Source organism: Candidatus Woesearchaeota archaeon (genome assembly GCA_018303405.1).
Taxonomy (GTDB): Archaea; Nanobdellota; Nanobdellia; order Woesearchaeales; family JABMPP01; genus JAGVYD01.
The window spans coordinates 115,344-230,686 of record JAGVYD010000009.1; the positions used below are offsets into that span (position 1 = coordinate 115,344).

General features: G+C 45.4%; 120 protein-coding genes and 4 tRNA genes (2 of these 124 cut by a window edge). 68 read left to right on the forward strand and 56 right to left on the reverse strand.

Annotated features, from left to right (window positions below):
- The 4 genes from J4227_02130 to J4227_02145 all read right to left on the reverse strand — a co-directional run.
- On the reverse strand, positions 1–256 hold the 5' end (the start) of the coding sequence (locus J4227_02130; protein ID MBS3109304.1) for a hypothetical protein. 506 nt of this gene lie to the left of the window's left edge; the window shows 256 of its 762 coding nt (coding positions 1–256); it begins with the start codon at positions 254–256; its stop codon lies off the left edge, out of view.
- Between the two features lie 72 nt (positions 257–328).
- Complete coding sequence (gene ftsZ, locus J4227_02135; GenBank protein MBS3109305.1) at positions 329–1,411, reverse strand: cell division protein FtsZ; 1,083 nt, start codon at positions 1,409–1,411, stop codon at positions 329–331.
- 247 nt (positions 1,412–1,658) lie between these two features.
- Positions 1,659–2,459 (reverse strand): stage II sporulation protein M, encoded by an 801-nt coding sequence (locus J4227_02140; GenBank protein MBS3109306.1) that lies wholly within the window; start codon positions 2,457–2,459, stop codon positions 1,659–1,661.
- A 192-nt stretch (positions 2,460–2,651) separates the two neighbouring features.
- Positions 2,652–3,848, reverse strand: a complete 1,197-nt coding sequence (locus J4227_02145; GenBank protein MBS3109307.1) for a redox-regulated ATPase YchF — start codon at positions 3,846–3,848, stop codon at positions 2,652–2,654.
- A 106-nt stretch (positions 3,849–3,954) separates the two neighbouring features.
- On the opposite strand from J4227_02145, the gene J4227_02150 reads away from it, so the two are divergent.
- The 6 genes from J4227_02150 (at position 3,955) to J4227_02175 (ending at position 7,897) form a co-directional block, all read left to right on the forward strand.
- Positions 3,955–4,551: a hypothetical protein gene (locus J4227_02150; protein ID MBS3109308.1), complete on the forward strand. Its 597-nt coding sequence runs from the start codon at positions 3,955–3,957 to the stop codon at positions 4,549–4,551.
- Between the two features lie 123 nt (positions 4,552–4,674).
- A tRNA-Thr gene (locus J4227_02155) sits at positions 4,675–4,747 on the forward strand.
- Positions 4,748–5,110: 363 nt separating this feature from the next.
- Positions 5,111–5,908: a VIT1/CCC1 transporter family protein gene (locus J4227_02160; protein ID MBS3109309.1), complete on the forward strand. Its 798-nt coding sequence runs from the start codon at positions 5,111–5,113 to the stop codon at positions 5,906–5,908.
- 65 nt (positions 5,909–5,973) lie between these two features.
- A complete protein-coding gene (locus J4227_02165; GenBank protein MBS3109310.1) occupies positions 5,974–6,444 on the forward strand; it encodes a hypothetical protein in 471 nt (156 codons plus the stop codon).
- Positions 6,445–6,465: 21 nt separating this feature from the next.
- Positions 6,466–7,101 carry an adenylate kinase gene (locus J4227_02170; protein ID MBS3109311.1) on the forward strand — a complete coding sequence of 212 codons (636 nt, stop codon included), beginning with the start codon at positions 6,466–6,468 and terminating at the stop codon, positions 7,099–7,101.
- A 40-nt stretch (positions 7,102–7,141) separates the two neighbouring features.
- Positions 7,142–7,897: an alpha/beta fold hydrolase gene (locus J4227_02175; GenBank protein ID MBS3109312.1), complete on the forward strand. Its 756-nt coding sequence runs from the start codon at positions 7,142–7,144 to the stop codon at positions 7,895–7,897.
- Here J4227_02175 and truD read toward each other — a convergent pair.
- Positions 7,880–8,896, reverse strand: a complete 1,017-nt coding sequence (gene truD / locus J4227_02180; GenBank protein MBS3109313.1) for a tRNA pseudouridine(13) synthase TruD — start codon at positions 8,894–8,896, stop codon at positions 7,880–7,882. The two genes, J4227_02175 and truD, sit on opposite strands and share 18 nt — an antisense overlap.
- 132 nt (positions 8,897–9,028) lie before the next feature.
- On the opposite strand from truD, the gene J4227_02185 reads away from it, so the two are divergent.
- The 4 genes from J4227_02185 (at position 9,029) to J4227_02200 (ending at position 11,899) form a co-directional block, all read left to right on the forward strand.
- Positions 9,029–9,146 (forward strand) — tRNA-Arg (locus tag J4227_02185).
- A 134-nt stretch (positions 9,147–9,280) separates the two neighbouring features.
- Entirely contained in the window at positions 9,281–10,390 is a 1,110-nt protein-coding gene (locus J4227_02190; GenBank protein ID MBS3109314.1) for a hypothetical protein, read from the forward strand.
- Entirely contained in the window at positions 10,387–11,166 is a 780-nt protein-coding gene (locus J4227_02195) for an alpha/beta hydrolase (protein MBS3109315.1), read from the forward strand. Before J4227_02190 ends, J4227_02195 begins: the two co-directional genes overlap by 4 nt.
- Positions 11,159–11,899, forward strand: a complete 741-nt coding sequence (locus tag J4227_02200) for a glycosyltransferase (GenBank protein ID MBS3109316.1) — start codon at positions 11,159–11,161, stop codon at positions 11,897–11,899. The genes J4227_02195 and J4227_02200 overlap by 8 nt, the downstream gene beginning before the upstream one ends.
- A 42-nt stretch (positions 11,900–11,941) precedes the next feature.
- On the opposite strand, the gene J4227_02205 is transcribed toward J4227_02200, so the two are convergent.
- Positions 11,942–13,153 (reverse strand): glycosyltransferase, encoded by a 1,212-nt coding sequence (locus J4227_02205; protein MBS3109317.1) that lies wholly within the window; start codon positions 13,151–13,153, stop codon positions 11,942–11,944.
- 197 nt (positions 13,154–13,350) lie between these two features.
- Between J4227_02205 and J4227_02210 the strand changes: the two genes are divergently transcribed.
- Positions 13,351–13,911, forward strand: a complete 561-nt coding sequence (locus J4227_02210) for a hypothetical protein (protein ID MBS3109318.1) — start codon at positions 13,351–13,353, stop codon at positions 13,909–13,911.
- 48 nt (positions 13,912–13,959) lie between these two features.
- Here J4227_02210 and gatE read toward each other — a convergent pair whose 3' ends face one another.
- The 5 genes from gatE to J4227_02235 all read right to left on the reverse strand — a co-directional run bounded on the left by gatE (position 13,960) and on the right by J4227_02235 (position 20,672).
- Positions 13,960–15,372: a Glu-tRNA(Gln) amidotransferase subunit GatE gene (gene gatE, locus J4227_02215; GenBank protein ID MBS3109319.1), complete on the reverse strand. Its 1,413-nt coding sequence runs from the start codon at positions 15,370–15,372 to the stop codon at positions 13,960–13,962.
- A gap of 41 nt (positions 15,373–15,413) precedes the next feature.
- On the reverse strand, positions 15,414–16,703 hold the full coding sequence (gene gatD, locus J4227_02220; protein MBS3109320.1) for a Glu-tRNA(Gln) amidotransferase subunit GatD: 1,290 nt from the start codon (positions 16,701–16,703) through the stop codon (positions 15,414–15,416).
- A 77-nt stretch (positions 16,704–16,780) separates the two neighbouring features.
- Complete coding sequence (locus J4227_02225) at positions 16,781–17,671, reverse strand: ribose-phosphate diphosphokinase (protein MBS3109321.1); 891 nt, start codon at positions 17,669–17,671, stop codon at positions 16,781–16,783.
- A gap of 74 nt (positions 17,672–17,745) precedes the next feature.
- Positions 17,746–20,172, reverse strand: a complete 2,427-nt coding sequence (locus J4227_02230; GenBank protein MBS3109322.1) for a CDC48 family AAA ATPase — start codon at positions 20,170–20,172, stop codon at positions 17,746–17,748.
- A 92-nt stretch (positions 20,173–20,264) separates the two neighbouring features.
- Positions 20,265–20,672 (reverse strand): hypothetical protein, encoded by a 408-nt coding sequence (locus J4227_02235; GenBank protein ID MBS3109323.1) that lies wholly within the window; start codon positions 20,670–20,672, stop codon positions 20,265–20,267.
- A gap of 83 nt (positions 20,673–20,755) precedes the next feature.
- On the opposite strand from J4227_02235, the gene J4227_02240 reads away from it, so the two are divergent.
- From J4227_02240 to J4227_02255, 4 genes are all read left to right on the forward strand, one after another.
- The gene (locus J4227_02240) at positions 20,756–21,517 is read left to right on the forward strand and encodes a TatD family hydrolase (protein ID MBS3109324.1); all 762 of its coding nucleotides are present in this window, start codon (positions 20,756–20,758) and stop codon (positions 21,515–21,517) included.
- Between the two features lie 40 nt (positions 21,518–21,557).
- Positions 21,558–21,629, forward strand: a tRNA-Val gene (locus J4227_02245).
- Positions 21,630–21,897: 268 nt separating this feature from the next.
- The gene (locus J4227_02250; protein MBS3109325.1) at positions 21,898–22,563 is read left to right on the forward strand and encodes a hypothetical protein; all 666 of its coding nucleotides are present in this window, start codon (positions 21,898–21,900) and stop codon (positions 22,561–22,563) included.
- Between the two features lie 95 nt (positions 22,564–22,658).
- Complete coding sequence (locus tag J4227_02255) at positions 22,659–23,606, forward strand: FAD-dependent oxidoreductase (GenBank protein MBS3109326.1); 948 nt, start codon at positions 22,659–22,661, stop codon at positions 23,604–23,606.
- Between the two features lie 30 nt (positions 23,607–23,636).
- Here J4227_02255 and J4227_02260 read toward each other — a convergent pair whose 3' ends face one another.
- The 3 genes from J4227_02260 to J4227_02270 all read right to left on the reverse strand — a co-directional run bounded on the left by J4227_02260 (position 23,637) and on the right by J4227_02270 (position 25,417).
- Positions 23,637–24,422, reverse strand: a complete 786-nt coding sequence (locus J4227_02260) for a hypothetical protein (GenBank protein ID MBS3109327.1) — start codon at positions 24,420–24,422, stop codon at positions 23,637–23,639.
- A 143-nt stretch (positions 24,423–24,565) separates the two neighbouring features.
- Positions 24,566–24,877: a hypothetical protein gene (locus tag J4227_02265; GenBank protein MBS3109328.1), complete on the reverse strand. Its 312-nt coding sequence runs from the start codon at positions 24,875–24,877 to the stop codon at positions 24,566–24,568.
- 21 nt (positions 24,878–24,898) lie between these two features.
- Positions 24,899–25,417, reverse strand: coding sequence for a hypothetical protein (locus J4227_02270; GenBank protein ID MBS3109329.1), 519 nt, complete (start codon positions 25,415–25,417; stop codon positions 24,899–24,901).
- Between the two features lie 158 nt (positions 25,418–25,575).
- Between J4227_02270 and J4227_02275 the strand changes: the two genes are divergently transcribed.
- From J4227_02275 to J4227_02285, 3 genes are read left to right on the forward strand one after another with little or no spacing between them, the layout of a single operon-like run.
- Positions 25,576–25,854: a winged helix-turn-helix transcriptional regulator gene (locus tag J4227_02275; protein ID MBS3109330.1), complete on the forward strand. Its 279-nt coding sequence runs from the start codon at positions 25,576–25,578 to the stop codon at positions 25,852–25,854.
- A complete protein-coding gene (locus tag J4227_02280; protein MBS3109331.1) occupies positions 25,851–26,087 on the forward strand; it encodes a TM0996/MTH895 family glutaredoxin-like protein in 237 nt (78 codons plus the stop codon). The genes J4227_02275 and J4227_02280 overlap by 4 nt, the downstream gene beginning before the upstream one ends.
- 13 nt (positions 26,088–26,100) lie before the next feature.
- A complete protein-coding gene (locus J4227_02285; protein MBS3109332.1) occupies positions 26,101–27,216 on the forward strand; it encodes a permease in 1,116 nt (371 codons plus the stop codon).
- 9 nt (positions 27,217–27,225) lie between these two features.
- Here the strand turns inward: J4227_02285 and J4227_02290 are convergent.
- A tRNA-Thr gene (locus J4227_02290) sits at positions 27,226–27,297 on the reverse strand.
- Between the two features lie 28 nt (positions 27,298–27,325).
- Positions 27,326–27,484 (reverse strand): hypothetical protein, encoded by a 159-nt coding sequence (locus J4227_02295; protein MBS3109333.1) that lies wholly within the window; start codon positions 27,482–27,484, stop codon positions 27,326–27,328.
- 251 nt (positions 27,485–27,735) lie between these two features.
- Between J4227_02295 and J4227_02300 the strand changes: the two genes are divergently transcribed.
- The 31 genes from J4227_02300 to J4227_02450 all read left to right on the forward strand — a co-directional run bounded on the left by J4227_02300 (position 27,736) and on the right by J4227_02450 (position 46,537).
- Positions 27,736–28,038, forward strand: a complete 303-nt coding sequence (locus J4227_02300; GenBank protein ID MBS3109334.1) for a hypothetical protein — start codon at positions 27,736–27,738, stop codon at positions 28,036–28,038.
- A 258-nt stretch (positions 28,039–28,296) separates the two neighbouring features.
- Positions 28,297–29,274 carry a 50S ribosomal protein L3 gene (locus J4227_02305; protein ID MBS3109335.1) on the forward strand — a complete coding sequence of 326 codons (978 nt, stop codon included), beginning with the start codon at positions 28,297–28,299 and terminating at the stop codon, positions 29,272–29,274.
- 13 nt (positions 29,275–29,287) lie between these two features.
- Complete coding sequence (gene rpl4p, locus J4227_02310) at positions 29,288–30,253, forward strand: 50S ribosomal protein L4 (GenBank protein ID MBS3109336.1); 966 nt, start codon at positions 29,288–29,290, stop codon at positions 30,251–30,253.
- Between the two features lie 2 nt (positions 30,254–30,255).
- Positions 30,256–30,516, forward strand: coding sequence for a 50S ribosomal protein L23 (locus J4227_02315; protein ID MBS3109337.1), 261 nt, complete (start codon positions 30,256–30,258; stop codon positions 30,514–30,516).
- A gap of 88 nt (positions 30,517–30,604) precedes the next feature.
- The gene (locus J4227_02320; GenBank protein MBS3109338.1) at positions 30,605–31,318 is read left to right on the forward strand and encodes a 50S ribosomal protein L2; all 714 of its coding nucleotides are present in this window, start codon (positions 30,605–30,607) and stop codon (positions 31,316–31,318) included.
- A 28-nt stretch (positions 31,319–31,346) separates the two neighbouring features.
- Positions 31,347–31,733, forward strand: a complete 387-nt coding sequence (locus tag J4227_02325) for a 30S ribosomal protein S19 (GenBank protein ID MBS3109339.1) — start codon at positions 31,347–31,349, stop codon at positions 31,731–31,733.
- Between the two features lie 12 nt (positions 31,734–31,745).
- Entirely contained in the window at positions 31,746–32,273 is a 528-nt protein-coding gene (locus J4227_02330; protein MBS3109340.1) for a 50S ribosomal protein L22, read from the forward strand.
- Entirely contained in the window at positions 32,270–33,070 is an 801-nt protein-coding gene (locus tag J4227_02335; protein ID MBS3109341.1) for a 30S ribosomal protein S3, read from the forward strand. Before J4227_02330 ends, J4227_02335 begins: the two co-directional genes overlap by 4 nt.
- 11 nt (positions 33,071–33,081) lie before the next feature.
- Entirely contained in the window at positions 33,082–33,285 is a 204-nt protein-coding gene (rpmC, locus tag J4227_02340; GenBank protein MBS3109342.1) for a 50S ribosomal protein L29, read from the forward strand.
- Complete coding sequence (locus tag J4227_02345) at positions 33,282–33,590, forward strand: translation initiation factor (GenBank protein MBS3109343.1); 309 nt, start codon at positions 33,282–33,284, stop codon at positions 33,588–33,590. Before rpmC ends, J4227_02345 begins: the two co-directional genes overlap by 4 nt.
- A gap of 10 nt (positions 33,591–33,600) precedes the next feature.
- Positions 33,601–33,873 (forward strand): ribonuclease P protein subunit, encoded by a 273-nt coding sequence (locus tag J4227_02350; protein MBS3109344.1) that lies wholly within the window; start codon positions 33,601–33,603, stop codon positions 33,871–33,873.
- Between the two features lie 24 nt (positions 33,874–33,897).
- Positions 33,898–34,392: a 30S ribosomal protein S17 gene (gene rpsQ / locus J4227_02355; GenBank protein ID MBS3109345.1), complete on the forward strand. Its 495-nt coding sequence runs from the start codon at positions 33,898–33,900 to the stop codon at positions 34,390–34,392.
- A gap of 5 nt (positions 34,393–34,397) precedes the next feature.
- Positions 34,398–34,799 carry a 50S ribosomal protein L14 gene (locus J4227_02360; GenBank protein ID MBS3109346.1) on the forward strand — a complete coding sequence of 134 codons (402 nt, stop codon included), beginning with the start codon at positions 34,398–34,400 and terminating at the stop codon, positions 34,797–34,799.
- A 24-nt stretch (positions 34,800–34,823) separates the two neighbouring features.
- Positions 34,824–35,207, forward strand: coding sequence for a 50S ribosomal protein L24 (rplX, locus tag J4227_02365; GenBank protein ID MBS3109347.1), 384 nt, complete (start codon positions 34,824–34,826; stop codon positions 35,205–35,207).
- Complete coding sequence (locus tag J4227_02370) at positions 35,204–35,896, forward strand: 30S ribosomal protein S4e (protein MBS3109348.1); 693 nt, start codon at positions 35,204–35,206, stop codon at positions 35,894–35,896. Before rplX ends, J4227_02370 begins: the two co-directional genes overlap by 4 nt.
- A gap of 14 nt (positions 35,897–35,910) precedes the next feature.
- Complete coding sequence (locus tag J4227_02375) at positions 35,911–36,426, forward strand: 50S ribosomal protein L5 (GenBank protein ID MBS3109349.1); 516 nt, start codon at positions 35,911–35,913, stop codon at positions 36,424–36,426.
- Between the two features lie 34 nt (positions 36,427–36,460).
- Positions 36,461–36,667, forward strand: a complete 207-nt coding sequence (locus J4227_02380; GenBank protein MBS3109350.1) for a 30S ribosomal protein S14 — start codon at positions 36,461–36,463, stop codon at positions 36,665–36,667.
- A 10-nt stretch (positions 36,668–36,677) separates the two neighbouring features.
- On the forward strand, positions 36,678–37,067 hold the full coding sequence (locus J4227_02385; protein ID MBS3109351.1) for a 30S ribosomal protein S8: 390 nt from the start codon (positions 36,678–36,680) through the stop codon (positions 37,065–37,067).
- A 38-nt stretch (positions 37,068–37,105) separates the two neighbouring features.
- Positions 37,106–37,702: a 50S ribosomal protein L6 gene (locus tag J4227_02390; protein ID MBS3109352.1), complete on the forward strand. Its 597-nt coding sequence runs from the start codon at positions 37,106–37,108 to the stop codon at positions 37,700–37,702.
- 32 nt (positions 37,703–37,734) lie between these two features.
- Positions 37,735–38,364 (forward strand): 50S ribosomal protein L32e, encoded by a 630-nt coding sequence (locus tag J4227_02395; GenBank protein MBS3109353.1) that lies wholly within the window; start codon positions 37,735–37,737, stop codon positions 38,362–38,364.
- A 9-nt stretch (positions 38,365–38,373) separates the two neighbouring features.
- Positions 38,374–38,859 carry a 50S ribosomal protein L19e gene (locus J4227_02400; protein MBS3109354.1) on the forward strand — a complete coding sequence of 162 codons (486 nt, stop codon included), beginning with the start codon at positions 38,374–38,376 and terminating at the stop codon, positions 38,857–38,859.
- A gap of 10 nt (positions 38,860–38,869) precedes the next feature.
- Entirely contained in the window at positions 38,870–39,436 is a 567-nt protein-coding gene (locus J4227_02405) for a 50S ribosomal protein L18 (protein MBS3109355.1), read from the forward strand.
- A gap of 44 nt (positions 39,437–39,480) precedes the next feature.
- Complete coding sequence (gene rpsE / locus J4227_02410; GenBank protein MBS3109356.1) at positions 39,481–40,284, forward strand: 30S ribosomal protein S5; 804 nt, start codon at positions 39,481–39,483, stop codon at positions 40,282–40,284.
- A gap of 45 nt (positions 40,285–40,329) precedes the next feature.
- Entirely contained in the window at positions 40,330–40,704 is a 375-nt protein-coding gene (locus J4227_02415; protein MBS3109357.1) for an uL30 family ribosomal protein, read from the forward strand.
- A 55-nt stretch (positions 40,705–40,759) separates the two neighbouring features.
- On the forward strand, positions 40,760–41,269 hold the full coding sequence (locus J4227_02420; GenBank protein ID MBS3109358.1) for an uL15 family ribosomal protein: 510 nt from the start codon (positions 40,760–40,762) through the stop codon (positions 41,267–41,269).
- A 79-nt stretch (positions 41,270–41,348) separates the two neighbouring features.
- Positions 41,349–42,770, forward strand: coding sequence for a preprotein translocase subunit SecY (gene secY, locus J4227_02425; GenBank protein ID MBS3109359.1), 1,422 nt, complete (start codon positions 41,349–41,351; stop codon positions 42,768–42,770).
- Position 42,771: 1 nt separating this feature from the next.
- On the forward strand, positions 42,772–43,524 hold the full coding sequence (locus J4227_02430) for a DUF106 domain-containing protein (GenBank protein MBS3109360.1): 753 nt from the start codon (positions 42,772–42,774) through the stop codon (positions 43,522–43,524).
- 21 nt (positions 43,525–43,545) lie between these two features.
- Entirely contained in the window at positions 43,546–44,061 is a 516-nt protein-coding gene (locus J4227_02435; GenBank protein ID MBS3109361.1) for a hypothetical protein, read from the forward strand.
- 136 nt (positions 44,062–44,197) lie between these two features.
- Entirely contained in the window at positions 44,198–44,464 is a 267-nt protein-coding gene (locus tag J4227_02440; GenBank protein ID MBS3109362.1) for a 50S ribosomal protein L34e, read from the forward strand.
- A gap of 82 nt (positions 44,465–44,546) precedes the next feature.
- A complete protein-coding gene (locus J4227_02445) occupies positions 44,547–44,906 on the forward strand; it encodes a 50S ribosomal protein L14e (GenBank protein ID MBS3109363.1) in 360 nt (119 codons plus the stop codon).
- Between the two features lie 23 nt (positions 44,907–44,929).
- On the forward strand, positions 44,930–46,537 hold the full coding sequence (locus J4227_02450) for an MFS transporter (protein MBS3109364.1): 1,608 nt from the start codon (positions 44,930–44,932) through the stop codon (positions 46,535–46,537).
- Between the two features lie 34 nt (positions 46,538–46,571).
- On the opposite strand, the gene J4227_02455 is transcribed toward J4227_02450, so the two are convergent.
- The 6 genes from J4227_02455 to J4227_02480 form a co-directional block, all read right to left on the reverse strand.
- Positions 46,572–48,218, reverse strand: a complete 1,647-nt coding sequence (locus tag J4227_02455; protein MBS3109365.1) for a phenylalanine--tRNA ligase subunit beta — start codon at positions 48,216–48,218, stop codon at positions 46,572–46,574.
- 67 nt (positions 48,219–48,285) lie between these two features.
- Positions 48,286–49,791, reverse strand: coding sequence for a phenylalanine--tRNA ligase subunit alpha (locus J4227_02460; GenBank protein MBS3109366.1), 1,506 nt, complete (start codon positions 49,789–49,791; stop codon positions 48,286–48,288).
- Between the two features lie 184 nt (positions 49,792–49,975).
- The gene (locus J4227_02465) at positions 49,976–50,416 is read right to left on the reverse strand and encodes a hypothetical protein (GenBank protein ID MBS3109367.1); all 441 of its coding nucleotides are present in this window, start codon (positions 50,414–50,416) and stop codon (positions 49,976–49,978) included.
- A 44-nt stretch (positions 50,417–50,460) separates the two neighbouring features.
- Positions 50,461–51,117: a fructose-6-phosphate aldolase gene (gene fsa / locus J4227_02470; GenBank protein ID MBS3109368.1), complete on the reverse strand. Its 657-nt coding sequence runs from the start codon at positions 51,115–51,117 to the stop codon at positions 50,461–50,463.
- The gene (locus J4227_02475; protein ID MBS3109369.1) at positions 51,114–52,031 is read right to left on the reverse strand and encodes an NAD-dependent epimerase/dehydratase family protein; all 918 of its coding nucleotides are present in this window, start codon (positions 52,029–52,031) and stop codon (positions 51,114–51,116) included. Before J4227_02475 ends, fsa begins: the two co-directional genes overlap by 4 nt.
- A gap of 56 nt (positions 52,032–52,087) precedes the next feature.
- Complete coding sequence (locus J4227_02480) at positions 52,088–52,906, reverse strand: TrmB family transcriptional regulator (protein MBS3109370.1); 819 nt, start codon at positions 52,904–52,906, stop codon at positions 52,088–52,090.
- Between the two features lie 437 nt (positions 52,907–53,343).
- On the opposite strand from J4227_02480, the gene J4227_02485 reads away from it, so the two are divergent.
- Positions 53,344–54,624 (forward strand): MFS transporter, encoded by a 1,281-nt coding sequence (locus J4227_02485; GenBank protein MBS3109371.1) that lies wholly within the window; start codon positions 53,344–53,346, stop codon positions 54,622–54,624.
- A 35-nt stretch (positions 54,625–54,659) separates the two neighbouring features.
- On the opposite strand, the gene acsA is transcribed toward J4227_02485, so the two are convergent.
- The 12 genes from acsA to J4227_02545 all read right to left on the reverse strand — a co-directional run bounded on the left by acsA (position 54,660) and on the right by J4227_02545 (position 68,966).
- Positions 54,660–56,411, reverse strand: coding sequence for an acetate--CoA ligase (acsA, locus tag J4227_02490; GenBank protein MBS3109372.1), 1,752 nt, complete (start codon positions 56,409–56,411; stop codon positions 54,660–54,662).
- A 129-nt stretch (positions 56,412–56,540) separates the two neighbouring features.
- Entirely contained in the window at positions 56,541–58,499 is a 1,959-nt protein-coding gene (locus J4227_02495; GenBank protein ID MBS3109373.1) for a sodium-translocating pyrophosphatase, read from the reverse strand.
- Positions 58,500–58,653: 154 nt separating this feature from the next.
- Entirely contained in the window at positions 58,654–59,283 is a 630-nt protein-coding gene (locus J4227_02500) for a V-type ATP synthase subunit D (protein MBS3109374.1), read from the reverse strand.
- Positions 59,284–59,292: 9 nt separating this feature from the next.
- Entirely contained in the window at positions 59,293–60,693 is a 1,401-nt protein-coding gene (locus tag J4227_02505; GenBank protein MBS3109375.1) for a V-type ATP synthase subunit B, read from the reverse strand.
- A gap of 89 nt (positions 60,694–60,782) precedes the next feature.
- Positions 60,783–62,543, reverse strand: a complete 1,761-nt coding sequence (locus tag J4227_02510; GenBank protein ID MBS3109376.1) for a V-type ATP synthase subunit A — start codon at positions 62,541–62,543, stop codon at positions 60,783–60,785.
- A 69-nt stretch (positions 62,544–62,612) separates the two neighbouring features.
- Entirely contained in the window at positions 62,613–62,936 is a 324-nt protein-coding gene (locus J4227_02515; GenBank protein MBS3109377.1) for a V-type ATP synthase subunit F, read from the reverse strand.
- A 69-nt stretch (positions 62,937–63,005) separates the two neighbouring features.
- Positions 63,006–64,088 (reverse strand): ATP synthase A1 subunit C, encoded by a 1,083-nt coding sequence (ahaC, locus tag J4227_02520; protein ID MBS3109378.1) that lies wholly within the window; start codon positions 64,086–64,088, stop codon positions 63,006–63,008.
- Between the two features lie 45 nt (positions 64,089–64,133).
- Positions 64,134–64,679 (reverse strand): hypothetical protein, encoded by a 546-nt coding sequence (locus J4227_02525; GenBank protein MBS3109379.1) that lies wholly within the window; start codon positions 64,677–64,679, stop codon positions 64,134–64,136.
- A gap of 165 nt (positions 64,680–64,844) precedes the next feature.
- The gene (locus J4227_02530) at positions 64,845–65,081 is read right to left on the reverse strand and encodes a V-type ATP synthase subunit K (protein ID MBS3109380.1); all 237 of its coding nucleotides are present in this window, start codon (positions 65,079–65,081) and stop codon (positions 64,845–64,847) included.
- A 125-nt stretch (positions 65,082–65,206) separates the two neighbouring features.
- Positions 65,207–67,120 carry a V-type ATP synthase subunit I gene (locus J4227_02535; GenBank protein MBS3109381.1) on the reverse strand — a complete coding sequence of 638 codons (1,914 nt, stop codon included), beginning with the start codon at positions 67,118–67,120 and terminating at the stop codon, positions 65,207–65,209.
- Positions 67,113–67,436: a hypothetical protein gene (locus J4227_02540; GenBank protein MBS3109382.1), complete on the reverse strand. Its 324-nt coding sequence runs from the start codon at positions 67,434–67,436 to the stop codon at positions 67,113–67,115. The genes J4227_02535 and J4227_02540 overlap by 8 nt, the downstream gene beginning before the upstream one ends.
- Positions 67,437–67,895: 459 nt before the next feature.
- Complete coding sequence (locus J4227_02545) at positions 67,896–68,966, reverse strand: mRNA surveillance protein pelota (GenBank protein MBS3109383.1); 1,071 nt, start codon at positions 68,964–68,966, stop codon at positions 67,896–67,898.
- Between the two features lie 353 nt (positions 68,967–69,319).
- Here J4227_02545 and J4227_02550 point away from each other — a divergent pair, with 353 nt between their 5' ends.
- From J4227_02550 to J4227_02575, 6 genes are all read left to right on the forward strand, one after another.
- Positions 69,320–70,513 carry a hypothetical protein gene (locus J4227_02550; protein MBS3109384.1) on the forward strand — a complete coding sequence of 398 codons (1,194 nt, stop codon included), beginning with the start codon at positions 69,320–69,322 and terminating at the stop codon, positions 70,511–70,513.
- A 190-nt stretch (positions 70,514–70,703) separates the two neighbouring features.
- Positions 70,704–71,021: a hypothetical protein gene (locus J4227_02555; GenBank protein ID MBS3109385.1), complete on the forward strand. Its 318-nt coding sequence runs from the start codon at positions 70,704–70,706 to the stop codon at positions 71,019–71,021.
- A 57-nt stretch (positions 71,022–71,078) separates the two neighbouring features.
- Positions 71,079–73,556 carry a M23 family metallopeptidase gene (locus J4227_02560; protein MBS3109386.1) on the forward strand — a complete coding sequence of 826 codons (2,478 nt, stop codon included), beginning with the start codon at positions 71,079–71,081 and terminating at the stop codon, positions 73,554–73,556.
- A gap of 9 nt (positions 73,557–73,565) precedes the next feature.
- Complete coding sequence (locus J4227_02565) at positions 73,566–74,786, forward strand: hypothetical protein (protein ID MBS3109387.1); 1,221 nt, start codon at positions 73,566–73,568, stop codon at positions 74,784–74,786.
- A 97-nt stretch (positions 74,787–74,883) separates the two neighbouring features.
- Positions 74,884–75,924, forward strand: coding sequence for a hypothetical protein (locus J4227_02570; GenBank protein ID MBS3109388.1), 1,041 nt, complete (start codon positions 74,884–74,886; stop codon positions 75,922–75,924).
- Positions 75,925–76,186: 262 nt separating this feature from the next.
- Complete coding sequence (locus tag J4227_02575; GenBank protein MBS3109389.1) at positions 76,187–77,134, forward strand: hypothetical protein; 948 nt, start codon at positions 76,187–76,189, stop codon at positions 77,132–77,134.
- Between the two features lie 55 nt (positions 77,135–77,189).
- On the opposite strand, the gene J4227_02580 is transcribed toward J4227_02575, so the two are convergent.
- Genes J4227_02580 through J4227_02595 form a run of 4 tightly spaced genes read right to left on the reverse strand, consistent with a single transcriptional unit; the run spans position 77,190 to position 80,235 of the window.
- Positions 77,190–78,734, reverse strand: coding sequence for a hypothetical protein (locus tag J4227_02580; GenBank protein ID MBS3109390.1), 1,545 nt, complete (start codon positions 78,732–78,734; stop codon positions 77,190–77,192).
- 5 nt (positions 78,735–78,739) lie between these two features.
- Positions 78,740–79,720: a replication factor C small subunit gene (locus J4227_02585; GenBank protein ID MBS3109391.1), complete on the reverse strand. Its 981-nt coding sequence runs from the start codon at positions 79,718–79,720 to the stop codon at positions 78,740–78,742.
- Between the two features lie 52 nt (positions 79,721–79,772).
- Complete coding sequence (locus J4227_02590) at positions 79,773–79,952, reverse strand: hypothetical protein (protein MBS3109392.1); 180 nt, start codon at positions 79,950–79,952, stop codon at positions 79,773–79,775.
- 25 nt (positions 79,953–79,977) lie between these two features.
- Complete coding sequence (locus J4227_02595) at positions 79,978–80,235, reverse strand: PRC-barrel domain-containing protein (GenBank protein ID MBS3109393.1); 258 nt, start codon at positions 80,233–80,235, stop codon at positions 79,978–79,980.
- A 176-nt stretch (positions 80,236–80,411) separates the two neighbouring features.
- Here J4227_02595 and J4227_02600 point away from each other — a divergent pair, with 176 nt between their 5' ends.
- From J4227_02600 to J4227_02620, 5 genes are all read left to right on the forward strand, one after another.
- On the forward strand, positions 80,412–81,482 hold the full coding sequence (locus J4227_02600; protein ID MBS3109394.1) for a tyrosine--tRNA ligase: 1,071 nt from the start codon (positions 80,412–80,414) through the stop codon (positions 81,480–81,482).
- A 27-nt stretch (positions 81,483–81,509) separates the two neighbouring features.
- Positions 81,510–82,202, forward strand: a complete 693-nt coding sequence (locus tag J4227_02605; protein MBS3109395.1) for a M24 family metallopeptidase — start codon at positions 81,510–81,512, stop codon at positions 82,200–82,202.
- Positions 82,203–82,308: 106 nt separating this feature from the next.
- Positions 82,309–83,739, forward strand: a complete 1,431-nt coding sequence (locus tag J4227_02610; GenBank protein MBS3109396.1) for a TldD/PmbA family protein — start codon at positions 82,309–82,311, stop codon at positions 83,737–83,739.
- A 94-nt stretch (positions 83,740–83,833) separates the two neighbouring features.
- Positions 83,834–85,219: a TldD/PmbA family protein gene (locus J4227_02615; protein ID MBS3109397.1), complete on the forward strand. Its 1,386-nt coding sequence runs from the start codon at positions 83,834–83,836 to the stop codon at positions 85,217–85,219.
- 2 nt (positions 85,220–85,221) lie between these two features.
- Positions 85,222–86,367, forward strand: a complete 1,146-nt coding sequence (locus J4227_02620) for an AAA family ATPase (protein MBS3109398.1) — start codon at positions 85,222–85,224, stop codon at positions 86,365–86,367.
- A gap of 194 nt (positions 86,368–86,561) precedes the next feature.
- On the opposite strand, the gene J4227_02625 is transcribed toward J4227_02620, so the two are convergent.
- The 5 genes from J4227_02625 to endA form a co-directional block, all read right to left on the reverse strand.
- Positions 86,562–87,596: a class I SAM-dependent methyltransferase family protein gene (locus J4227_02625; GenBank protein MBS3109399.1), complete on the reverse strand. Its 1,035-nt coding sequence runs from the start codon at positions 87,594–87,596 to the stop codon at positions 86,562–86,564.
- Positions 87,583–88,299, reverse strand: coding sequence for a hypothetical protein (locus J4227_02630; GenBank protein ID MBS3109400.1), 717 nt, complete (start codon positions 88,297–88,299; stop codon positions 87,583–87,585). The genes J4227_02625 and J4227_02630 overlap by 14 nt, the downstream gene beginning before the upstream one ends.
- A 19-nt stretch (positions 88,300–88,318) precedes the next feature.
- On the reverse strand, positions 88,319–89,353 hold the full coding sequence (gene fen / locus J4227_02635) for a flap endonuclease-1 (protein MBS3109401.1): 1,035 nt from the start codon (positions 89,351–89,353) through the stop codon (positions 88,319–88,321).
- A gap of 70 nt (positions 89,354–89,423) precedes the next feature.
- Positions 89,424–90,380: a hypothetical protein gene (locus J4227_02640; GenBank protein MBS3109402.1), complete on the reverse strand. Its 957-nt coding sequence runs from the start codon at positions 90,378–90,380 to the stop codon at positions 89,424–89,426.
- An 87-nt stretch (positions 90,381–90,467) separates the two neighbouring features.
- Complete coding sequence (endA, locus tag J4227_02645) at positions 90,468–91,055, reverse strand: tRNA-intron lyase (GenBank protein MBS3109403.1); 588 nt, start codon at positions 91,053–91,055, stop codon at positions 90,468–90,470.
- Between the two features lie 153 nt (positions 91,056–91,208).
- Here endA and rnz point away from each other — a divergent pair, with 153 nt between their 5' ends.
- Positions 91,209–92,102 carry a ribonuclease Z gene (gene rnz / locus J4227_02650; protein ID MBS3109404.1) on the forward strand — a complete coding sequence of 298 codons (894 nt, stop codon included), beginning with the start codon at positions 91,209–91,211 and terminating at the stop codon, positions 92,100–92,102.
- 107 nt (positions 92,103–92,209) lie between these two features.
- Here the strand turns inward: rnz and J4227_02655 are convergent, their stop codons facing one another.
- Positions 92,210–92,431, reverse strand: coding sequence for an NFYB/HAP3 family transcription factor subunit (locus J4227_02655; GenBank protein MBS3109405.1), 222 nt, complete (start codon positions 92,429–92,431; stop codon positions 92,210–92,212).
- A gap of 137 nt (positions 92,432–92,568) precedes the next feature.
- Between J4227_02655 and J4227_02660 the strand changes: the two genes are divergently transcribed.
- The 5 genes from J4227_02660 to J4227_02680 all read left to right on the forward strand — a co-directional run bounded on the left by J4227_02660 (position 92,569) and on the right by J4227_02680 (position 100,331).
- On the forward strand, positions 92,569–92,955 hold the full coding sequence (locus tag J4227_02660; GenBank protein MBS3109406.1) for a Holliday junction resolvase: 387 nt from the start codon (positions 92,569–92,571) through the stop codon (positions 92,953–92,955).
- A gap of 126 nt (positions 92,956–93,081) precedes the next feature.
- Complete coding sequence (locus tag J4227_02665; GenBank protein MBS3109407.1) at positions 93,082–93,303, forward strand: hypothetical protein; 222 nt, start codon at positions 93,082–93,084, stop codon at positions 93,301–93,303.
- 618 nt (positions 93,304–93,921) lie between these two features.
- Positions 93,922–95,139 (forward strand): ORC1-type DNA replication protein, encoded by a 1,218-nt coding sequence (locus J4227_02670; GenBank protein ID MBS3109408.1) that lies wholly within the window; start codon positions 93,922–93,924, stop codon positions 95,137–95,139.
- Positions 95,132–96,712 carry a metallophosphoesterase gene (locus J4227_02675; protein ID MBS3109409.1) on the forward strand — a complete coding sequence of 527 codons (1,581 nt, stop codon included), beginning with the start codon at positions 95,132–95,134 and terminating at the stop codon, positions 96,710–96,712. The genes J4227_02670 and J4227_02675 overlap by 8 nt, the downstream gene beginning before the upstream one ends.
- A 1-nt stretch (position 96,713) precedes the next feature.
- Complete coding sequence (locus J4227_02680; GenBank protein ID MBS3109410.1) at positions 96,714–100,331, forward strand: DNA polymerase II large subunit; 3,618 nt, start codon at positions 96,714–96,716, stop codon at positions 100,329–100,331.
- 328 nt (positions 100,332–100,659) lie between these two features.
- Here J4227_02680 and J4227_02685 read toward each other — a convergent pair whose 3' ends face one another.
- Complete coding sequence (locus J4227_02685; protein MBS3109411.1) at positions 100,660–101,070, reverse strand: translation initiation factor IF-2 subunit beta; 411 nt, start codon at positions 101,068–101,070, stop codon at positions 100,660–100,662.
- A 186-nt stretch (positions 101,071–101,256) separates the two neighbouring features.
- Between J4227_02685 and J4227_02690 the strand changes: the two genes are divergently transcribed.
- The gene (locus tag J4227_02690) at positions 101,257–101,931 is read left to right on the forward strand and encodes a hypothetical protein (GenBank protein MBS3109412.1); all 675 of its coding nucleotides are present in this window, start codon (positions 101,257–101,259) and stop codon (positions 101,929–101,931) included.
- A 78-nt stretch (positions 101,932–102,009) separates the two neighbouring features.
- Here J4227_02690 and J4227_02695 read toward each other — a convergent pair whose 3' ends face one another.
- From J4227_02695 to J4227_02745, 11 genes are all read right to left on the reverse strand, one after another.
- Positions 102,010–106,332 (reverse strand): hypothetical protein, encoded by a 4,323-nt coding sequence (locus tag J4227_02695; GenBank protein ID MBS3109413.1) that lies wholly within the window; start codon positions 106,330–106,332, stop codon positions 102,010–102,012.
- Between the two features lie 31 nt (positions 106,333–106,363).
- Positions 106,364–109,126: a hypothetical protein gene (locus J4227_02700; GenBank protein MBS3109414.1), complete on the reverse strand. Its 2,763-nt coding sequence runs from the start codon at positions 109,124–109,126 to the stop codon at positions 106,364–106,366.
- Positions 109,116–109,691 (reverse strand): hypothetical protein, encoded by a 576-nt coding sequence (locus tag J4227_02705; protein ID MBS3109415.1) that lies wholly within the window; start codon positions 109,689–109,691, stop codon positions 109,116–109,118. Before J4227_02705 ends, J4227_02700 begins: the two co-directional genes overlap by 11 nt.
- 282 nt (positions 109,692–109,973) lie before the next feature.
- Entirely contained in the window at positions 109,974–110,399 is a 426-nt protein-coding gene (locus J4227_02710; GenBank protein MBS3109416.1) for a hypothetical protein, read from the reverse strand.
- Between the two features lie 125 nt (positions 110,400–110,524).
- Positions 110,525–111,739, reverse strand: coding sequence for a hypothetical protein (locus J4227_02715; protein MBS3109417.1), 1,215 nt, complete (start codon positions 111,737–111,739; stop codon positions 110,525–110,527).
- 84 nt (positions 111,740–111,823) lie between these two features.
- Positions 111,824–112,543 (reverse strand): hypothetical protein, encoded by a 720-nt coding sequence (locus J4227_02720; protein MBS3109418.1) that lies wholly within the window; start codon positions 112,541–112,543, stop codon positions 111,824–111,826.
- An 18-nt stretch (positions 112,544–112,561) separates the two neighbouring features.
- Positions 112,562–112,792 (reverse strand): hypothetical protein, encoded by a 231-nt coding sequence (locus J4227_02725; protein ID MBS3109419.1) that lies wholly within the window; start codon positions 112,790–112,792, stop codon positions 112,562–112,564.
- Between the two features lie 5 nt (positions 112,793–112,797).
- Positions 112,798–113,604 (reverse strand): hypothetical protein, encoded by an 807-nt coding sequence (locus J4227_02730; GenBank protein MBS3109420.1) that lies wholly within the window; start codon positions 113,602–113,604, stop codon positions 112,798–112,800.
- A gap of 56 nt (positions 113,605–113,660) precedes the next feature.
- Positions 113,661–114,836 (reverse strand): hypothetical protein, encoded by a 1,176-nt coding sequence (locus tag J4227_02735; protein MBS3109421.1) that lies wholly within the window; start codon positions 114,834–114,836, stop codon positions 113,661–113,663.
- A gap of 32 nt (positions 114,837–114,868) precedes the next feature.
- A complete protein-coding gene (locus J4227_02740) occupies positions 114,869–115,153 on the reverse strand; it encodes a hypothetical protein (GenBank protein MBS3109422.1) in 285 nt (94 codons plus the stop codon).
- Positions 115,154–115,158: 5 nt separating this feature from the next.
- Positions 115,159–115,343 carry the 3' portion of a hypothetical protein gene (locus J4227_02745; protein ID MBS3109423.1) on the reverse strand. It continues 1,072 nt past the right edge of the window, so the window shows 185 of its 1,257 coding nt (coding positions 1,073–1,257); its start codon lies off the right edge, out of view; it ends in the stop codon at positions 115,159–115,161.

Here is a 115,343-nt window from a genome sequence, read left to right on the forward strand (position 1 = left end):
TGAAAACCTTGATGGCGTTATTCAATTCCCCTTTTCGCAGGTATTCTTCACCCAGGGCATCAAGCACTTTTTTCCTGGTTGTCTCATTGAACATTGAGAGGTTGACATTGTCAACTCCCTTTTCCAAGAGAACCGGAACTAGCTTCTTGAAAGTGTTGAAATCCTCACTCAGCTTTTTGTTCCTTGAAATCAATGGTTCGCTGGTCTCGGCCATTTCCGTGACCATCCGCTTCACAATTTCATCATCTCTATCCATTTGCCTCACCTTTGGGCAGCCTTGGAGGGCCAGTTCGGCCCCGGGCTGTGTTAAATTAACTCACAGTTTTTTCTACAGGATTTCGATCTGCAGTTCATCGTCGTATGAAGCGGCAGCTGCCTGCTGCTTCTGCTTCCTTCGTCCATCATCCTTGCCAAGTATCCAGGGGGATTTAACTCCTGTGACAATTGTCATGATGGTCAGCTTGCCCTGCATATCATCGCTTACCCTGGCTCCCCAGATGACGTTTGCATCCTCATCGAGGTTTTCGGTGACGATTTCTCCGATCCTGTTGACTTCATCCAGTGTCATGTCCGGGCCGCCTTCAATGTGGATTAGCGCGCCTGTTGCACCTTCATATGAAACATCAAGCAATGGGTTGGACAAAGCGCCCTTGACTGCCTCATCCACCCTGTTCTTGGTGTCAGATGAGCCAATGCCAATGGTGGACACGCCGCCGTTTGTCATTATTGCCCTTACATCTGCATAATCAAGGTTGACTAGGCTTGGGACTGAAATTGTCTCGACAATGCCGCGGATCATTGTGGCAATGAGCTCATTGGCAATTGCAAAGGCCTGGCCTACTGGCAGGTTGCCTGCAATCTTGACGAGCCTGTTGTTGTCAACAACAACCACGGTATCTGAGAATTGCCTCAGCTGCTGCAATCCAAATTCAGCCTTGTCTATTCTTGCCCTTTCAATTTTGAACGGCATTGTCACTGTGCCAATGACGATTGAGCCTGTTTCCCTGGCAACCTTTGCAACTACGGGAGCTGAGCCTGTTCCTGTTCCGCCTCCCATGCCTGCGCATACGAAGACGATATCAGATTTGTTCAGGACCTCCCTGATTTCATTCAATGTCTCTTCAGCTGATTTTTGCCCTTTTTCAGGGAATCCGCCACAGCCCAATCCTCTTGTAACATTGCGCCCAATGAGGAATTTTTTGTCTGCCTCAGAAATATCCAGATGCTGTTTGTCTGTGTTTATTGCTATGATTTCGGCTCCCTTGACGCCTTTCTTGTAGAGCCAGCTTACCATGTTGTTGCCTGCGCCCCCGCAGCCAATCACTCTGATAGTTGCTTGTCCAATACTGTTTTCTTGAGCCACCTTATCATTAGGCAGGCTCTTTAGTGCCTCTTTCACCAAAAAATCCACTATAATCACCTCGTGTCTTTGAAGAGTGCCATACTCCGGCTTTTCCTCTCCTACCGGATAAGTTGGCCTAGAGCAAGCACACCCTTTCCTGATGCGGTTTAATATGAATAGATATACTAATATATAAATGTTACGATTTTGTATACTGGTTTAATATTCTGTAAGATTTTTAAATTATTTTCATATATAAAATGAAAAGGTTAATTCAGAACTTGCAGTGGAAACCGCATTTTAAGGTGAAAAAAGCCTAGACAACAAAAGTTTCTATGTAGGCAGCAACAAAAATCAGGACTGCCGCCAGCACCATGACAATAAGTGAATCTGTCAGGACATGGTGAAACCTTTTGGAAAAAAGCTTTTCACGAATCATGGCTTTTGACAGGATTCCACCGACGATAGCGGCTGCAAAATAACTCAAGGCTTCTGTGAACATGTGCGGGAATGAGGGAAGGAGAATGTGCGTAAATCCATAAAAAAGGTCATTGGCCTGGATTGACTGCCTGGACATGAAGCCAAACACCGCTCCCCATACAGATGCGTTCCAGTTAATGAACAGGATGGAGCCGGCGCCATAAACAAGCGACAGGAAAAATGACACAACTAAAACAAGAAGATTGTTTCTGAGTATTTTCCAGAAAAAGGCATGCTCTGCCGAGGCTGCTGCACCAGTTATTCCTGCAACTTTCAGCTGCGGTGAAAAATAGGACAAGGTGACCACATCAGGGAATACAAATGAAAAGAAAAGATATGTTGAAAATATCCCAAAGAACATGAATATGTAAATTTCAAAGATATCCTTATGGTCCTTGAATAATAGTCTCAGGGAAAATTTCTTCTCCCTGACCTCCTGGTTCTCTTCTATGGCCAGGAGCTGGTTTAGGGAGGGGATGAGCAGGATTGAGGTAAAAGCGATGGACATTATTCCAACACTGGTGGGAAAAATCATTTTTGCGCTTATCAGGCCAATCAAAGAATACAAGAACCCAAGAAGGAAGGCGTAATTTGGCTTCTTTTCTATGAATCGCAGCTTTATAAATTGCTCAAACACCAAATTTTCACCTCATTTTAATTTACTATTGAATATCCGCCAAGGAAAATTTCAGATGCACTGTGCATCCTTGATGTCAAAATTCATTCCGGGAATAAATAGTTTTCTATAGTGCTCGTTGGGGTCTTGCTAATGGGCTGCCTGGGAGTAATCGACAGCGGCGAAAGCACTATGGCTGGCTGTGCCAAGCCTTTAGCGGCCAGTGATTATCTCAATCACATCCCTGTGCTTGAGCAGGTAATCTTTTCCAACTGTTTGCTTCCGCTTTACATCGACAGCCCGTATAAAATGCTTGCCTATGTCGGTATGAAGCCGGAAGGCAAAGTCAAGGGCTGTTGAATTGGCTGGCATGAGAAAACAATCTGGGATAAAATTCCCGTGCTGGTCCTGGAGCTTGCCCACGCCTCCGGGAAAAATGGCGCAATAGCGGAGCAAATCAAAAATAGCGGAATCAAGTATCTGCTGCACCCCTGTGCCATTGTGATTGGCCATATAGCCCTTGATAAAATCCAGGGCTTTTTTCTGTGCGTCACTGAGGGGCACTGATTCTTTGACAGCAAAGCCTGCTGACCCGGGGACATATGAAATCAGGTCATGTTTTGCAGCCTCCCGAAGTGCAAGCTCGCTTTCTGCGCTGCACGGCACAAACGTGTAATCAGGAAATTCCTTCTGCAGCATTTCAAAGTTTTTCTGGGATACTGAAACGTCCATCTTATTGCATGCAATTATCATTGGCTTGGTCAATTTTCTGAAAGCGGTTGCAAGACCCTTGAGTTCCATTGGCTGCCATGAAGAAGGGGTTTCCCTGTTGAGCTTATGGTCTTCAATGAGCCTGTCGGCCATTTCCTCAGTCACGCCAAGGCCAGAAAGCTGCTTTGCTATGGCCTTGTGTATTTGCTGGTGCTCCTGCTGGATTTTCCTGGCAAACTTTTCCCAGCCGCGCTCAAGTATGCCATAGTACCACATGTCAATTTCTGTTTCAAGAAACCTGACATCATCCGCCGGGTTATGGCTGCCTGTCTCAACAGGCTCGCCGTGCGCATTAAGGCTTCCTGAAGTGTCAATGATATGTATAAGAACATCTGCCTGCCTTAAGTCATCCAAAAACTGGTTGCCCCTGCCCTTGCCAAGATGGGCATCAGGAACAAGGCCTGCTACATCTATAATCTGGACAGGCACGAAACGCATATGATTCGTGCAAAACCCTTCCCTGGGATTGCATTGCACATTAAATTCCTTGTCAACGCATTCCACGCGGACATAGCCAATTCCTGTGTTAGGCTTGATGGTCGTAAACGGATAATTGGCAATGGCTGCCTCTGCCAAAGTCGCAGCCTTGAAAAAAGTGCTCTTCCCTGCGCTGGGCTTGCCCACCAGTCCAATTTGCATGGCTTTTAGAAAAGTGTGTGGATTAATAAGTTTATCATTTTGGCTTGGAACCATGGCCTACAGAAAATTTAATATACTGTTGGTAATAATATTGGTTGGGATATGAATGGCTAAGCCAATACCATTGGGAATAACTGTAGCGCAGTATGAAGTCAAGCTACAGGAAAGGCCATTTAGCCTGAAGCACCTGTATTTGATGCTCCATGAATGGTTCATCGAGAAGCAGTATGTTGAAAGCGACAAGGACCCTGATTTTCCTGAAATAATGTATTATGAGGCAAGGGGGCAGGAGCATGGCAAGGAAGTGTGGGTCAAGTGGAGATTCAAGCATGCGCCCCAGCACAACAAGTTCTACAGGCTGCTGTTGAATGTGGATTTGCACGGCCTTGGCCTGACTACTGTGGAAGTGGTGCAGGACAACAGGAAATTCAAAATGGAAAAGGGCGAATTCTGGGTTTCCTGCCAGGCGATTCTGGAAGTGGACTATGAGAACAAGTGGCGCAATCATCCGCTGCTAAGGCATTTCCTGACAACATTCTGGAAACGATTTATATGGAAAGACCTGGAAAAACACAGGCATCATTTGCTAATGGATGCATACGAACTGCAGAATCTGGTCAAGGAATTCCTGGAAATCAAGAGGCCCATTGCGCACACAAAGCCTTATTTTGCGCCAAGAGGGTTGAAGACTCAGATTGAATAGGGAATGTTCAACCCGGCTTGCGGCTCAAAAGTTTTATAAAGCGCCATCCTTCTCTCAGACACGGATTAATGGCTTGGATTTGGACTTTCCCTGATTTTTCAGCAATTTTTTGCCAAAAAAATTGCCTCCGTAGCATAGTAGCTATTGCGCTTGCCTTGTAAGCAGGAGGTCGAGGGTGCAACTCCCTCCGGAGGCTTAAATGCTTATAGAAATCCAAGGAATATTGTCAATAAAATTTAGATTGGTTTCATGAAAATGAATTTCAAAGCCTATTCAAGAGGATATAATGCCTGCTTATTCACAGCAGCAGCATGAGCACGATTCCTTGCTGCCCTTTTCCTTCATGCTTTTTTTCTTGGAAGCTGGCTTCTTTGCATTCTTATCCATAATTTCACCTCGCAATTATTGGCTGGCGGTAAGCTATTTATTATTTTGCCTTATGATTAAAACAATAACTTGATACGAAGGGATACCCGCGCGATCTGGAACCCCCTCGCTGGCCACTTGGTTTATGGACTAAATGACAATTAATATATATCACAAGCAAATACTCAAAAGCATGATTAATGACAGGCTTGAAAGGGCATTGGCAGCGTATGACAAGAAGGATATTGATGCCAGCAAAAAGGCCCATGAAAAAGGGGTAATCGAGAAAAGCCTTCATGGAAAAAGCTTTGGCGGCAAATATATAGGTGATTTTGTTTATGGCGGCCTGGATGGCACTGTAACAACATTTGCCATTGTATCCGCGGTCCAGGGCGCTGCCCTGAATCCAGGGATCGTCATCATCATGGGTTTTGCCAACCTGCTTGCTGACGGATTTTCAATGGCAACCGGCAATTACCTTTCGACCAAGGCCGAGCTTGAATTCCAAAATGAGGAAAGAAAAAGGGAAGAATGGGAAATTGAGCATGTGCCGGATGGAGAACGCGAGGAAATAAGGCAGATATACAAAAAGAAGGGGTTTAAAGGCAAAGACCTTGACAAGGCAGTGGGTATTATCACTTCCGACAAGAAAATCTGGGTTGACACAATGATGATGGAAGAGCTGCACTTTTCGCCTACGGAAAAGCGGCCATGGCAAAGCGCACTTGCCACCTTCTCGGCATTCATACTGGCAGGGTTTGTGCCAATATTGTCATTTGTGATGGCCAAATTCTTTCCTGGCCTGATGCCAAATGTTTTCGGCATTTCGGTGTTCCTGACGGGATTAATTTTATTTTTGGTCGGAAGCGCCAAAGTCATGGTAACAAAGCGAAATTGGTTCAGGAGCGGAATTGAAATGCTAATTGTCGGAGGGCTGGCTGCATCTGTTGCCTATTTTGTGGGATATTTCTTAAAAGGAATGGGAGTATAGGTGCACATGCCAGGCAACGACCTGCAAGGAAAGACTTTTTAAACAGGTATTGCAACCTGTAAATCATGCCCGACAAAACAGACCCAAAAAAGACATATGCTCTGCTGGAAAAGAAGTACAGGTTGCCAGATTACAGTTTTCTGCAGCAGAATTTTGACATTGACATGATAGAGCCGGAACGCTTAACCCTGAGGGAAGTCAGGAGAAAAATGCACGAGAAAATAGAATGGATAGCAAAAGTCCTGGAGTCCTGGCTTCAGCCCGACACCAACCTTCAAAACCTGTATGAGGTTGGCATATTTAATGAAGAGGACAAGAAAAAGGTTTATCTCATTTACAAGGAGCTAATGTCTTTGCATTCTTCATCCCTTATCCTGGAAATCCAGGGGAATGATGAGCTCAATGCAGAGTTTATACGCGATTTTGGAGACAGATGGAAAATACTGAGGACACAGGTATTGAAATATTTTGAGAATGTCAAGATTGGATGGAACAAAGAGTCACAAATAGAGGAAAAACTGGGTTATTTTGGCTAGTGCATTTTTTGAGGTGCAAAGATGGCAGGGATTATTCTTTTGGGACCACAGGGCTGTGGCAAAGGCACCCAGGCTGAACTGCTGGTAGAGAAGATGGGCATTCCGTATATCTCCACAGGGAATATCCTCCGTGAAAATATCCAAAAATCCACCCAACTGGGGCTCGAAGCCAACAAGTTTGTAAAGGAAGGGAAACTGGTTCCTGATAGCGTTGTGATAGGCATAGTCAGGGACAGGCTCTCAATGGATGACTGCAAAGATGGCTTCCTGCTGGATGGCTTTCCGAGGAACCTGAGCCAGTCCAAGTCCCTTTCAGATATTGCAAAAATAGATGCCCTGATAGAAATAGACATTTCTGATGCTGAGGCAATAAGGAGGATATCAGGGAGAAGAACCTGCAAATGCGGCGCTGTTTACCATACGGCCTACAATCCGCCGAAAAAGAGGGATGTGTGCGATAAGTGTGGAGGCAGGCTCTACCAAAGGGAAGATGACAAAGAAGAAGCCATCAGGAAAAGGCTCGAGATTTATCACAAAGATACAAAGCCACTGACAGATTTCTATAAGGAAGTGCACATCAAAATCAATGGCGAGCAGGCAATTGAAGATGTTTTTGAGGACATTATAAGCCAGCTCAAACTGAAAAAATTGATATGAGGAGCAGCCATCTGCCCCACGGGACTTATTCAAGGGACCAATGAAAAAATCAGTTTATTTCAAAAGCAGAGGGATAAAAGTCAGTGCTGTTCTGAGCAAGCCAAAAAATATGATGCTTAATGATTTTGCCATTGTTTTTTGCCATGGGCTTTCCAGCAATAAAGATGGCAGCACAATCCGTGGATTAAGCAGAATGCTTAACAGAAAAGGCATCTGCACTTTTGCCTTTGATTTTTCCGGGCACGGTAAAAGCATGGGCAAGTTCAGCGAGATCACGCATGACACGGCATTGCAAAACCTGGCTGATGCAATTGCCTGGCTTAGAAAAAATGGATTCAAAAGATTCGGGATTTATGGCTCAAGCTTTGGCGGAGCGGTTGCAGTTGATTTTGAATCAGGGGAAAATGCGTCGAATTTTCTGGTATTGAAATGCCCATTATCAGAATATGGCAAACATATGCTAAAATCATTCAAGACCAGCAAGGCAGCATGGGAAAGAAAAAAATCCATCAAGACAGGATTTGGCACAATTGATTTTGCATTCTTCAAAAACGGCGCGAAACACAATCTATACTTGCGCGCAAACAAAATCAGAGTCCCGGCATTGATTGTACATGGCGACAAAGACGCAACGGTGCCCATTTCACACGCAAAAAAACTTTTCTCAAGCCTGGATGGAGAAAAAATGATGGTAACCATAACAGGGGCAGACCATGAGTTCAGCGGAAAAAAGAGGAAAAAGGACATGATGATGGCAATCTATAACTTCATCATCCATTCACTGCCCAAACATTGATTTAATCACAATTGTTGCATAGCTTCCTTTTGGCAGGGAGAATGAAACCGTGCATTTTTTCTTCCCGGTGTTCAAATCGTCGTCTTCTAAATCTGAAATAGTGAGATTTTGGACATCGACAAATGCCTTGCGCAAATGGCCCTCGCTGCTCAGGCCAGGCAATTCGCGTATGATAAAATCACGCTGCCTAATTCCATACTTTGATAATAGCTCATTCAATTTATGCATTAGAGATTCTTCATTTATTTCAGTGCCAAACCCCACCAAGGGAAGCTCTTGCTCGCTGCTTTTATTTTCCGGAAAACAAAATTCCATACCATTGTCGATAAATTCCCTGTATTTCCCCTTGCCTGATTTTATACAAGAGCATAAAAGCTCATTGAAAATTTTGCTTTGGACACTGTGGACAAAAATCATCAAAAGCCTTTTATCAAGAGTGCGTATTTGCCTTATTGGATCTGAGTGCCCATGCATTGTATCGACATCATGTTTTTGCAGTTGCTTTGTAGCTGTTAAAAGGCTTAATGCATCATTCCATTTCTTCTGTATTATTGATATCCCGATTTGAAAATTAGCAGTTGAAAATCTCTGCGTATCAAAATAATTTGGAATGAAAGAAATTTTGTTGTGGATGGCATTTGCGTCAAGGTTTCGAACCACTATCTCAAAATTATTTCCTGAATTATCACCCAGATTAATCCGCTCATGGCCTCTGCCAAGATATTTAAGAGACAGGTTGCCAAGCTCAACAGGCTGTTTTTGGATTATTCCTTGGATAGAGATTACTTGCTGAGTCTGCGCCCTTTTATCCTTGTTGCCGGCATAGCCAAACTTTTTCTTCTCGATGCCGAAATGCCTCGCGAGCCGGGATATGGCCTCGCCTGTGGATACCCCTTCCTTTTCAAGGAGATAATATGAATAAGTGCCATTATCCCCGAAGTCCGGCTTGAGGTCCTCTAGTACCCTGAAATCAGCATTAACCTGCTTTATTTTGTACATATCGGCTAGAAATGGGAAAGATTTTAAAGCGTTTGCCCGCATATTGTTCCAGTGCATAATGGAGAACAGTGGTTCGGAGGGCCAAATGCAATGAGCGCCTCCTTAAGTGCGGTATCAAATGACACTCCATTTGCGCCCGTAGCGCAGCCTGGAAGCGCGATAGCCTCCTATTTGGTCTGACGCCCTAACACTTTTTGGGCGTCCCCAAAAAGTAAGCTATAGGTCCGGGGTTCGAATCCCCGCGGGCGCGTTTTAATTTCGCTGTAAAGTGAAACTTATGTAAGACGAAATTATGCGCGAAAAGCGGGAAACGAACGGAGCAAAGCGAAGTGACTATTCCCGCGGGCGCGTTTAAAGCACATAAGCAAATGGACATAGATCATTATGCTAAGCCTAATCCATATCCCGGAAGGGTACAGGATGTTTCGCCGTGCGGGAAGAATCAGGCGTGACGGCTACATGAAATATCCCGGCAGTGCGGCTGAGATCTGCCTGCAGATAATCGAGCACTGCTGGAACAGGGAAAAGAAATATTTCCAGGTGAGCAGGGGCAATTATCCTGAATTCTATTGCAGGGATTTTGGCATATGCACTGAGGCGCTTATCAGGCTAGGCCAGAAAAACAAGGTTGCCATGACATTGGAATATGCGCTGGATACCTTCGCAAGGCATGGCAAAATCACACAAATCATTTCGCCAAATGGCAAGCCCTTTGAATTTCCGAGCTTTTCATCAGACGCTTTGCCTTTTCTGCTCCGCAGCCTTAACCTTGCGGGTGCCAGGGATTTAATCATGAAACACAAGGATTTTCTGAATAAGGAGATAATGAAATATTATAAAAGGGTTTATGACCCCAAAACAGGGCTTGTCAAGCCTGACCGGAACATCAGCGGCATGAAAGACTATGCCCTGAGGGTCTCCCCGTGCTACCACAACTGCATGATGGCCATGCTCGCCGGTGAAATTGGCAAGGCAAAGCTCAATAACCCATTCAGGGGGATGAATTTCAAGAAAAGGATTAAGGACAATTTCTGGAAAAAGACGCATTTCATAGATGACCTGTCAGGCAACAATGCAATAACTGGCGATGCAAATGTGTTCCCGTTCTGGTGCGGCATTTTTACAGAGAAAAAGATGCTTAAGAGTGTCATCCAGACAATGCGCAGGAATGAGCTGGATTATCCAGTTCCTCTTCGCTATTTTCATAAGAAAACAAGGGAACATGACATGATCTGGCAAAATATTTTTGCAGGGGATTGGGAGCATGATGCCTGCTGGCTCCATCTTGGGATGTGCTATCTTGATATTGTCAAAGAAGGCGATTCAAAGATGTATGCCTTTTATCTGGACAAAGTTAGCGGGATAGTGGAGCATTATCAGAATTTCTATGAGGTTTTGGAGCCTAATGGCAAGCCTTTGATGGGCAGATTTTATTGCTCAGATGATGGGATGCTGTGGAGCTCAATGCTGCTGAGGCACCTGGTGGGAGCATGAAGCTTAAAAGCATAACCAGCTTTGACGGGACAAAGATTAGCTATGCATTCAACAAGCCGGTGAAGAATAGCAGAAAATTCCTGGTATTCCTGCACGGCGACGCGAGCAATTATACTGTGTATAAACCATTCCTTTCAAAGTATAGGGAACTGAACTGGATTGCGCTGAATATCAGGAATCATGGTGGGTCAGGGAGGGGCAGCATTAGTATTGGAAATATGGTCGAGGACCTCCATATTGTCTTGAAGCATGAAAATGCCCAGGAAAGCGTGCTGATTGGCAATTGCCTCGGGGCTGCAATTGCAGTTGAATTCACCAATAGGTATAAAGGAATGGCACATTCCCTGATACTTATTACGCCATTTTCTTCCGAGACTGTCAGGCTGCCATGGCTGTTCAGCGTCTTATCGTCATACATGCTTATTTTCATCAGGCCATTTTCCAAGAAAAACCGGGCATTGAGGCTAAACGACTTCCACAAATACAAAAATAAGCCATTCTGGTATAGGCCGAGCCTTGACATCAGGGGGACATCCTTGACAAACGGCTTTACAGTAATAAAGCTCTTGATAAACACAAAAATGAATCTGGAAAAGATCAAAAAAAAGGTCCTGATAATACTTTGCGAAAAGGATATTTTCATAAGGAAGAGCGCTGTTTACAACATCGCCGAGCAGAATGACCTCATCAGGGTCAAGATAATACGGTCAGGCCACAATCCGCTGACACAAAATCCCAGAGAGCTCTTAAGAGCCTGCAAGGCGGCAATTGGATGAATGGGACAATGGGATAAAGATGATAAGCATAATAATACCGGCGCATAATGAGGAAATGTATATTGACGGGATTCTTTCAGACCTCAAGAGGCAAAGGCACAAGGATTTCGAGGTGATTGTCTCCGACGACTTCTCAGAAGATAGGACGGCGGCCTTGGCAAGAAAATCCGGGCTTAAAGGGATAAGGGTGATTGAGCACAAGAGCAGGAATGCCTCGGCTGCAAGGAATATTGGAGCAGGAGCTGCAAAAGGGGAAATCCTTGCTTTCATAGATGCTGACACCAGGATTTATGACACACATTTTATCGAAAAGATAGAGGAAGCATTCAAGGAAAACGGCGCCGGAGCCTGCTCAGTGAAGATAATGGTCAAGCCAGGCGAAGCTATTTGGCTCGACAATGTGATGCAGGGATTCTTCAATTTCAACGTCTGGTTTTCAAATAAAATTGGGCTTTGGGGATCCAGGGGGGAATGCCAGATAGTGAGAAAGGACCTGTTCATAAAAGCAGGCGGCTATGTTCCCGAGATATACGTGGCTGAAGATGTAGAACTTTTCAAGCGACTCATGAGATTTACAAAACTGACATACCTCAACAATATTACAGTCTATGAATCTGCCAGACGCTACAGGAAGGAGGGATATTTCCTTACAACAATTAGGTACTGCTACAATGGCCTGTATGCATTTGTATTCAAGAAGTCCATATCAAGGCAGTGGAAGCCAATACGATAATTACCAGCTGTGCGGCATAAGAGGGCTTGAATTCATGATGCATCAATGCTTTATGGGCGCCAGGCCCAGATAGACTTTTTCAAGTTTTTCAACGCATTTTTTCAGATTGTGCTTGAGCGCCTCTTGCCTGGCTGCTTTTGATGCTTTTGCGTAAAGCCCTGACGAGCAGAGAAGCCTGACTGCATACTGCGCCATTTCCTGCGCATAATTTTGCCTTGCCACATATCCATTTATGCCATGATGAATCACGTCCGGCACGGCAAACCTGTCAACCCCTATGCATGGCAAACCACAGGACATTGCCTCAATTAAGACCAGCCCCTGGGTTTCCATCGGGCTAGCTGTCATGAAAATATCGCTCTGCCTGTAGTAGCCACCCAGCATTTCCTGTTTCATAAACGCGATAAAGCTGACATTTTTTGAAAGCCCCAGCTTTTCAGACAGGATTTTGATTGAGCCCAGTGCGGGCCCTTGCCCGATTATTGTCAGGTGTGCGTCAGGAACAGATTTTATGACATGGCTGAACGCAAAAATCACCAGATCAACCCTTTTCTCATAGCTAACTCGTCCAACGTAGAGTATTTTTCGTGGCTTTTTTGGAAATTTTCTTTTATTTGCAAAGATTTCCACCTTTATCCCATTAGAAATCGGCAAAATTGGCTTTTTCAGACCCCTGCTTTCCAATTCGCCTTTTATTGATGGCGAAGGAGTGACTACCAAGTTGCACTTGTTATAAAGCCGGATTGTTGTCCTCCAAATCGTGCGTTTCATGAAACCGTCTTTTTTCGGCGGCAATGTCTGGCTCATTTTATGAGGGATGATATTTTCAATCAGTCCGTTGATGCCGAAAAGGTTCAGGGGGGAAAGGTATTTTACAAATTCCGATGCAAGGGTGTGGTATGTGCCGACCAAAGGGAGCCCCAGTTTTTTTGCTATCCTGGCGCCCAGATAGCCAAGTGTTGAATAGGTCTCAATATGGATGATGTCTGGCTTGAACGACCTGACTGATTGCAGGCATTTCCCATAAAGTGGAAAAACAAACCTAAAACTCCTGTAAGTAGGCATGCTAACTGAAAATATTCTTTGAACGGTAACATTCTTGGCAAGATTCATTTCCTTTGATAATCCGTAGTCTGGCGCCACAATTAGGATTTCATGCCCCTTTCTTGCCAGTATTTCAACGCAATTCGCGATTGCTATTGATACACCATCGACATTCGGATAGAAGGTGTCTGTGAATATGGCGATCCTCATAGTCCATTATTTGATAATCCTGTTTAAATATTTTTGCGAGGGTTTATAAAGTAACATATTATAACTGGATAATAGTCAAAAATTGGGGAATGGTGCATGTGATATTCAAATGATATGTCATTGAGGAAAAATAAATTACGAAAAATAAGCTATGGCGCGTTTTGAAAAATTGATACTGGGCAACAGGAAGGAATCACATGGAAAAAAGCAAACTCAACATGCAGAACCAGTTGATTTTTGCGAACATCATTTTTGGTGCGATCCTTGTGATGAGCTTTGTTGCCATACTCAACATCAAAAATTCGTTGGGAATAGCGATGTTCACCGCTGCCATGATCACGCTTTTTTATTTTTGGTGGGGCTATGTTTATTTTATCATGAGTGTGAAGCCCAGCTGCACCATACAAGAATATTTTTTTGACTATCTCATGGTATTATTGCTCATCGGCCTGTTTTACATACCCATGATTGGCCTTGAAAACAAGGCCGTCATCTGGCTTCTTGACTGCCTAATACTTTTTGTCCTGTCCGTTATAAAATATTATATTGCCAACAAGACTGAAAAAAACAGGAAGAAAAAGGAATTTGTGGATAAAAAGATGAAGACAAATTCATTGGCAACTGTTGCACTTATTTTGTTTCTAGTGATCGCGACAAAATTCAAGCTTGAACTTCTTGCAGTATGGCTTGTTTTCATCATGGAGTTTACACACATGATTTATGTAAGCTTCTTCAGCAAGATTTATGAAACTGAATGAGTTTTGGTATAAGGCAAGGTTAAGAACCTTGTAAAATGGCCAGGCACATTATTTTTTTAAAATCTTGTTAAGAAAGTCTGCTATCTTCTTCCCGTCTGCCTTGCCGCGGAATTTGGCCATCACCATGCCCATCAATGCTCCTTGGCTTTTTCCAGGATTGGACTCCACGATTTTATTGATTTCGGCCTCAAGCTCTCCGTCAGGGATGCCGGCAAATCTTGAATAATCAGCCTTGCCGGTCTTGGCAAACTCAACCAGAATTTCTATGGCCGCCTCCTTTGGAACCTTGCCCTGGTCCAGCCTGGCCAATATTTCATCAGCATACTTGCCCGGCTCAATTGACAAGTCATATCTTCTCTTGATTTCCTTGGGAAGGGTCAGGAAAAACTCAGCGATAAAGCCCGGCTTCACATTTCTGAACCTGGCGGCATATGCGTCCAGGTCAAGATGATTATGCGCCGCAAGGCCTGCCAATTCCCTGCTAATCCCGAATTCCTTCTCATATCTTTTTGCCTTTTCATCTATCAGCTCGGGCAAATCAGCCTTGTCCATGTTGGGGACAATTGGGACGACATCTGTTTCGGGGTACATCCTGTCTGCGCCAGGCATGGGCCTTAGGAATTTGGTCGTGAAGTCAGGCTCGGCCTTTCTGACTTCTGATGCCATCTTTTCTCCTTTGGACTTTGCATGCTCGAGCCTCCTGATTTCCCAGTCAATGATTTTTGGTATGCTTTTTAGCTCCTGGAATCCCTTGATTTCCATGCGAGGCATTCCAGCAATTGACAAGTTTACATCCTGGCGGATTGTGCCAATGCCCCTTTTTACTTTTCTGGTGCTGCGCAAAATCATTCCAATCTTCTCCGCTGCTTCCATGGCATGCGTTGGATCAACAATTTCAGTGCCGGTAGCAATCTCAATCAGCGGAATCCCAAGGCGTGAAAGGTTATAGACATCATGAGTTTTGTTTCTTTCAATCAATTGCGCAGATTCTTCTTCAATGCATAATGTCTGGATGGTGACCCTGCCTTTTGATGTTTCAATAAAACCGTCCCTGGCCACCAGGGCTGTCCTCTGGAAGCCTGTTGTATTGGAGCCATCGACAACTGTTTTGCGCATCACCTGAATCTGGTCAGAAATTTTCATGTTAAGCAATTGCGAGAGCTGGATGGCAACCTGCAATGCCTCCTGATTGATGCACCTTGGCGGCTCTTCATCCAGCTCGACAAGGCAGGAACCGCCATTGTAATACTGGTAATCGAAATATTTGCCTTTTTTTTGCTCATGCTCCGCCGCTGCATCAACTCTGCCGGATTCCCCTGCAGCCGCCCTTAAGCGTCTCCTGAACATTTTGTCGGGCTTACCAGACCTTATTTCAGAGCTGCAATTGCAGAAAAGCTTGCTTGTATCGAGCTGCTGGTGGATTTCCAGGCCGCATTTAAACCCAATTTCATTATAATTCATTTTCAACACTTTTTGCATCAGTTATTTTGATTGTCTTCATTTTATTCGCTGAATTCGAGCCTGCTGCTGTTTTCGCCAACAATGTTTTTGACATAAAGCACGGGTACCTGGTCTTTTGGATAATTGCTCAGCAGCCATGCCAGCTTGATATATGCGGTTTCGGGAGTCATGTCAGTGTAATTCCCAATAATACCAAGGTCCTGCATTTTCCTTCCGGTTTGGTAGACATTCAGATTTACGCTTCCATAAATTGTCTGGGTTGTGGCAGCGACAATTGCGCCGGATTTGGACAGATTGGAAATTGCTGCGGCAATCAGGTCATTTTCTTTTGTATTTTCATCAATTTTGTTTACCGGAAAATTGCCGGCAATGCCATAACCCTCGAGGATCAAGCCATCATAGCCCTTGAAAGCCTCCAATTCTGCTGCGTACATGTTTGGATGCGCCTTGTACAGGCCAATCTTGATATTCTTCCGAAAATTTGCAATCCGCAGGGCATCCTTCATTGGCTTTCTGTAAGTTTTGTCAAGAAACTGGATTTTGTTTTCATGAAAATTAACCCTTGCATAAGGCAAAACATTGACGGCCCTGAATGCGTCCCTTCTTGAGCTGTGCATTTTCCTGTTTTTTGTGCCAGGCAGGATCAAGCACCATTCATCATCTATTCCCCCATGCATGCAGACAGCAACATCCGCAAAATCCTTCTGCTTTGAAATGAAATATGCCGCTGAGAGAAGATTCAATCCGGCATCGCTGCTGCCCCTGTCCGAGCTCCTTTGCGAGCCAACCAAAAGCACAGGTACCGGAAGATTCTGAAGCATGAAATTCAGTGCAGCTGAAGTGTAGTGCAAAGTGTCTGTGCCGTGAGTCACTATTATCCCGTCTGTGCCATCCTTGATCTCGGCCCGGATTTCCTCTGCCAGGGCATTATAGTGTGCAAAATTCATGTCTTCACTCCACATGTTGCTGATCAGTCTTGACTTGATGTTTGCAATATCGCTAAGTTCAGGGAACATCCCCAATAGTTCATCCGGCGAATACCTGGCAATAACACCCCCTGTCTGGTAATCAACTTTTGAGGCAATTGTGCCCCCTGTGTGCAGAATTGAAATTGTTGGAAGCCCATTTTCCTGTGCAACTTCCTTTGGCTTAGATGTTTCTGGAAAATATTTTTGGACCAGCTCAATTTTCGTTATTTTCTTCCTGTCAATCCCCAGATTGTAACCTGACGACAATTTTATGACCAAGAACTCGCCTGCGTTTGGCATCAGAATGCCTTCTACAGCTTCACTTGTGGTAAAAACACGGATGATGTCGCCTGGCTTTTCCATGGAACAGCAGAGCAAATCATTATTTATATAGTTTGTTCAAATTGAACGAATGATTAATGGAACGCCGCAAAGAAAAACTATTTTCTCTTATTATAATCAGTGAAAGCCTTGACAACCAAAGGTGAACAGTCAATCAGGGAAACAGGGTTCTCAATGGTGTTTGTTGACACAACTGCTGCGCCGAGCTTCCTGAGCTTTGCAAGCGCATTGCCGGCAAAAACGCCGTGCACGCAAAGGCAATAGATTTTCTTTGCCCCGGCTTGCTTAACCTGCTTTACTGTTTCCATCATTGTATGGCCCGTGCTTATGATATCATCAACGATGACAACATTCCTGCTACGCACAATCCCGGGGTCGTGGAGCTTAATCCTGACATTTTTGGAGCTATACCTTTTCTTTTTCAGGACAATTGCCTCACATCCCGCACTCCTGGCCACGCCCAAAGCCCACTGGTATGATTCAGCATCAGGGCCAACCACAACGGCATTCCTGATGTTTTTCCTTATATACTCAGAAAGAAGGTAATTTGCGGTGAGCGAATATGCCGGCATCCTGAATATTTCCCTGAGGCTTTTTATCCTGTGCAGATGAGGGTCAACAGTGATTATTTCGTCAAAGACCTTGAACAATTTGGCTATTATCCTGTTGCTCACTGCCTCGCCGGCATGAAACCGTTTGTCCTGCCGCATGTAGGCAAGATAGGGGGCCACCAGTATGATTTTCCTTGCGCCAAGGTCCTTGGCAGTGTAGCCTGCCAATAATATTTCAATGAGCTTTTCATTGGGGTTGTGCAGCGTTTGGACCAGGACAACTGTCCTGTTCCTGACCTTGTTTGAGAATTTGAGGTGGGTTTCGCCGTCTGGAAATGAGCCAACCTTCAGGTCATAGTATTTTTTATGGAGTTTTCTTGCAATTTTCTTCCCCAATCCTTGTGATGCCGAGCAGCCGACAATTATCATTTTTATCAATGGAAAATTGAATGAATGATTATATAAAAGTTATGAAAAAAATGGCAAAAAATGAAATGATAAATCTGATAAAATTATCCCATGTAAGCCGGCTTTTCTTCCTGCATTTCCCTGGCTTTTGCCGTCCTGAAGTGCTGCTCCAGCTCCTCATATGACTTCTCCACTTCCTTGTTGGCTGAAGGCCTGACTCTTTCCAGGGATTTTTGGAAATTTGAGAATGTGACAAAATTGCTCTTGAGGTCCTCGCGCAGGGCCTGGATAACAGCTTCCTTGCAAATGGCTTCTATATCAGCGCCAACATAGCCCTCTGTCTTAGACGCGAGATATGACATCAGCCTGTCATGGGGAGCTGGTTCAGGCTGCTCGGCCTTCTTTTTTTTCTTGCTGTCTTTGTCCTCGGAATCATTGCTTTCAGCAGCCCTTCCTGCTGATGCCGGAACATTGAAATTCTGGACTTCCTTTGGAAGTGTCTTGTAGTCAATGGGCATTTTGCTTGCGTGCGCCCTGAAAATTTCAAACCTTGTTGCCTCATCAGGGATGGGCGTGAGGATTATCCTGTCAAACCTGCCTGGCCTGAGCAGTGAAGTGTCGATGATATCCGGCCTGTTTGTGGCTGCAATGATTATGACGTCATTGAGCGCCTCAAGGCCATCCATCTCGGTAAGCAGCTGATTCACCACCCTCTCTGTTGCATGGCTGTCATTGCTCGCCCCCCTTCTCGGGGCAATGGAATCAATTTCATCAAAAAAGATGATAGTCGGGGCAGTTTGCCTGGCCTTTTCAAAGACTTTTCTTACTCCCCTCTCACTTTCCCCCACCCATTGGCTTAAAAGCTCCGGGCCCTTGACGCTGATAAAATTTGATTCGCTTTCAGTTGCAATGGCCTTGGCCAGCATTGTCTTGCCAGTGCCTGGCGCCCCGTAAAGCAAAACTCCTTTTGGCGGCTTGACGCCCATTCGCTTGAATGCCTCCGGAAATTTTAGCGGCCATTCAACAGCCTCGCGCAGCTGCTGCTTGACATCCTCAAGCCCACCCACATCTGACCATTTCACATTGGGGATGTCTATCAAAACTTCCCTTAATGCTGATGGCCTGACCACCCTCAATGCTTCTGTAAAATCCTTTTGTGTCAATTTCAGCCGTTCAAGGGTTTCATGAGGTATTGGGTCATCTTCCTGCAGCTTGAGATCAGGCAGTATTCTGCGGAGCACAATCATTGCTGCTTCTTTGGCCAGGGCTGCCAAATCAGCTCCCACAAATCCATGCGTCACTTCAGAAAGCCGCGTCAAGTCCACCCGTTCGCGGCCTTTTGTCATCAATGGCATGTTTCTTGTATGAATCTTGAGTATGTTCAGCCTGCCTTCCTTGCTCGGCACGCCAATGTCTATTTCCCTGTCAAAGCGGCCGCCCCTTCTCAGGGCCGGATCAAGCGCGTTAGGGATGTTTGTTGCTGCAATCACAACAACCTTGCCCCTGCTTTTCAGGCCGTCCATCAGGGCAAGCAGCTGGGCAACAACTCTTCTTTCCACTTCACCGCGTGATTCCTCCCTTTTTGAGGCAATGGCATCGATTTCATCGATAAAAATGATTGAAGGCGCATTTTTCTCTGCTTCCTCGAATTTGTTTCTCAGGTTTTCCTCGGACTGTCCATAGTACTTGCTCATTATTTCAGGGCCATTGATAAGTATGAAATGCGAGTTGGTCTCATTGGCGACTGCTTTTGCGAGAAGGGTCTTGCCTGTTCCGGGCGGGCCGTGCAACAGGACTCCTTTTGGCGCCTCGATGCCAAGCCTTTCAAAGATTTCAGGATGCTTCAGGGGAAGCTCGACCATCTCCCTGACCTTTTTTATCTCTTCTTCCAGGCCGCCTATGTCCTCGTATGTGACTTCCAGGAGCTCCTCTTCCTTCAGCTCAACTGCCTCAGGATTCAGCTCAACCTCGGTCATTTCCGTTATTATGACAGGCCCCTTGGGATTTGAGTCAGCAACTATAAACTTCAGGTCGCCAAACCCAAAGCCGGCCATGTTCTCATCCAAGACATTGAAAATATCATCGAAGAACGGGGACTGCGACATTGTGCTCCTTCGGGTCCTTGTGCCGCCGAGCGAAACGATGTCGCCCTTGATCAGCGCGCGGCCAAGCAGGCCCTGCTTGAAAAGGTTTGAGGATGCCCGGACCATTATCCCCTTTTTTGCAGGAGCAATGATTATCTTCTTGGCTTCCTTTACTCCCTGAGCCTTCTTGACTGAGACAACTTCGCCTATGCCTGTCTTGGCGTTTCGCCTTATTATGCCATCCATCCTTATGATGTTCAGGCCAATATCGCCCGGATAGGCCCTGTCAACAATTGCAACTGTTTCACGATCGCCCTTAAGCGAGACAATGTCGCCGGGCTTTACCTCGATATCATGCATATAGCTGGAATCCATCCTGATGATTCCCTTGTTTACGTCGTCCTGTATGGCTTCTGCCACCTTAAGTTTCAGTTCTTTCTCTGCCATTTTGTCCGCCTAGCTTTGCCTTGCAACATTGCTATTGAAATAATAAGCATTTCCAGCCCTTATTGCTTGGGGGATAATGTGCTATGTAATGCTCAGTTAACATTAACTTTTGGTAAAGGCACAGGGGATGGAAGGTTTATTTCCCTGCTCAGTATAATTGCCTGCACCGCACACTTGCTCAGCACGGCATTCAGCACTGTTGGCAGGAGTTCCTGCGGCACCTTCTTTTCCTTCTTCCATTCCTTAAGAATTTCCTTGCATTTCTTGTCTGTTTCAATGTAGATTACGTCCCCTTCAAGCTTTATCTCGCCGAAATCCGGGGCAAACTTAGAGGTGAATACAAAAGAGAATTTGAGCGTCTTTTGGGCTGGCTTGGAAGAGCCAGTGTCCATTTCGCTGATATCCTTTATTGAGACATTGTTTTCAATATTAAGCTTTGTACCCTTGCCTTCATTCCTTTCAACTGTCATTTTTGTGAATCCGAAACCTGCGATTGGCATATTATCACCAATTCGGGCGAAAAGATTAGGATATTTAAAGCTATCGAGAAAATATTATAAAGATGTCAGCTTCTAGCCTTTCCATGGGGCTTTTGGTTGACGTGCATGCGCACCTTGACAGCGAGAAGTTCAAGACCGACCTTGATGAGGTTATGGAAAGGGCAAGGAATGCTGGCTTGAAGCATATAGTCAGCAATGGGCTGGATGCCAAATCAAACAGGAGAGTTTTAGAGCTTGCCGGGAAATATGGTGAAATTAAGGCTGCCCTGGGCATTTACCCAATTGAAGCCCTGAAACTTAGAGATGATGAAATTGACGCTGAAATAGGGTTTATACGGCAAAACAAGGGCAAAATAATTGGGATAGGAGAGGTAGGAGTGGATTATCACTGGGACAAGACTCCTGAAGGCCATGCCCGGCAAAAGGGCATTTTCTCAAAATTTATCAGCCTGGCCAGGGAGATTGATGTTCCCCTTATTGTGCATTCCAGGGATGCGGAGGCAGACACTGTAGATATCCTGGAACATGAGGGATGCAAAAAGGTAGTGATGCACTGCTTTGGCGGGAGCATGGAGCTTGTTGAGAGGATTGAAAAAAACAGGTGGGTGCTTTCCATACCGGCAAATGTGGTTGTTTCAGGGCATTTCCAGAAGATTGTGAAAAAAGTCAGCATAACGCAGCTTTTGACCGAGACTGACGCGCCCTATCTGGGCCCTGAAAGAGGAAAAAGAAACGAGCCTGCAAATGTTTCCGGGGCTGTAAAAAAAATTGCTGAGCTTAAAGGCATGACTGAAGAGGAGACTGCAAAAAATATCTATATGAATTACCAAAAGAGTTTTGGATAAGGTTTTTATGCTTATACTCAATCTCACATATCAATTGTTTGGGCTCGTGGTCTAGTGGTATGACGTCGCCTTCACACGGCGGAGGTCACCGGTTCGAATCCGGTCGGGCCCATTAAAATAGAGAACTCAGTCGCTCTTTTTCCGCCTGTTTTTTATGTATTCCCGCCACTCTTCTTCCACTTCCTCATTGGTTCGCGGTGATGCCATCCAGCATTTTTTGATATAATTAGTATATTAATTTTTCTATGGCTGATAAGGGATGTGCCGAGCACAAAAGGCTATTTGCAGCCAGTCCGGTGCCATTAGATTTAAATAGGATGCTATATTTAAGGCTCTCAGAAAAGAGGTAAATGCCATGCTTATATTCAGGGGCCAAATAAATGCACACTCAGCAATATCTGATACAAACAGGAATAGACGGGTTCATCAGGCTTATTAGGGCCAGGAATAGGATATCCTTGGGAGAGGCAGCAAGGGAACTCGGGCTGCCGGGCAACATTGTCAACAATTGGGCATATTTCTTGGAGGAGCTGGGCATTGTACGCATAAGCTATGGCCTAAAGGACATAGTCGTGGAAGTCAATAAGCCAGGCAATACAGAGCTTTTGAAAGAAGAGGATAGGATGATCTCAAATGTCAATCAGATGAGAATCCATCATGCCAACCTGCAGGACTCGCGGGCAGAAGCCAAAAAGGAATTGGATCAGTCGCGAAAAGCAGGCATCAGGGCCAATTCCCTGGATATCTATCCAAATGTGCCGGTTGCCCAATTTAAAATTGAAAGCTTCATGGGTAAAATCAAATTTGACAAAAAGACCATGAAGCAGCTGAAAAGATATTCAGTTTTGCAGAACAAGCACCTAAAAAGCATAGACATCCAATTAAAGAAGAATGCAATGGCCCAGAAAAAACTCAGGGATTATGTCAAAAGCAGAAATAACAGGCTGGCAATGAAAAATATTTTCCTGGAAAGAAGGATGAAGCTCATTAAAAAGACAATAAATGCGCTTAACAGCAAAATCTTGAAGTCCAGTCTGAAGGATTGATAGGGTTTCTGGTGTTTATGCCAAGAAAATAATGCATATTCCAAATAAACAGATTAAACAATAATCTTAAATACCCGCAGCAATTATTTCAGCCCATGGAAGAGAATAAAAAATCAGAAGATGTCTATGACATGGCCATAATTGGCAGCGGAGTTGTTGGCTATGGCACAGCCATGTATGCTGGCAGGTTCCACATGAAAACAATAGTGATAGGCGACGCCCCTGGCGGCGTTATAACCACTACTGACGTTGTTGAAAATTACCCTGGCTTCAAAAGGCTTACCGGAATTGAGCTTGCAGAAAAGCTGAAGGAGCACGCGGCTGAGTACAAGAGCGTCACATTGCTTGATGACAGGGTTACAAATGTGAAAAAGGGCTATGATGATTTATTTGAAATCATGACATTGGGCCAGAAGCGGGTCATCAGCAAGACAGTAGTCTTCGCAACTGGCACTGAATGGAAAAAATTAGGCGTGCCTGGCGAAAAAGAATATGCAAACAAGGGAGTGCACTATTGCGCCCTGTGCGACGGCGCATTCTACAAGGGAAAGGTTGTGGCAGTGATAGGAGGCGGCGATTCCTCTGCAAAGGATGCCCTGGTCATGACCCAATGGGCTGAAGTGGTGTACATCATTTACAGGGGAGCCAAGATCAGGCCCGAGCCCGTGACATATGATAGGGTACTGGCAAACAAGAAAATAAGATTGATACATGACACCAATGTGAAGGAGATTAAAGGTGACAAATTTGTGACGCACGTTATGCTTGACAATCCTTACAACAACAGCCACGAGTTCAAGCTGGATGCAGTTTTTATTGCGATTGGGCACATACCCTTGTCAGGCCTTGCCGCGCAGCTGGGTGTAAAGGTCAATGCAAAGGGAGAAATCATGATTGACAGGGACAGCCAGACAAATATACCAGGGGTGTATGCGGCAGGAGATGTCGTGGATACAAGGTTTAAGCAGGCAATTACAGGCGTTGCCGAGGGAGTTAAGGCAGCATATTCTGCCTATGACTTCATTGAAAAAACCAAGAAATGATTTTCTAAATGCATTACAGGGTTTTTTGTTTCAGCCAGATGATTCCGGAATCTGTGAAATGAGCATCTCTTCCCCTATGTGCACGGCAAGGCTGTTTGCAAGGCTTTTGGCCTCCACAAAATTACCCTTCTTGTTTTCGCTTTTTGCCTGGGCCATCTCTGAGTCCATGTCATCATAGTGCTTCTTTGTAAAAAAAGAGTTGCCCCTGGTTTGGGCCAAAAGGGATTCTGCACGACTGATGGCTTCGTCTGTTGATTTCTCCGTTATGCCTTCCCAGCCCTTATTGACCAAATCCTTGTTCAGATTCTCGACCGGCTTAACCAATGAATCAATCAGAAAATCATTTGCCAGCCTTTCCTTTGCTGTGATTTTTTCAGGATAATAATCGGCGAGCTCAGCAATTTCAATTGCGTGGAGCTGGAGGGAAGCGATAAATCCTTCCCTGAAAAGAAATTGCTCAGTTACGGGACCAGAATCATAGATGGACATGAATGATGCTGCCTGGGATATTGCCTCAGCCTGCAGCTTAGCGGCCTTTTGCGCCTTGGAAGCCTTGCTGCCCTCAATCAGCTCACGGATTTCTGCAATCCTCTCATTCGCATTCTGAAAAAGCTTGTCCACTTTTTCCTCCTGGCTGAAAGTTGTCCAAAGGCTGATTCTTTCGGCAAATGTGTCCAGGCTGTAAAATATTGATGTTGGCAGGACGCCGGCGCTGATTTCAACGGTTTCTCCTTCCTCGGATTCTTCATGTGCAAATACCGGAATGGAAACTAAGAGAAATGCTGCAATGAATGGGAATAGTTTTTTAGCCGACATTTTGCAACCATTACAATTATTGTAAAGCAAAATCCTCGGTTATATAAATGTTATTATTTGCTGGGCTGTTAAGTTAGCGTCACTTGGACGATGGATTTAAAAGTGCTTGCAAGTCATTTTAGTCAAATGCATAGATAAAGGAATCAGATTACATACTGCGCAAGAGTTTGGAGGTATTGACCACCGAAAAAACCTGCCCCTTCCAGCGGGGCATTCTTGTAAAGCTCGCCTAATTTCACTTTTGGATAAATTAGCTTGTCAGCCAATGGACTTATTGCACCGAAAAAAGCCGCACGGCCCAGGGCATACAATGGTGTAGCAGCTGGAAAAATGTAGTTTGTGATCAATCCGGCAAGGACGCCCATGGCAATATTCTCTAATTTTGACGGCGACTTGGCATCACCAGAATCATGGTGGCCGTTTTCGTGATTTTCATTCGAGTGATTTTCTGACATAGTGACTAGAAAATTGGAACGTTATTTTTGCAACCCGCTTTTTACTGCATCGTCATATACTTTTTGTGCGCCTGAATCAGCCGGAGCCAGCAGTTTCTTTGCTTGGTCTTCTGTTGTCGCTGAAGCTGCACCATATATGAATTTGAGGGCTTCTGCAAAATCCATTGTCTTGTAGATGTGATAGTCAGCCTTGCCGTCCAATGGCTTGTCGCCGCCGTCTGTCACGAGCCTGAATTCCAGCCCATCATTTGCCTTCCTGAACATTGTCAATATCAGCGCTTCTTCCTTGCTGTCTGGACTCCTGAAGTATGCCATGGTCGCGTGATCATATGTTTTGCCGCCAAGAGTGACATTTTCTTTTTCAATTGAGTACTGCCAACCGCCGCCTTCTGATTCTGATATTTTATGCCTGCTGCCATTTTCCTGCAACTGCCTTAGAATCCTTTCAACTTCAGCTTTTGACGCTGGCTGTGCAACGCCGGAAAGCAAAGTGGCCAAAGTTAAGGCTAGAATTTTATTTCCTGAGGGGTGTGTTGCCATGAGAATAGTTAGGGAAAGGTTGTTTTTAAATCTTTGCATTCTGTTACTACTTTTAAGTTAAAATATATTCCATGACGATGCATGCCACATTGCCTGAAGGATGTAAATTATAATGACTTGAATAAGCCCTGCCCGGATAGAAATATTTATATATCAATATATCAATAGATGTTGATATGAAAGAAAAGCTGACCATCTTCAGGGCGCTTGGAGAGGAAACCAAGTTTAGGATACTGAAGGCACTTATCCATGGGGAGAAATGCGCATGTGAACTACCGGAGATAATTAAGAAAACCCAGTCAAACACATCAATGCATCTTGCAAAGCTTCAGGACTGGAGGCTGATATCCTCGAAAAGGGAGGGCAAGAAGATAATATATTCAATCAAGGACAAGAGAGTGTATGGCGCCCTCAGAATTGTCGGGATAAAAAAATGAAAATAGAGATACTCGGTCCAGGATGCTCAAAATGCAAGTTTCTGGAGGAGCAAGTCCAATTGGCCTGCAAAGAGGCAGGAGTTGAGGCAGAGATATCAAAAGTGATCGAAATTGATGAGATTGTTGCCAAAGGCGTTTTCTCAACTCCTGGGCTTATCATAGATGGAAAATTGAAAAGTTTTGGCAGGGTGCCAGCAATGCCCGAAATCAAGAATTTTCTAAAGGGAATGTAACCAGGATGGCAATATGGAAAAAAGGGAAATTATGCTAATGGCTGTGATTGCTGTTGTTTTCGGATTCTTTTATTTCCTCCCGGATAACAGTGAGTGGTTCAATTCGTCTGTGATCGCCGGGATTAATCTGTTGGGCGATTATGCAAAACAGCACATTCTAACATGCCTTGTTCCGGCCATGTTCATTGCCGGCGCAATTGCAGTATTTTTGAAAAAAGACAAGATTTTGAAATATTTGGGGAGGGATGCAAACAAATTTTTGTCTTACGGTGTTGCATCAGTCTCAGGTGCCATATTGGCAGTCTGCTCATGCACAATCCTTCCGCTATTTGCTGGCATCAGGAAAAGAGGCGCTGGTCTAGGGCCAGCGATAACATTTCTGTTCTCGGGTCCTGCTATAAATATTGCAGCTATTTTTCTGACGATTGGTGTTTTGGGCACGGGCATTGGCTTTGCCAGGATCATAGGCTCCATACTAATTTCCCTAATAGTTGGGTTGGCCATGGCATGGATTTTCAGGGAGGATGTTGAAAAGGGAGAATTCTTTTCCGGAGAGGAAGAAAAGCATAAAATTTCAAATGGAGTTATTGCTATATTTTTTGCATTGATGATTGGGTTCCTTATTGTAAATGGATTGCAAATTGGCCAATCGGCAAAATATTACATCATGGCAGCGCTGGGACTCGGCATAATTTTAATTGCTATGTTTAAATTCAATAAAGAGATGAGGCATGATTGGCTTGGTGAAACATGGAGCTTCGCAAAGCTGATTTTGCCTTTGCTTTTTATTGGCGTGTTTGTAGCTGGATTCATAATGCCGTTGCTGCCTGAGGAAGTCATAACAAATCTCGTCGGTAAAAATTCTGTTGTGGGAAACCTTATAGCTTCAATTTTTGGAGCGTTCATGTATTTCTCCACATTAACTGAAATACCTATCGTGCAGGCTTTTATGTCAAAAGGTATGGCTGATGGGCCAGCTCTTGCATTGCTTCTGTCTGGGCCGAGCCTGAGCCTGCCCAGCATGCTGGTAATAAGGAAAATCCTGGGCACTAAGAAAACGCTGGTGTATGCTCTGCTTGTAATTTTGTCCTCAACCGCTGCCGGGCTGGCATTTGGAAACTTTATTTGAAGGGTTAAAAGCCCCTGGAGGGATTTGAACCCTCGACCTCCTGCTTACGAGGCAAGCGCTCTGCGACTGAGCTACAGGGGCACAAAATAGCTTGCTTATGAGAACTAAATCAGATCGTCGTTAAAATCTTTTCCTTATCGTTGCTGAATTTCTTCTGGCAGGCTGAGCAGACAAGGTGCTTCTTGCCTTTCTTGTCCTTGATGAAAGTCCCGACAGGCTTTTTCAGGAATGTTTCCTGGATTTCGGTTTTGCAGATTGCGCATTTCATTGCACATGATAATAAAGGGCATTTTATAAGGCTTGTGCATAAAATGAAATGGGCACAGCAGAATTCGCGGTCGTTGTTCCAACGACTTTATTTTTCTCCCCGCACTAACCCGAGGGGGAGAAAAATAAACCCTCATTTAATGTAGTTAAATGAGGGCGCGAATTTGATATATGACCATCATGGATGACACAAGTATCGTCTTGATGAATTATATGCAAAAGAATAAAAACCCGTGCCACTGAGCAGGATGCATGGACAGAAGGCAATACCAGGCAGCACAGTATATCTTCATCCTGGTATTTCTGGGATTTTTTATTTATGTTGTGTCGCGCAGGTGCGACTCAACCCTGACAGGCACGATTTTTTGCTGGCCAAAGGTTTTGGGCGTTTCAGCATGGTTCGTGTCCGCATTGGTATTGCTCAAAATATCATATGCCAGGCTTAAAAGAGGAAGTGATGCAAAAGAAGCCTTTGTATTTTGGTTCATAAACGCCCTTATTATGGCGCTTCACATTGCCTTGTTTGTTTTCATGTTCGTGTGGAATTATATATAATGAAGGCCTGAAATGGCATGCCCGGGCATGCTGTCACGTATAGCAACCTTTATAAATGGCCCCAAATTTCTGGAATATAGGTATTTAAACATTGGTCGAAGAAGTTTAAATATGTGTTCCCACGCCTGAAAAAAAGCTTTTCAGTACAAGGGCAGAGTTATCTGATTCTCTCTTGAAAGGCTTTAGAAAAAGGCGGTTTAGGAAGTGCTGGGCAAATGCCTCACAAACCTATGCTCAAGACAGGGGACTCTCTAAAAAATGCCACGAACAAGAACACCGCATCGGGGAAGTTTGCAGGTATGGCCTAGAGTAAGGGCTAAAAGGGCCTATCCCAGGATTAGGACCTGGAAAGGCGCCAAGGAGGCCAGGCCTTTGGGGTTCCCGGGCTATAAAGCAGGAATGACCCATATCATGCTTGCCGACAACCGCCAGCATTCGATGACAAAAGGCAAGGAGATATTCATGCCCGTCACAATCCTGGAGTGCCCCCCGCTCAAGGTTGCTTCTGTCCGTTTTTACAAAAAATCCACATATGGCCTGTCTGTTTCTTCCGAAATTTTTGCCGAGAAGCCTGAAAAGGAGCTTGGCAGGAAAATATCACTGCCCAAGAAAGCCAGCAAGAAAATTGACGACTTTAAGGCAGAGGACTATCATGATATCAGGATTTTGGCTTATACGCAGCCTAAGCTCACTGGCATTGGCAAGAAGAAGCCAGAGGTTTTTGAGCTGGGCATTGGCGGAAGCGTCCAGGAAAAGCTGAATTATGCAAAAGCCATGCTTGGAAAGGACATCCGGATAAATGATTTCGCAAAAGAAGGCAAGGTTGTGGACATCCATGGTGTGACCAGGGGCCATGGAACACAGGGGCCGCGCAGAAGGTTTGGAGTCATGCTTAGGCAGCACAAATCAGAAAAAGCAATCAGGAATCCAGGCAACGTCGGACCATGGACAGGGCCGGCGTCATGGAGGGTTGCCCACGCCGGCAAAATGGGATATCACCAGAGGACAGAATACAACAAATGGATTGTAAAGATCGGGGACAATCCTGCTGATGTGATGCCAAGAGGGGGCTTAACCCATTACAGCAATATCAAAAACCAGTATGTTTTGGTCAAGGGCTCATTGCCAGGCTCGACAAAGAGAATGATAATGATGACAGACGCAAGAAGGGACCACAAGAAATTCCCAAGGGATGCGCCTGCAATCTCAATCATAAGCACTGACCCAAAAAAATAAACCGTGAAGCCGAATGAAAATACCAGTTGTCAATGCAATGAAAAATGAAGTCAGCAAGAAGGAGCTTCCAAGGCAGTTTGCCGAGGAGTTCAGGCCTGACATTATCAAGAGGGTAGTCATTGCAATCCAGGGCAAGAAAAGGCAAAGGTATGGGGCCTTTCCAATGGCTGGAAAGCAGAGCAGCGCAGTTGTGTCCAGGAGAAGAAGGGATTACCGAGGCTCGTATGGCCTGGGAATATCAAGAGTCCCCAGAAAAATAATGAGCAGCAGGGGAACCAGGATGAACTGGGTCGGCGCTTTTGCACCCGGAATGGTCGGCGGGAGGAGGGCGCACCCCCCGAAAGCAGAAAAGAGCTTTGACCTCAAGGTCAACAAGAAAGAAAGAAGAAAGGCTATCAGGAGCGCCCTGGCCGCGACAATGGACAAGAATATCGTTATGCAGAGAGGCCACCTTGTCCCAGAGAATTTCCCATTCATAATTGAATCGCAGATTGAAAACATGGAAAAGACCAATGAGATTTTCAGGGCCCTGAAAGCATGGGGGCTTGAGAATGAGTATGCCAGAAATTCAGAGAAAAAAGTCAGGGCTGGCCGAGGAAAAAGCAGGGGAAGAAGGTACAAGATGAACAGGGGCATGCTGCTTGTGGTGTCCAAGGACTGCGGGCTTTACAGGAGATGCTCCAACCTGCCCGGTGTGGAGATCGAAATTGTCAGCAACCTGAATGCTGAAATGCTGGCCCCTGGAACTTACCCAGGAAGGCTGACACTGTTCACGGAAGCTGCAATCGACAGGCTTGCCAATGAGAACCTTTTCACAGATGAATTCAGGGCAGCCGCAGAAGGTCAGAGTGCACCTGCAAAACCAGGGGAAAAAACCGAGGCAAGAAAAGCCGAGAAAGCTGACATGCCAGCCAAGGCCAAAAGGCTAGTGGCAAAAACAGGCACGAAAAAAAGCGCTTCCAGAAAGGCCGGTGAATGATTATGGAAATTGGCGAAGTCATAAAATACCCATTGGCGACTGAAAAATCAATCAGGCTCATGGAGTCTGAGAACAAGCTGATATTCGTAGTGGACAGAAGGGCAACCAAGTTCGACGTGAAAAAGGCAATTGAAGAGACTTTCAAAGTGAAAGTTGACAGTGTCAGGACATACAATGCGCCGACTGGCGAAAAAAAGGCATACATCAAATTCAACAGGTCAACCCCTGCCATTGACTTGGCAACCAACTTGGGGCTGATGTAATTAGAGGAGGAACGAAGTGCAGGGAGCCATGGGATTGAAGCGCAGCGGAAATCCTATCAATACAATTCCGTGTTAACTGAGGCCAGTTATGGGAAAGAACTTGATTCAGCAGAAACGGGGAAAGGGTTCGCCTAGATATCGCGCTCATAGTTTTTATTATAAGGCCGAGGCAAAATTGCCCAGAGTGGCGCAGACAACAGTAATCGGAAAAATTGTGGATATTGTAAAATGCCCGGGCCATTATGCCCCCTTGGTTGACATCAAGCTCGACAATGGCGAGCAATGCTTCATCATTGCGCCAGAAGGCATCAGGGTAGGCGAGGAGATACAGGTTGGCCAGGATGCGCAGGTAAGGCCTGGCAACATTCTGCCATTAAAGAATATTCCTGAGGGGACATCAATTTGCAACATTGAAGCGCATCCGGGGGACGGCGGCAAATTTGTGCGCTCAACCGGCGGATTCGCCAGGGTTTTGGGAAGGCTGCCTCGAAGCGTGACATTGCTCCTGCCTTCAAAGAAAAGGAAGGAATTCAACCCAGAATGCAGGGCAATTGTTGGCATAGTAGCAGGAAGCGGAAGGCCCGAAAAGCCGCTGCTCAAGGCGGGCAACAATTATTTCAGGATGACAGCCAGGAACAAGGTATGGCCAAAGGTATCGGGAACATCACAGAACTCAGTCAACCACCCATTCGGCGGGTCAAGGTCAAGCAAGAAGGGAATACCGACCATAGCGCCAAAGAATGCGCCGCCAGGAAGAAAGGTTGGCAAGATCAGGCCGAGAAGGACAGGATACAAGAGGTAAAGCTGTCAAGCATTCATGAGGTAACCAAATGGCAAAAAAGGAATTCACCTACCGTGGAAAAAGCGTCCAGGAACTGAAGGAAATGAGCGACAAGGAATTTGCCATGCTCATAAATTCAAGGGAAAGAAGGAAAATTGTCAAGAGGGGATGGACCGAAGAGCAAAAAAAACTGCTCAAGAGAATCAGGTCAGGCAAGAGGAATATTGAAACGCACTGCAGGGACATGGTCATCATGCCGGTCATGCTTGGCATGACAATCAAGGTATTCAACGGCAAGGAATTTGTGCCAATCATGATCAATGAGGAAATGCTGGGCCACAGGCTTGGCGAGTTTTCAATCACAAGAAAGAGGGTTGAGCACAGCGCACCAGGAATTGGCGCTACAAGAAGCAGCTCAGCGATTTCAGTCAGGTAAGGGGGATAAGCAATGTCAATCAAGTATGGAATGGCAAAATTTCCGGAAAATTATGCAAAAGCCATGGGAAGGGATTTGCCAATTTCAACAAAACAAAGCATAGAAATTTGCAAGTATGTGCAGGGGATGAGGCTTTCAAGGGCAAAGAGCATCCTGCAGGATGTTATACTCGGCAAAAAGGCAGTGCCATTTACAAGGCATACTTTTGACCTTGGCCACAAGAAGGGGATTGGGCCGGGAAGATATCCAATGAAAGCCAGCGAGTCTATCCTCAGGATATTGAATTCAGTTGAGGCCAATGCGCAAACAAAGGGCCTGAGTGCAAATGACCTTGTCATACTGCATATAGCGGCAAACAAGGCAGCAAGGCCTTGGCGGTATGGAAGGCAGACAAGAAGGAAGGCAAGAAGAACTCACATTGAAGTTGTTGTATCTGAAAAAAAGGCAGAATCAAAGGCCGAAGCCAGGGGCCATGCAAGGAAAGGCCAGGGAAGCACAGCAGGCGCTAAGCCAGCAGCAGGCAAAGAGGCGAAACAATGATTGAAAGGCAGTTTGTTGCACAGAAAATAAAGGAATACCAGATCCAGGAATACATCAGAAATACCCTCAAGAGAGTCGGGCATTCGCACACAAAGCTCCAGAAAACCCCGTTGGGAGAAAAAATAATCATCCATGCCCTAAGGCCAGGCCTTGTAGTCGGCAAAAAAGGGCAGAACATCAAGAAGCTTACAAACACATTGAAGCGGAAATTCAATCTTGAAAATCCACAAATAGAAATTGCCGAGGTCGAGGCGCCTTACCATGACGCACATATTGTCAGCGAAAGGATTGCTGAATCCCTGGAAAAATTCGGCTCGGCAAGGTTCAAGGGCATCAGCCACAAGGCAATGGAAGACACAATGAAGAATGGCGCCTTGGGGATTGAGATACTCATTTCAGGAAAAGTGCCAAGCGCACGCGCAAAACAGTGGAGATTCTACACTGGCTACCTGAAGAAAAGCGGGGACATTGCACAGATAGGCGTGAACAAGGCGTATGCAGAGGCCCAGCTGAAAACCGGAACAATCGGAATCCAGGTCAGGATTATGCCGCCGGACATAGAGCTGCCGGATGATATTGAAGTTGTTGAAGATGCAACTACAGAAGTGCATGAAATAAGCGCGCAGCAGAATGAAGCTTCAGGCGAAAAAATTGAGGCTGATGCGGAAAAAAGCGAGGAAGAACCTGCAGAGAAAACTGCCAAGACAAGGAAAAAGGCACCGAGAAAGAAAAAAGCGGCTGAATCCGGCAACGAGAGCAAGGATGAGGCAAAGGATGAAAGCACCGGCAGTGGATAAGGGCAATTATCATGAAATTCAAGGAAATAAAGGCAATGGACAGGGAACAGCTGAACGAAAAGATGGCTGAAGTGAAAAAAGACCTGATAAAGAGCAATGCGCAGGTCGCGACAGGGACTGTTCCAAAAAGCCCCGGCCAAATCAGGCAGATGAAAAAAACAGTGGCCAAGATAATGACGGCCATGAACCAAAAAATGAGGGACAAAAAAGAATGAACGATATTTGCTCCAAATGCGGCTTGCCTCCGGACCTGTGCGTCTGCGAGATAATCGCAAAGGAAAGCCAGAAAATCAGGGTTTTCATTGTCAATAAAAAATTCAACAAGTATTATACTATAGTGGAGGGGATTGACACAAAATCAATCGACCTCAAGGAAGCGGCCAAGAACCTGAAGTCCAAGCTGGCCTGCGGCGGGACAATCAAGGATGGCAAGATTGAGCTTCAAGGCGACCACAGGCAGGCCGTGAAGAGGATACTCGTCGAGATGGGGTTTGCCCCTGAAACGATTGAGGTCCGATAGGGCCAGCCAGATGGCAGGAAAAGACATTGCCAGGCACGAGTTCATCGGCCTCATGGCAGAGGTCATGGGCGCCAAGAACAAAAGCCTGGCCGGGATCAAGGGAAAAGTGATTGATGAGACAAAAAATGCCTTCATCATGCTGACAGAAAAGAGTGAGAGGAAGACAGTCCTCAAGCAGGGTTGCGCAATTGCATTCGAGCTCAGGGACGGTCAAAAAGTCATAATCGACGCTGGAATCCTGGCCCAAAGGCCGGAAGACCGGATCAAGATGAAGATTAAGTGAGCAAACAAGGGACAGGGAGAAAAAATGGCTAAAAAATCCAACAAAGCATCAGGCAAAGAGGCCAAGCATGGCGAGGCCGCTGGCCAGGGAAGCGCATCTGTTTCCAATTCAGAGACATCAAGAAAATACAATAATATCAGCCTTAGGGGGCAGACATTTGTCGGCATAGTGGTCAGCTCCAAGCCAATGAAAAGCGCCACTGTTGAAATCCAGAGAAAGCATTTTGTTCCAAAATATGAGAGATATGAGAACAGGATTACAAGATTGCACGTCCATAACCCTCCTCACATCAACGCAAAGGAAGGGGACATAGTCAAGATAAGGGAAACAAGGCCATTGAGCAAGACAATCCACCACACAATTGTGGAGAAAGTCGGCGAGGAGCTTGCCTACAAGGGAAGGAAGATGATTGAGCAGGAAGAAAAAGAGAAGATTGTCAAGAAAAAGGCCCATGAGGAAGAGGGCCAAAAGAAATCCAAGAAAAAGGAAAGCTCAGATTCATCTGACGGCATGGAGTGAACAGGATGCAGCCAGTAAAAGCCAAAGTCACCAAGGGACTAAACGTCGGCAGCTATGTTGATACCTGCGACAATTCAGGCGCCAAGGTAATCAAGATTACATCGGTGCTTAGATCAAAGACAGTCAAAGGAAGAATCCCCAGATGCGGGGTCGGCGACTTGGTAATGGCCGCTGTGAAGAGAGGCAGGCCGGACATGAGGAAACAGGTTGTATTTGCAATCATAGTCAGGCAAAAGAAGGAGTACAGAAGGCCTGATGGGATGAGAATCAAGTTCGAGGACAATTCAGCTGTTGTGCTCAAGGATGAAAAGGGAAACCCCAAAGGGACAATATTCAAGGGCGCAATAGCAAAAGAGGCTGCAGAAAGATGGCCCGGCATCGCCAAGGTGGCCAGCCTGATATTATGATTATAATTGGAAAAAGTGATTACTATGGAAAAAAAATTTTCAAGCAAATGGAAGGCAAGCACAAAGCCAAGGAAGCAGAGAAAGTACAGCTTCAATGCGCCACTGCACCTAAAAGGAAAAATGCTCCATTCGCACCTTTCAAAAGACCTCAGGAATAAGCACGGGAAAAGGTCTATCAGGGTCAAGGTTGGGGACAAAGTGAAGGTTATGAAAGGCCAGTTCAGGGGAAAGATTGGAAAAATCGCATCCGTCGACCTCAAAGCCACAAGGCTCCAGGTAGAGGGAATTGAAATAATCAAGAAGGACGGCAGCAAGGTGGCATTTTTCATGCATCCATCCAATGTCATGATTACAGAGCTCAACACTGATGACAAGAATAGAATGAAAAGACTGGAGGCCAAAAAATGAAGAACCACCTCAAAAGACCTTATGCTCCAAAAAGATGGAATATCCTGAGAAAGGCCAATAAGTTCATTGCGAGGCCAAATCCGGGTGCGCATCCATTTGACAACGGGATTCCGCTGGTAGTGATGCTCAGGGACATGGCCAAAGCCGCCAGGAACGCAAAGGAAGTCAGGTACATGATGACCAAGTATGATGTCCTTGTAGACGGCAAGAAGAGAAGAGATTCAAAGATGATTGTTGGCCTGATGGATGTCATAAGCATGCCGGCCTCCAAGGAATTTTTGCGCGTGATAATCGATGAGGACGGAAAGCTGAAAGCAGTAAAGATATCGGACAAGGAATCCGGCGTAAAGCTTTGCAAGATATCAGGCAAAAAAATGACAAGCAAGATGATACAGCTGACTATGCATGATGGCAGGACAATCATGACTGACAAGAATGAATTCAGGACAGGGGACAGCATCCTTATTGAAGTCCCGAGCCAGAAAATTGTGGAGCATGTCAGGCTGGAGCCAAAATCAATGGTTTACCTGGTAGGCGGAAAGCACTCAGGAAGCACAGGAACAGTCGAAGATGTTGCGCAGAGCAAAATCACCTACAAGACAAAGGACGGCCACACCTATGAAACACTCAAGAAATACGCATTTGTCATAGGAAAAAGCAAGCCGCTCGTATCATTATCTGAAAATTAGGATGAAGTGGAATTATGGAAAACCCAATGAGGAAAATCCGGATTGAGAAGCTTACCTTAAATGTAGGCGCCGGAAAGGATGTGAACAAGCTCGAGAAAGGCATAAAGCTGATCAAGAGGATAACAGGATTTGACCCTGTAAAGACATTCACACAAAAGAGGATTCCTGCATGGGGATTGAGGCCGGGCCTCCCTATTGGCTGCAAGCTGACCCTGAGAAAAGGCAAAGCTGCTGAGCTCTTGCCGAGGCTCCTGGATGCCAAGGAGCATGTGTTGAAGCCGAGGCAATTCGATGAAAGAGGCAATGTTTCATTTGGCATACCTGAGTATATTGACATTTCGGGCATAAAATACGACCCGGAAATAGGCATAATGGGGCTTGAAGTCTGCGTTACCCTGGCCAGGCCGGGATTCAGGATACGAAGGAGAAGGAAAATGGTGAAAAAAATACCAAAGCACCACCAGATAAGCAGGCAGGATGCAATGACATTCATGTCTGAAAATTTCGCAGTCAAGATCGAGGAGGAATAGGAGGAAAAATATGACAACGAGCGATTACCGAAAGATGATCAAGCAGCTCAAGGCTAACCCGGTCAAGCTGCAAAAATACCTAAAGCACAGCGCGCCCAAGAAAAGGAGCTGCGGTGAAATGCTGAGAAAGTGCAGAAGGTGCGGCAGGACTGGCGGGCACATAAGCAAATATGGGATACATATGTGCAGGCAATGCTTCAGAGATGTTGCCCAGGAAATAGGATTCAAGAAATACAGCTAAGGTGAATGCGATGTTAAATGACCCATTGGCAAATGCAATGTCCAAAATTTTGAATGCGGAAAACATAGGCATGAGAGAATGCCAGACCAAGCCGAATTCAAAGGTAGTGAAGGAAGTGCTGAAAGTCATGCAGGACAACCTGTACATCGGCGGCTATGAAGAGGCTGACGATGGAAGGGGAGGGATTATCAGGATAAACCTGCTCGGCAACATCAATAAGTGCGGCGTCATCAAGCCGAGGTTTTCAGTCAAGATGCAGGATTTCGAAAAATACGAGAAGAGGTTTTTGCCAGCCAAGGATTTTGGAATAATTATAATGACAACACCCCAGGGAATAATGACCCATATCGAGGCCAAGAAGAAAAGCACTGGCGGAAAGCTGCTGGCATACTGCTATTAGCAAATCAACTGCATGATAACGAAGAGATGATGATTAATATGGATGCAAAAAACACCGCAACAAAAAAGCCAAAAGATGAAACAAGAATGAAAGGGGACACCCTGCTCGAGGCAGTTGAAATTCCACAGGGAGTAAATGTTGCGATGGACAAGAGGACCCTGAAAGTGAAGGGAGAGAAAGGGGAAGTGGCCAGGATTATGTATGACCCGAAGGTGAGGATAGAAGTCAAAGGAGAGGAAGTCAATTTCATTGCCAAGCCATGGTCCCAAAAGGAGAAGAAAAAGGTTGGATCCATGATGGCGCACTTCAGGAACATGATAAAGGGCGTCCAGGACGGCGTAACATACAAGCTGAAAATCTGTTCAGGGCATTTTCCGATGAATGTGGCTGTTTCCGGAAAGCAGCTGATTGTCAAGAACCTGCTTGGCGAAAAAATTCCCAGAGTGCTCAGCTTCAGCGAGAATGTCAAGGTCAAGATTGAGGGAGAGATCATAATCATTGAAGGGATAGACAAGGAGCTGGTTGCGCAGACTGCTGCCTCAATTGAAACCCTTACAAGACGTGTTGGATTTGACAGGCGAAGATTCCAGGACGGGATTTACATAATTGACAAGAACGGAAAGAAAGCAGCCTGATAAGATTAAATGAAAATAAATCGTGATAATCCATGGAAGACCTAAAAAGACTCATTGAATTGCGGATTGGCCTTAAGAAAAAGAAGCCAAGGTTTGTCAGGCAAGAAGGCATCAAGAAGAAAAAGCTCGGCGTCAAGTGGAGAAAGCCAATGGGCATGCATTCCAAGCTGAGGAGAATGCTGAGGGGGCATCCTGCACGGGTCGAGCCTGGCTGGGGAAGCCCTGCAAAAGCCAAGGGGCTTTCCAAGGAAGGCCTGAGAAAGGTAGTTGTGCATAATATTGCCGAGCTTGGGAAGCTCGATTCGAAAAAGGAAGGTGCAGTAATCTCATCCAATGTCGGGACAAGGAACAGGGTAGAGATGGTAAGGAAAGCCCAGGAGCTGGGCATCATGCTTCTGAATATCAAGGCGGAAAAGTACCTTGCCGCCTTTGAATCAAGACAAAAAGAAAAAGCTGAGAAAAAGAGCAAGGAATCCAAGGAAAAGGAAACCAAGCAGAAAGAGAAAGAAAAGAAAGCTGCTGAAAAGGAAAAGAAGGAAAAGGAAACAGCAGCCGATGAAAAGACACCGGCCGAGGCTGGTGAAGGAGAGGCATCCAAGGGAGAAAAGGACCAGCAGAAAAAGGAGCTCGATAGGATGCTCACGAAGAAGGATGCCAGCTAAGGTGACAGCATGAAACTCAATGTGCAAAAAAAACTCGCAGGAAAAATTTTGGGCGTCTCGCCCAAAAGGATAAAGCTGGACCTGGCAAGGCTGGAGGCAACAGGCAGCACCATTGATGACCTGAAGCAGTCAATCACCAAGCAGGATATCAGGGGATTCATTTCAAAGGGAGTCATAATTGCCAAACAGAAAAAGGGAATTTCGCGAGGCAGGGCAAAAAAGACCCATATCCAAAAAACAAAGGGAAGGCAAAGAGGGGTCGGCAACAGGAAAGGGAAGAAAAATGCGAGGCTGCCTGGCAAGGACACTTGGATGAAAAAGATCAGGGGACAGAGAAACCTCATCAGAATGCTCAAAGACAGGAAATACATATCCAACAGGGATTATTGGGAGCTTTATGCCAAGGCCAAGGGCGGCTTTTTCAGGAGCAGAAGGCACATAAAGGTCTTCATGGAGGAGCATGATATGGTCAAGGCTCCGGCACAGAACAAATGATGGTTGAGTGATGATTATGTCAGCAAGAATAAAAACAGTAATGCTAAGAAGGAAAGACAAGACGAATTACAGGAAAAGGCTGCGGACCCTTATGTCCGGAAAGCCAAGGATTGTAATAAGAAAGACAGATAAGCACCTCTATGTCCAGGCAGTAAAATATTCGTCTGCAGGAGACAAAGTCCTGTTCACAATAAGTTCCAAGAGCCTTGAAAAGCTGGGATGGAAAGCTGGCGAGAAAAACCTGCCAAGCGCTTACCTGACGGGCCTGCTGGCCGGCAAGAAGGCAAAAGAGCTGCACATTAAGGAAGCCATTTTGGATATTGGCCTTCATCCTGCCATAAAAGGAGGGAAGGTCTTTGCAGCGCTCAAAGGCCTGATTGATGCTGGGCTCACAGTGCCCCATTCTGCCGAGGTGCTGCCCAGCGATGACAGGGTGTCTGGAAAGCACATTGCTGAATATGCCCAAAAGACCAAGGACAGGAAAGTCCAGTTTGCTGCATATGCAAAAAACAATGTCCAGGTCGAGAATATGCCAAAGATATTTGAGGAAATGAAAAACAAGATCACAGGGATGTAATAATGAGTCCAAAGAAAGCTGTGCCAAAGGAAGATGAAGTCAAAATGAACGAAGAAGAAAATATTGTTGTTGATGCGGAAGAAACACAGGAAGTGACTGTTGAGGTAATCGAAGAACCTGAAATTGCAGCCGGAAAGGTTGAAAAGGGCCAGATTGATGTTTCCAAGTGGAACCCCAAGACAGAGCTCGGCAGGAATGTAAAATCAGGCAAAGTTGCTGATATTGGCACGATTCTTGACGCAGGCATGAAGATATTGGAGCCTGAAATTGTGGACATGCTCCTTCCAAACATGGAAGTTGAGCTGCTGCTTATTGGGCAATCAAAGGGCAAATTCGGGGGCGGACAGAGAAGGGTATTCAGGCAGACACAGAAAAAAACCGCAGAAGGAAACAAGCCCCATTTTGCAACAATTGCTGTTGTTGGCAATGGCGACGGCTATGTTGGCGTTGGCTATGGCAAAAGCAAGGAAACAGTCCCTGCCAGGGAAAAGGCCATCAGGAATGCCAAAATGGCTGTTATCAAGGTCAGGAGGGGATCAGGCTCATGGGAAGACGCAAGAACTGAGCCGAACAGCATACCGTTTGCCGTGACTGGCAAATGCGGCTCATCAATCATCACACTTATACCTGCGCCGAAAGGCACTGGGCTGATAATTGAATCGCAGTGCGCCAAAATACTTAAGGCAGCTGGCATAAAGGATATCTGGTCATTGACCAGGGGCCAGACCAACACAAAAATGAACCTCATTGCTGCATGTGTCAGTGCCCTGAGAAAATTAAGTGAAATGAAAATCAGGGCGGACCATAAGGAGAGCCTCAGCATAAGGGAAGGCAGGATTGCGGGATAACAGGAGCGGACACACATGGCAGAAGAAAAAAAACAAAACAAACCGATGTTCGTGGCCATAAGGCTGAGAGGAACCAGGGGCATCAAGCAGGGAATAGCCGATGCCATGACCATGCTCAACCTCCACAGGAAATTTTTCTGCTCGCTCGTAAAGAATGACCAAAGCAGTAAGGGAATGCTGGTAAAGGTCAAGGATTATGTGACTTGGGGAGAAGCCAGCGAAGAAAGCATCAGGATTTTGCTTGAAACCAAGGCTGAAAAAGACCCAAGAGACAATAAGAAAATTAAGAAATTTTTCAGGCTGCATCCTCCGAAAGGGGGTTTCAGGGCAAGGGGAATAAAGGCCCCATATGGACAAAAAGGAGACTTGGGCTACAGGGGAGAAAAAATAAATGACCTGCTCAAGAGGATGTCATTGTAAAGCATGTGGGATTTTGCATGAAGATAATCACAAGGAAAAACAACAGGTGTTGATAATGGTTTATTACAAAAGGAAGAAAAATTCAAGGCTCAGGGGAAGCACAACCCATGGCTGGGGCGCTATGAAAAAGCATAGGGGCGCCGGCAACAGGGGCGGCAGAGGCATGGCAGGGACAGGCAAAAGGGGAGACGCCAAAAAACCAAGCATCTGGGCTGATGAAAAGTATTTTGGAAAATATGGCTTTTTTTCGCACAATGGCATCTGCTATAAAGCAATAAATGTCGGCTATTTTGAAGAAAATGCCGATAAGCTGGCCTCAAGCGGCGCAATTAAGCAAGAAGCTGGCGGCTTTGCTGTGAATCTTGAGGAAATGGGGTACAACAAGCTGCTGAGCTCAGGGAATGTTACAAGAAAATTCATGTTTACTGCACCTTATGCATCCAGGAAAGCAATTGAGAAGGTAACATCTGCTGGCGGCAAGGTTGAAGGCCTTAAGCCAAAAAAGGAGAAAAAGGCCAAGTCTGGAAAAACAGCAGAAAAGAAGCCGGCTGCAATGGAAGAATAAGGATGAGCGTTGCCCGCAGCCTGGGCAGCAGCAAAATTTAAAAAGCAGGCAAATGGCATCTGACTAATGGGGGCAAACAATGGGTTTCTTTGATAACATACTGGGAAATCTTCCGGAAGTCAGAGGGCCGACCCAGAAACGGCTTTCATTTAAGGAAAAAATGAAATGGACAGGCATTGTGCTGGTCCTTTTTTTTATACTGGGCCTGATTCCATTGTTTGGCCTGGGCGCAAATGAGCTATCAAGGTTTGAATTCCTTTCCATTATTCTTGGAGCTGAGTTCGGAAGCATAATTTCGCTTGGCATTGGGCCAATAGTCACTGCCTCAATCGTCCTGCAGCTTTTGAACGGGTCAGGGATTGTGAAATTTGACCTGACCTCGCATGAAGGGAAAAAAAGGTTCCAGGGTGTGCAAAAAATGCTTTCATTCTTCTTTATAATTTTTGAGGCTGCGATTTATGTGTTTATGGGCGGCCTTTCGCCTGCGAGCAACCTTCCGAGCCAGATGTACCTGCAAATGGAGATCTTCCTCATAATCCAGATATTTATCGGCGGGTTGCTAATCATGTTTATGGATGAGGTTGTCAGCAAATGGGGCTTTGGCTCAGGCATCAGCCTTTTCATCGCTGCAGGCGTGTCAAAGCAGATATTCATAAGGGCGCTAAGCTGGCTTCCCTCCCCAACTAACCCTGACATAGCAACTGGCGCGATTCCTGCATTGTTCCAGTCACTTGGACGAGGCCAGCCTGATACTGCCATACTTATGCTGTCAACAGTTGTTGTGACAATAGTGATTTTTGTAATGGCTGTTTATGGCCAGGCCATGAAAGTGGAGATTCCCCTGTCATTTGGCAGGGTGAGAGGCCATGGCATCAGATGGCCGCTTGCATTTATCTATGTCAGCAACATCCCTGTGATTCTCATTGCAGCTCTGCTTGCCAATGTTCAGTTATGGGCGAGCCTTATGCAAAACTGGGCGCTTAAGTCTGGCTCTGCTGTGATAAACTGGATTTCAATATACATCTTCGGGCAGATCGAGACTGCGGATGCAGGGCATGGATTGGTGCAATGGGTAAACCCGCCGCAGATCATAACATCAATAGTGACCAATAGCCTGAGGTGGCAGGATATGTATCATGCTTTAGGATACATGGTAATATTAGTGGCTGGGAGCGTTGTATTCGGATATTTCTGGGTGCAGACTGCAGGGATGGACGCGAGAAGCCAGGCAAGGCAGATTATGGCATCAGGGCTTCAGGTTCCTGGGTTCAGGAAAGACCAAAGGGTTTTGGAAAGGCTGCTTGACAGGTATATAGGGCCACTTACAATAATGGGCTCGATTTTTGTCGGTATCCTTGCTGCCTCAGCGGATATCATGGGTGCATTGAGCAATGGCACAGGAATATTGCTCAGTGTAATGATAATCTATAGGCTGTATGAGGACATTGCCAAACAGCACATGATGGATATGAATCCTATGATGAGGAGGTTCATGGAGTAAAATGGCATTTCTTGACAGCGTATTATCCCCGATATTGCAATACAATCCAGCAATAGTGATTATCTCGCTTTCAATCATTCTTTCAGTGCTCATTACATTAATTTACAAATGGATGACTGACCAGTCGCTCATGAAATCCCTGAAGGATGACATAAAGAAGTCCCAGGAAGACATGAAAAAGCACAAGGACAACCCAAAAAAAATGCTGGAAATCCAGAAATCGGCCATGGAAAAAAATATGAAATACATGATGCATTCCATGAAGCCGACCCTGATAACATTTATCCCATTGATTCTCGTTTTTGGCTGGCTTAATGCGCATTACACATATGACCCAATTGCCCCTGGCCAGGAATTCGCGCTGAGTGCGCAATTCGAAAATATGGACGGCACAGAGGCAACAATCTTGCCCACCGAAGGGATCGAGATTATAGGCGAGGCTGTTCAGAAAGTTGACAACGGCATGGCCAGCTGGAAGCTTAAAGGAACAAAAGGCGAGCATTTGCTCCAGATTGAGGTCAATGGAAAGAGATATGACAAGGATGTCATAATATCAGATATTAATGAGTATTCTGCGCCTGCCAAGCCAATAAACCAGGACAGCATCAAATCCATAAATATTGAAGTGCGCAAGCTTAGGGTTTTCGGGGAAGACTTCAAAATCATAAACTGGCATCCGGGATGGCTCGGTGTCTACATCATTACATCAATAATTTTCAGCATGACACTGAGAAAGCTGCTAAAGCTGCATTAGATGCCTACCAAAGGTGTAAACATGGGGCTTTTCGCTGATATCAGGAAATTCTTAAAGATAATTAATGAAGGTGCGACCCTGTCAAAATTCAGCCTTCATCTGGAACGGATCAGGAAAGGAGCGGATTTCCTGCTGGGCAGGCTGGAGCATATAGCCGCACGGCCTGGCAAGCCATATGATGCCCTTGATGATGCGGAGAAGGCAAAGTACAATGAGATGGCAAAGAGCATTACAGAGGCATCCCTGGTGTTGAGGGAACTTGCAGGGGATGAAAAGGGAGAGGTGCTGGGGGTTGTCAGCGCCAATATGATCATATCCAGGCACGCATGGGTCAGCATCACTACAATCCTCAAAAGCATGGATGAGTATATTATGAAATTCCTGAAAAGCTATGAAACGCCGGATAAATTTAAAGTTGGTTTGCAGTATATTATTAATGGCGTGGAAGAAGCCAGGAATAAAAGGGATGAGCTCATAAGGGACATGAAAAGGAATGACAGGACGGCTTATGATTGGCTTATGCAAAACATGAGATGACTTTGTTCTTGTAGTTGAGGGTATTATGAATTGATATTATTTTGATATATTAGATAAGCCCGGCTGGAAATCCCGGCGTAGCTCGGCCTGCATTGGGACAGTTACCTTTATAAACAGCTGTTTTCTCCCAAATCCCATGGTTAGACCAGCAAGAAGAAGCAGGAGCCTCAGGCATGTAACTAGGAGAGCGCCTGGCGGCCGGAACGTGACGCATTATGTAGAAAAAATGCCAAAAAAGGCACATTGCGCTAATTGCGGTGTTGCCCTGTCAGGTGTGGCAAGGGCAAGGCCCATGAAAATCCAAAATATGGCCAAAAGCCAGAAAAGGCCGGAAAGGCCGTATGCAGGAATGCTCTGCAGCAAATGCATGAGAAGGAAAATCATTGTGGATGCGAGGCAATAGTCATTATCGCATGGTTCCATAAAGCAATAGTCTCAATTGTGAACCGTTTGGCGACAGCGGGGATTTGCGTGAGACCGGAGGGATTAGGATGTACGAAGTTGGAAGATTGTGCGTGAAAATAGCAGGCAGGGATGCCAAGGGAAAGTGTGTGATTGTCGATATTGTTGATAAGAATTCTGTCTTGATTGACGGGCAGGTCAGGCGAAGGAAGTGCAATATCAAGCACCTTGAGCCATTGAATGAAACTGTCAAAATCAAGAAAAATGCATCTCATTCTGATGTTGTGAAGGCTTTGGATGCAATGGGCATAAAGGTTGTCGACACAAAGAAAAGGGAAGCAAAGGCAAAGCCAGGCCGAGCCAGGGCTTCCAAGAAAAAACCAGAGACAGCAGAGCCCGCTGAAAAAGAAACAGCCAAGAAAAAGAAGGAAAAAAAGAAATAGTCATGGCGGTGCAAGGCCTTTTTATGGCAAAGCCAGTAGCTGAACAATTGCAGGATATTGCAAGGAATAGGAAAAAGCGCAGCCTTGATTATTCCATAAGGGATGGCGCAGCGTATTCTGCCATGGTCGGGGTGGGCGAGAAGTATTTTCCTGCGTTCGCGGTTTCTATGAAGGCTACAACTTCAGAAATTGCAATGCTCTCTTCTATCCCGCAGCTGACAGCAAGCGCTGTGCAGCTCTTCTCTTCAAATCTGGTGGAGCATTTTAACAGCCGCAAAAAAGTAATCCTGTTTTCAGCGCTGGCCCAGGCAGTCATGTTCATCCCTATATTGCTTACCCCATTTATTTTCATGCACCGCGCAATGGAACTGCTTATTCTACTTGTCGCGATGTACCATGTTTTTGACAGCTTTACTTCGCCACCATGGAACAGCCTGATGGGCGATCTTGTCCCTGAAGATGAAAGGGGAACATATTTTGGAAAAAGGGGCAGGATAATTGGCATGTCAACGTTCCTGGCATTTATCGGGGGCGGCCTGATATTGAAGCTTTTCCCTGACAATCAAATTTTCTATGGCTTTGCTTTCATGTTCGGAATGGCCTTTGTGTCGAGGATTATTTCAATTGCGTACCTAAATGCCATGTTCGAACCGCCATTGCGGACAGAAAAAGCTGAGAAAATAAGCCTCAAGGAATTCCTGCGAAATATTTCCACTGACCATTTTGGAAAATTTACAGTGTACCTGTTTGTAATCAACTTTGCTGTCTATCTTGCCAATCCTTTTTTTATTGTGTACATGTTCAGGACGCTGGACTTCAGCTATCTCCAGTTTACGATTGTAACTGCACTTAATGTGGGTGTGACATACCTCACGGTCCTTTACTGGGGCAGGAACAGCGATTTCTACGGCAACAGGAGGATTATGCATATTACAGGCTGGCTCATACCATTGAATCCGTTGTTATGGCTGCTTCCGTTTGGATTTTGGTATATTGCCCTTGTAAATATGTGGACAGGGTTTATCTGGGCAGGATTCCAGATAAGCTGCTCAAATTTCATGTTTGATATAAGCAAATCCGAAATCCGTGCGCAATTGTTTTCCTATTACAATTTCTTTATAGGGATAGCTGTTTTTGCCGGCGCTATGATTGGAGGCATACTGGCCACAAAGGTATTCATAAACCCGTGGATATTTTTGTCAAACCTGCAATTCCTGTTCCTGTTTTCAGGGTTCATAAGGCTGTTTGCGACCTGGGTTTTTATGCCGGTCCTGAAAGAAGTCAGAGTAAAGGGCCCGGCGCCAAGCGAAAACCTGTTCCTTGACCTTGTGGCAATAAGGCCTATGGAAAAAATAGCCAATGAAACAGTGATCGGGATTTACAGTGTCAGGGACTTTGGCACCAAAAGCTATGATTTTGGCAAAAAAATGCTTGAAGAGGGTTTTAAGCTCGTGAAGCCCAACAGCTCAAGGGTGAAGGAAATAGAGGAAGTGCTGCAGGGGGTTGACTTATGGAAAAGGATAGCCAGGGAAAGGGAGCTTGCGGCGGTGAATAAGAAGCATGTGGAAAGATTGAGAATTAAAAAAAGAATTTCAGAGATCAAAAACCGGAAATACCGGACTGTGAATTGAAACAGCCTGAAATCCGGAGAAAATAAGAATGATGTCAAATCAGCCCGAAAATTTCAGTGAGGTTTATCTCAAATCCTGAGACAGGCATTTCAATGCCAAAATTCTGGAGAACAATAGGATGCAGCTCGCCTATGTACGCGACCTTTTTGCCTTTCACCTTAACTCTGCCAACCCTGCCAGGAATGAAGCTCGGATGCTCTTCCTCCTCAATTTCATATGGGAGGCCGAGCAGGGAAAGCAGATAGCCCAGCTGCTGCTTTGCTTCTGAAAAATCAGCCTTGGAATGGCTTATTACCGATGCGAGCCTGACATTTTCTTCTGTCCCTGTTTCAGTGGATGGATTGGCCTTGAAGATTATGCCGTAATCATAAATCTTCTGGGGAAACTCCCTTGTCTTGTTGTCAGCCAGGATTTTAAGCAAGCACGGCATAATCCAGGCGCGCAGCACGTTGTAGTCTTCAGAAAAAGAATTGGCCAATGCAATGACATCCACCCTGCAGTTCATCATTGTGCATTGCTCCTTTTGGCTTGACAGATGGTAGGTGTTCACTTCCTGGCAGCCTGCACCAATCATAATCCTGGCAACCTTTTCCTGAAACTTGGAAAATGGGCTCTCCTCTGCAATTGTGGCAACCTTTGGTATTTCCCCCTTGAAATTTTCATAACCGTATGCAATGGCAATGTCTTCTGCCAGGTCAACTGTGTGCAAGACATCTGCCCGGTAGGAAGGGACCAAGGCATGGCCAGGCTTATGGCCATAGCCCATAGCTGCAAGATAATCAGCAACCTGCCTTTCAGAAAGGTCCAGGCCAAGCCATTTGTTGATGTAAGGATAGTCAATTTTCATTTCCCACGGGGCCATGTCAGGGGTTACAATGGTTTTGTCAGGGTATGCGACTTCCATTGACTGGATTTCTGCACCCATGTCCAGCAGGGATGCCGAGATTATATTCAGCAGATAGTTCAGGGTTACAAGGTCAAAGCCAGAACATTCAATAAATGCCTCTCTTGTCGCCTCAGTTATCCTTCCGGTTTTTTCTGAGTTGATTATTGGCGGAACTGACAAGACCTCATTATTCGAGTCAATGAAGACAGGATAGGTTTTCTGGCCCTCGAGAAGCCTGCCGTATTCCCTGCCTGTTGGATGCTTCTCAAGAATTTCCCTGGCATTCATCTTTTCAGAAGAATCAAGTGGCTGGAAGACAATGTCCTCAGGATTCATTGCAGTGTAGGTGATAGGCATGGCAATTTTTTCAAGCGGATAAATTCCAATTGCGGCCTTTTTCCTGTTCCTGCAGAATGTGACGTGCAGCTTCTCCTGGATCTGGATTATCTCCTTGATTTTTTCATCATCAAGTTTGAGATTCTTAACAATGGCACAAACTGTATAAGGCCTGACCTTGGCAACATTGCGTGTTACAGTTACCCTTGCGCCTGATTTGGCGACATCATACTTTCTCAGCCCCTTTTGGATGCCCATGAAACTGGACAGCGCCCTTGCAAAGCCGTACTCTGAAAGCATATCAGGCCGGTTCGGGAATACTTCAACCACTATTTCCCCATCATCAGCTTTCTCAAGGTCTGTGCCAAGATAGCTGATCCTGTCCTTAAGAAGATCGTCATCTATTTTCTTCCCAATAATCCTGTCAAAGGTTTTTCTGTTAAAGGTTACAGTTGGCATTTTTTCACTCGTTATTTATTATTGCTAATGTTATTTATTATTGCTAGTTGATTATTATTTTCATCAATTATTTCAGCCATGCCTTAATTTCCCTCAGCTGCTTCAAGTCGTTCCTGAAAAGGTCCCTGATGTCAGTTATCCCATAGTAATCAGGTATTATTCTGCTGACTCCCAGGCCCCAGGCCAAAACAGGGATATCCTTTCCTATCAGGGGAACAGTGACCTCTGGCCTGAAGATTCCTGAGCCGCCCAATTCCACCCATTTTTTATGAACAGGATGGAAAACATCTATTTCCATGCTGGGTTCTGTATAAGGAAAATAAGCCGGGCGTGCCCTGACCTTGTCAAACCCCATTTTCCGGAAAAATTCCTTCAGGTAGCCAATCAGGTGGCGCATATTTGCATTCTCATCTATGACAATTCCCTCTGCCTGGTGCAATTCAAACAGGTGGCTCCAGTCCAATGTCTCATTCCTGAAGTTTGAGCCGACTGAAAAAAATTTGGCCGGCAGGTCTGCCAATTTGAGCGATGCTATTGTCTGCGCGGAAAGGCAGGTCGTATGCGTCCGCAGGACGTTTTTCCTGGCTTCGGACTCGCTCCACTGATACTGCCATCCCTTTGACCCTATCCCACCACCGTGCTCATGCATGTTGCGGACAAGGGAAACAAGCTTTTGGCTTGGCAATTTTCCAGATTTCGGATTTTGCACAAAGAAAGTGTCCTGCATCTCACGCACAGGATGGTCCTGCGCTGTGAACAAAGCATCAAAGTTCCAGAAAGATGTCTGCACCATGGGACCGGTCATCTCCCTGAATCCCATGTCGAGCCAAATCTTCCTTATGTACTCTATTGCTTCCCTGACATAATGGCGCCTTCCGGCGAATAATTGCTTTACCGGAATATTTAGGTCATAACGCCTGAATTTTTTGTCCTTCCAGCCTCTCGTGGCAAGCAATTCAGGGGTGAGGTTGTCAATGATTGACTCAAATTTGTAAGCCTGGAGCCTTTTGCCAAGCTCGGTTATGGCTGCCGAATATGACTTTTTGGTTTCGATTTGGATTATGTCTTTCCTTCTCTTGAGCTCATCCAGCAGGGATAGCTCTTCTTTGCTGAGTGAGGCTATTGGCTTTGGCAAGGCCGAGAGAAAATCCTGCATTTCCCCGAGATTCCCGTTTTTTCCCCTTGAGGAGATCTGGCCCTGCTGGAAATCTATCATTTCCTTTTTCCTCAGCAAGCCGAGGCAGATATTGACTTCTTCATCAGTGAGCCCGCTTTTCTCCTTGATTTCGCCAAGGGTTTTTGGTGTTGCCAGAAATTTCAAAAACCTGATTTCAGGAAGCGCTGTTTGGGCATAAGCAATCCCGTTCCTGCCAAGAGTGGCTGATTCCAGGGCTGATTCTTTTATGGAAACAAGGCCTTTTTCCTGCAGCCATTGCATTGGCCTGGATATTTCAGCCTCAGATATTCCTGACAACTGTGAAAGCTCAGAAAAGGTATTGCTGCTTACATATGGGAGCACCCTTCTCTCCAGCGGGTGCAATGATTCAGCAATCTTCGAGTAGTCATTTTGCATAGGGGGTTAGCTAATCAAGAAGTTTTTAAAGGTTATCGATTGAGGATAGGATATTATGATTTTTTGGCATTATTGCCAATCTGCCCTTTTGCTTTGGGATTTGAAGTTCTGAAATGCCCTCCTGCTTTGTACCTGTTTCGGTATTTCTTGCGCTTTCTCGAATTAGTCTCGTAATCGCTTTGTTTCATTTTTCGTCCTTATTTTCCTGCCTGCTGCCTTGCTTATCGCCAGGGACCGGCATTCGGTATTCCTCCCATTTAACATTGCCCTTTTCAATGGCGTCCTTCAAGTTTCTTTCATGCTTGTTGATTTTTGACTTGCCTGACTTCACCTCAACAAATACCACTTCATTGATATTTTTCTCATCCATTCCCTTAAACACTATAAAGTCAATAGGCTTGCCAATGAACCTGGCCTCGGTGGGGGAATATTTGAAATCTGGAAAATAAGGCGCCAGTTGCTCTGAAAACTGGCCTGTGAGAACTGACCTTGATTTTGAGATTGCCTCTTCCCTTATTTCCGGCACCCTTTCATGCCTCCATTTTGAATCTGTCAGAAATTTTCCAATGAGATAGCCAAGCGCCAGGAAGGCAATTGCCAGAATGGCTAGAGTCCAAATTTCCATTCCGGTAAAATGGTGATATCATTATTTAATAATTTTGATTTTCCCTAGCTTTTCTGCTTTGGCTTGACTTTTTCCCAGTCTTCCAGAAATTTCTTGACGCCCACATCAGTGAGGCTGTGCTTGAACATCGAGGTAAAAACAGAGTAAGGCAGTGTTGCTATGTCCGCACCAATAAGTGCAGACTGCTTGACATGGTCGGGGGACCTGACGCTTGCGACCAGTATCTGCGTCTTATAGCCATAATTGGAATAGATTTGCTTTATTTCTTTTATGAGGTCCATGCCAGTCTGGCCAATGTCATCCAGCCTGCCGACAAACGGCGACACAACATAGGCCCCGGCCTTGGCGGCAAGCAGCGCCTGGTTTGCTGAAAAGCAGAGCGTTACATTGACCCTTATTTTCTTTGCAGTGAGCATCCTGCATGCCTTGAGCCCTTCAGGCGTCAAAGGAACCTTGATTATGATGTTCTTGTGCAGCTTTGAAAATTCAATGCCTTCCTTGACCATGCCGGCAGCATCGAGGCTGATGGTCTCTGCGCTTACCGGGCCGTCGACAATCTCGCAAATTTCCTTCAGGGTTTCCTTGTAGTCCCTGCCCTCCTTCATGATAAGTGTTGGATTAGTAGTTACACCTTGCAAAGGCAGTATGTCATTAGCATCCTTAATCTCTGTGACTGAAGCTGTGTCAAGAAATATTTTCATAATTCTCCCTCCATAGTCTTGATGAATTCAGCTGCGCCTTTCCTAATATCATATTTTGGCTGGTAGCCGAGGCCTTTCTTTGCCTTGGAAAGATCAGCCAGGGTCTTGTTCTGGTAATCAGGATATGGATTGTCAAAATAATCCGCCTGCAAACTGGATTTCATGCATTTTTGCAGGGTTTCCACAATCCTGTTGAAGCTTGTTGCCTGGCCGCTACCAAGATTGAAAACATCAAAGCCGTCAATATCAGACTTGGCGGCGAGGATTGTGCCGTCAACGATGTCCTTCACATAAACCTGGTCCCTTTCCTGCTCGCCAAATTTGAAAATCCTTGGCCTTCTGCCGGATTTCATCTGCAAATACAGCTGGTAAATCATGCTGGATGCCTTGCCTTTGTAGTACTCCCTTGGCCCATATACATTGAAATAACGCAAGGCAATTATTTGGATGGAATGCTGCGCGCTGAATATTCTGGCAAGTCTTTCCATGGCCAATTTTGAATATGCATAGACATTATGGGGGACATATTCCCCTGCTTCTTTGTAAGGGACTTTCTTTGCCTTTCCGTAGATTCCGGCTGAAGATGCAAAAACAACCTTGATTCTCCTCGCCGCTGCAAAATTGAGCACATTCCTGAAGCCTTCGAGATTTTGGCCAAGCATTATCCTGTCATCTGTAATTGTCGTATCGGTAATAGAGGCTTCATGGAAAATGATATCAACATCCTTTGCCTTTTCCAGAGCTTCCTGTTCTGTGACATCCCCAATAATCACATTCCCGTGAAAATCAACAAGATTTCGGTAATTGCCAGATGAAAAATTATCCAGAATTGTCACATCATGGCCCTTGGATTCCAAAGTTGTTGCCAGATTGGACCCTATAAAACCTGCCCCTCCTGTAACGAGCGCTTTCATTGTCAAATTCCCCTTATGATTTAATAATTAAAATAAAAAACAAGAAGAAAAAGGGCTTATTTGCCCACAACTTCTTTTGCTGTCTTGAGTGACTTCCATGCCAGGTCAAACAGGCCATTCAATGCCCCTGCAAAGAAAGGCGTATTGACCCAGATGCCAACGTCATAGGTTGGATGCACTTCAGTGTCATTCAACACCATGAAGATTATCTCCTTCCCGTCAACAATGCAGAATCTGGCTTTCATGTCAGTGTGCCTTACCTCGGCAACATCAGAAATGTCCTTGACTGCTGCCTTGGATTCCTTGTTCAGTGGCGCGGCAATCCGTATTTTTACTCCGCGCTTCTTGATTTGCTCGAAAACCGGCTTTAGGCCCTCAACTTTCCTGATAAAGCCCTGGGTTGTTGTCATTATGACAACTGACTCTTCGGCATTCCTGATTGTAAGCTCCAGATGATTGTACAGGTTGTGCCTGCCCCTGAGGCTTCCTGACAAGTCAGCTGGCTCAATTAGCTCTACACCCTGGGTATGGAGAGTATTCAGCTCTCCGAGCACTTCAGTATTCTTGAGCTCGTCAAGCCTCTTGACCTTCTCATCGGCCTCGACCTTCATATTTTTCTTGACCCTGTCAACAACCTCGCCAGGCGCAACTGCGATATATTTTATCGGCTTGCCCAGCTTCATAACAACAAAGCCTTTTTTCTCAAGGCTTTCCAGAACATCATATGACCTGCTTCTCGGGACATTGGCTATGTCAGAAAGCTCGCCGGCAGTTGAAACTCCCCGGGATAGAAGTGCTGTCCATATCTTAACCTCGTAGAGGTTCAGTGAAAAATACCGTCTTAGTTTGCTCAAAAATTCTTCTTTTACGATCATTGTACACAACCCCCTCTTTTTCAGAGGATTTTCACCCTCTAATGAGGGTAAATAGGTGTCTTTATTTAAAAGGCTTGACCTTTTATAACACTCAAAGATAGTCACTTTAATCGAGTATAAATATTTTTCTATTTTAAAGTGATAAAAAATATATCTAAGGCAGCCGGATGGCTTTGCGACGAGACCCGGACCATGAATATGAACCTGATATTTCACTTTAAAGTGATTTTCATTATAAAATATTCTTTTCCTATTTTTTGTAGTGAAAGGGAAAAAAATTATTCAGCAATTAGTGAAAACAGAAATTCATTTTGCTGAAGGATGAAATGCTGGGAACCGTTGGCCAGAAACCAGGTGGAAGATTCTGCCTTTTCGGGGCATATTGGAGCAGTTGAAGGCGCGAAAATTATATATAACCGCTGGGCAAAGGATAAGCCATGCTAAGAATCATTAATTTTTACAGGAATTATGAGCATTCAAAGCACAGCACCATCAATATTATTTGCTCAGCCACTTTGGTTTGGTCGCTTGCTTACCTGTCCTTTGAGTATTTTGTACCTTTGTTCCTGGACGAAAAGGGGTATAATATAGCGCTAATAGGCCTGCTCCTGAGCATACCTTCAATGGCTGCAATTTTTTTTGACAGCATAATAGGCTATCTCCAGTTTAGGGTGAAAAGAAAGCTGCTGTTTATGGTGGCCCTGACATTCCTGATTGCTGCGGCAGCAGCAATTTATGGGGGAGGGGGAGTTGCATTGATAGTGGCCTTTGCCCTGATCCTGTATGGCATTGGCTTTGACATGTTTGACATTACGGCTTATTCATCCATATTCAAGCATTCGGACTACAATAACAGTTCAACCAACATTTCATTGAGGGATACATTTGAGGGGCTTGGCCTGATAATTGGCGGAATTCTTGCCGGCTTTGTTTTCAGCGAGTCGCCCATGTGGCTTCTGCTTGTATTTGTCTTCTTTATGGTCATATCAATGGCAATTATCTGGAGCTTTTACAGGGAGCAGCCCCCGCAGCATGAGCATGGAAGAGGGGGGAAAATAAGCGATTCCTTCAAAATGGCATTTGCAGACTTCAAGCTAATCTACAAGAGCAAGGCAATGCTTGTGCTCATCTTGATTTTAACGCTGACTTTTTGGGACGGCCTTTTTTTCGGCTTTGAGCCTATCTTTGCGCAAAGATTCACGAACCCCTACATGGATGAAACTGTGTTCGGGGGGATATTGCTCGCCATCTATATTTTGCCTTTTGTAGCCTTGGAGTACTTGTTCGGCAAGCTGGAAGATAAGATTGGAAAAAGGAACTTTATACTGATTGGATTTTTATTCATGTCAGGAGGGATATTCCTTATTGCAAAATCCACCAATATCTGGCTTCTTTCCATTGCAGTTTTTGTTTGCAGCACAGGGGTGTTTGCAATTGCCTGGCCTGCATTAAGCGGCTATTACGAAGACATCACAGCGAAGATGATAGGAAGAAGCAAATCAGGGGAGAGTGTCGGGGTGATGGAAATGTTTGAAAATTTTGGCTATTTCCTTGGGCCATTTGCAGGAGGCTGGCTCATACACAGGTTTTCATTCAACACTGTTTTTATTTTCATAGCCGCAATTATGCTGTGCCTGGGGATTATTGGGTTCCTTTCTCTGAACAAGGATAGTGCCAAAAACCAGAATCAAAAATCCCGACCAGATCCAAATAATTGATTTCAAACAATTGAGATTGCTCAATATTCCCCGACTCAATATTCTTCGAGCGTGCTTGTGTCGCCAATTGGCTCGCCGAGCTCCTTGGCCTTGAGAATCCTGCGCATAATCTTGCCGCTCCTTGTCTTGGGAAGCGATGCGACAAATTCGATTTCCCGCGGGTATGCGTGCCCGGCCAACCTTGACTTGATGAATTTCTGAATTTCCGACTTAAGGTTGTCGTCGCCAACAAAGCCTGGCTTGAGCGTGCAAAAAGCCTTGATAATCGCCCCTCTTTCTGCATCCGGCTTTCCAATCACTCCTGCCTCTGCAATTGCGGGATGCTCCACAAGCGCCGATTCAACCTCAAATGGCCCCACTCGCTCGCCTGATGTTTTAATAACATCATCTGCCCTGCCAACAAACCAGAAATAACCGTCGGGGTCCATGAATGCCCTGTCACCTGACAAATACCATTCGCCCTTGAAGTAGGACCTGTATTTTTCCTCATTGTTCCAAATCCCCTTCATCATTGCCGGCCATCCTGCCTTGATAGCCAAGTTCCCTTCTGTTTCAGGAGGAAGGACATTGCCATTATCATCAATGATTGCTGCGGTAATGCCCGGGAAAGGCTTGCCCATGGAGCCAATCTTGACTGGCAGGACAGGGTAATTGCAGATTAATATGCTACCTGTCTCTGTTTGCCACCACCCGTCATGGAACGGCAGGCCAAATGCCTTTTCCCCCCACCGTATGGCTTCAGGATTCAGAGGCTCCCCCACACTGTTGATATCCCTCAGCGATGATAAGTCATATTTCTTGAGAGCATCCATCCCTGCTTTCATCAGCATCCTAATGGCTGTCGGGGCAGTATACCAGACAGTTACCTGGTAATCCTGGATAATTGAATACCATTTTTCAGGATCAAACCTTCCTGCGTGAATTATCTGCGATATGCCATTGCTCCACGTCCCAAGGATTTCATAGACAATGCCAGTGACCCAGCCCGGATCTGCAGTGCACCAAAATACATCATTTTCATGGAGGTCAAGGGCCCATTTTGCGCTGAGATGCTCCTGCACAATATCCCCGTGGGAATGGACAACGCCTTTTGGCTTTCCTGTTGTGCCAGAGGTGTAAAGCATGAATGCTATATCATTTGGGTCCATGTGCGCGACATTGAAATTCCTTGATGCTTTGTCAAGCTCTGCATGGAAATTAACTTCACCTTGCCCTGAATCCTTGTCTGCAATTATTATGTGCTTGAGCTCAGGCAGCTCATTCCTGACATCATAAACCCTTTGCTTAAGCTCATTGCATGTTATGATGGCCTTGGCCCCTGAATCGTGCAGCCTGTCCTTTAAGGCGGCAGGCCCAAATGCAGAAAATAATGTGCCGGCTATGGCCCCTGTCTTGATTATCCCAAGGAATGCTATGTACAGCTGGGGAATCCGGGGCAGGAATATGAATACCCTGTCGCCTTTTTGGATGCCCAGATTCGCAAGGACATTGGCAAACTTGTTTGTCAGAAATTTCAGTTCTGTGAAAGTGTATTTTTCCTTTTCCCCATTCTGGCCCTCCCAATACATTGCAACCTTGTTCTTCCTCCATGTCAGTGCATGGCGGTCAATTGCATTATGGGCCACATTCAGTTTGCCATTTGCAAAATAGTCAATCTCCTTGCGGGCATCATCCCATGTGAAAGACCTGTAAGTTTTGTCATAATCAGCCAGATTTGGAGTTTCAATGTACTGCGGCTTCCTAATTATTTCGTTCGTGATTTGGCTTTCGTGCTGCTCATCTCCCATGATTTTATCTTCTTTTGGATACCATATAAAGATTTCTTACCATTGATAAAAGACAAATTACATCAAATGGCAAAAGAAAGCCGTCAATAAATCAGGAATTGAAAAAACAAGAAAAAAAGAAAAAAGGGATTAAATAATCCCGCCGTAGAGCAATATCAAAGGCGCGAACACAACAGCCACGATTGACATCAATTTTATCAGGATGTTTAGGGATGGGCCTGCTGTGTCCTTGAACGGGTCGCCGACCGTATCGCCAACAACCGCTGCCTTGTGCGCATCGCTGCCTTTTCCACCGAAATGCCCTGCCTCGATGTATTTCTTGGCATTATCCCAGGCGCCGCCAGCATTTGCCATCATGACCGCCAGCAAGAAGCCTGATGACAGCGCGCCGGCCAATAAGCCACCGACTGCGGCTGCACCAAAAAGAAGCCCGACCACAACAGGGGCCAGAATGGCCAATAAGCTCGGTATGATCATGTTTCTAAGCGCTGCCTCTGTGCTTATGCTTACGCATCTTGCATAATCAGGCTTGGCCTTGCCTTCCATTATTCCCTTTATTGTTTTCCACTGCCTTCTGACTTCTTCAACCATGTGCACTGCTGCCACTCCCACAGCCTTCATCGCAAATGCTGAAAACAAGAATGGCATCAATGCGCCAATAAATACGCCTGCTATTACATTAGGCTGCAATATGTCAATAATCTTGAGCTGCACAACTTCTGTATAGCCAACAAAAAGTGCCAAAGCAGTCAATGCCGCGCTTCCTATTGCAAAGCCCTTGCCTATAGCTGCTGTGGTATTCCCGACAGCATCCAGATCTTCTGACCTTTTTCTTGCAACCTTGCCCTGCCCGGCCATTTCAGCTATGCCAGCTGCATTATCGGCAACAGGTCCATAGGTATCCATGGCAAGCGTCATTCCCAAGGTGCTGAGCATCCCGACTGCTGAAATTGCAATTCCATATATGCCCCCACCATATTTATAGGCTATGAGTATTGCCACAACCACAGTCACCACAGGTATCACTGTGCTGAACATCCCGACTGCTAGGCCTTCAATGACATTTGTGCCTGCGCCAGTTGTCGCTGCCTCTGAAATTTTCTGGACCTGTCCTCCCTTTTCTGAAGTATAATATTCAGTTGCAAGCCCTATAACAATGCCTGCGATAAGGCCAGCCATGGCTGCCCAGAAGACACCGATATCACCAATTGTGTACTTGATGATGAAGTATGTCATGACAGCCGCAAGTATGGAGCTTGCATAAATCCCATAGTTCATTGCGGTTTGCGGCGAGGATTTCTTGGCTGCAAACACAAAATATGTGCCAAGGATAGATGCTATAATCCCGGCTGCGGATATCATAAGAGGAAGCAAGACCCAGAATGGGGAATCAAAAAGGCTTGCGCCAAGCACCATTGCAACTATGATAGAACCCACATAGCTTTCAAAAAGGTCAGCGCCCATGCCTGCAACATCGCCGACATTGTCGCCAACGTTGTCAGCTATCACCGCCGGGTTTCTTGGGTCATCCTCTGGAATGCCCTTTTCAACTTTGCCAACAAGGTCTGCACCGACATCCGCGCCTTTTGTGTAGATGCCTCCGCCAACCCTTGCAAAAAGCGCTATGCTTGAAGCGCCGAAACCAAACCCGTATATAATTGAGGGGTCATTGAATATTAGGTATAGCATTGAAACCCCGAACAGCCCAAGGCTTGTCACGGTCATTCCCATTACAGTCCCGGATGAGAATGCAATGCTAAGGCCGTGCATCATACTTTTTTGGACAGCCATGACAGTCCTGGAATTGGCCTGTGTTGCAATCCTCATCCCGACATTGCCTGCAGTGGCAGAAAAGATGCATCCAAGCACGAATGTGAGCGCCATGAGCTGGCCAATGAAATAATACAATATAATCCCTACAATTACCACGTACCAAAAAAGAATCTGGTATTGCTTTTTGAGAAACGCCATTGCGCCAGTCCTGATTGCGTCTGCAATTTCCTTGACTTTCTCAGATTTAAGCGGAACGTCAAGAATCTTTCTCGCCTGCCAATAAGCGAAAAAAAAGCCAATAAAAGAAACAAGCATTGCTGTAACGGCATAATTGAAACCCATTTTATCCCCCCTCTAATTTTGTTTGGAATGAAACATATTGTGTTAGGACATGTTTGAGATTTGGCTTTAAATAGCTTACTGTTAAACAAGTGAGAAATGGAAATGCGAAAAGAGGATGCTTGGATGGTTAGGCTGCTGCTTCGTTCTTCTTCTTTATCCTTTTCATCCTGAAAATATTCTCCCTTTCCATTTCCTCAAGCCTGAGCCGGATAAAATTTGCTGACTTCTGCATTTGGGGTATGACTGCGAACTCAAGGGCATTTACCCTTCTTTTTGTCTTTTCAATCTCCTGCAGGAGCTTTCGCATGGAAGTCTCCACTTCTGCAGCCACAATCACTTTTTCCACAAGCTTCTCATAGGCCTCTGCTGTTTCAGTGACCGCTGCTGAGTTGAATATGCCTGGGCCGCGTTCGGAATTCTTCTTCTGCAAATCAAGCTGGTTGATTTTCGGGACCTTTACGCCCATAATGCTTTTGGTCTTCAGGTCAATCTCGGGCCTGTTTTTCATGGCAAGGGCAATTGACTTGATGGCGAGGTCAGATTCAAGCATCCTGGCGATGTTCATCCTGTTTTGCGCACCATTGTAAAAATTGGTCATTTCGCTTCTAAGGGTTTTGGCCTTGCCCAGGACCTCAAAAAAATCAAGTATCAGGCCATCCCTTTTCTTCTTCAGAAGGTTATAGCCTGACTTGGCCAGCTTAATTTTTTTCTTGAGCTTCATCAGCTCGCTTCTTGTTGGTTTTATGTCCTGTGCCATGTTCCTTCCTTATTTTGCCGCAGCAACAACTTCAGCCTTTTCCTTCTTGCCTGTGTAAAATTTCTTCTTGAATTCTTCCTTGATCCTTGTCAAGTCCCTTTCAGGGATATCTGACAGCATTGACCAGGCAATTGAAAGCGTGGACACAATTGACCTGTCTTCCCCCCGGTCCTGCCTCACAAATTTGTCCTCGTATTCAGCAGCGAACTTGAGCAGCCTCTTGTCCCTGTCAGACAAGGCTTCCTCTCCGACAATGGCAACCAGGCCCCTAAGGTCCCTGCCTTCTGCATAATTTGCATAAAGCTGGTCTGAAACCTGCTTGTGGTCTTCCCTTGTTTTTCCAGGGCCTATGCCCAGATTCATCAGCCTTGAAAGCGACGGCAATACATCGATTGGAGGATAGATTCCTTTCATGTGCAGTTCCCTGAGGAGCACAATCTGTCCTTCAGTAATGTATCCGGTCAAATCAGGGATTGGGTGGGTGATATCGTCGCCGACCATTGTAAGGATAGGCAATTGCGTGATGCTTCCTTTTTTTCCCTTGATCATGCCTGCCCTCTCATAGATTGACGCAAGATCTGTATACATGTAACCGGGGTAGCCCCTTCTTCCGGGGATTTCTTCCCTTGCTGCCCCAATTTCCCTAAGGCTTTCACAGTAATTTGTCATGTCAGTCAGGATGACCAGAACATGCATGTCATTTTCATAGGCAAGATACTCTGCTGCTGTAAGCGCCATCCTTGGAGTGATCAGCCTTTCGACTGCAGGATCGTCAGCAAGGTTCAGGAATACAACGCTTCTTTCAAGGGCCCCTGTCTCCTCGAAATCCCTGATGAAGTACTGCGCTTCCTCGTTTGTGATTCCCATGGCTGCAAATACCACTACGAATTTTTCCTTTTGGCCCACTACTTTTGCCTGCCTGGCAATCTGCAAAGCAATTTCATTATGAGGCAGGCCCGATCCTGAAAAAATTGGCAGCTTTTGCCCCCTGACAAGCGTGTTCATGCAGTCAATTGTGGAAATACCAGTCTGGATGAAATCCGCCGGGCTTGCCCTCGCGTATGGATTAATTGCTGCGCCAGTGATGTCCAGCTTTTTGTCAGGGATGATGTCAGGCCCGCCGTCAATCGGCTTGCCTGCGCCATTCAGAATCCTGCCAAGGATGTCCTGCGACACTGAAAGCTTGATGTTTTCACCAAGGAATTTTATGGAGCTGTTCCTGTCAATGCCTGATGTGCCTTCGAAAACCTGGACAACCACAACATCGTCGCTTGTATCCAAAACCTGGCCGTTTTTCATTGTGCCGTCGGATAACTTAATCTGAACAAGGTCTGCATAACCAACTGGCTCTGTTTTTTTCACAAAGACCAGCGGCCCCGCAATCCTGGAAACTGTTTTGTATTCTTTCATCCTAACCACCCTTGGTTGATTTCTCCCATCATTCTCCTTTGCTTATCATTCTTTTTTATGATGCGCCAATTATCGCAATTTTGCCACAATCATGCCTTCAGCTTCTGGAACTCTGAATCCATGTCCTTTCGCACGCTTTCAAGCAGGGACTTGTAATCCTTCTCGAATTTTGCCGTTGCAATCCTGTCCTTTGCCCTGGTGTCGAGGATTTGCCTGACCCTGACACCCTTTTCCAAGGCCTGGCCAGCCAGCGAGTTGAAATGCATGATGATCTGCATCAGGGTGTAAGTCTTGTGAAGGTCGCAAAATGTGTCCACGTCATGGAAAGCATTTTGCTGGAGTATGTTTTCCCTGATGAGCCTTGCAGTTTCAAGCACAAGCTGCTGCTTGTCCGGCAATGCATCTGAGCCAACAAGCTGCACAATTTCCATCAGCTTTTCTTCCTCCCCAAGAACAGTTGAAACCTGGGTTACATAGGCCCTCCAGTCCCTGGCAACTTTTTCAGCAAACCATGGGCCCAAAGTATCAAGGTAAAGGCTGTATGAGGTTAGCCAGTTGATGCTTGGGAAATGCCTTCGCTGCGCCAGCTTGGCGTCAAGAGCCCAGAATGTTTTGGTGACCCTGAGTGTTGATTGGGTTACTGGCTCTGAAAAGTCCCCACCTGGAGGCGAGACTGCGCCAATGACTGACACGCTTCCTTCCTTGTCTGTTCCCAACGGAAGAACCCTGCCGGCCCTTTCATAAAACTCAGCCAGCCTCGTTGAAAGATAGGCAGGATAGCCTTCTTCCCCTGGCATCTCCTCAAGCCGTGAGGAAATTTCCCTCATTGCCTCTGCCCACCTGGAAGTTGAATCAGCCATGAGAGCAACGCTGTAGCCCATGTCCCTGTAATATTCTGCAATAGTGATGCCTGTGTAAATTGAGGCTTCCCTTGCCGCGACAGGCATATTCGAGGTATTGGCAATGAGGACAGTCCTGTTCATCAGGGGCTTTCCTGTTTTTGGGTCTGTCAAATGCGGAAATTCTGTCAGGACTTCTGTCATTTCATTTCCCCGCTCACCGCATCCTACGTACACAATTATGTCTGCATCGCACCATTTTGCCAGCGTTTGCTGGGTGACAGTCTTTCCAGCGCCAAATGGGCCTGGAATTGCTGCGGTACCCCCTTTTGCCAATGGGAACAAGGCATCAAAAATCCTCTGGCCTGTTATCAACGGAACAGTCGGCGGCAATTTCCTTTTCGAGGGCCTTGGCTTTCTGACAGGCCATTTCTGAAGCATTGTGATTTTTGTCCCGTTATCAAGGCTGGCAATTTCATCGTCAACAGTAAACTTGCCTGACTTGATGGAACTGATTTTTCCTTCGACACCATTTGGGACCATAATCCTGTGTATCAGGCCGGGAGTTTCCTCGACTTCACCGATTATGCCGCCTGAATGGACCATTTCCCCATTCTTGGCAATTGCCTTGAAGTCCCACTTTTTGCTGTGGTCAAGGCCTGGTGCTTCAACGCCCCTGCTAATGAAATCGCCCACTTGCTTTTGGAGAACCGGCAATGGCCGCTGGATCCCGTCATAAATGCTAGTCAGCATTCCCGGGCCAAGCTCCACCGACAATGGCAAGCCTGTATTTTCAACTGGCTCGCCGGGCTTAATGCCTGTTGTATCCTCATAGACCTGGATAGTTGTGTTTTCGCCATCAATTTGGATGACTTCGCCCATCAGCCTTTCCCTGCCTACCCTAACTACATCATACATCCTGGCGCGGATGCCCCTTGCAACAACCACCGGGCCGGCAATCCTGTAGAGCATGCCCGCCTCCTGCTGCTTCGCTTGTGTTTTATCTTCCATTTTTCCACCTTTGTTACACGTCTTGTTTCTTGTATTATGAAAATGATATGTGATATTGCATTCTTTAAATCAGCCCCAAAGGTCAATGCCCACCGATTTCCCGATCATTTTTCTCAGGCTTTCTGAGCTCGCCTGGTCTGAAAGCATTATCACAACCGGCCTGACCGATGACTCTATCTCATTCTTATCATGCTCGTCCAGCTTTTCCATTATTTTTTCCTCTGTGATTATTATCCCCACAGCCGGGTCTGACATCAGCTGCTTGAGCCTGTTGTAATGGTCTGACTCGATTTCATGGGTATGCCTTATTCCTGCAAGCTGGAATCCCAGGATAAATCTGGATGTCCCTGCCACTGCTATTTCCAGCATTTTTTCCGTGTTGTCTGGTGCCATTTTCTCCCCTATTGCCTGTTTCCAAAATTCATTGCCATTGCGTAAGCTGGCTTACTATTACATTTGGTGCTAGACAATGATTTCCCTTGAAATGAATTCCTCTGAAAATCCAAGCTGCCTGCCCTTGACGATTTTCATCAGGTTCTGCACCTCGATCTCCTTGGCGAACATGAATCCAAGTATCACATTTATGGAGAGAGGGTTCTGGTGGATAAACAGCATGGCCCGGCCAAGCACGTGCTTGTTTACCAGCCTCTCAAACTCTATAAGAGAATGATTTTTATGATAATGCTCAACGCACTCGTTGATAAACTTCCGCATGGCCTTGTTCCTGATGCCCTTGGGTATGGAGTCTATGCTTTTTGATTCAAGGAGCCTGAGGACCTGCAGGTTCTTCTCTGGCGAGGCTGTCAAAAAAATGTATTTTTTCATATCAGATTTTGGGGCCCCTTCTTTTATCAGCTTTACAATGTTTAGCAGGTTTGTTGCCTCAATCTGGGTCTCGATGAAATTCTTGAATAATTCGCCGCCGACAGGAAGCATTTCGCTGAATGAAATGAGGTGCCTGAAATAATGCTGGTCAAGCGCATTTTCAAATTCATAAAGCGCGCCTTTCTCCTTCAAGTCCTCGATGAATTTTCTGAAGTGCTTGTATTCAAGGAACGGCACTGCGCGGACCACATCCTCGACGCTATCCTTCTTCAGGAGCTCATAAAGGAACTCCTCACGGAAAGCGCCCGCGGGAACCAGCAGCCTCTTGATATAATCCTTGTCAGCTGAAGTGTAAATCCCCCTGACAATTGTCTTGACATTAAGTATGTCATATTTTGTAAGATATGCATCAATCAGCAAGTTCAGCTCTGTTGTTGAAATTCTGCGCAGCTTTGCAAAGGTTTTTGCGAGGTTCCTTGTAAGGGCCATCTCAATCAGCTCCTCGCCGGAATACCTGACGGCAAGTTCGTCAATTTCCGCCTTATAGCTGGAATCCTGGAGGAATTTTGCAAGCTCAGAAAACTGCATTTTAAGCATTTTCTCGTAGTCATTCCTGCGGAAAAGCTTTGTGCGCATGACATTTGCCCTGACATATGTATATGGATACATATTGTCGAGCCTGATTTTATCCTTGCTTTCCGCAATCTGAACCTGTGCCATTTTTTATCCTTGCTTTTTTCGCTTATGAGCTTATGATGCTTATGATTACTTGAAAACCAGGTTAACAATGCCGCTGAGATTCCTGTTTTTCACATTGTCCAAAAAGGTGTCATAGCTGTAATCAATCCTCATGGATTTATCTTCTGTTTCAGCGATAAACCCGCCTGAGATGTCAGTGCCAAGCCACTTATAGTCCTTGGCCAGATTTTTGTCCCTTTGGTTGATGTATAATGTGGAAATACCTATCTGCTTGCTTGCCTTGCCCTGAAGCGTTTCAAAGTAAGCCTTGTTTTTTTCAGCAGGAAGCTTTTGTATCTGGCTGGCTGCCTTTTCAAATACGGCTCCAATCAGGTCTTCCTTTTTCTGCAGGATTCTCTTCTTGGTTTCAAAATTGGCCTTCGCTATTTCCTTGCGCTCCAATGTTTCGGCCGCCCGTTCAGCGTCCATGTGATTCTTGGATTCAATTTCCTTGACCCTTTTTTCAGCCTCGGCAATTATTTTCTGGGCTTCGGCTTCCATTTTTTTAATTATCAAATCCCCTTCCCTTTTAGCCTTGGACAGGATTTCCTCCTTCACTTCTTCAAGTCCCATGTTCTCACCACACCTTTTGACGCAATGCAAGCATCAGCATTGCATCCAAGCAGCTGCCGAATACCAACATGCACGCTAAAAATTGCGCTGCAATGCCTCGGCGATATCTTGATTTTTCCTGGCAGATATCAGAGGTATCAGCGCCTGATATTGGCTGCCGGTTGCTTATGCAGCACCAGCCATGCCAATTATCATGATGGCAACTACCAGGCCAAAAATGACCAGTGTTTCCGGAATGACTGTCAAAATCAGCCCTTTGCCGAACAGGTTTTCATTTTCGGCCATTGCGCCGATTGCTGCTGTTCCGATTGCCTTTTCTGCGATTGCCGCTGCTATGGCGCTGACGCCGATTGCTGTTGCAGCTGAGTAAGCAATCAATCCTACTCCCAATTCTATTGCCATTTTGCTACCTCCTGTTGTTTTTGAGTTACGGAATATGCACCATTTGCAGTTTGCCTGCCTGTCTCCCGTTTCTCGATATGATGAATATCATTGGCAATCAAGTGTTGCCATTTGATGTTTGCGGCCTAGTCGATTTCCCGGCCAAATGGGATGTACTCCTTGCCTCCGCCCTTGAAAAATTTGGTGAAAAATTCAACATAGTGGAGCCTGAGCGAATGCAAAAAGGGGCCGATGATGCCCAATGCAATATTGATAACATGCCCTACCACAAGCAAAAGCACGGCATAAAAGATGTAAATGCCCCCCTGATGGATGAATTCTGTTGCAAATTCATTGACAACTTCTGCCAGCTTCACAGATGCGAGACCTATGGCCATAAGCCTTGCATATGAAAGGATGTTGCTGAAAATTGAGGGGATTTCTATCAGGCCTTTGACGCCTTCGCCGAGCCACAGCAAAACGATTGACACAGCACCTATTGCCACGCCTGGCCAGAGCGAGACAAGGTAGCCAACGGCAATTGCTATCTCCAGCAAAATCCAGCTGAATTTTTCTTCGACAGCTTTCAAAAACCCGTGGTGCATCCATTCATTGGCAAACCCGATTATAAGCCCTATGTTGATGTGGATCACCCCGATTATTATTGCCCATGCCAGCAAGTCCATTATCTGATGGCCCCTGCTAAGAAGGTGAGGGATATGGAATCCCATGACTTCCTCGGCCCCGAAGAATTCCCCAAAGACCAGGCCAAAGCCAATTGTCGCCAGGGATGAAAATATCAGGATATTGAAAAAGCCTGAAAACTTGGGCATGAACTTCTTGAGAATCATGAACAGCACCAGGGTTGTCAGGCCGTAGCCAAAATCCCCGAGCATAAATCCGAAGAAAAGCGGAAATGTCAGGAAAAGGAAAAAAGTCGGGTCAATCTCCGTAAACTTTGGAAGTGAAAAAAGGTGCATGAGAATTTCAAATGGCTGTGCGAATTTCGGATTCTTGAGCTCAATGGGTATGTCGTCATGGTGTCCTGCGTCGCGCATCTCAATGTAAACCTTGTCCCCTGTCAGCTTCTTGATTTCTGCTACGACATCATCAACTTTGTCATTGGGCACCCAGCCGGAAATAATTGAGGTCTCATCAGTCATTCCGAATTTCAGGGGTGCCTCGGCTTTCTCGATTTCCCGGGCCAGGTATTTTTCAGCAGACCCGAGATAATCGCCATATTTTTGCCTGGCCAAAACCATCTTCTTTTCGAAGCCGGATTTCCTTTCTGTCAATGCCTTGAGCTGCGCTGAAATCCTTTTTTCATCGAATTCCTTCCCGCCCGTAAAAGCAATCAAGTCGGAAAAATCAATGCCCTGAAACCTGTACTTTTCCAGAAGCGAGAGTATCTCAGACCTTTGGGACGCGTCTATGAAAATTGCAGTTATTGCCTTTTGCCCGGATGTGGCTGATTTTATGTAGGATTTGGATGTCAGCTTGCGGACCTCGCTCACAAGGTCTGGCTGCTTGTCAGCATGCCCTATAAAATGGGCAATTGTCTCATAGTGCGAAATGTTCGATATGCTTATTCCGAGCCTTTTCAGTGTGTGCGCCTTCAGAAGAAGGCTGTTTAATTTTTTTATTTCCTGGTCAATGTCCCGATAGCTGACAATGGTTTTTGTGGCACTTTCATAGATTTCATTGATTTGGGAAATGACCGATTCCAGTGAGGCAAACTGCATGGAAGGGCCGGAATCATCACCTATTCCTGGATGCCTGTCATGGGCTGATTTGCCCTTGTTCTTTTTTTTCTTGCCTTCATCCGGAACAGCGAGCATGAATTCCCTGCTGTTTAGCTGGCTCCTGATAGACCTTGTCTTGACAACAGCGTCTGATAAAGCCTCGGCATTTTGAAGCGGATTGCCAATGTCAAGCTTTTCAGACTTGGAGTGCTCAATTATATGCAGGACCTTCAAAGAATAGAGCTTGTTGATGAGCCTAGCCTGGAAGCTGTTTGGAGCAATGACAAAAACTTTTTTCATGCCCTTTGGCCTAAGCATTCTTGACTTCCTCTTCAAATTTCTTCAAAATTAAGGCGACTGCCTGGTCTGTCCCGGCTTGCGCTGATTTCGCCAGCTTAGCCAGCTCTTTTTTGCCTTCTTCCCCTATTTGACTGATAGCCTTTGCAAGGCCCTTTTTCCTTTCCTCAAGCCTTGCCTCAATTTCAGAAGGTGCATGCGACTCTGCGCGCTTGACCATCTGTTTTGCGCGCTCCATTGCATCAGAAACAGCCTTGTCCCCCTTTTTTTGAGAATCCTCCACAATCGCCTTGGCCTTTTTTTCGGCTTCCCTTATTGAATTCAAAAGTTTATCCATTGGAACCACTCCCTTTTTGTTCTGGCTCTGCGAACTGGGCATGCATAATTGCTGAGCTTACCTACACGCCTTCAGAAGTATTGCCTGAAAGCGTTCTTACTCTAAAAAAAGCAATGCTTTCCCCTAACCCCTTTCTCCAGGCAATCCTGCCTTGAGCTTGTGCTGCAATTACAGGGTTTGGCATTTGATGGGGCTTTTTATATGTTCCGATTGGATTTTATGTTAAAATATAAGCATATAAGCAGGCCCCTCCACAGTTAGCAAGCTTTTCTACTTATCCACAAAAAAGTACTGGGGGTCAATTTATAAACATTGCCATTGTGTAAATGGCAGCGCACTGGAAAATTAGATACAGAGCAGGCAATATCAGATATATGGATAACCATAGGTAACCCAGAAAGCATAGGGAGTATATATTTATGCTATTGCGGGTGCTATGGGGTTTTTGTGCCCGTAAGGCTAATAGTTCAGCTTATACCTTAGAATTGCGCCAATGCCGCCCAGGCCATCGAGCTTTTTACCAGCTTCGTGCTCCCCGCTTATCAACATTACTTTGCCGTTCATGCTTTCTGCCTGGCGCATTAATTTTTCTGTGTGGGCATATAACTTGCTTTCCCTTGATTTTCTAATGTGCGAATCAGTAATCAGAAGCGTTTCAACTGCACCAGATTCCACAGCCTGCCTAACTTCCTTAAGGCCATAGGCTGCCTGGCCCTGCCTTGATATTTCGACCATAAGTGACTCAACAAAGGCAGTTTCGCGCGAGATGCGGTCTTCCTGGAGAATTTTCCTGAGCTCATCGCGCTTCAGCACTTCCTCTATTGCATTTTTGGTAACAGAAGAGCAGGTTGCTGTCCGTATTTTCCTCTTGATTTCATGGTCCTTGAGGTAATTAGAAAATTCCTCCTTCCAGAAAGCAGGGCTTGCCACAATAATTGTGTCAAAATCAAACCTTTTGTCATAATCTTCCATGGACTTAAGGATTTCGCCATAAAAGTCGCCTGATGATTTTTGGAGAGTGCCATGGACTTTTTTGTCAACAGCGCCCTGGAATTCGGACAGGATGTCATATCCATATTTTTTCAAGGCGGCAAATAATGCCTCCTCCCTGTCCATGATGCAAATCAAGATTTTTGGGGTCTTTTCCCTGGCTGATTCCTGCAGCCTGTCAAGCTGGTATTTGGGCCAGCTTTGCTTTACAAGCGTGAGGACTGTGTTCTGGTCGACATTGATCGTGTGGTGGCTGCCGCGCGGGACTTCATCAGTTGCCTCATCAACTGTGCCAGAAACGCGCAAGATATCAGAGTACTTGTGGAATTCAACATTGTCTACACGGATTGAAAGGAAAATCGGCCTTCTTTCTGCACCTTTAGACTCCTGTTCTTTGTCCTGCGCTTTGATTTTCCGGAGCGTCTTTGCCTTGGCGAGATCGCCATAATCAATCATCTCGCTTAGATACCACAGGTCATCAAGATTTTCAGTGCGAACCTTCACTTCGCAGGCTTTGAGGTTCATGTGGATTATTTTCATATTTTTTGCCCAACATCGATAATAGCCGTTCAGTTGAAAATCTCGGCTTCGCCTCGGCCAGCATCGGGCTCCGCGATTTATATTCTAGAGAAGAATGCCGTATCCCCGAAGGGGGCTTCCCCCTCCGGCATTTTATGTTCCTGAAAAAGGCACTCCGCATATTGATGCTGGCTGCATTTTCAACTGCACTGGTTACATCGAAACTTATTTATATATAAACTTATTTAGTGTCCTCATTTAAAAGAGGCAACTTTAGAGTAAAGTATGCATTTTTGCATGCAATTTGCATGGCTTTTACCAGCAGGGCAAATGCAGTTGGCTGGGCAAAGTAAAGGCACGGCAGGATGATCTTGATGCTTAAGAAAAGGAATGGACAGTCAGGGAGCGGTGCCGCTACTCTGGTTGCTGTTATTGCATTGCTTATTGTTCTCTATATTCTGTTCCTCCCGCCAGATGTCAGAAAGGACCTTTTGGAGGAGGAAAGCGATGGGCCTGGTGGCACAGGCACCGGAAGCGGGAGGGTTGTTACCAACCTTTTAACTGACCATCCCGGAAGGCTTGAGCAGATTGATAAGCTGGAAATAGAGCATTACCTGCCTGCTGTTAGCCTGTTCTCGCTGGCAGGGGCTGAAGTGTTCAAGAAAGCAGGGTCAATCTATGTCAAGAATGGGATTTTTGACAATAAGGAGGAAAAGCTTACATTCAATATCCCGGATCTTGACAACACTGACAATGTGCTTTTGTCATTCAGCGTTAAAGATGCCATGGGCAGGCTGACTGTCCTGCTGAACGGCGAAGAGATATATAATAATGAGATTTCCACAAAAAATGTCATGCCAATAGAGCTGCCAAAAGACTCTTTGGTGGACAGCAATGTGCTGGATTTCAAGGTTTCTGAAGTTGGATTCAGGTTTTGGAGAACGAATGAATACACCCTTGAAAATGTCCAGGTCACCGGAGATGTGACTGATGTGACAACCAGAGAAAGCAAAAATGTCTTTGTGATTTCCCAAACAGAAAAATTCAACCTTGAGAAGGCATTGCTGAGATTCCTTCCAGACTGCAGGCAGGCTGATGTTGGAATACTTGAGATTCAGATCAACAACAGGCAGGCATATTCAAGCGTGCCGGAATGCGGCGTGCTGAAAACAATTGAATTCTCGCCTGCCATATTGGAAAATGGCGAAAACAAGCTTTATTTCAGCAGTGATAATGGCAGATATTTGATAGACCAGATAAGCATAACTTCCAGGCTCAAGGAGATTGCATTCCCGGTTTATTTCTTCGATGTGTCCGGAAACCAGTACTCAGACATCGTGTCCGGAAGGGATGATGTCAACCTGTCAATGAGATTTGTTGACAGCCAGGATTTCAAAAGAGGCAGGATTTATATCAATGGCAAAACGCTTTCAATAAACACCAAGGACGCGACATTCTCAAAAGTAATTGACAATTATATTGAAGTTGGCCAAAACGGGATAAGGATTGAACCAGACAACACAGTCCTTGACATCATAGAGCTGAAAGTGGATATAGTCAGGCGATAGGCAGGCAATTTCTTTATTGGGCAATGGTGTTGTGAACCTTGCCGGGAATATGAAGAAAAATTTATATAACCTCTAGTATCATAGACTAGTATAGATAGGAGTATATTGCCGCAACAGCAAATTGCTGACGCTGAATAGATTTTGAAAAAAATCGGGCAATTGTGACCCCCGAGGCTGGAAAAAGGCATGAGTGCAATCATTAGCGGTAAAAAAGAGGACAATGCCAGGATATTCTGATAAAGAGGAAAATGCAATGGAAAAGCTTCCTGAGTCATGGAAGCTTTTTGAGGCTGCCTATAGCATAGAGCATAAACTTGCGGAAATTGAGCACGAGAATTCAGATTTCTATGATTATGGCAAAGCCTTCGCCCATGCCGGGCCTGTCCCAGAAAGCATAAGGAAGGAAATTGACCGGATGCATAAGCTTTTGGAGTTCGACCACCGGCTGGCCAACCTGATAAGGCTCGGCGCGGAAAAAAAGGAAGAAAAGCAAAACAGGAAATTGTAACAGCTATTGATTAGAAAGTAAAAAAAGATGCCGGAAACGGCTGGGCAACTATCAAAAATGGGAGACAGGCTATCAGCAATCAAGCAAAATGTTTCTACTAAATTCAGCAAGGCATACTCCAAGGTTCAGCAAAAAGCGTCGGCTTTCAAGGACAAGGCTTCTGAACTAAAAGATAAATTCTCAGGGAATAGGGGGCAGGGTGGCAATGAGCAAAAAATCAAGCTCCAGACTGCTGGAGGCGGATTTGCGGCCGGCATGGGGACTGCATTGCTCGGCAGAATGTTCTCAGGCTCTGCAAAAGATTCTGAAGTTGGAAAAATGTGGTTTTGGTTTGCCCTGCTCGTAAAGCATATCCTTATTGACGGTTATTACGCTTCATTGTCAGGATATGGATGGTATGGAGCCGGATGGTATGAGAACGACACGCGCTCATGGTTTTTTTCGTTCATTTTCTTCCTTGCCTATTGGTTGCTGTACATGAATAACCTCAAGGAAAAAGATGAGGGATTTGGGTTTTATGCCAAGACTACAGTTTTGTCAACCATGATTTTCCTCTTGGACAACCAAGTGCCACAGAGAATGCTGGCAGAGATGGTAGCCGGCAATCCCACACTGGCTACTTTTTTTGGCCCCGTATACCTTTATCGTTTCCTTTTCCCATGGTGGGCAATTCTTGTAATGTATTCAAGCCAGAATAGATTTGTGCAGAAGGCAAGAGTTATACATGCTTTCCTGATTGTAGGGGTAATACTGCTGACCATGTTCAATTCAGATGTGCCTGCTGCAATGTCCAAATGGGCCGGGAACATCCCTGGCACACTCCAGGATGCTGAAAGCCAGTCCGAGACCAAGGCTGGATTGACAGGCTGGTTCAAGATAAATTACAAGAGGCTCAGGGAATGCATTGATACCCAAAATGAAACTGCCTGCAAGCTGCTGGGCCGCCCTGTCAGCGACGCAAAGAAAACAGCGCCTACAGAAACCACTATACTCCAAGGAGGCGTCGATGACAAGCTTTCCCAGGACATGATATTAAAGCTCTCTGCGTCAAAAAACGCTGCTGTGAATTACTGGGAAAAGGACATTATTGCCTCGGCGAGCCTGGAGGCTGTTGCATTCAACAGGGACTTTGACATTGGCCTTGTGTGCGGCCTTGTGGAAAACAATGTCTATGACAACAAGAGCGGGGAAATGAACCCGAATAAAGTCACTGTAAAATACACAAATGTTATTGGCACAGTTGAATTGCTGACATGCAAGATATTGAAGCCATATGACCTCAAGAAGGGAGTTAATTCAGTGTATTTCAGGGCCAATGTGGATAACCAGCTCACGCTTGACAGCTACATCATCGCATATTTTACAAGGGAGGAAGACCTGAATCTTGAAGTTGACAATTACCTGTCCAGCAAGTCAGCCTTGAAAGAACAATTCATTGCGACAAGGGCGTCCAAGGGAGTTGCTGCTGCGCAACGGGAAGTTTATGCCAATTTGTACAAGGACCTGCTTTCCACAGATTATCCAAGCGGAAAAGTTGAATCAAAATCAGAAGTGTCCTTCATCAAGGCAGTAGTCACAATGGGCGATGTGCCCATTATAGGCATCAAGCCAGCTGACCAAAAAACGCTGATAAACCTGCAGATTGCCATTGAAAACATGGTAAAAGGCGGAAAAATAAAAACAGTCAGGAATGGAGCCTTAGAGCTTCCGCCATGGCTCACGCCAGTTGAAGGCTCGTGCAGCATTTTGAGAGACCCAATTACGGCAGGGGACGGGAATTCCATATACAGGCTGAATGAAAACATCCTGAAAGGGATAGACTGGGGAACAGTCAAGTATGGGGCGCTTGAACAGAAAAAATTGGCTCCGTGCACCCTGGAGTTTACCGGGGACAGGAATGATGAGAATGTCCTTTACAACCCATCCACGCTGAATCCTCGAGTGATATACCTCAAAGTCGGCTATGATTATGAGATGGAAGCAACAGGGACATTATCTGTGACGCCAGGGGACCTTTCGAAATCCGGAATCTTCTATCCCCCAACTGAGATTCTGACAGAAAAGCCTGTGCCATCTGCCTCGCCATACAATATCTCTGATACTTTCGGGTTGCCTGGTGTCGGAGGAAGGCCGAGGGAAGGGGTCACCATCTATGCCTACCCTACTGCAAGGGTGAATTCTGCAACCAGCGGCATTGTCGTTCAAAAAGGCTGCACAGACTGGGGCGGAAATTTTGTCAGGATTAGGCATGAATCCCAGTATGAATTCACTTACGCGCATTTGAACAAGACTGAAGTGAAAGTCAATGACGTTGTGACCGCGGGGCAGCATATTGGCGAGGTCGGCAACACTGCTGGATGCATAGCCAAGAATCCCGATGGGACAACATGCGATGACCTGGCAACAGACTGCGGAATCCCGCTGAAATCATTGAGGTACCAATTGCATTTCGGGATTTATGATTATTCAGGAGGCGCGCCTTTGAAGCCTTACTGCGCACTGAAAAAATTATATGACTCAGGCTATGTTTGCTGAGAAGGAAAGATGAGAAGGAGCAGAACAATGTTTAGGATGTGGAATCCTTATGCCAGCCTGGCTTTGCTAATTGGATTGCTGTTTTTTTTAACATCCTGCGGGAGCGGGAATGCGCCGGTCATTGAAACTGACATCCATACTGGAACTGAAGGATTGATGATGGCATTTACCAAGGATATGCCACCCGAAGACATATCTGACAAAAGCAGCTTCCAGATAGGGGTGGAAGTGAGAAACAAAGGAACTTTTGATATTATTAATGGGCGCCTGACGCTGATTAACTATTATCCAGAGGAAATGCAAATGCTCGACCCCAGCAAGACCAAGAGTTTTGACATTGAAGGCAAATCAGTGTACAATTCCGAAGGAGGCTTTGACCTTGTAACCTGGACAATTGAAAACAAAAACCTGGCAATAAGGCTCAGGGATGAGCAAAGGTTCCTGTTTAAAATACTCGGGTGCTACAGGTACAGGACTGTGTCAAGCGCAAGCGTTTGCGTAAAGCCAAGGAGCTTTGGATTCAGCCTTGCCGGAACCCATTGTGACACTGAGGACATCAAGCTGGGCGACGGGCAGGGCGCGCCTATCACTGTTTCCAAAATCGAGCAGAATGTCATTCCGAAGACAGACCCGCAGACCGGCCAAGTGACCTATAAAGGGGAATACAAAATACTCATCCAGAATAAGGGTGGAGGATATGCAACCGACCCAAATACCTATGAAGATGCATGCGCATCTGCAACACCAAAGAGCAATGTGCTTCTTGCAAAGAATGTACATGTTGAAATGGTGAACAGGGAACTTGAATGCACACCATTGCAGCAAGTCAAGAACACGCAGGATTTTTTTACAATCTGCACCCTGGATTTCGGGCAGCTGCAGGACAGCTTTGAAACATTGCTGACAACAACAATAGATTACGGCTACATATCAGAGCCAATTGAAAAAACAGTGTTTGTCAAGAAGATCAGCAAGGATTACATATGCCCTGCAGAAAACTGCAAGGATTTGCAATACGGGGTTTGCGACCTTTATGGCAGAGAAAATGTCCAGGCAAGCGGCTCGTGCGGAATAAATCAAAAATGCTGTTTTGAAAGCAAGGAAAGCTGCACCAGGGATTTTGGCAGCCTTGGCTATGCATGCAGGTCATCAGGCCAATGCAAGGCAGGCACGATAATCACTGGCTATTGCCCAGGCAGTGCAGACAATGTATGCTGTGAAGCCGGCTAAATTTGCGCCAGGAAATGCCTGGCAGAGGCCATCATTATGGCAGATAAGCCGAAGCCCTGAGAAAAGTTTATATAAGAGATAAAACTAGGGGATTTGCATGGTTAAGCATAATGTGTCAATGGCGACAAAAAGCAAGCTGTCCTTGCTTGCGATACTCTTTGTCTTAATATTAATGATGAGCGCCTGCAGCGGCAGAAGCAGCTGGCCATGGGGCCCAAAAAGCCATGAAGATGATGACCCGTTTGTGACTAATGCCCACACAGGCACTTATGGCGTTGTAATGAGATTTACAAGGGAAAATCCTGCAAGGACTGTATACTATACCGGCGACCCCACTCCATTTGATCTTGTTGTTGAAATAAGAAACAGGGGGGCATATGATATCAGCAATGGCTGGCTGTATTTAACAGGATTTGATAAGAATATTATCCAGCCCTTCATTGTTGCTCCGTCTGGCAAGACACTGCCATTGTTTTTCGCCCCAATGGAAGGAGTCTCAAATTTCAATCCAGAGGGTGACATCTCAGTGGTTGAGTTCAGGAATGATATTGTAAGCTGGCCTGAAGGAACAGACAAGTATGAGCCCAAGGTAAAAATTTATGCTTGCTATGAATATGAGACAGTCGCAAATCCGATTGTATGCATAGACCCGCATCCATTCTCATCATTGGAAGAGGACAAAGTATGCAGGGTGCAGAATGTCGGAATGGCTGGCGGGCAGGGGGCACCTGTGCAAATAACATCTATCGAAGAAGAAGCAACTGAGAAATATGTCTACTTCAAAATCCATATTGCCAATGCGAATGCAAATGGCCAGGTATACGATTGGCAAAGAGTCAGCTATGCATCCGGCAGGGATGATACCTGCCCATTCAATATCCAGTATACTGACAAGGACAAGGTTCACTATGAGCCCCCGGTGTGGGAAGGCAGCGCCGATAGCGCACCACAGCTCGAAAGCTGCAAGCCGCCGTCCCCTGTCAAGCTTGTGGACGGGCAGGCAACAATACTCTGCAAGTACACAATACCAGAAGGGCTGGATGAAGTATACCAGACCCCGTTTAATATCAAGCTGCACTATGGTTATATGAACTATGAAGAACAGACCATAAGGATTGTCAATGTTGCAGAATCCTGAAATTGGCTGTTAAGCATTTGCAAGACAATTGGTATAATGAGTAAATTCTATCCTTTCAGTATAAGGCCATTAGTGGCCCAGGGGATGCATCACCGTCCATGACCAATGATAATGAAAGCATTGCCCGAGTGTGCAAAATAAAAAAATTTATATAGGGATATTGTGTAAGGATGTGTAAATATATAGGAAATTTATGCAAAGTGAAGGTCCCAATTAATTAGCAACAAGAGGCCATATAAGAGATGCAAAGGAGGTTATACAAATGAAAATAAAGCATGGGTTGTTTCTGTCTGCATTGGTTCTTTTAATTTTTATCACGGCATGCACCACAGGGAGCGGCGGAGGCACTCCGACAAGCACAAAAGCCTTTTTAGGAGGCCAAAAGGGTTTGGCGCTGGACTTCTTCCCGCAGGCCCCGCCAGATTTTGTATTCGACACTAATTATCCATTTTCCATCAACCTCAGGGTTGAAAATGTTGGTGAATGGGATGTCGCTGCAGGCGATGCTGTCTTTACAGTAACAGGCATCAACCCGACTGACTTTGGCGTGAGCGCAGCTGACCTTCAGGCAAATTCACCAGATGAGCTTCTCGGGGCACAAAGGGATCCAAATGGCAATGTCATACAGGGAACAGTGACAAATGTCGAGTTCCCCAACCTTCAATATGCCGGAGCCGTTGCTGGCCAGGTCCAATTTAATGTGAAGGTCGAAGGATGCTACAAATACGGAACAAAGACACAGGTTCAGCTTTGCATCCTGGAAGACTTCCTTGGCAGAAGAGGGGAAACTTCAGCCTGCAATCCAAATGAGGAAAAGACTGCTGAAAATTCAGGAGGCCCAGTTCATGTAACATCCTTCTCTGAATCAGTTGTGGGAAGCAACAAGCTTTCATTCTTCTTCACACTGAGGCATGTGGGAGACGGAAGGGCTTATGCGCCAGGAACCCACTGCAGCACTGAATTGTCCGACAGGGACAAGGTCAAGATTACACTGACTGACCCAGGCTTGGGAGACTTGAGCTGCTCAGGGCTTGAAGGAGGCGCGTTGGAAGGCCTTGCAACACTCTACCAGGGAGAAAGAAGCATCAGGTGCACCTTAACAGTCGCTGATGAGAATCTCAGGGACTATGAGACCGTGCTCCCGATTGTTATAGAGTATGATTACAAGGACTCAGTAGAAGTGCCATTGGTCGTAAAGCACGGCTCCTAAGGCCTAATTTTTAATTTTTTTTAATTTACTTTTTCTTTAGAAATCTACCTGAAGTCTATCTTGTCATAACCTGCTTTGTTTCATGCACGGCGCTTTTCTTTTTAAGAATTTCCAGCTCTGCCCTTAATTCAATTTCCTTTTCCATTATTTTGGTGATAAAATGCCTGTAATATGATGATTTTTCCTCAATGGACTGCTTTAGCTCTGCAAGCTCATCGAGCCTTGCACGGAGTTTTTTGTTCTCTGCAACAGACAATGCACCCCGCCGCAGCAATGCTGCCAGTGCCATTTCAGTTCTCTTCAGCCGCGCCTGGTCTATCCCGGACTGCTCAAGCCTGACTGACTCAATGCGCTTGTCGTAATCCTGCTTAAGGGCAACGACGATATTCTTAAGTTTCCTGAGCTCTGCCTCTGCCTTCTGGCGCTCAGCAACCAGCTGTTCATTGGCCCTTGTGGCGACCTTTGCCTGCCCGGCAAATTTATTTGCCTCACCTATGGCCTTCTCTGTCCTGGAAGCCAAGAATGAGTTGGATTTCTTAATCTCCAAAAGAGTGGCGTCCTTATTCTTGAGCTCATTCCTAAGCTTGGAGATTACCAGCATCAGCCTTGAACCTGAATTTGCTGTTTTCTCCAGCTCCCTGATCCTCGCCGTCAGCGACTGAATTTCATTTATAAGGGCCTTTTTCTCTTCTGCCAGCCGTGCAGATTCCCCTTTTTCATGCGCATGCGCCTGTTTTACGCTTTCCAAGGCCTCTTTCATTTTCAGGGTTGCTTCGCGGGAATATCCTTTCAAGGCCAGATTTTTCTCCTGTTCTGCAAGCAGCCGGTCCTTGAGCGCCTCCACTTCTTTTTTATGCTGAAGCCTGAGCCTGTCGTTATGGGAAAGGCTGTCAACCTTTTCCATAAGTTCAAGATTTTTCTTCCTTGATTCCACGAGCTGCCCGGAAAGCTCATTTATACTGCCTGTGCTTTCCCGGAGCTGCCTTGAGTAAAAGGCAACTTGTTTTTTCCGCGCAAAATTCTTTAGAAAGTCGATGTGCTTTTTCTTGACACTTATGTCCTGGCGCAAAATCTGGACATTGTTCTGGAGCATGGCAGACTTTTCCCGCAGCTCCTTGATTTCCCTGTCCTGTGCCGCTGTTGTGCCCGGCATTGATGCCCGGCTGCCATAAGCCCTCTTAAGGACATTGATGTATTTTTCCCTGTTTTCGAGATTTGACCTCAATAAATCAATATTATGCTTGAGATTGGCTGCATAGAGGCCCAGGTCATTAATCCGCTGCATGAGGCCCTGTATTTTGGCCTTGTCCTTCCCATGCTCCTGAAGCCGGCCATAGAGCACCTGCAAATCCTCATTGAGGTTTTCTATGTTTCTTTCGTTCTCATTGAGCTTTTCCGTCAGCTCAAAATTCATCTTTATTATCCGCTGGCTCTTTAGGGCAATATCAGAAAGAAGCCCTGACTCATTCTGGGCAAGAATCTGGCCAGGCAGGGCTGGAGAAGGGGCATAGCCAAATGTTTGTTCCACTATCTTTGCCTGCCTTACCTCCTTTTCCTCTTTTTTAGCCGGCTTCGCTTGCCTTGCTTTGGCAATTCCCATGCTGATTATGACTTGGCCAGTGTGAAATAAGCAAGAAGGGCTTCAAGCTGGACGAACTCATCTGCGCCTTCGACCATCCTGAATTCAATTTCCCCGCATTTATCAACCAGTTCCACCTTGGCCCTGTCTGCTATGTCAAGGTTCCATATTTCCTTTTGTATCTGCTTGATTATGTCGAGCCCGGAAAGGCCATACATCTGCATTGTGCTGAGCAGCTTGTTGCGCGAATCCTCAAACCTGTTCTTTACAGCCAGGTCCAGTATCTCCTTGATTTCCCTGGGTTTTGCTACAGAAGCCAATGAATAGACAACTTCCTCTGTCAGCCTGTCTGCTACTGCTGCGCAGGATTGCATTATATTCTCGAGCCTTCGGCAATCGCCTTCTGAAACCTCAAACAAGACATCCTTGGCCTTCGGGTCTATATGCAGTTTTTCTGATTTTGCAATGTTATCTATGACCTCCATGACATCAGGCTTATCAAGGGTCCTGAAACGGAACATTGTGCACCTGCTCTGGATTGGATCAATGATTTTGCTTGAATAATTGCAGGAGAGGATGAAGCGGCAAGTATGGGTGTAATTTTCCATTGTGCGCCTCAGCGCCTGCTGGGCTTCCTTCGTCAGGGCATCGCATTCATCAAGGTAGATTATCTTGAACGGCACATTGCCGATAGCCCTTGTCCTGGCAAAGTCCTTGACTTTCACCCGGATGACATCAATTCCCCTTTCATCCGAGGCATTGAGCTCCAGAAAATTCTGGTGCCACTCATCGCCATAAAGCTCATGCGCGACAACCAATGAAAGCGTTGTTTTCCCAACCCCGGCGGGGCCGGCAAACAAAAGGTGCGGCATATTTTTCTGCTTGACAAAGTTCTTTACGCGTTTTACTATTTCCTTCTGGCCTACAATCTCAGAAAATGACTTAGGCCTGTACTTTTCTGTCCAGATGGCATTTTCAGCCTTGTCTTTGTCTTCCTTGCTGCTCATTAACCATACCTGGGTGAATGATTGTATCTGATTTTAAAAAGGTTATCATGTATCATCTGCTCAGTTGAAAATCACCTTCTTTTCTTTGGCTCAAATCTGCAATAATCCGGTGCATTTGTTGGCTAAGCTCTATGGTTCCGGCCAAAAGGGAATCGACCATTGAGAAGGGTCTTTTTCGCTCAGGAAATGTCAGATAACGCCTATTTTCCTTAAAGATATTCCAAAAGGCCATGCAAAGAAAGGGCCATAGTTAGTATTTAAATTATGTCCTCTTCAGCAATTACCAAGAAATCCCCTGATGCAATGACTGCACTGTAGGGTATGAGCATGTTTCCCTGCTTGTCCTTTTCAAGCTCAAGCTTGTCTGCATAAGGTGTCGGATTGGTGAGTATAAGGTGTATCAGCTCCCCGGACTTGACTTCAAAAATAATGTCGCCAACTTCTCCGAATCTCTTTCCGGCCTTGCTGACAACTGTCTTACCGACCAGCTGCTTGGAAAATCTCTTTTCCTCCATTTTTTCATCTATTTTTTCCATGGATGCAAAGGAGAAGATGTTATATTTAAACCTTTCGCTGGGGACTACTGGCCAGGGTAGAAGAAATTTTCCCATAGAGAGCAATATTGAAGGCATGACATATATATCTGCTATCTGGGCAATATTTTTATACCCAAGCCATCTTTAGCCAAGCCATGGATATCGAAAACAGGCTGGAACTGATAAGGCAAGTAGGGGAGGAAATAGTCACAGAAGAAGAGATGAGGGAACTGCTTTCTTCCAAAAAAGGGTTTATTGCCTATGACGGATTTGAGCCTTCGGGAAATGTGCACATTGCCCAGGCCATTATGAGGACAATCAACATCAACAAGATGGTTGAGGCAGGTGCAAAATTCAAGGTTCTTGTTGCTGACTGGCATGCATGGGCAAACAACAAGCTAGGAGGCAATCTGGAAAATATCCAAACCGTTGGAGAATATATGATAGAAACGTGGAAAGCGTGCGGCCTGGAGACTGCTGGCGTGGAATTTGTCTGGGCAAATGAGCTGGTGAAAGATGAGGATTACTGGAAGACTGTGATGAAGGTGGCTGTCAACAACACAGTGAAAAGGGTCATAAGGTGCTCCCAGATCATGGGCAGGAGCGAAAGCGACAACCTGAGCGCTTCCCAGATATTCTATCCCTGCATGCAGGCGGCTGACATTTTTTACCTGAAAGCAGACCTTTGCCAGCTCGGGGTGGACCAGAGAAAGGTCAATATGCTGGCCAGGGAAGTTGGCCCAAAGCTGGGCTATTGGAAGCCAATAATAGTGAGCCACCATATGCTGATGGGGTTGGGACAGCCTCCCCTGGGAAAAACTGCGGAGGAAAAGGCCACGCAGATGAAAATGTCAAAATCCAACCCTGATTCAGCGATTTTCATGACTGACTCTGAAGAGCAGATAAAGGCAAAAATAAAAAAGGCCTATTGCCCTGAAAAAGTTGTTGAGGAAAATCCCACATTGGAATACTGCAAATACATGATTTTTGAAAAATTTGATGCAATACGCATTGAAAGGCCTGAAAAATACGGCGGCAATATTGATATAGGCAGTTATGCTGAGCTAGAAGGGCTATTTACAAGTGGAGGGCTTCACCCTGTTGACCTGAAAAATGCCGTGGCATCAAAGCTAAACGAAATAATATCGCCTGTAAGGGAGCATTTTGTGAAAAATAAAAAAGCAGCTGAGCTCAAAGAAAAAGTCTCAAAGATACTGGCAAAATAAAAACGCATTGATGGCAGAAGAGCGGATATGTGCACGATAAAAACAAAAAAAGAGCTAATGCTGATAAAAAAGGCCTGCCGGATTACGGACCAGATATATTTAAGGATAATTTCTGGCTTGAACAAACATAAATTCAGGACAGAGAAGGATTTGGCAGAATTCATCAACAGCGAGATTGCGCAGAGAAAGCTGAAGCCAAGCTTTCCGTGCATAGTTGCGGCCGGGCCGGGAGCATCTGAGCCGCACCATACCCCTGAAAACAGGCGGCTAAAGGGGTTTGTGGTAATCGACTTTGGAGTTGTGTACAAAAAATACATGTCTGACATGACGCGAACAGTATATGTCGGCAAGCCATCCGCGGGTGAGAGAAAAATTTATGGGCTCCTTCTTAAAAGCCAAATAACCGCCGTGAATAGGATAAAGGCTGGAATGAAATGCAGGGATGCACACCTTATTGCCAGCAAAGTGCTCGGAAAATGGGACAAGAGATTCATCCATGGACTGGGCCATGGGATCGGGACAAAAATACATGAAATGCCAAGGGTCAGGAAAAAGAGCTGGAGATATATCAGGGAAGGCATGGCTATTACAGTTGAGCCAGGCATATATGTAAAGAACAAATTCGGCATAAGGATAGAGGATACTTGCGAAATCCGGCATGGAAAATGCATGGTGCTCACAAAATCAGGCAAGAAATTGACAGTGATAGGCCCGGCCTGAATCTTCCGGACCAATTCCTGCGGGCGGCAGGGCAAAAAGAATAAAACAACGGTGTAACTTGGCTATGGCTACAAAGATTTAAAAGCATTTTTTTATTCTAAACACAATGCGCAATGTTAATTCTGACCTGGCTGATTTTTCCGTGGATTTCCTCAGGAAATTAGGCGCTGATTTTGCTGAGGCCAGGGAAGAAGAATACCAGTCCAACATGATAATAATAAAAAATGGCGCTGTTGAGATTGCCGGCTGCCAGGAAAGCGTTGGCATCGGAGTCAAATTCGTAGTCAATGGATGTTATGGTTTCTGCTCTGTAAACCGGATTGACAGGGATCTTTTAAAAAAAGTGATTGAGGGCTCCTTTCGGCAGGCAAAAAAGTCATCTGGCATCCGAAACGCCGGCCAAAGCCCAAATGGAGAAAAGGCAATCAAGGATATTTCCAGAGTAGCGTATAAAACGAATCCGCTGGATGTGCCCCTTGACAAAAAAATTGGCTATATAAGGGAGATGGACAAGGGATTGCTGTCGCACGGCATAAAAATCCCTGCAAGGTTCTGGACCTGGACAGACGGCATGGTGAATAAGTATTATGTGAATTCCGAAGGCAGCAAAATATTGTCACAGTTTCCAATGGTTGGCCTTGACTATAGCCTGTCGATAAAAATTGGAAATTCCATGGCGCAGAGATACTGGCAGCATGCAAGCCAGGCAGGATGGGAGGCAATTAAGGATTGGAACCTGGAAGGCCAGCTCAAGGAGCATTTGCTGGCGCTGGAAGACAATGCGAGGCACGGAAAAAAACCGCCGCATGGTGAAATTGACCTTATCACTGGATCAGAAGTTACAGGGATAATCGCGCATGAAAGCTGCGGACACCCTTATGAAGCTGATAGGATTCTGGGAAGGGAAGCAGCACAGGCAGGCGAGAGCTTTCTTGAAAGCGGCAGCGTTGGCACAAGAATGGGCAATGAAAAGCTCAACCTGGTTGATGACCCCACTGCCGCCGGAAAGGTTGGAAGCTATAAGTTTGATGATGAGGGAATAGGGGCAAGAAGGAAATACCTGATTAAAAATGGGAAGGTGAATGAGTTCCTTCACAACAGGTCAACATCAAGGGAGATGGGCGTGAAAAGCAATGGCTCGGCAAGGGCCTCTTCCTTTGACAAGGATGCATTGGTAAGGATGAGCAACACTTTCTTTCTGCCCGGGGAACAGTCATTTGAGGAACTTGTTGAGGGGGTGAAAAGTGGGATTTTCATGAAAAATTTCACCGAATGGAACATCGATGATAAAAGAATAAACCAGAAATATGTTGGAAGCGAGGCTTATTTGATTGAAAATGGGAAAATTGCCGGCCCTGTGAAAAGCCCTGTGCTGGAAATCAGCACATTCAAGCTGTATGCCGCAATAGATGCCTCATCAAGGGACATGTTTGAGCTGCATGCCGCAACCTGTGGAAAAGGCGAGCCAATGCAAGGCTTAGGTGTGAGCATGGGCGGGCCATGCCTGAGAATAAAGGGGATTAGGCTCAGCAATTAGCATTTGTGCATACAAATCAAAAGAACGAATAATAATTTAATAAAAAACCTTGGCAAAGTCCGAGACACACTCACGAAATAATCAATAAAAGAAAATGGCACAATCAGAAAAAGAAAGAGAAAAAACTGGAAGCAATGTCAACATAGGCAAGGTAGCCAGCAGAACTTTGAAATTACTGGCAAGCAAAGGGTGTGATGATGCCATTGTAGAGGCCAAGGAGGCCAGGCAAAGCCAAATTAAATTTGTGAACAATAAAATTCTCGGGATTAGCAATGTAGACCATGTTGGAATGGATATATTTGTAAGCCAAAAAGGAAAAACTGCGGCCACAACAATCGAAAACCTGGATGAAGAGTATATCAGCGCTGCAATAAGCAAATTGATTGGCCTGCTAAAATACATGCCTGTTAATAAAGGATTTAAGGGAATATCAAAAGGGCCTTTCAGGTACAGGAAAGTCAAGATGTCCTATGACACAAAAATAGCCAATCTCGGCAAAAATGCCGCAGACATTGTGGAGAAGGGGATTGACTTGGCAAAAAAGGAGGGCGCCTCAAGGGTCTCCGGAAACTTCGATTATGGCAAGACAAGATCAGCAATATGCACCACAGAAGGCACAGAGGCCGAGGAAACGGGCACGCATGCGTACTTCAGCATAAGGTCTTTCGCCAGCAAGGAAGCATCTGGCCATAAAACAGCATGCGCAAGAATGCTGGGGAAGCTAGATTATGCAACTGCTGCAAAGAGGTCCGGGCAGATGGCAATGCAGGGAATAAATCCTGAGCAATTGGACAGCGGAAAATATGAGGTTATTTTTGACCCCATGGCCTTTGCTGTGCTGGCCGACAATGTCGCAAGCGCCTGCTCGATTTTTTCTGTTGAATCCGGACTTTCGTTTCTTGGGGATAAAATAGGGAAGGAGGTTGCCAGCAGGGATTTTACCATGGTGGATGATGGGAGGCTTGCCAACGGCTTTGGGTCAAGCATGTTTGATGACGAAGGCACGCCAACATCGCGCAATGCTACAATTGAAAATGGAAAACTCAGGTCATTCCTGTACAATTATTCCGCAGCACTGCGTCACAAATCAAAATACAAGGCAAAAAATACTGCAAATGCCGGAATTGTTTCGCCTGAACCCTGGAACACAATTGTTATGCCGGGAAAAAGAAGAAGCGAGAAGCTTTTTAAAGATGTGAGCAAAGGCTTATATATCACCAACATTTGGTATACTAGATTCAAGAATTATTCGACGGGAGATTTTTCAACAATCCCCAGAGACAGCATCTTTTTAATCAGCGACGGAAAAATTAAAAAAGCGGTGAAGGGCATAAGGATAAGTGATAACATGCTGCGAATGCTAAAAAATATTTATCAAATTTCTGACAAGCCCGAGCAGGTTATTGGTTGGGAGACTGAAAGGCCAGTTACAACCCCGTTTGTCGCAATAAATGATGTCAATGTTTCAAAATCGGTGTAAAAATGGATGAGAAAGAGGTTGCAGGAGGCGTAGTCACCAGGTATTCTGCCAGCATCTCGACTAACGGCAGCAGCACTGATGAAGAAAACAAAATCCTAAGGGAAACAATTGGCCATATGAGGGAAGAGCTGGAGAAATTCAGGCGCCCGCCGCTCCTTGTCTGCGAAGTCAGCGAGATAATGAACAAGAATGCAGTAATAAAAGTACCAAATGGCAACAATTTCTATGTGGAGATTTCCAACAACCTTTCAAACCTGAAAGTAGGGGACACTGTTCTGGTCGAGCAGAAAAACCTGACAATCCTGAAAAAGATTCCAGGCACAAAGCTGTTCAATGTTGACAAATTTGTGATAGTTGAGAGCCCGAAAGTTGCTTGGGGTGAGATAGGCGGCCTCGAAGCCCAAATTGAGGAAATCAAGGAGGTCATTGAGCTGCCCCTGAAAAAGCCGGAGCTTTTCAAAAAAGTAGGGATACAGCCTCCAAAGGGAATTCTGCTGTACGGCGAACCCGGGACTGGAAAAACCCTGCTCGCGAAGGCAGTTGCGGCCTCTACAAAAAGCACATTCATCGAGATTGTCGGCTCGGAGCTCGTGCAGAAATTCATCGGGGAGGGCGCAAAGCTCGTTAAGGAGATTTTCCAGCTTGCAAGAGAAAAGGCTCCATCAATTATTTACATTGACGAGCTGGATGCACTTGCTGCAAAAAGAATTGACCTCGGTACATCGGGTGAACGGGAAGTGCAGAGGACATTCATGCAGTTGCTTGCTGAAATTGACGGGTTCAAGCACCTTGGCATGGTCAAGGTTATTGGCTGCACAAACAGGATAGATATTCTCGATCCGGCAATACTCAGGCCAGGAAGGCTGGACAGGCTGATCAAGGTGCCTTTGCCTGACGCTGAAGGCAGGAAAATGATTTGCAAAATCCACAGCAAGAATATGTCGCTTGAAAAGTTTGACATGGACCCGCTGATCCATCAGATGGAAAATTTCTCAGGCGCTGAAATCAAGGCTGTTTGCACAGAAGCCGGCTATTACGCGATAAGGGACAGCCGGAGCATCATTAATGAGAAGGATTTCCTGGCAGCAATTGATAAGATCAAAAAATCCAATGCTGAAGACACTGATTTCGCCGGAATGTTTGGGTAGATATTTCTTTGCTTTGTGCGCCTGTGACAGCCAGTAGATTTTCATGCCCACCTTCTCGGGACTTGATAACCACATGATTTAATAAGAAGGAAGACTTGCCCAGGTTCGCGCAATGATGCAAGTGAACACCCACTGATCGAAAGAGATGATGAACGGAAGTAACTGCTGAGCGCGATTACCTCTTGCTGCAGAATTTATCGGACAAGAATGTCTATGCATATCCTATAGCTTCTGGGCGCGATTTGCCCGCATGTAACCCATTTTAGAATCTTGTATTTCCTCCTGGCCTTGGCAAATGCACGTTTAATAGCCTGCAAAGCATCTGTTGGCTCTGTTTCACCGAGTGACGTGTCAAAAAAATTGTAAAGGTGGATGATTGCTCCATGCTTGGACCTGGCCAGCGCAAACGACAGGAAATTTTCTGCAGATTTTGGCAGGGGCATTACAATCCGGTCGAATTTTTCCTTAAGTTTTGGCACTTCCTTTCTTACATCGCCCCTTATAAGATTTACATTTTTGATTTTATTCAGCCTGACGCTTTCAAGGGCGTATTTATGGCCAACGGGATTGATTTCCACCCCTGCGATAAGGGACGCCCTGCTATTCCGGGCAATTGTCACCGGATATGCACCGCCCCCTGAAAACATGACAAGGACCTTTTCATTAGGCCTGACCTGGGAGAATATCCGCTTTCTCTCATTGGACAGCCTTGGGGAAAAATAAACCCGTTCGACATCAAGCTTGATTGAGCAGCCATGCTCCTTATGGATTGTTTCCCGCTTGTTCTTTCCTGCAAGATAAATCATTTTCTGAAGCCGGTATGTTCCCTCATGCCCCCCCTTTTTCTTGAGGACAGTGGCAATATTCCTGTGATTCCCCAGAATAGACTTGGCAATAATTTTCTGCTGCTTGACCAAATGCCTTGGAATTTCAAGAATGGCAATATCACCAACCACGTCGAAGCCTCCAAGATGTGCCTGAGCAGCTTTCTGCGCCCCGGATTTTCTTGGCGCTGCAATGGAGCGGTTTACAACTCGGAATGCACCAGCAGGCAAACTGCCTGATTTTATTTTTTGCATAAGGACACGGCCAGGCATATGCCCTGCCAATGGAAAATAAACATATCCCTTTTCCTTGACGGCCTTCATTTCCCGGTGCAATATGCTTTCCCTGACAAGCATTCCCTTTAGTTTTTCAGCATATCGCATGCTTACCTTAATGCATTTCATCAAGCACCTTCTTCAGCCTATCCGGGTAATTTGTGAAAATGCCATCAACTCCCATTTTAGCTGCGCTGCACATGTCTGATTCCTTATTTATTGTCCATGCCAATACTTTCAGCCCATGGCTATGCGCAGATGATACAAGCTTGGCCGACAAAAGCCCCATGCGGGGATTAATTGATTTGCATTTGAGGTCCAATGCGGTCTTAAGGCTGCCTTTCCATAATATTCCGCCCGCGACAACGCCCATATTGAGTTTATTGTCAATGTGTTGCATATTTTTAAGAATTCTTGCACTGACAGAGCTGAATAGCACATCATATAAGATTCCGGCATTTCTCACTATGTCCAGGATTTTTTTTTCATGGCCGGCTGAGTCCGGCTTGATTTCCACATTTATCCTGGTTGCCCTCAGCAGATTTATCCCTTCTTCAAGGGTCAGTATGCGTTCCTGATGATAGTCAGGATGAAACCAGGAGCCTGCATCCAACTTCTTAATCTGGTTCAGGGTATATTGCCCCATTATGCCAGGCTGGCCAGTGAGCCTTTTCATCTTGGTGTCATGAAATATGACAGGTATGCCGTCCTTTGTGATGGCCACATCAAACTCCACCATATCAGTCTTATGCTCAAGAGCTTTTAGAAAGGCTGATGCTGTATTCTCAGGGGCATGGCCAGAAGATCCGCGATGCGCAATAATTTCTACCATGTTGTCACCGCCGAGCCCATCAGAAATATTCCCCCAGCCCTTTTTGCCGGTTTTGGCTTTGCGCCTTATGAAGCTTATCAAGTGTGGCAGAAACCCTTTCGTTGGAAAAATCATGCTGCCCAACGAGCAAGTCGATAACCAGGGAGTCATTGATATCCCGCCAGTTGAGAGTATAATCGCTTGTCACAGGCATTTCCTTGAATTGCCTGAATATCTCTTTCCAGGAAACATCATAGTGCTGACTCCAGGAAACAGCACTGAAAAGCGCATCAAAATCGTTGGCATGCTCCTTAACCAGTTGAAGGGCTTTTTTTGGCCCAATGCCCTTGATGCCTGCTGAATTATAGTCAGTTCCAACAAGAAGGGCAAGGGCAATCAGTTGATCTTGGCTGATATCCAATTCGGCAAGAGTTTTCTCCAGGTCGACCAGCTCAGGACTGACTTGCTCATAGAGTGCGCTGCTGGCTTTTTTTCTTCGCCCAGATATGGATAGATTTCTGATCAACAGAGGCGTGCCGAACAAAAGACTGTCGGCATCCTGGGATGCAACTGCATAGGCGTGCCCTTCCCTGACCACGTGTGCAGCCTGGGCTTCGCCCTCAGAAGGTGCCTGAACAATAGGGACACCCATGGCAGTCAGGAGTGATTTGGACTCTTCAATCATTTCGGCAGTAAGCCTTGATGTCCTGGAAGCGTATTTCCTCATCCCATCAATGTCTTCTTTTTGAACTGCAATTTTGTATTTTGCCTCTGCCTTTTGCTTGGCCTTTTGCCTTCGCTCCTGCTCAGTGCGTTTCATATCTGGAGCCTTGCCGTCAAAAACATACACAAGCCTGACATTTCGTTCCATCAGGTTTGCCGTGCGTGAAAATAAGCCGGACAAATGGGATGTTATGCCCCCCTTGCTGTCCATTAAAGGCGTGCCATCCCTCTGCCGTATTGTAGAAAGAAATTGATAAATGTGGTTGTATGCGTCAACTGCAATAACTTTCCCATAGATATCTGGCACGGAAATTTCCTTTCTGGACAGGATGTCAGTTATAGGCACTCCCATAGTTCACCTTTGTTTATTTTCTGATGATTTTTCATTTTCCAAGACACAATGATGAAGAGGCCGGTGCCCATTAATTAAGAGTGTGCGCCTTAATATTTTTAAATTCCTTCGCAAGCATTTCCCCGGCTTTTTTCGTGTACTTGCCAGTTGTGAGGAAAAGCACAGGCAGTTTTTTTATCTCGCCTTTTACATAAGCTGCACTCAAGTCAAGGTCAGAGCACCTTTGCTTGTTCTTGGCTTTGCAGTAATAGGTAAGGCTGCCCACAGGGCTGGGCAATGTGAGTATGAAATCAATTTCGGTGTTTTTCTTAATAATCTCCTGTTCCACAACAGCTATTTTATGCTCTTCAAAATATGCAATTATCTGTCTGAGAAAATCATGGCCTGGTTGTTTCTGGGCAGCAAGTGGTTTGGGTTTTTTCTGTGCCTCTGATTTTTCCTTCTTCGCCTGCGCCAGGGTATCTGTATGACTAATTGTGCCAAGCAAATCTTTTTGGCCTGGACCTGCTATACTGGCTTTTTCAGCCTTTATCATTTCTCCTGCTACTTCATCACCGGCAACAGAACCCCTGCTTTCCTTTTCGGCCATGCCAATTTTCTTTTTTATTATTTCCTCTGCCTCAGAGTTTGGAAGCATGTACCATTTCCAAAAAATATGTTTGTCTTCTCCTATACTGACTTCAAATGGCTTGGCATAGTCCTTTATTTGCCTCAATGCAACACGGTACAGCGGCTCAAGCTCGGCGTCTGAAAGCACTTTGCTTTCCCTGAGCATCTTGCATGCCCTTTGCTCTTTTTCAGGAAGATACTTGGAAAATTCCTGAAGCCGGTCTTCCTGGCCCTCAAGATAGTACACAGGAGAGCCACCGACTTTGACATGAGTCAGGTGCAACCCTCCCCTATCCACAAGCTCTGCCAGCAGCGCTGATGCAAAGAGATTGTTGACATTGAGGTGCCTTGCTATCTCTGCAGGTATAACCGGGCCTTTCTGCTTTACAAAATCCAGGATTTTTTCATTGGCGCCCATAGTGAAAAACAAAGAAAGTCAATTTATATATTTTTGGATGGCATTGCTGTAATTTGGGGGAGGGCTTGTTCATGGTGAAGGTGACAACTATGGCCTCACCCATTTAATTTCATAATAAGTGACATCGTTCTCATCATCGACAATGCCCACCAGCAGCCTTTTTTTTGTGGAATGCGCAACGCGGTTTTTTGCTGCAAACTCATGCCACGTCAGGTTTGAACTCTCACCCACAGGATAAAGAACCCACTTGGCATGGTCCTGGCCCGGCTTGACCCCCCGGTCATACACCCGAAAATCCGCACCAAATTTCAGGGCAGTTTTTATTATATACCCCCTGTTGCGGATATCCCTGAAAACAACATATTTTGTCCAGAAATTTTTTTCATGCCTTTTTGCCTTTTTGAGAAAACTGTCCGGCAAAACCTCATTATTCCTGCTATCTGCCAAATGCAGCTTCTTTTTTTCAATCAGATAGTAGGTTTCCAGGTAGGAAAGCTGCAGCCTGCCGTCCTCCAAAAAAGAGCCATATCCACTGTTTTGCCCCAGTTCCCTTGCCTGGTCGGTATTGAAGGTTATGATGCGGTCATTGCTGTATATGGCATTGACCAATTCCTTGGCCCTGACAATATTCTTTGGCATTTCCTTTTTATCCTGCCTATCCTGTTTTTTTGGCATGGCATGGCAGTACCTTAGGAGCTTATAAGCTTTTAGTTTTAAGGTATGCGAAAATAATGAGAATGAAGGAAGGGGGAAAAGAGGCAACTGGCCGGTGGGCTTTCATTCTGAAGAAAGGATATAGTTAAATAGTATGCAGAATTGCCTTTTTCCATGATTGAAGTGCTATTCTTGGGCACAAGTTGCATGAAGCCCACAAAGGAAAGGAATCCTGCGGCAGTCCTGATTAGCTATGCCGGTGAAGGCATCCTAATGGACTGTGGGGAAGGCACGCAAAGACAGTTCAGGGCAATCGATATGAAGCCCACAAAAGTGACAAAAATACTGATAACGCACTGGCACGGGGACCATGTTCTCGGGCTGCCCGGCTTATTGCAGACTATCGGAAGCGAGGACAGACCAAAGACCATTGAAATTTACGGGCCCAGAGGAACCAAGAAATTTTTTGAGAATATGGCCCATTCATTTTATTTTGACCGGGTCCTGGACATGAAAATTGTTGAGGTCGAGAACGGCCGATTTTTTGAGAACGAGAGCTTTGCGCTGGAGGCAATGGAGCTGGAGCACAATGTGCCGACGCTCGGCTATGCCTTCGTGGAAAAGGATAGAAGGAGGATTAGTGTTCCATTCGTCAAAAAGCTTGGCATACCTGATGGACCCCTGCTCGGGAAGTTGCAGATGGGCAAGGATATAGAATGGAAAGGGAAAAAAGTCACTGCAGAGGAAGCCACTTCAATTGTCAAAGGCAAGAAAATAGCTTATATAACCGATACTGCCATTTGCAAAAATTGCATCACACTAGCACAGGATGCAGACCTTCTGATTTCAGAGTCTGTTTATGAAGAGGGCCTGCATGAGAAGGCCAGCCAGTATAAGCACATGACAGCGGTCCAGGCAGCTTCAATTGCAAACACAGCAAATGTAAAAAAGCTTGTCCTGACGCATTTCAGCCAAAGATACAAGACAACTGAAAAAGTGCAGGAGGAGGCAAAAGCGCATTTCAGCAATGTGCTTTGTGCATATGATTTCTTGAAGGTCAAGGTATAGGAAGAAGGACTTAATCGGTAGAAATGGATGGCCAAAGGGAATTCCTGGTTCAAATGGCAAGAACAGACTGAGATTGCCGGGCACAACAGGATTAAGGTTATTAATTGTTAGGATTTTATGGCAAGAGTTACGTCTGAAGCCTTGATGGTTTTTCTACCGGCGTGGCCAGCCAGCTTCACGGCATTAATGCTCACGGTTTCAGCAATCTCTTCAAGATACACCTTAAGTTCTTCTTTTGCTGAGTCTGAGACTCTTTCAGCGCCAGATTTTTTCAAAATCTTGTCCATTGACGCGAGTGGCAAGGTTCTTTTGATATTTTTTTGGCCCATTGCGCTTAACCTGTGATGGCTGGCAACAATACAGACATATGCTAATTATTGCGTGATTTTTATATAAATTCTTTGGTTTTGGCAGGTTTGGGAAACATTTTTATTGCTTGAAAAGTTGAGGGGATTTGGGGATTGAAATGTCGCATAAAAGCAAAGGCACGGCAGGAGAACGAGAATTGGTAAAGAGATTCTGGGACAATGGATGGGCTGCAATCCGCAGCCCGGGGTCAGGCTCATCGCGATTGCCGAGCCCCGATATCATTGCCGGCACAAGAACGAGAAAAATAGTCATTGAGGCAAAAATGACCAAAGATGACAGGAAGTACTTTGAGGATGAAGAAATCGCGCAGATCAGGAAATTTGGTGAAGTCTTTGGCGCAGAGCCGTGGGTTGCTGTGAAATTCAAAGGAGAGGACTGGCTGTTTCTTACGCTGGAGGACCTTGCAAAAACTGAGAAGGGGTCTGCAATAACAAAGGATATCGCCAAAATCAAAGGCTTGCTCCTGGAAGAAGTGATAAAATAGGAAAAGGAAAGCTCGGAGGGCTTAGAGGACATTAAGAGAAAGTTTTTTATATTAGTACGTGTACAATTGGTGCATTATCATATATGTGAAGTCATATTGGGCGACATAAAAAAAGGAGGGATATGAATGGCACTTGACCAACTTGAAGTTGTTACTTTATCGATAATTATCGGCACATTGGCCGCAATTGTTTACAGTCTCAGGATTCTGGTCCTTCTCGAGCGAAGAATTGCACGAATGGATGACAATATAGAAAGGATTACATACAGGATAATGCAGGAAGAGCTGAAAATTGAGCAGGAAGAAAAAGACATAGAAAAAGCCATGAGCAGGAAGAAAAGGAGATAATCCTTTTTTCTATTTATTTTATGCTTAGTTTATACGGCCTGATTCTTATTTGGATTATTAGTCTGGTTTTCTGGTGGGGCCCTATAAAATACCGCAGTTAGTGTAATGGAATAGCAGACAATTTCTGGTTTGTGGCATATTGGTAGAAGGGGAGAGTTGGGGGGTTTGTGGTGGGCCTGTTTGAGAGGGTGTTGTTTCCTATGGAGATTTGGAAGATGCTTCGGGGTATGTGTTTAGATGGTTCGGGGTTATTTTTTGTTGTTTTTGGGGTTATTTATGATTAAATTTTTTAATTTTCCGGGTAAATGTGGTTTTGTTGGCTCATCATTTTTTTGTTATTATTTATTATCTATATAGAAAATAATAATATATAATATATTATAATATATAAAAAGTGCGTACACAATAAAAAATACCAGAAAGGAGATAAAAATATAATTAATGAATGATATATAACTCCTATTCCAAAACCCATAAAAAATTCAGAAAAAACCCCCTTTAATAACCAAAAACATAACCAAAAACCCCTGAATAAATGGTTTCCATAGGAAATGAAGGGGTGTGGTGTATACTGGAGCACACAAAACTATATAAAGCCCCCGCTTCTTCTGGAAAATCATGGCTCAAAGGGGGTTAAGCATCTTTTTTGAAAATTTTCTCAAAAAACAGTCTTTGTTTGCTAATAAAAAAGCCATCCAAACGACCTACATGCCGGAGTCTATTTCACACAGGGACAGCCAAATACAACAGCTGGCTAATATACTGGCGCCTTCCCTAAAATTAGAAACTCCCTCAAATGTTTTTGTTTATGGCAAAACCGGAACAGGCAAAACACTCTGTGTCAAATATGTTTCTGAGCAAATAAGCCAGGTAGCAAAAAAACAGGAAATCCCAGTCAAAATCCTCTACATAAACTGCAAAATGAAAAAAATTGCGGACACCGAGTACAGGCTCATTGCGCAACTTGCCCGGGAGTTTGGCAAGGCAATACCTGCAACAGGCCTGCCCACAGATGAGGTGTATAAGGCCTTTTTCAATGCAATAGACGGGCAAAGGCAATCGGTCATCATTGTCCTGGATGAGATTGACCAGCTCATCAAGAAAAGCGGGGACGAAATACTTTACAACCTGACCAGGGCAAACTCCGAATTCAATAACAGCCACATCTCAATTGTGGGGATATCAAACGATCTGCTGTTTGCCGATAACCTTGACCCGCGAATCAAAAGCAGCCTTTCCGAGGAAGAGGTCACCTTCGCGCCGTACAATGCGGTGCAGCTTCAGCAAATCTTAAAGCAGAGAGGGAAAGAGGCATTCAAGGAAAATGTTTTAGGGGAAGGCACTATTGAAAAATGCTCAGCCTTCGCGGCATGGGAGCATGGGGACGCAAGGCGGGCCCTTGACCTTCTGAGGGTCGCAGGGGAAGTTGCAGAAAGGGAAGGCTCGCAAACCGTTGAAATTACGCATGTAGACCAGGCAGAAGAAAAACTTGAGAAAGAAAGGGTTCTTGAAATAACAGCGACCCAGCCGCGCCAGACCCAGACCTTGTTATATTCAATCGTTGCGCTTAGCCCAAAGGAGAACCAAACCATTTTTACTGGCGAAGTTTATGAAATATACAAAAAGCTATGTTTCAAGACAAATATAAGGCCGCTGACAATCCGCAGAATTTCCGACATCATTGCCGAGCTTGATATGCAGGGGATAATCAGCACAAGAACAATCTCCAAGGGCAGATATGGGAGGACACGTGAAATCTCTTTATCAATACCACACCACCTCAAGGGCAACATGGAAAAGCTCCTGAAGGAGGCGCTGGAAATACAAGATGGGTAACACAAAATTGCTGGAAAAAAAGAATTTCATAGACCAATGCATACGCAATGGAGTATTGCTAAACAAGGAATTCCTGGACAGCATTGATGATTTCTCAGCTGTAAATCCCTTGGACCTTGCAAGGAAAGACATGGCAGTTATAGCGCGATACAACACCAAAGACCTGGCAGAGCTTTCCCCGCAAGAAATAGAACGCAAGACGGTTTATATTGAAAAAAAGAGGCAGATTTCCGCTCTTGAAATTGCTTCGCCAGGTTCAGACCCTGGGCCCAAGGATCCCCTGGCTGAGCATATGCACGGGGTTCGTGGAAACGCCCTGCTTGGAACCATCAAAGTTGTGCACTCCTATTCGGAGAAAGCCAAAAAGAGGGAAGTTCAGGATTTTGTCGGGTATTTCAATGCCAGGTACAGGTCCATCGAAAAGCTGCTCAGAAACAGGCAGGAACTTGGCGCCGTAACATCAATATCCCGCGTGCTAACCAAGAAGGACAAGGAAACAGTTTCCGTGATTGGCATGGTAAAGGAAATTAACCTGACCAAGAACGGAAATATGAGCATGACAATAGAAGACCCCTCTGGGGAAATTAATATAATCGTCAATAAAACCAAGCCCCGGCTTTTTTCATTTGCATGCAACATCACCCCAGACGAAATTCTCGGAGTCACAGGCGCAAATTCCAACAAGGTCATTTTTGCCAACAACATAATCCATCCTGACATACCCAACAAAGAAATGAAAAAATGCAATGATGAGACTTACGCCCTGTTCCTATCTGACCTCCACGTCGGCTCCAACCATTTCCTGGAAGAAAAGTTTGAGCGTTTTTTGAAATGGATTAACCAAGAATCAGGCAACGACGAGCAAAGAAATATCGCGGCCAAGACAAAATACATCTTTTTTCTGGGGGATATTGTTGATGGCGTAGGAGTATACCCCAACCAGGAATTGGACCAAAACATAAAGGATGTAAACGCGCAATATGAAAAATGCTTTGAGCTGTTTTCCAAAATACCATCACACATCAACCTTATCATCTGCCCGGGGAATCATGACGCCTTAAGGATTGAAGAGCCGCAGCCGCCGTTTTATCCTGATTTTTCTGGCAGGTTCCTGCAAATTCCAAATGCAACATATGTCAGCAATCCAAGCTTTGTCAATATCCATTCCTCAGAAAATTTCTCCGGGTTTGATGTGCTTATCTACCATGGTTACAGTTTTGATTATTACATCGCCAATATAGACCAGATAAGGACAAGTGGCGGGTATGACCGGGCAGACCTTGTTATGAAATATCTTCTTGAAAGAAGGCACCTGGCGCCAACCCACACATCGACGCTTTACATTCCCGACTCTGAAAAAGACATACTCGTGATAGAGCAAGTACCGGATTTTTTCGTTACAGGGCACCTTCACAAAACATCAGTTTCCCAGTACAAGGCCACAACCCTCATCAGCGGCTCGTGCTGGCAGGACATCACAAACTACCAGATTAAAGTTGGGCACCATCCAGAGCCTGGGCGTGTGCCCGTTGTCAACTTAAAGACAAGGGAAATGAGGATATTGAGGTTTTAGAATGAAAGCAGCAAGCCCGGCCATGCAGGATTACTTCAGGAATGTGCAGGAAAAGGTTGACAAGGCCTATGACCAAGCAACAAAGGCAAGGTTAAGGATGCTGGATCCTGAAAACCACGTTGACATCATCTTGGCAAAGAACATGGCTGAGCGGGTGGAAGGACTTGTCAGGGAAGTTTCGCCGAACCTTGCCGGAAGCGGCATGGTCGAGCAGATTTATGAGTACGAGAAACAATACAACATGCTTGACTGGAGAGTTGCATTCAAAATTGCAGAAGATGTTGCCAAGCAGAAATTCTGCAAATTCAATACAGAAGAAGAAGCAATGGAGGCAGGGATAAGGGTCGGGTTTGCCTACCTGACTTTGGGGATTGTGTCTGCGCCGCTGGAAGGATTTACTTTTTTAAAGATCAAGCAGAGGCAGGATGGCAAGAAATACCTTTCCCTATGGTACTCCGGGCCCGTAAGGGGGGCCGGCGGGACTGCCGCAGCAACTTCAGTCGTGCTGGGGGACTACATCCGACAATGCATGGGATATGACACCTATGACCCGACAGAAGAGGAGATTAGCCGCTATGTGCGGGAAATCCAAGATTACCATGAACGCGTCACAAACCTGCAATATTTTCCGAGCGAAGACGAGCTTAGGTTCATGGCCAAGCACTTGCCAGTCGAGATCAATGGCGAGCCCACTGAAATATTCCAGGTTTCAAACCACAAGGATTTGCCAAGGGTGGAAACAAGGTATATCCGGGGGGGCCTGTGCCTTGTAATTGCTGAAGGGCTCTGCCAGAAGGCGCCAAAATTATGGCTCAGGCTCAATAAGTGGGGGAAGGACTTTGGCCTGGGGCATTGGGGGTTTATGCAGGAATTTCTTGACCTGCAAAAAGCTGTCAAGGCAAGAAAAACAAAAGAAACAACAAAGGAAAGGAAAATAACCCCCAATTATGTTTACATTCAGGACCTTGTGGCAGGAAGGCCCGTGCTGACCTACCCTATGAGGGCAGGCGGATTCAGGCTGAGATATGGCAGGTCCAGGATTTCAGGATTTTCTTCTGCTTCAATACATCCTGCCACTATGCACCTGCTCAACAAATACATTGCAACAGGGACGCAACTGAAGCTTGAAAGGCCGGGGAAAGCCACAGCATTAACACCAAACGACGCAATAGAAGGCCCCATAGTCAAGCTCATAGATGGCTCGGTAGTCCGGGTTGACACAGAGACTGATGCAAAAAGGTGCGCGGAATTTGTCAAGGAAATCCTTTTCCTTGGGGACATTCTGTCCAGTTATGGTGATTTTTCAGAAAATGGGCATGTCCTGGTCCCTGCCGGCTATAACGAAGATATTTTTTCAGCGGAGATGGAGGCAAAGCTGATTGAAAAATTCGGGGCTGAATGGAAAGACAAATTGCCAATGGGCGCTGGCCCTACCGAAGCTGCAGATAAAAATAAAATTGAGAATGCCAAAGGCATTACTGTCCCGGCCGAGACCATAATCTCCATTGTCGATAACCCACACACAACCAAGATTGATGCATCACAATCAATTTCATTGTCCAAGACTTTTGGCATGCCTTTGCATCCTTATTACACTTATCATTGGGGGATACTGAGCAAACAGGAATTGATAGAGTTTGCCGGATGGCTCCAGCAGATGAAGGTTGTTGAGGAGAATGGGGGGTTAGCCAAGATTGTATTGCCGCTTGAAGATGCCAAAAAGCACGCGGAGACAATTGGCTTGCCTTGCGTTGTGGCCAGCAAGGAACTAGTTATACTTGACAGGGACAATGGCCTGGCAGTGATGCACACTTTGGGCATAGAAAATAGCAATGATGCCAGGATGGCGCTTCTAAAAATCAAGGAAATGCCTTCGGACAACGTGCTGGCAATAATCAATGCTTTGTCCAAGATGGAAATAAAGGACAAGTCAGGCACTTTCATCGGAGCCAGGATGGGCAGGCCAGAAAAGGCCAAAATGAGAAGGCTGTCAAACAGCCCGCATGCACTTTTTCCTATCGGGGATGAAGGAGGGAGGCTTAGGAGCGTTCAGTCCGCATTGGAGTCCGGAAAGGTGACAGCAGATTTTCCAAGCTATCAGTGCCCCAAATGCGGCACTGATTCAATCTTCGCGGTCTGTATTAAATGCAGGGGGCCAACAGAGAAAGTTGGCTTTTGCAAAATCTGCGGGAAAATTCCTGGAACGTTCTGCCCACGGCATGGAGAAATACCTGGGTTTATGCACAGAAGCATAGCAATCAAGGAGTATTTTGATGCCGAACTGGAAAATATCGGGATGAAAACTTTTCCTGACCTGATAAAAGGGGTGAGGGGGACCTCCAACAGAAACCACGTTTCAGAGCATCTTGCAAAAGGCATTTTCAGGGCAAAATATGACCTGTATGTCAATAAGGATGGCACAGTCAGATATGACATGACTGAACTGCCGCTAACTCATTTCAAGCCAAAGGAAATCGGAATTTCGCTGGGCAAACTGAAACAGCTTGGCTATGACAAAGATATTCATGGAAACAAAATCAAAGACGAGAACCAGATTATTGAACTTAAGCCACAAGACATAATCTTGCCAGCATCATTAGGCGGCACAGATGAGTCAGCTGATGATATCCTGTTCAGGACCTCAAAATTTATCGATGATTTGCTCCTAAATTTCTACAAGATGGAGCCATTTTATGATTTCAAGAGCAAGGACCACCTGATTGGGGAATTGGTCATTGGGCTGGCGCCCCATATCTCAGCAGGCATGATAGGCCGCATAATAGGATTCTCAGAAACGCAGGCGTGCTTTGCCCACCCTTATTGGCATGCCGCGCTAAGAAGGGACTGCGATGGTGACGAATGCTGTGTCATGCTTTTGATGGATGGCCTGCTAAATTTTTCAAGGCAATTCCTCCCTGACAAAAGGGGCAGCCGCACTATGGACTCCCCGCTGGTGCTGACCTCCCAGCTCGTTCCGGCAGAGGTTGATGATATGGTGCAGGGCCTGGACATTGCATGGAAATACCCCCTTGAACTATTTGAGGCAGCCATGAATTACAAGCCAACCTGGGAAGTTAAGGTGGAACAGGTTAAAAAAAGGCTAAACACAGAAGCGCAGTATGAGAATTTTGGGTTTACCCATGATGTCTCCAGCATAAACATCGGCATAAAGTGCTCAGCTTACAAGACCCTGCCGAGCATGGAAGAAAAGCTTAAAGGCCAGATGGACATTGCTGAAAAGATCAGGGCAGTTGACCAAAGCGACGTGGCCCGCCTGGTTATTGAAAAGCATTTCCTCCGCGACACCAAGGGGAACCTCAGGAAATTTTCGCAGCAGGAATTCCGCTGCGTCAAATGCAATAAAAAGTTCAGGAGGCCGCCATTGGCTGGAAAGTGCACAGCATGCGGCGGCAAGCTATTATTCACAATAGCGGAAGGCTCGGTGCTGAAATACCTCGAGCCAAGCATCAGCCTGGCAAATAAATACGGGGTCCCGAGCTATCTCAAGCAGACACTGGAGCTTACCAAGCGGAGAATAGAGGGTGTTTTTGGCCGTGACCCGGAAAGGCAGGCAGGGCTGGGCGCTTGGTTTGACATTGAGCCACCCTCTGCAGAATAAAATCTGCATTTTCCACCAGTCCATGGCTGGTGGCGGAAAACCATTAGGCGTTCCAGAAAGTGGAAAATGCAGGGTCTGAACGAGCGACCCGGGCGACATGTCAGAAATCGACTTCACACGCTCCGAGCTTTAGCCCGGTTAAAGAATATCGATTTCTGAGCATGATGGAAATCTTCGATTTCCAGCATCATGAAAATGTGAACATTTTCATGATGATCAAGAACTGCTCACTTTTTAGGCAGTATCCAAACACGCTGCCTGCTTTAGCAGGCAGTTCTTGACAAACTTGTATTGCTTTCTTTAAGAATGGAAAGGCCGGCTTCAGACTCTAAATCCTTGCGTTAACAGGGTGCTTGGCGCCGCAAACCATGCACTTGATGGATGTCACATCCCCATCCTTTTCCATTTTCGTGTCGGCCTTCTTGCATTCCTTGCAAAAGACAACCAAATCAGCGTACTGCAAAATTTTCTGGTTTATCATGCTTGCAGAAACCTTTCTGCCAATAATCAGGGCTGTTTTTGTCAGGTTACCGGGCGTTGCCAATTCCTTCAGAATATATTTTTGCAGATGAGCGACAGGCCTTCTCAAAGAATCAGCAATATGGCTGAAATTGCTAATAATGGTCCTATTTCCTTGTATGTGGCCTATGACCTTGGGGATTTCAAACCTTTCACTTTTCAGGATATGCTCTGGCAATTTGTCACGGGCCTTGTCAAGCATGTTTTCATAATCTGCCATATCAACCAGGCATTGAGAGGCATTTTTAAATTTATGTATATACTGTGCCCCAAATAACATACCCCTAATAACATATATTATTCTCATGCCCTCTGCGGCCAATCAAACCATTGCCCCTTAATGCCAAATCATGCAAGATGGGATAATTGCGAAAAAGATATATAGACAGAACTAATCTACACACTTATGCCAGTTACAGCCAAAAAAGAGGTGATAAGCGAGAGCGATCGAATTATCCAATTATATACCCATACAATTTCTGAGCTCAATTCTATAGACCAAAACGACGCACAGAAACTCACAAGCCTTGTTGTTGATTTTTTTACCAGGCTTTATGGTCTCAAAAACAGCATCACACTGGAAGAGCTTGTCAAGGATATAAGCAAACGGAGCCTGTATCCCGGGCTCAGGAATGAAACTATAGAATTTATTGAAAAATTGTCCAACCTCCAATATTTTTTTCCAGTAACAAGGATGGAGTCAGCCAAGGCAATGGCCGATCACTTCAAGATCCTGGCCAAAGAGCTTTGCAACAATCTTCTTATCCGAAAAAAAGTTGATCCAGAAAACCGTAAAAAAACAAAGGGAATAAGGGGGATGCAGTGGCTCAGCACGCCTTTCAATCTATTTAAACGCAAAAAGAACGAACTGGATGTTGATTATGACACGGAACAAATAATCACATTAATCAATCAGGCAAGAAGGGCATTTAAGCATGGTGACACGAAGACAGCATCTGAAATCTACACCACAATAATGAATATGCATGCCATGCTTTCTTCACATCAGCAAAAGGAACTTGATTTTCACATTTCCAAGCTGCACGAAAAATTCAGGATTGCAAATAAGGGAAAAAAGTGAGCGTAAATGCACTCCAAAGCTTTCCCTCTCTCCCATTCTTTATCATTCCAACTGGCGCCCAAATCAAATCCAATCAACCTAAGTTTCCACTTTAGGCCTACGGTACAGGTAGTAGAACAGAATCATGCTTGCGGAAAATATTATTGTCAATACAGTCAGATAAACCACAGGAGACTGGATTAATGATTTAACCTGTTTCCATGCGTCCCGGAGCGGGGACCTTTTCTCCACTGTTGCCTCCTTATTGGTTATTAGATATTTGCAGCTCTCAATCACAGAATCAATAATCAGCGTGGCCCTGTTAAGGTTGCCGCTGGCAATTTCTGTTTTGGCGCTTTCCAGGAGCTCATTCAATTCAAGGCATTCTGGGTTTTCATTCAGGAGATCCCTGACAAATGCTATTTTTGTGTTGACCTGGGACTTGTTTACCTCACCCTTTTCTATGCTGCTTAAAATTATCTTCGCGCTATCGGTAAACGCAGGCAATTGCACCCTTCCTTCAATTACAACTTCAAATGTGCCATAGACATCTTCGCTGGTCAGTGTAAGGCTCACCTCTTTTTGCTGGCCGACCTCCAAGGCTTCAATATAGGTCTCAGACAAGATGGGCGTTGCCTTGCTGTTATCGCTGCTTGCAGTGAGATATATTCCAGAAAATGTCTCGTTTGCAGTATTGATAATGGCAACCGGTGTTATTATTGTGCCATTGGAGTAATAAACAGGGATTCCAGGCACAATTATCTCATAGTTCACCAACTCTTTCTCCTTCTCTTCCTGCCTCTGCTCAGTCTGTTCCTCAATTGCCACAAAGCCGCCGCTTCCTCCCCCTCCCCCTCCGACAGCAACCGGCTGCACAGTCGCGGAGTCACTGGAATTGGAGATTGTTGTTATCTCAATGCGGTTGCTTGATACATTTGCGTAGCCGTCATTAAAGACAAATGTAATCACCTCTGTCCCCACAAAGTCATTTGAAGGCCTGAGGTTAACGCGATGTGTCGCCGCATCTATTTCAACATTAATATCATCATTGCCGGTCACGGAAATATTGATGCTGTCATCGCTGTCCAAATCATAATAATAGTCATCAAGGTCAATCCAGTTGAGGAGCACAGTGTTCTTACTCCATGTCTTGTTGGGTGCAGTGTACCCTATGCTTACGGATGAGACATTCGGTGTGATATTGAGGTTAGAGGTGTTGAAGGCAATTTTATATCTTAAATACCTGTAAACATCAGATGTGATTTGGCTATTATTCTCGGTTATTGCGCTGCTCCAGGCAGATCCGTTGAAGTCGCCGTCGTCGCTGGTCTGCGTATAGAAAGCCAGCAGTGTATTATTGGGCATTGACCCAGTATAGCTTAAAGATGTGTAAGCCAATTCTGTGGCAGCATCTGAAAAGTCTATAGTGGGCGAAATATACTCCCCCTTGGAGATGTAGCTTGAGCCATTAATCTCCAGCCTGAGGTACCCTTCTCCAGTCAAGTTTGTAAAATTGAAGTTGCCTGTATATAGTTCGGCGTATGAATCATGCATCATCTTTCCATAAACTGGAGCCCTGTTGGCATTGGCCACTGAGATGTTCCAGGCAATGCTTGAGTTTGCCAACAGATCGTCAAAAACAAACAGCACAAGACTATAATTGCCCGCTGAATCATAGCCTGCAGAATAGGTATAATTGCCACTTGTTGATTTTTCTGTGTAAGACCCGTATCTATTTATGGGCAGGCACCCTGAAGCAGATGAATGCCATTCACATCTCGCATTGGCTTCGCAGGCAGTCTGGTTTGTGCCGCTCGATGAACCACAAGCGGCTACCAATGATGCATTCTCCAAAGCAAGCTGCCAACTGTATGTCAAATTATAGCCTTCTGGATCAGATGATGTGTGATTGAACAGCACGGTGCCATTTTCATTTATGGATGCTGCGAGGCTTGTGGGCGCATAACTATTGATGACTGGAGGCTGGTTAATCACAATGTATATCAGGGTGTAGTTCAATTTCTCAGAGTCATTCACTGTAAGATTGACTATGTAATTCAGGCGCGAGATGTTGCTCGGCGTAAAATTCAAGCGGAATGTGGTGGTGTTTATGGTCGTATTTACTGTAGCTATGGAAAAAATTGACATATTCTCAACCAGGCTAAGTGTGTCACCGTCAATATCATATGCAGTTATATTGAACCCGCAGCTTGAATTAAGCGTGCACGTGAAATTGCTGGCATTTGCGAAATATGGCGCATGATTCAGCCTTATGACTTCCAAATTGAAAGTAAAATTGCCGTATCCCTGGTCAGAATCATTGGCAAGGACCAGTATTGTGTGGTTGCCAACATCCCCCACTACCGGGTTAAAGAAGAATGTTTTTGTCGATGAATTTACAACTGAGAACATCAGCCTGCTGTAATTCACTGATATGTTCACATGGTCGAAATCCAGGTCGTAGGCCGAAATATTGGCGCTGAACATGGTCCCTGTGTAAGCCGTCTGGTTTGCAATTGCGGCAAGGACAGGCGGCCTGTTTTCAGTCACTGTTATGTTCAGCAATACAGTGCTTGAGGCATTGAGCCCGTCATAGACCGTTAGGTTAAATGTGTAATTTCCAGACTGGCTGATATCCGGCGTGAAATTAATCATGCCACTTCCAGTCAATGTAAGCAGGGTCACATTAAACAATGATGAATTGGAGGTGAAGTTTAGCACGTCATTATCAGCATCTGTGGCATTCACATAGTAGACAAAGTTCCTGTTTATCTTGGCAACCTGGTTTGTAACTGTTCCCATTGCCGGATCATTGTTTACATCAAGAATTTCCAGGTTGAAAACAGTATTGTTGGTAAACCCATATGCGTCGGCAACAGTAATATTTATTGTATGGTTGCCAACGTCGCTGTTTGAAGGGGTGAAATAGAACCCGCCAGCTGTGGAATTATATGAAACAGTCGAGAAACTTGAATAATTGGAGCTGAAAGTAAGACTGTCGCTGTTGGGGTCAGACGCATAGGCTGTAAGGTTAAACAAAACATTTTCAGTGCCTGCCTGGTTTGCAATAGGGACTATGAATGGCGGGTCATTCTGTATGATATAGAAATTCCTGATTGCATATGAAATTTGGCCTGAGCTGTCATTTACGGTGATGTTGACAGCATGATCACCCTGGTCCAGGGCAGTTGGCGTGAAATTAATGTAGCCGGACAAATTCATGCTAAATGCCGGGAAAGAGCCATTAACCGAATATGAAAAGTTCAGGATGTCCCCGTATGCCTCGTCCGGGTCTGAAGCGCTTAATTGCTCAGTGTAAGCAATGCCAATTGCCCATGTCTTGTTCTGCTCAAAGGCCAGGTAAGGCGGGTCATTCACATTTGTCACATTCAGCACAATATAATTGCTGTCGCTGCTTGCATATGAGTCACTTGCTGTGAAGACTACTGTCTCATTGCCGGACCAATTGCCTGTTGGGTAGAAGGACACATTGCCTGTTGTCTGGTTAATTACCACGGCAATGCTGGAGTTGCCTGAGACAGAATAGGTTATTGTGTCAGCATTCGATGAATTGCACTCAAGGGCATCATTGTCACTAAAAAAGACTGATAATGTTATATTGTCAATAAGGCTGTTGTCCTCCTGCCAGGTTATGTTAGGCAATTGCAGGCTGGCATTAAACTGCGGCGGCCGGTTCGTGTTTGTGACATTCAGGGTCCAATTAACAGTGCGATAGCTTCCATTTACATCGCTGACGTTCAGGGAAATATTATGGAGCCCAAAGTCGCAGAAAGACGGTGAATAGGTAAAATTACTTGAATTGACACTGGCCACTGCCCCATCAACCATCCAATTTGACGTCAGATTGTCCCCATAATCCAGGTCGGGGTCATCTGCAGTATAATTGAATAGCAAAGTGCTGACATTTTCAGTGGCTGTCTGCTCTAGGGAAACAGGGTAATACCCTGTGATATTGGGCGGGTCATTAGTATTGGTCACGTTGAATATTACGCTGACTGACTGTGACTCAGAGGGCGTGCCTGCGTCTCCCACCACAAGATAAAACCCATGAACCCCAACATCATCATTTTCAGGGGTGAAATTCATCAGGCCGCGCTGGGCATCGTAATCAACAAGGCTGAATGCACTTAGGTTGTTGGCTGTAAACTGGAAATTCAATGGGTATTCAAGGTCGGCATCAGTGGCATTTATCCAATAGGTGAACAATGAATCCTCGGCAATTGTAAATGTGTCCCCGTCGCTGATATTGTCAAATGTAGGCTTGGCAGCATAGACCGGGTATGAGTTCAATGCAACAGAAAGGGCAAAAATAATAACCATTCCACTCAGGAAATATGCAGAGGCCACCCTATTTTCGGCATATGTTTCCCTGCCCATCTTATCCTGCGGATTTTTTGTCATTTTGCCTCATTTCATATTTTTCATTCCGTACTCACATCATCTTTTCCATTTTCATTTTCTTGTTTAGCTCCAGGCCGATTGACATGATCTTGTCATAGTATTTTTTCTTATCTTCCGCGGAAAGCATCTTGTACTTCTGCATCAGCTTCCCATAATGCTCCCTTATTTCTTCGGTTGGGCTGTTTTGGGCTATCAGTTTTTCAACCTGGTCGATTATCATTTCCATGCTTTCCAGGCCAAGCGCAAAATACTTCATGGCAGTCTCTTCCACAGCATGCACAACTGCCTTGGATTCCTTCAACAATGCCAAGACCCTGTTCTTGTCAATTTCTGCAGTGCTGAACTTAAGCTCTTCCATCTCTTTCATGAATTTGTTTGCTGTCTCAAATTTCTTGGAGTCCATCTTTTTGAATGACATCTCCTTCCGCAGCTCATCATAGGATGCCTCATACCCTATGCCGAGCAAATCTGAGACAATCCTTGAAAACAGGCCGTTGAGCATCTCAATTATGCTCTTGCTGTCCAACAGCTGCACTTTCTGCTCCAACACCGCAATCTTGCTGATATAATCCTTTTCCAGCTGGGCAAAGTATTCCTGCTTCTTGACCTTCTTTTTCTTGACAGGCATGGCAAAAGGCCTGGCTTCGGTGACAAACTTGTCAATGCGCTTTCTGTTCATTACATAAATGGCTATTAGCACCAGCACCAGCATCAAGGATATTGCGAAAAAACTGACCCTTCCAGGGCTTCTTGCCTCAAAAAATCCGCATGGCTGGCATGGCCCTCCACAGTCTATACCCTCCTCTCCTCCGTTTCTGGTACCGTCCCCGCAATTTGGGCATACAGGGCATTCGCCGCCGCAATCAATCCCTGTTTCATGCTGGTTCTGGATTTCATCATAACAGGAGGGGCATGCAGCGCATCTTCCTCCGCAGTCCACACCTTCCTCATTCCCATTCCTGAACCCGTCACGGCAGCTTGCACACCTGTCACACGGCCCGCCACAGTCCACTCCTTCCTCGCCCTGGTTCTGAATGCCATCAAAACAATTTGCGCAGGCAGGGCAAACAGGCCCCCCACAGTCCACACCTTCCTCATTTCCATTCTTTATGCGGTCAGTGCAGGTCGGGAAATATGAGCATTCCCTGCTCAATTCCGGCTTTTTGAGGGTTGTCTTGCATTCTATGTTCATCTCAGTGCACTGCCTTACCTGGATAAATGTCGGCAGGCACGGCCCCCACTCATCACATTTCCATTCTTCGGTGCACGGCGCTATCAGGGCCGCGCTTCCGCCGCCCCCTCCCCCTCCCCCCGGGACAACTTCAGGGCCAGGCGAATATGCGCCAATTACCTGTATCACTGTCAGCCCTACAAGATTGCTGGTTGTTTTTGCCGCGAAATTGTCAGTGGCAATGTAATACACACTTTCATTCCCATAGAATGCCGGGTCTGGAGTCAGGGTTATCACATGGGTGGTTGGATTTATGCTTATCACTATATTCGCCAAGGCTGTGTATGTGTAAGTCAGGTTATCCCCGTCCGGGTCCATGAAATAATCATCCAGGTCGCGGCCAGTCAAAATTGTATTTTGGTTCCAGGTTTCATTTGGAAGATAGTTGGCAAGGACCGGCGGCCTGTTTGTTATTGTGGCAAAAGAGGTGTCATTTGCATGGCTGCCAGTGATGCTGCAGTTTATCCGATATGTGTAATTTCCCGGCCTGGAAAAATTTCTGCTGTACTCATAGACTTTGGTGGTATCATTATATTCCATTGGCCGCCCGGCATCATAAGCGCCAGAGCTGTAAAAGGAAAGATTGCAGTCTGCGCCTGTCAATGGCTGGTTGTTCATATAAGTATAATTGGCATAAAATTTGACCTGCTCACCAGAATATCTTACATAATAACGGGTGTCATCATAAACCTGGATTGTATTCTGCTCAGTGACATAATAGCTACCAGACAATTCAAATACAAAGAATGTGATGCTTGTGTTCGTAAGGCTCAATGCAATGCAATCAAACATGGAGCAAACCTCGCCATCATGGATTATAGTTGGCGATTCCAGTGTAAGATTATAGAAAGTTATTCGTGCTCCTGTCATAAGCCCGGGGAGATAAGTAATGTTTATGTTCATGAAATTCCTGCTCAAGTTTGCATATGAGTCGAAATCATACCCATCTATGCCAACATCCTCTGTGAAATTTATTGACGCCATGTTCGGCATCCCGAGCCTGAAATCTGCCACATTGTTCCAGCAGTCAAACAATGTAAGGTTGGTTGTCTCATAATTCCTGAAATTATCCCAGGTTGGCTCAAGGCAAATGCTGAAATTCACATCTTTGCTTGTATTGGCATTGCTGCATGATGAATTATCGGCTATTGTGACAATTGTATGGAATTGGCCAAGATCACTGATTGACGGGATGAATGAAATCACACCCAATTCAGTCACATTATACAAACCAGTGCTATCATAGTATGTTATATTGTGCCCATCATCATCACTTGCGCTTATATTGCAATAGTATGAGCTGCTGACATTCACGTGAGTGGGGCAGGAATTCCCTGTGTTCGGGGGAGTATTGATGCAGAACCTGACAGAGCCAGTCACTTGGCCCTGGATTGCCGGCGCATTGGAATATTTGGCCGTGCCGGCATAAATTGCATAATTTACAGCAATAACACCGATGAACAATGCAATAGCAACCAATGCCACTATATTGTTGGGCATAATTAAATCCAGGCCAGTCTCCATTTTTTTCACTTTCCGCTTTACAGCCTTCTTATGCCCCATTTTTTACCCCGCCTTCCGGTTTCTCGAGCTTTTTCACAGCATTGGCCTTTGAAATAAGGACATCCTTTACAGTGAATTTAACATCCCAAAATGCAAGAAATTCGGTTATCTTGGCTAAGTGCCTATTTGGCACCAACACGCTGTTTCGCCCTATTGTCTCGCCTGAAATATTTTGCAGCATGCCTTCTGCTTTTGATTTTCCTCCACGGCCTTTCAATGCATAGCCAAAAATTGTTTTTTTGCTGTGGCCAAGGCTGCTCAAATCATAAGAAACAATCGCCTTTTTTTCCAGGCCAAAGATTTCAGACATATCCTTGTTTTGCCTGATGCTAAAGCCATGCATTAATGCATTCAGCTTGGCTGGGTTGCCTAAATCATCTTTTTCAAATAAACTGACTTTCCAGCCAGGTGGCAAGGCCAGGAATTTTCGGAGGGCTTTTTCAATGCCTGCAGGAGACCCCTTGCATATTATCAGCAGCTGCAAGCCACTTTCGAGAATTATAATATCAGAAACATCGCTTCTTGATGCAATAAACCCTGTTAATTCAGACTGCCACAAAACCATACTTGTTTATTATCAACTAAACTACTATATAAACTTTTTTATATTTATTATCAACAATTTCATAATATAATTACTTGTTTGTTGATTATCAACATATATGAATATAATTTTTTCGAGTATTCAGACATAGTCCCTATCCTCTCCCTGTACTAATACTCTACTCCATATCATACTTTATATTATATAGCTCATATATAATGCGCATAATACATTCATATACAGCTTAGATGCAATATGGCTTATAATAAAGATTGTATTATGCACATGAATCCCAAACTCTGACTATAACAACTTTCTTCGAACATCAATCAGAACATTGCCAGTATAATTTCCTGGTGAAGCAGAGCTGGGAGCATTGACTGTCAAATTAACATTGGCAATCTCACCTGGCTCAAGCACCACTGGGTTAGGCTCGGCTATGAAAAATTCCCTGATTTCCCCTTCAGAACTTATCCTTATCTCAATCCTGAAATTCTCAGTATTTTCCAGAGTAATGTACCTGGTTCCTGAGCCACCAATGGGCATGCGGCCAAAATGCAGCCTGTCCTTATTCAAGTTGAATCCCACTCCATAATCATAGGAAAAAAGAGCGTCTGTGGGAATTTTTTGCACTTCTATCCGGATAAACAAGGAATGAACAGCATAAGTGATGGCAGCTGCTGTCAAGGCTACCATGACCATCAAAAGAACTAACTGATTTTTTTTCATTTTGCCCCCGGATTTGTTCAAAGCGAACACTTTTAATTATTCTGCTGTTATCAAGCCAAAAATCCATATCTTCTGCCGATAGTTGTTAACCTCTGGATATTTGTTAACAGCTGCGGCTTAAATACCTATGCAACCTGTTTGTTTTCAGCCTGCTCCTTCCTGCCCCTGTTTCTCATCAGCCACCAGGCATTCAGGATGGCCATTATTATGAAAATGACTATTAAAAGCGTAGTTGTATTCACAGGCGCTGGCTTTTCCTCTGGCTTGGGCACTACTTCCAGTTGGCCAGTTGTTATGCTTGTGGCATTTGAATAAAGCAATTCTATTTCAATGTCGTGCATGCCAACATCAGTCCCTTTTGTTTCCCAGAATGACCTGATTACTGCACTTCCAAATGGCTTAACTGGCGTTACTGGCGTTGTAAAGTGATACTCATATGTGCCTCTTTTAACAGTTACCTCTGCATAAAGGTCTGTTACCGGGTCATTCCAGTTGGATAGAACCTCTATCTCAAATTTGTTTATTGAGTCATTATAGGCTGTTTTTGTATAATTGACAACATCAACCCTTAATTCCCCGATTTGGAAGAATCTTTCATAGTATTCGGATTTTTCATCATAATCAAAATAAGCCTTGACCATGTATGCGCCAGGCTTTTGCCCTTTAGTGTCCCAAGATGCCTTGAGCTTGACCTTGTCCAATGGATTTACATATACAGCCTCGGTGAATTGGACAGAGCCAACCATTTTCCCTGATATGGCATCAAATATCTCCGCATAGCCAGACACTTTTTTAACCATCTCTGTGCCCCTGCTAATGCCTTCCAAAACAAACCTTGCCGGCTCACCTTCCCTTGCATTGAATGAATCAAAAGTGAAGTCGAAATATTTGCCAGGATAAGGCACATTCCAGATATGCCGGTGCATGACGCTTACAACAATATTGAAATTGAATCCGCCATTATCGGATTCTTCAGGAATCTCAGTTGCAACTATGTGGGTAGCTACCCTGCCAGCCTGCTTCATTTCAGCAGGCATATGCGCATAATATGATTGACATACAGTTTCCAAAGGCTGAAGCACAAACCTGGGCTCAAAATCCAGTGTTATGTAATCCTTTAACGGGCCTTCAACAGTAACCATAATCTCATCAGGAATATTTTTGCTGTTCCTGAAGCAAATGTTGAATTGCCGTGTGATGTTTGGCGCATATTCAGTTTCGACGTTTACACTGATTCCAAGCGCAGCAGCATCCATGGAAACAATGGCAATGAAGCTTAAGGCCAACACTCCTAAAATGAAAAGAATGCTCAATTTCCCGGCAGTTTTTCTTGCTGACATTGTATTGCTGTTTTTTTATTACTGTTGTTTTTGTGCCTGCGTTGACGTCAGTGCTCCTGTTCCCCGCAACGGCCAAGCCAGCGCTTATTCTATCTCTGCTGCGACGAAAGTTAAATATGCAACCCTCTGCATGCCAACACTATAGTCGCCTTCATCAGCAGGCACAGTCATGTTGATTTCAATAACAAGCGACCTGTCATCAGTTGAATAGGTCAAATTATGACATATGGTATAAATAAAACTTTTGTTTATGGGTGTCCAGTTCATGAAGCCTGTTGAGTATGAGCTTGATTGCGGAAACAAGGAAAGGCCGTCATTACCGTTTAGTTTGCAGCTGTCCACGCTTGCCCTTGATATATTGCCTTCAACAACAGCAAACCTGAACTCATCAGTCGCATTGTCGCCCAAAAAGAAAGAATCACCATCAGCTGAAGAGCTTAATGTAATATTGATATAGCTGTTGCCGGTATTTTCGATCTGAATTCCCCTGCAGTCATAAGGGTGCGAGTATGAGCCAGAGCTTTCGATGCATTCATTAAATGTCCCTGGATTTACCTGCTCTGTGCTCAGGTCTGTTGCCTGGCTAATCTGGCCAGAGCCAAAATCAATGTCCTCTGCAGGTATGGACAAGGAAACAAGGTTGGTTATCCGAATTGTGACTGTCCCATATGACAAGCGGCCTGTAATCCATGGAATGACCGGGCTATCCTTGATAATGCCCATATTCAGCACAGTCCCGAATACAGAAAGGGTTACGGTTGCCGTGAGCAATGCAACTAGCCAGCTATTTGATATTTCTTTCATAAAATGACCCCAGGCACGCTACGGTGAGGATGCAGTAGCTTCTTGCGCTGAAGCAGGCTCAGAAGGAAGAATGTTCAAGCTAACCTGGCCCTGAACAACCGGCACTCTTGTTGATTGGGCATAATCTGCCCTGTCGAGCACAGTCCAGACGCCCAAAACAGATACAACAATCGTAATAACTAAAAGGATTACAACAGTTTTTTTTGATACATCCATTGATCCCGCACCCTGAATTGGCATTTCTTCCATATCCCTTACACCTGTGCTGCAGTGAATGTTATTGTAGCTGACCTTGTGCCAGTTGGCTCGTCCAGCGGCAATGTCAAGTTGAATTCAACTGTGATTGTGTCGTTCATGTTTCCCCAGCTTAGGTTTCCGCAAATAAGCGCAGCTGATGTCGGGATTGTGGTCCAGTTTATGAAGCTGCTATTCAGTGTTGAGCCCTGCGGCTGGATTGATACATTGGATCCTACATTATTCCTGCATGATACATTGATTAGATTCCCATCCTGGAAAGTATTGAAGTGATATGATGTGCCCATTATCTGGAATTCAGTCTCATTCTTGGTCCTGTTTCCGTCCAGCACAGCATACCTGAAAGCGCCGCCGGATGTTCCGGTGTACAGGCCATCAGCATCCACGCTTGAGTACATGGTCACATTGATGTTAACGTTGCCGTCATTCTCAACTTCCATGCCTGTGCAGTCCCTGCCAGTATCACCACCTGAAAGCCCACCATTGAGCCCAGTGCAATTGTTGAAAGTCGCATAATTGTCTGCTGTCTCTGATGAAACTTCAGTGTTTGGGGAAGTTGTCGAGATTGAGCTATTCCCAAAATTAACATTGCTGTTGACTGTCAAAGAAGACAATGCTGTGATTGTAACCTGGACTGTGCCAGTTGTTGCCATGCCAGTGATCCTGTCATTGAAGAAGCCGAAAAGGCTGCCTGCCACTGCCAGGCCCATGATAACAACCAGAATAACAACAAGCCTCGTATTTGGAATGCCTGAAATCAATCTTTCATCGTCGATGATTTTCACCTTGCTTACTATGCTGGGCATACCAAGTTACATGCACTATTTAAATTTTTCTATTCAGAAGTGGCACAGAAAGGCAATCAGGCGCCTGGAGGGGCATTCTTCTTTTTCAGGTACATCCATGCCCATAGCGCATTTCCTATAACCAAGACCCCGATCAGTATGTATATTGGGCTGAATTTTGAGCTGCCGGACTCCGGCGCAGCAATTGCCAATGCTGTTATCCCTATTATTTCCGCCCTTATGGCATCCTTTTCCACAATCACCCTTATCTGCTTTTCAGAAGTCTTGCTTCCATACCTCATCACAAGGGTCCCGGCATAGTTGCCTTCCAGAATCCCGACAGTCTCCCAATATGCGGGCAATGCTTTCTTCTCCCTTGGCTCAATGCTGTATGGAGTGCTTGAAACATCAGCGACTTTTCTTCCATCCAAATCAAAAAACTGGATTCTTGCTGACGCGTCATCAATTCTGCTGTTCCCTATATTTTCCAGGAGGACATCAAACTTGGCAATCTCGCCCAGAGTGAAGCTGTTCACTGATATATCAACCGGCGACAAGAAGAAATCTCCGACAAGGAACTCCTTTTCAGCCATTGTGCTGTTGCCATCATATTCCACTACAGCAACTGCCCTGTACTGGCCCGGTCCGGTTTCAACTTCCCAGTCAAGCTGCAATTCAACATTCTGCTTTGAGAAAAGGCTGACAGGGCTTCCAATAATCCTCTTGACCTCACTGCCGTCGGGCGCATAGATTATTATCGTAGATGCAACGCTTTCAATTTTTTCAGTCCCGAGGTTTCTCAATGGCAGGTAAAACTTGACCTTGTCGCCCTGGTCCTTTACCATGAATTCCATCTGGACATATTTCCCAGGATACGGCACCAGGACATGTAGCTGGCTCACAACAGCGACCAATGCGCTGACAGTTGTTTTCCCTGTTTCTACCCCGCTAACTTCCCTGACAGTGATTTCAGCATCATTCAGCCCCGGAGGCAATGATTGCGGCAGATTATAGGTATATGTGAATTCAAATTCCCTGTCTGATTTTTTCATTTGTATCCTTTCAGCAGAAAGCGTGACGTACTTTGCCAATGGGCCGTTCACAAACACCACGAGATTGACATCAGCAGCCTCTGAATTGATGACCTTGACTTTCACGGCTTTAATAATCCCCGGCTCAAAATTCACAGTTGTCCTGCCTGGGCTGATGGCGAACGCATTGGCTGCGCTTGCCAGGCTAACTAGAAGAACCAAGCATACAATCATCCGAATTATCCATTCCTTTCTCATTTTTGCCGTGCCGTGAGCGTCACATTTTCTTTGTCTATCCAGTCGCTTTCCCCTGCTCCAAGGCTTTTCACGGAAAAGCCCGTGATGCCGCTTCCAATTGCCTTTACAGTGACCTCAATTTCAGTGTCGCCGGGGTTGCTGAGGCGCCAGGCATCACTCTCCTCTGCAACATCCAGCCCGATTCTGCTTTTCTTTTCGAAGGGGAAGGGGAGGACCAGCAACAGGCCGGCCAGGGTTAGGCAGACTATCAACAAAGCTGTTGCCGGGATTGTTTTTTTCATTCCCTTCAGTCCTCCCTCTTCACATATTTTCCAGTGAATGTTATTGTCGCACTCTTGCTTCCAACAGGCTCAAGCAACGGAACCTCAACCAATATGTCTATCACAGCAGTGTCATTTGCATCTGAATAATTGAGAAGCTTCAGGAAAGTCTCATTTGTGTATGGGACATTTGTCCAGCCTGTTGTTGAAG

Coding starts and splice junctions, on each gene's coding strand:
- J4227_02145 (MBS3109307.1), bottom strand. CDS start 3,848: ATGCAAATTGGACTGGTGGGCAAGCCCAGCGCAGGGAAGAGCACTTTT.
- J4227_02150 (MBS3109308.1), top strand. CDS start 3,955: ATGGCTAAGCCAATACCATTGGGAATAACTGTAGCGCAGTATGAAGTC.
- J4227_02160 (MBS3109309.1), top strand. CDS start 5,111: ATGATTAATGACAGGCTTGAAAGGGCATTGGCAGCGTATGACAAGAAG.
- J4227_02165 (MBS3109310.1), top strand. CDS start 5,974: ATGCCCGACAAAACAGACCCAAAAAAGACATATGCTCTGCTGGAAAAG.
- J4227_02170 (MBS3109311.1), top strand. CDS start 6,466: ATGGCAGGGATTATTCTTTTGGGACCACAGGGCTGTGGCAAAGGCACC.
- J4227_02175 (MBS3109312.1), top strand. CDS start 7,142: ATGAAAAAATCAGTTTATTTCAAAAGCAGAGGGATAAAAGTCAGTGCT.
- truD (MBS3109313.1), bottom strand. CDS start 8,896: ATGTACAAAATAAAGCAGGTTAATGCTGATTTCAGGGTACTAGAGGAC.
- J4227_02190 (MBS3109314.1), top strand. CDS start 9,281: ATGCTAAGCCTAATCCATATCCCGGAAGGGTACAGGATGTTTCGCCGT.
- J4227_02195 (MBS3109315.1), top strand. CDS start 10,387: ATGAAGCTTAAAAGCATAACCAGCTTTGACGGGACAAAGATTAGCTAT.
- J4227_02205 (MBS3109317.1), bottom strand. CDS start 13,153: ATGAGGATCGCCATATTCACAGACACCTTCTATCCGAATGTCGATGGT.
- J4227_02210 (MBS3109318.1), top strand. CDS start 13,351: ATGGAAAAAAGCAAACTCAACATGCAGAACCAGTTGATTTTTGCGAAC.
- gatE (MBS3109319.1), bottom strand. CDS start 15,372: ATGAATTATAATGAAATTGGGTTTAAATGCGGCCTGGAAATCCACCAG.
- gatD (MBS3109320.1), bottom strand. CDS start 16,703: ATGGAAAAGCCAGGCGACATCATCCGTGTTTTTACCACAAGTGAAGCT.
- J4227_02230 (MBS3109322.1), bottom strand. CDS start 20,172: ATGGCAGAGAAAGAACTGAAACTTAAGGTGGCAGAAGCCATACAGGAC.
- J4227_02235 (MBS3109323.1), bottom strand. CDS start 20,672: ATGCCAATCGCAGGTTTCGGATTCACAAAAATGACAGTTGAAAGGAAT.
- J4227_02240 (MBS3109324.1), top strand. CDS start 20,756: ATGGGGCTTTTGGTTGACGTGCATGCGCACCTTGACAGCGAGAAGTTC.
- J4227_02250 (MBS3109325.1), top strand. CDS start 21,898: ATGCACACTCAGCAATATCTGATACAAACAGGAATAGACGGGTTCATC.
- J4227_02255 (MBS3109326.1), top strand. CDS start 22,659: ATGGAAGAGAATAAAAAATCAGAAGATGTCTATGACATGGCCATAATT.
- J4227_02260 (MBS3109327.1), bottom strand. CDS start 24,422: ATGTCGGCTAAAAAACTATTCCCATTCATTGCAGCATTTCTCTTAGTT.
- J4227_02265 (MBS3109328.1), bottom strand. CDS start 24,877: ATGTCAGAAAATCACTCGAATGAAAATCACGAAAACGGCCACCATGAT.
- J4227_02270 (MBS3109329.1), bottom strand. CDS start 25,417: ATGGCAACACACCCCTCAGGAAATAAAATTCTAGCCTTAACTTTGGCC.
- J4227_02280 (MBS3109331.1), top strand. CDS start 25,851: ATGAAAATAGAGATACTCGGTCCAGGATGCTCAAAATGCAAGTTTCTG.
- J4227_02285 (MBS3109332.1), top strand. CDS start 26,101: ATGGAAAAAAGGGAAATTATGCTAATGGCTGTGATTGCTGTTGTTTTC.
- J4227_02295 (MBS3109333.1), bottom strand. CDS start 27,484: ATGAAATGCGCAATCTGCAAAACCGAAATCCAGGAAACATTCCTGAAA.
- J4227_02300 (MBS3109334.1), top strand. CDS start 27,736: ATGGACAGAAGGCAATACCAGGCAGCACAGTATATCTTCATCCTGGTA.
- J4227_02305 (MBS3109335.1), top strand. CDS start 28,297: ATGCCACGAACAAGAACACCGCATCGGGGAAGTTTGCAGGTATGGCCT.
- rpl4p (MBS3109336.1), top strand. CDS start 29,288: ATGAAAATACCAGTTGTCAATGCAATGAAAAATGAAGTCAGCAAGAAG.
- J4227_02315 (MBS3109337.1), top strand. CDS start 30,256: ATGGAAATTGGCGAAGTCATAAAATACCCATTGGCGACTGAAAAATCA.
- J4227_02320 (MBS3109338.1), top strand. CDS start 30,605: ATGGGAAAGAACTTGATTCAGCAGAAACGGGGAAAGGGTTCGCCTAGA.
- J4227_02325 (MBS3109339.1), top strand. CDS start 31,347: ATGGCAAAAAAGGAATTCACCTACCGTGGAAAAAGCGTCCAGGAACTG.
- J4227_02330 (MBS3109340.1), top strand. CDS start 31,746: ATGTCAATCAAGTATGGAATGGCAAAATTTCCGGAAAATTATGCAAAA.
- J4227_02335 (MBS3109341.1), top strand. CDS start 32,270: ATGATTGAAAGGCAGTTTGTTGCACAGAAAATAAAGGAATACCAGATC.
- rpmC (MBS3109342.1), top strand. CDS start 33,082: ATGAAATTCAAGGAAATAAAGGCAATGGACAGGGAACAGCTGAACGAA.
- J4227_02345 (MBS3109343.1), top strand. CDS start 33,282: ATGAACGATATTTGCTCCAAATGCGGCTTGCCTCCGGACCTGTGCGTC.
- J4227_02350 (MBS3109344.1), top strand. CDS start 33,601: ATGGCAGGAAAAGACATTGCCAGGCACGAGTTCATCGGCCTCATGGCA.
- rpsQ (MBS3109345.1), top strand. CDS start 33,898: ATGGCTAAAAAATCCAACAAAGCATCAGGCAAAGAGGCCAAGCATGGC.
- J4227_02360 (MBS3109346.1), top strand. CDS start 34,398: ATGCAGCCAGTAAAAGCCAAAGTCACCAAGGGACTAAACGTCGGCAGC.
- rplX (MBS3109347.1), top strand. CDS start 34,824: ATGGAAAAAAAATTTTCAAGCAAATGGAAGGCAAGCACAAAGCCAAGG.
- J4227_02370 (MBS3109348.1), top strand. CDS start 35,204: ATGAAGAACCACCTCAAAAGACCTTATGCTCCAAAAAGATGGAATATC.
- J4227_02375 (MBS3109349.1), top strand. CDS start 35,911: ATGGAAAACCCAATGAGGAAAATCCGGATTGAGAAGCTTACCTTAAAT.
- J4227_02380 (MBS3109350.1), top strand. CDS start 36,461: ATGATCAAGCAGCTCAAGGCTAACCCGGTCAAGCTGCAAAAATACCTA.
- J4227_02385 (MBS3109351.1), top strand. CDS start 36,678: ATGTTAAATGACCCATTGGCAAATGCAATGTCCAAAATTTTGAATGCG.
- J4227_02390 (MBS3109352.1), top strand. CDS start 37,106: ATGGATGCAAAAAACACCGCAACAAAAAAGCCAAAAGATGAAACAAGA.
- J4227_02395 (MBS3109353.1), top strand. CDS start 37,735: ATGGAAGACCTAAAAAGACTCATTGAATTGCGGATTGGCCTTAAGAAA.
- J4227_02400 (MBS3109354.1), top strand. CDS start 38,374: ATGAAACTCAATGTGCAAAAAAAACTCGCAGGAAAAATTTTGGGCGTC.
- J4227_02405 (MBS3109355.1), top strand. CDS start 38,870: ATGATTATGTCAGCAAGAATAAAAACAGTAATGCTAAGAAGGAAAGAC.
- rpsE (MBS3109356.1), top strand. CDS start 39,481: ATGAACGAAGAAGAAAATATTGTTGTTGATGCGGAAGAAACACAGGAA.
- J4227_02415 (MBS3109357.1), top strand. CDS start 40,330: ATGTTCGTGGCCATAAGGCTGAGAGGAACCAGGGGCATCAAGCAGGGA.
- J4227_02420 (MBS3109358.1), top strand. CDS start 40,760: ATGGTTTATTACAAAAGGAAGAAAAATTCAAGGCTCAGGGGAAGCACA.
- secY (MBS3109359.1), top strand. CDS start 41,349: ATGGGTTTCTTTGATAACATACTGGGAAATCTTCCGGAAGTCAGAGGG.
- J4227_02430 (MBS3109360.1), top strand. CDS start 42,772: ATGGCATTTCTTGACAGCGTATTATCCCCGATATTGCAATACAATCCA.
- J4227_02435 (MBS3109361.1), top strand. CDS start 43,546: ATGGGGCTTTTCGCTGATATCAGGAAATTCTTAAAGATAATTAATGAA.
- J4227_02440 (MBS3109362.1), top strand. CDS start 44,198: ATGGTTAGACCAGCAAGAAGAAGCAGGAGCCTCAGGCATGTAACTAGG.
- J4227_02450 (MBS3109364.1), top strand. CDS start 44,930: ATGGCAAAGCCAGTAGCTGAACAATTGCAGGATATTGCAAGGAATAGG.
- J4227_02455 (MBS3109365.1), bottom strand. CDS start 48,218: ATGCCAACTGTAACCTTTAACAGAAAAACCTTTGACAGGATTATTGGG.
- J4227_02460 (MBS3109366.1), bottom strand. CDS start 49,791: ATGCAAAATGACTACTCGAAGATTGCTGAATCATTGCACCCGCTGGAG.
- J4227_02465 (MBS3109367.1), bottom strand. CDS start 50,416: ATGGAAATTTGGACTCTAGCCATTCTGGCAATTGCCTTCCTGGCGCTT.
- fsa (MBS3109368.1), bottom strand. CDS start 51,117: ATGAAAATATTTCTTGACACAGCTTCAGTCACAGAGATTAAGGATGCT.
- J4227_02475 (MBS3109369.1), bottom strand. CDS start 52,031: ATGAAAGCGCTCGTTACAGGAGGGGCAGGTTTTATAGGGTCCAATCTG.
- J4227_02480 (MBS3109370.1), bottom strand. CDS start 52,906: ATGATCGTAAAAGAAGAATTTTTGAGCAAACTAAGACGGTATTTTTCA.
- J4227_02485 (MBS3109371.1), top strand. CDS start 53,344: ATGCTAAGAATCATTAATTTTTACAGGAATTATGAGCATTCAAAGCAC.
- acsA (MBS3109372.1), bottom strand. CDS start 56,411: ATGGGAGATGAGCAGCACGAAAGCCAAATCACGAACGAAATAATTAGG.
- J4227_02495 (MBS3109373.1), bottom strand. CDS start 58,499: ATGCTTGTTTCTTTTATTGGCTTTTTTTTCGCTTATTGGCAGGCGAGA.
- J4227_02500 (MBS3109374.1), bottom strand. CDS start 59,283: ATGGCACAGGACATAAAACCAACAAGAAGCGAGCTGATGAAGCTCAAG.
- J4227_02505 (MBS3109375.1), bottom strand. CDS start 60,693: ATGAAAGAATACAAAACAGTTTCCAGGATTGCGGGGCCGCTGGTCTTT.
- J4227_02510 (MBS3109376.1), bottom strand. CDS start 62,543: ATGGAAGATAAAACACAAGCGAAGCAGCAGGAGGCGGGCATGCTCTAC.
- J4227_02515 (MBS3109377.1), bottom strand. CDS start 62,936: ATGGCACCAGACAACACGGAAAAAATGCTGGAAATAGCAGTGGCAGGG.
- ahaC (MBS3109378.1), bottom strand. CDS start 64,088: ATGGCACAGGTTCAGATTGCGGAAAGCAAGGATAAAATCAGGCTCGAC.
- J4227_02525 (MBS3109379.1), bottom strand. CDS start 64,679: ATGGGACTTGAAGAAGTGAAGGAGGAAATCCTGTCCAAGGCTAAAAGG.
- J4227_02530 (MBS3109380.1), bottom strand. CDS start 65,081: ATGGCAATAGAATTGGGAGTAGGATTGATTGCTTACTCAGCTGCAACA.
- J4227_02535 (MBS3109381.1), bottom strand. CDS start 67,120: ATGCTTAGGCCAAAGGGCATGAAAAAAGTTTTTGTCATTGCTCCAAAC.
- J4227_02540 (MBS3109382.1), bottom strand. CDS start 67,436: ATGGATAAACTTTTGAATTCAATAAGGGAAGCCGAAAAAAAGGCCAAG.
- J4227_02545 (MBS3109383.1), bottom strand. CDS start 68,966: ATGAAAATAATCCACATGAACCTCAAAGCCTGCGAAGTGAAGGTTCGC.
- J4227_02550 (MBS3109384.1), top strand. CDS start 69,320: ATGCTTAAGAAAAGGAATGGACAGTCAGGGAGCGGTGCCGCTACTCTG.
- J4227_02560 (MBS3109386.1), top strand. CDS start 71,079: ATGGGAGACAGGCTATCAGCAATCAAGCAAAATGTTTCTACTAAATTC.
- J4227_02565 (MBS3109387.1), top strand. CDS start 73,566: ATGAGAAGGAGCAGAACAATGTTTAGGATGTGGAATCCTTATGCCAGC.
- J4227_02570 (MBS3109388.1), top strand. CDS start 74,884: ATGGTTAAGCATAATGTGTCAATGGCGACAAAAAGCAAGCTGTCCTTG.
- J4227_02575 (MBS3109389.1), top strand. CDS start 76,187: ATGAAAATAAAGCATGGGTTGTTTCTGTCTGCATTGGTTCTTTTAATT.
- J4227_02580 (MBS3109390.1), bottom strand. CDS start 78,734: ATGGGAATTGCCAAAGCAAGGCAAGCGAAGCCGGCTAAAAAAGAGGAA.
- J4227_02585 (MBS3109391.1), bottom strand. CDS start 79,720: ATGAGCAGCAAGGAAGACAAAGACAAGGCTGAAAATGCCATCTGGACA.
- J4227_02590 (MBS3109392.1), bottom strand. CDS start 79,952: ATGGCCTTTTGGAATATCTTTAAGGAAAATAGGCGTTATCTGACATTT.
- J4227_02595 (MBS3109393.1), bottom strand. CDS start 80,235: ATGGAGGAAAAGAGATTTTCCAAGCAGCTGGTCGGTAAGACAGTTGTC.
- J4227_02600 (MBS3109394.1), top strand. CDS start 80,412: ATGGATATCGAAAACAGGCTGGAACTGATAAGGCAAGTAGGGGAGGAA.
- J4227_02605 (MBS3109395.1), top strand. CDS start 81,510: ATGTGCACGATAAAAACAAAAAAAGAGCTAATGCTGATAAAAAAGGCC.
- J4227_02610 (MBS3109396.1), top strand. CDS start 82,309: ATGCGCAATGTTAATTCTGACCTGGCTGATTTTTCCGTGGATTTCCTC.
- J4227_02615 (MBS3109397.1), top strand. CDS start 83,834: ATGGCACAATCAGAAAAAGAAAGAGAAAAAACTGGAAGCAATGTCAAC.
- J4227_02620 (MBS3109398.1), top strand. CDS start 85,222: ATGGATGAGAAAGAGGTTGCAGGAGGCGTAGTCACCAGGTATTCTGCC.
- J4227_02625 (MBS3109399.1), bottom strand. CDS start 87,596: ATGAAATGCATTAAGGTAAGCATGCGATATGCTGAAAAACTAAAGGGA.
- J4227_02630 (MBS3109400.1), bottom strand. CDS start 88,299: ATGGTAGAAATTATTGCGCATCGCGGATCTTCTGGCCATGCCCCTGAG.
- fen (MBS3109401.1), bottom strand. CDS start 89,353: ATGGGAGTGCCTATAACTGACATCCTGTCCAGAAAGGAAATTTCCGTG.
- J4227_02640 (MBS3109402.1), bottom strand. CDS start 90,380: ATGGGCGCCAATGAAAAAATCCTGGATTTTGTAAAGCAGAAAGGCCCG.
- endA (MBS3109403.1), bottom strand. CDS start 91,055: ATGCCAAAAAAACAGGATAGGCAGGATAAAAAGGAAATGCCAAAGAAT.
- rnz (MBS3109404.1), top strand. CDS start 91,209: ATGATTGAAGTGCTATTCTTGGGCACAAGTTGCATGAAGCCCACAAAG.
- J4227_02655 (MBS3109405.1), bottom strand. CDS start 92,431: ATGGGCCAAAAAAATATCAAAAGAACCTTGCCACTCGCGTCAATGGAC.
- J4227_02660 (MBS3109406.1), top strand. CDS start 92,569: ATGTCGCATAAAAGCAAAGGCACGGCAGGAGAACGAGAATTGGTAAAG.
- J4227_02665 (MBS3109407.1), top strand. CDS start 93,082: ATGGCACTTGACCAACTTGAAGTTGTTACTTTATCGATAATTATCGGC.
- J4227_02670 (MBS3109408.1), top strand. CDS start 93,922: ATGGCTCAAAGGGGGTTAAGCATCTTTTTTGAAAATTTTCTCAAAAAA.
- J4227_02675 (MBS3109409.1), top strand. CDS start 95,132: ATGGGTAACACAAAATTGCTGGAAAAAAAGAATTTCATAGACCAATGC.
- J4227_02680 (MBS3109410.1), top strand. CDS start 96,714: ATGAAAGCAGCAAGCCCGGCCATGCAGGATTACTTCAGGAATGTGCAG.
- J4227_02685 (MBS3109411.1), bottom strand. CDS start 101,070: ATGGCAGATTATGAAAACATGCTTGACAAGGCCCGTGACAAATTGCCA.
- J4227_02690 (MBS3109412.1), top strand. CDS start 101,257: ATGCCAGTTACAGCCAAAAAAGAGGTGATAAGCGAGAGCGATCGAATT.
- J4227_02695 (MBS3109413.1), bottom strand. CDS start 106,332: ATGACAAAAAATCCGCAGGATAAGATGGGCAGGGAAACATATGCCGAA.
- J4227_02700 (MBS3109414.1), bottom strand. CDS start 109,126: ATGGGGCATAAGAAGGCTGTAAAGCGGAAAGTGAAAAAAATGGAGACT.
- J4227_02705 (MBS3109415.1), bottom strand. CDS start 109,691: ATGGTTTTGTGGCAGTCTGAATTAACAGGGTTTATTGCATCAAGAAGC.
- J4227_02710 (MBS3109416.1), bottom strand. CDS start 110,399: ATGAAAAAAAATCAGTTAGTTCTTTTGATGGTCATGGTAGCCTTGACA.
- J4227_02715 (MBS3109417.1), bottom strand. CDS start 111,739: ATGTCAGCAAGAAAAACTGCCGGGAAATTGAGCATTCTTTTCATTTTA.
- J4227_02720 (MBS3109418.1), bottom strand. CDS start 112,543: ATGAAAGAAATATCAAATAGCTGGCTAGTTGCATTGCTCACGGCAACC.
- J4227_02725 (MBS3109419.1), bottom strand. CDS start 112,792: ATGGAAGAAATGCCAATTCAGGGTGCGGGATCAATGGATGTATCAAAA.
- J4227_02730 (MBS3109420.1), bottom strand. CDS start 113,604: ATGCCCAGCATAGTAAGCAAGGTGAAAATCATCGACGATGAAAGATTG.
- J4227_02740 (MBS3109422.1), bottom strand. CDS start 115,153: ATGAAAAAAACAATCCCGGCAACAGCTTTGTTGATAGTCTGCCTAACC.